This window comes from Posidoniimonas corsicana (assembly GCF_007859765.1).
Lineage (GTDB): Bacteria > Planctomycetota > Planctomycetia > Pirellulales > Lacipirellulaceae > Posidoniimonas > Posidoniimonas corsicana.
This window is the reverse complement of the sequence record NZ_SIHJ01000001.1, coordinates 878,361-993,239: the sequence shown is the minus strand read 5'-3', so window position 1 is coordinate 993,239 and position 114,879 is coordinate 878,361. Positions and strand designations below refer to the sequence as shown.

At 67.6% G+C, this 114,879-nt stretch carries 96 protein-coding genes, 2 tRNA genes and 1 pseudogene (2 of these 99 running past the window's edge); 28 read left to right on the top strand and 71 right to left on the bottom strand.

The features are described from left to right. The 4 genes from KOR34_RS03725 to KOR34_RS03710 all read right to left on the bottom strand — a co-directional run. Positions 1–1,213, bottom strand: partial view of an arylsulfatase gene (locus tag KOR34_RS03725; protein ID WP_146562322.1) — the 5' portion only. The gene continues 326 nt to the left of window position 1, outside the view; the window shows 1,213 of its 1,539 coding nt (coding positions 1–1,213); it begins with the start codon at positions 1,211–1,213; its stop codon lies beyond the left edge, outside the window. 108 nt (positions 1,214–1,321) lie between these two features. Continuing rightward, on the bottom strand, positions 1,322–2,878 hold the full coding sequence (locus KOR34_RS03720) for an arylsulfatase (protein ID WP_146562320.1): 1,557 nt from the start codon (positions 2,876–2,878) through the stop codon (positions 1,322–1,324). A 489-nt stretch (positions 2,879–3,367) separates the two neighbouring features. Next, positions 3,368–3,441, bottom strand: a tRNA-Arg gene (locus tag KOR34_RS03715). Positions 3,442–3,596: 155 nt separating this feature from the next. Next, on the bottom strand, positions 3,597–3,893 hold the full coding sequence (locus KOR34_RS03710) for a membrane or secreted protein (RefSeq protein ID WP_146562318.1): 297 nt from the start codon (positions 3,891–3,893) through the stop codon (positions 3,597–3,599). A 344-nt stretch (positions 3,894–4,237) separates the two neighbouring features. Here KOR34_RS03710 and gcvPB point away from each other — a divergent pair, with 344 nt between their 5' ends. The 4 genes from gcvPB (at position 4,238) to KOR34_RS03690 (ending at position 7,869) form a co-directional block, all read left to right on the top strand. Continuing rightward, complete coding sequence (gene gcvPB, locus KOR34_RS03705; RefSeq protein WP_146562317.1) at positions 4,238–5,689, top strand: aminomethyl-transferring glycine dehydrogenase subunit GcvPB; 1,452 nt, start codon at positions 4,238–4,240, stop codon at positions 5,687–5,689. After that, the gene (locus KOR34_RS03700; protein WP_146562315.1) at positions 5,682–6,503 is read left to right on the top strand and encodes a lipoate--protein ligase family protein; all 822 of its coding nucleotides are present in this window, start codon (positions 5,682–5,684) and stop codon (positions 6,501–6,503) included. The genes gcvPB and KOR34_RS03700 overlap by 8 nt, the downstream gene beginning before the upstream one ends. A gap of 367 nt (positions 6,504–6,870) precedes the next feature. Further along, positions 6,871–7,569 carry an FHA domain-containing protein gene (locus tag KOR34_RS03695; protein WP_146562313.1) on the top strand — a complete coding sequence of 233 codons (699 nt, stop codon included), beginning with the start codon at positions 6,871–6,873 and terminating at the stop codon, positions 7,567–7,569. Between the two features lie 51 nt (positions 7,570–7,620). Beyond that, positions 7,621–7,869 (top strand): hypothetical protein, encoded by a 249-nt coding sequence (locus KOR34_RS03690; RefSeq protein ID WP_146562311.1) that lies wholly within the window; start codon positions 7,621–7,623, stop codon positions 7,867–7,869. 168 nt (positions 7,870–8,037) lie between these two features. Here KOR34_RS03690 and KOR34_RS03685 read toward each other — a convergent pair whose 3' ends face one another. After that, positions 8,038–8,535, bottom strand: a complete 498-nt coding sequence (locus KOR34_RS03685; RefSeq protein WP_146562309.1) for a hypothetical protein — start codon at positions 8,533–8,535, stop codon at positions 8,038–8,040. A 337-nt stretch (positions 8,536–8,872) separates the two neighbouring features. On the opposite strand from KOR34_RS03685, the gene KOR34_RS03680 reads away from it, so the two are divergent. After that, positions 8,873–9,613 carry a tetratricopeptide repeat protein gene (locus KOR34_RS03680; RefSeq protein ID WP_197531113.1) on the top strand — a complete coding sequence of 247 codons (741 nt, stop codon included), beginning with the start codon at positions 8,873–8,875 and terminating at the stop codon, positions 9,611–9,613. Here the strand turns inward: KOR34_RS03680 and KOR34_RS03675 are convergent. Continuing rightward, entirely contained in the window at positions 9,600–10,871 is a 1,272-nt protein-coding gene (locus tag KOR34_RS03675; protein WP_197531112.1) for a glycosyltransferase, read from the bottom strand. The genes KOR34_RS03680 and KOR34_RS03675 overlap by 14 nt on opposite strands. Before the next feature lie 163 nt (positions 10,872–11,034). Here KOR34_RS03675 and KOR34_RS03670 point away from each other — a divergent pair, with 163 nt between their 5' ends. Continuing rightward, positions 11,035–11,796, top strand: a complete 762-nt coding sequence (locus KOR34_RS03670; protein ID WP_146562303.1) for a hypothetical protein — start codon at positions 11,035–11,037, stop codon at positions 11,794–11,796. A 551-nt stretch (positions 11,797–12,347) separates the two neighbouring features. Here KOR34_RS03670 and KOR34_RS03665 read toward each other — a convergent pair. The 4 genes from KOR34_RS03665 to KOR34_RS03650 form a co-directional block, all read right to left on the bottom strand. Next, the gene (locus tag KOR34_RS03665; RefSeq protein ID WP_146562301.1) at positions 12,348–12,857 is read right to left on the bottom strand and encodes a hypothetical protein; all 510 of its coding nucleotides are present in this window, start codon (positions 12,855–12,857) and stop codon (positions 12,348–12,350) included. Positions 12,858–13,072: 215 nt separating this feature from the next. Further along, positions 13,073–14,503 (bottom strand): cardiolipin synthase, encoded by a 1,431-nt coding sequence (gene cls / locus KOR34_RS03660; protein ID WP_146562299.1) that lies wholly within the window; start codon positions 14,501–14,503, stop codon positions 13,073–13,075. Between the two features lie 54 nt (positions 14,504–14,557). Beyond that, positions 14,558–15,133 (bottom strand): NADPH-dependent FMN reductase, encoded by a 576-nt coding sequence (locus KOR34_RS03655; RefSeq protein ID WP_146562297.1) that lies wholly within the window; start codon positions 15,131–15,133, stop codon positions 14,558–14,560. Positions 15,134–15,166: 33 nt separating this feature from the next. Further along, on the bottom strand, positions 15,167–15,478 hold the full coding sequence (locus KOR34_RS03650; protein WP_228714493.1) for a winged helix-turn-helix transcriptional regulator: 312 nt from the start codon (positions 15,476–15,478) through the stop codon (positions 15,167–15,169). Positions 15,479–15,684: 206 nt separating this feature from the next. Here KOR34_RS03650 and KOR34_RS03645 point away from each other — a divergent pair, with 206 nt between their 5' ends. Together KOR34_RS03645 and KOR34_RS03640 are read left to right on the top strand one after the other, a co-directional pair. Next, positions 15,685–16,353, top strand: coding sequence for an isochorismatase family protein (locus tag KOR34_RS03645; RefSeq protein ID WP_146562293.1), 669 nt, complete (start codon positions 15,685–15,687; stop codon positions 16,351–16,353). A gap of 33 nt (positions 16,354–16,386) precedes the next feature. Beyond that, complete coding sequence (locus tag KOR34_RS03640; protein WP_146562291.1) at positions 16,387–16,692, top strand: hypothetical protein; 306 nt, start codon at positions 16,387–16,389, stop codon at positions 16,690–16,692. On the opposite strand, the gene KOR34_RS03635 is transcribed toward KOR34_RS03640, so the two are convergent. Continuing rightward, positions 16,656–18,125 carry a Gfo/Idh/MocA family protein gene (locus KOR34_RS03635; protein WP_146562289.1) on the bottom strand — a complete coding sequence of 490 codons (1,470 nt, stop codon included), beginning with the start codon at positions 18,123–18,125 and terminating at the stop codon, positions 16,656–16,658. The two genes, KOR34_RS03640 and KOR34_RS03635, sit on opposite strands and share 37 nt — an antisense overlap. A 489-nt stretch (positions 18,126–18,614) precedes the next feature. Between KOR34_RS03635 and katG the strand changes: the two genes are divergently transcribed. Beyond that, positions 18,615–21,017, top strand: a complete 2,403-nt coding sequence (katG, locus tag KOR34_RS03630) for a catalase/peroxidase HPI (RefSeq protein ID WP_146562287.1) — start codon at positions 18,615–18,617, stop codon at positions 21,015–21,017. Between the two features lie 71 nt (positions 21,018–21,088). On the opposite strand, the gene KOR34_RS03625 is transcribed toward katG, so the two are convergent. Then, entirely contained in the window at positions 21,089–22,465 is a 1,377-nt protein-coding gene (locus KOR34_RS03625) for a DUF6055 domain-containing protein (RefSeq protein WP_146562285.1), read from the bottom strand. Between the two features lie 185 nt (positions 22,466–22,650). On the opposite strand from KOR34_RS03625, the gene KOR34_RS03620 reads away from it, so the two are divergent. Then, positions 22,651–23,385 carry a peptidoglycan recognition protein family protein gene (locus tag KOR34_RS03620; protein ID WP_146562283.1) on the top strand — a complete coding sequence of 245 codons (735 nt, stop codon included), beginning with the start codon at positions 22,651–22,653 and terminating at the stop codon, positions 23,383–23,385. Here KOR34_RS03620 and KOR34_RS03615 read toward each other — a convergent pair. Beyond that, entirely contained in the window at positions 23,351–24,736 is a 1,386-nt protein-coding gene (locus KOR34_RS03615; RefSeq protein WP_146562281.1) for an SGNH/GDSL hydrolase family protein, read from the bottom strand. The two genes, KOR34_RS03620 and KOR34_RS03615, sit on opposite strands and share 35 nt — an antisense overlap. A gap of 162 nt (positions 24,737–24,898) precedes the next feature. Here KOR34_RS03615 and KOR34_RS03610 point away from each other — a divergent pair, with 162 nt between their 5' ends. Together KOR34_RS03610 and KOR34_RS03605 are read left to right on the top strand one after the other, a co-directional pair. Then, positions 24,899–25,897 carry a pseudouridine synthase gene (locus KOR34_RS03610; RefSeq protein ID WP_146562279.1) on the top strand — a complete coding sequence of 333 codons (999 nt, stop codon included), beginning with the start codon at positions 24,899–24,901 and terminating at the stop codon, positions 25,895–25,897. Next, positions 25,894–26,805 carry a dihydroorotate dehydrogenase electron transfer subunit gene (locus KOR34_RS03605; RefSeq protein WP_146562277.1) on the top strand — a complete coding sequence of 304 codons (912 nt, stop codon included), beginning with the start codon at positions 25,894–25,896 and terminating at the stop codon, positions 26,803–26,805. The genes KOR34_RS03610 and KOR34_RS03605 overlap by 4 nt, the downstream gene beginning before the upstream one ends. Before the next feature lie 191 nt (positions 26,806–26,996). Here KOR34_RS03605 and rpsT read toward each other — a convergent pair whose 3' ends face one another. Together rpsT and KOR34_RS03595 are read right to left on the bottom strand one after the other, a co-directional pair. Then, the gene (gene rpsT, locus KOR34_RS03600; RefSeq protein ID WP_146562275.1) at positions 26,997–27,269 is read right to left on the bottom strand and encodes a 30S ribosomal protein S20; all 273 of its coding nucleotides are present in this window, start codon (positions 27,267–27,269) and stop codon (positions 26,997–26,999) included. 58 nt (positions 27,270–27,327) lie between these two features. Next, the gene (locus tag KOR34_RS03595) at positions 27,328–28,878 is read right to left on the bottom strand and encodes a tetratricopeptide repeat protein (RefSeq protein ID WP_146562272.1); all 1,551 of its coding nucleotides are present in this window, start codon (positions 28,876–28,878) and stop codon (positions 27,328–27,330) included. Positions 28,879–29,028: 150 nt separating this feature from the next. Here KOR34_RS03595 and cobA point away from each other — a divergent pair, with 150 nt between their 5' ends. After that, the gene (gene cobA / locus KOR34_RS03590) at positions 29,029–30,540 is read left to right on the top strand and encodes a uroporphyrinogen-III C-methyltransferase (RefSeq protein ID WP_146562270.1); all 1,512 of its coding nucleotides are present in this window, start codon (positions 29,029–29,031) and stop codon (positions 30,538–30,540) included. 59 nt (positions 30,541–30,599) lie between these two features. Here cobA and KOR34_RS03585 read toward each other — a convergent pair whose 3' ends face one another. After that, positions 30,600–30,944 (bottom strand): hypothetical protein, encoded by a 345-nt coding sequence (locus tag KOR34_RS03585; RefSeq protein WP_146562268.1) that lies wholly within the window; start codon positions 30,942–30,944, stop codon positions 30,600–30,602. A gap of 382 nt (positions 30,945–31,326) precedes the next feature. On the opposite strand from KOR34_RS03585, the gene KOR34_RS03580 reads away from it, so the two are divergent. Then, positions 31,327–31,842, top strand: a complete 516-nt coding sequence (locus KOR34_RS03580; RefSeq protein WP_197531111.1) for a hypothetical protein — start codon at positions 31,327–31,329, stop codon at positions 31,840–31,842. A gap of 30 nt (positions 31,843–31,872) precedes the next feature. Here the strand turns inward: KOR34_RS03580 and KOR34_RS03575 are convergent, their stop codons facing one another. Next, on the bottom strand, positions 31,873–34,647 hold the full coding sequence (locus KOR34_RS03575) for a cytochrome P460 family protein (RefSeq protein ID WP_146562265.1): 2,775 nt from the start codon (positions 34,645–34,647) through the stop codon (positions 31,873–31,875). 404 nt (positions 34,648–35,051) lie between these two features. On the opposite strand from KOR34_RS03575, the gene KOR34_RS03570 reads away from it, so the two are divergent. Beyond that, positions 35,052–35,124: transfer RNA gene (locus tag KOR34_RS03570), tRNA-Glu, on the top strand. 57 nt (positions 35,125–35,181) lie between these two features. Here the strand turns inward: KOR34_RS03570 and KOR34_RS03565 are convergent. From KOR34_RS03565 to KOR34_RS03510, 12 genes and pseudogenes are all read right to left on the bottom strand, one after another. Continuing rightward, positions 35,182–35,802: a tyrosine-type recombinase/integrase gene (locus tag KOR34_RS03565; protein WP_228714643.1), complete on the bottom strand. Its 621-nt coding sequence runs from the start codon at positions 35,800–35,802 to the stop codon at positions 35,182–35,184. 310 nt (positions 35,803–36,112) lie between these two features. Next, positions 36,113–36,523, bottom strand: a pseudogene (locus tag KOR34_RS03560) (transposase); the annotation flags it as partial. 20 nt (positions 36,524–36,543) lie between these two features. Beyond that, complete coding sequence (locus KOR34_RS03555) at positions 36,544–36,942, bottom strand: transposase (RefSeq protein WP_146562260.1); 399 nt, start codon at positions 36,940–36,942, stop codon at positions 36,544–36,546. 463 nt (positions 36,943–37,405) lie between these two features. Further along, complete coding sequence (locus tag KOR34_RS03550) at positions 37,406–37,900, bottom strand: hypothetical protein (protein ID WP_146562258.1); 495 nt, start codon at positions 37,898–37,900, stop codon at positions 37,406–37,408. Positions 37,901–37,910: 10 nt separating this feature from the next. Beyond that, on the bottom strand, positions 37,911–38,930 hold the full coding sequence (locus KOR34_RS03545; RefSeq protein WP_197531108.1) for a DUF1559 family PulG-like putative transporter: 1,020 nt from the start codon (positions 38,928–38,930) through the stop codon (positions 37,911–37,913). Between the two features lie 46 nt (positions 38,931–38,976). Further along, on the bottom strand, positions 38,977–40,146 hold the full coding sequence (locus tag KOR34_RS03540) for a permease (protein WP_146562254.1): 1,170 nt from the start codon (positions 40,144–40,146) through the stop codon (positions 38,977–38,979). A 634-nt stretch (positions 40,147–40,780) separates the two neighbouring features. After that, a complete protein-coding gene (locus tag KOR34_RS27425; protein WP_449301097.1) occupies positions 40,781–41,227 on the bottom strand; it encodes a MerC domain-containing protein in 447 nt (148 codons plus the stop codon). Between the two features lie 220 nt (positions 41,228–41,447). Further along, positions 41,448–42,275 carry an all3515 family Zur-repressed PEP-CTERM protein gene (locus KOR34_RS03530; RefSeq protein WP_197531107.1) on the bottom strand — a complete coding sequence of 276 codons (828 nt, stop codon included), beginning with the start codon at positions 42,273–42,275 and terminating at the stop codon, positions 41,448–41,450. A 261-nt stretch (positions 42,276–42,536) separates the two neighbouring features. Beyond that, a complete protein-coding gene (locus KOR34_RS03525; protein ID WP_146562248.1) occupies positions 42,537–43,229 on the bottom strand; it encodes a PEP-CTERM sorting domain-containing protein in 693 nt (230 codons plus the stop codon). Positions 43,230–43,261: 32 nt separating this feature from the next. After that, on the bottom strand, positions 43,262–44,185 hold the full coding sequence (locus KOR34_RS03520; protein WP_146562246.1) for a hypothetical protein: 924 nt from the start codon (positions 44,183–44,185) through the stop codon (positions 43,262–43,264). 20 nt (positions 44,186–44,205) lie between these two features. Then, entirely contained in the window at positions 44,206–45,279 is a 1,074-nt protein-coding gene (locus KOR34_RS03515) for a DUF1559 family PulG-like putative transporter (RefSeq protein WP_197531106.1), read from the bottom strand. Positions 45,280–45,915: 636 nt separating this feature from the next. Next, positions 45,916–46,377, bottom strand: a complete 462-nt coding sequence (locus tag KOR34_RS03510) for a Fur family transcriptional regulator (protein WP_146562242.1) — start codon at positions 46,375–46,377, stop codon at positions 45,916–45,918. A gap of 679 nt (positions 46,378–47,056) precedes the next feature. Here KOR34_RS03510 and KOR34_RS03505 point away from each other — a divergent pair. Beyond that, positions 47,057–47,458, top strand: coding sequence for a hypothetical protein (locus KOR34_RS03505; protein ID WP_146562240.1), 402 nt, complete (start codon positions 47,057–47,059; stop codon positions 47,456–47,458). A gap of 70 nt (positions 47,459–47,528) precedes the next feature. Here the strand turns inward: KOR34_RS03505 and KOR34_RS03500 are convergent, their stop codons facing one another. The 4 genes from KOR34_RS03500 to KOR34_RS03485 form a co-directional block, all read right to left on the bottom strand. Beyond that, the gene (locus KOR34_RS03500) at positions 47,529–47,753 is read right to left on the bottom strand and encodes a hypothetical protein (RefSeq protein ID WP_146562238.1); all 225 of its coding nucleotides are present in this window, start codon (positions 47,751–47,753) and stop codon (positions 47,529–47,531) included. Positions 47,754–49,394: 1,641 nt separating this feature from the next. Next, entirely contained in the window at positions 49,395–49,598 is a 204-nt protein-coding gene (locus KOR34_RS03495) for a hypothetical protein (RefSeq protein ID WP_146562235.1), read from the bottom strand. 552 nt (positions 49,599–50,150) lie between these two features. Next, positions 50,151–51,632 (bottom strand): sulfatase, encoded by a 1,482-nt coding sequence (locus KOR34_RS03490; RefSeq protein ID WP_146562234.1) that lies wholly within the window; start codon positions 51,630–51,632, stop codon positions 50,151–50,153. Between the two features lie 99 nt (positions 51,633–51,731). Next, positions 51,732–52,091, bottom strand: a complete 360-nt coding sequence (locus KOR34_RS03485) for a winged helix-turn-helix transcriptional regulator (protein WP_146562232.1) — start codon at positions 52,089–52,091, stop codon at positions 51,732–51,734. Between the two features lie 87 nt (positions 52,092–52,178). On the opposite strand from KOR34_RS03485, the gene KOR34_RS03480 reads away from it, so the two are divergent. After that, positions 52,179–52,625 carry a cupin domain-containing protein gene (locus tag KOR34_RS03480; protein ID WP_146562229.1) on the top strand — a complete coding sequence of 149 codons (447 nt, stop codon included), beginning with the start codon at positions 52,179–52,181 and terminating at the stop codon, positions 52,623–52,625. On the opposite strand, the gene KOR34_RS03475 is transcribed toward KOR34_RS03480, so the two are convergent. The 4 genes from KOR34_RS03475 to KOR34_RS03460 form a co-directional block, all read right to left on the bottom strand. Then, positions 52,615–53,541 (bottom strand): ABC transporter ATP-binding protein, encoded by a 927-nt coding sequence (locus tag KOR34_RS03475; RefSeq protein ID WP_146565799.1) that lies wholly within the window; start codon positions 53,539–53,541, stop codon positions 52,615–52,617. The two genes, KOR34_RS03480 and KOR34_RS03475, sit on opposite strands and share 11 nt — an antisense overlap. A 47-nt stretch (positions 53,542–53,588) precedes the next feature. Continuing rightward, positions 53,589–55,664, bottom strand: coding sequence for a hypothetical protein (locus tag KOR34_RS03470; RefSeq protein WP_146562227.1), 2,076 nt, complete (start codon positions 55,662–55,664; stop codon positions 53,589–53,591). 70 nt (positions 55,665–55,734) lie between these two features. Next, positions 55,735–56,043 carry a MazG nucleotide pyrophosphohydrolase domain-containing protein gene (locus KOR34_RS03465; RefSeq protein ID WP_146562226.1) on the bottom strand — a complete coding sequence of 103 codons (309 nt, stop codon included), beginning with the start codon at positions 56,041–56,043 and terminating at the stop codon, positions 55,735–55,737. 25 nt (positions 56,044–56,068) lie between these two features. After that, positions 56,069–56,878 (bottom strand): SDR family NAD(P)-dependent oxidoreductase, encoded by an 810-nt coding sequence (locus KOR34_RS03460; protein WP_197531105.1) that lies wholly within the window; start codon positions 56,876–56,878, stop codon positions 56,069–56,071. A 236-nt stretch (positions 56,879–57,114) separates the two neighbouring features. On the opposite strand from KOR34_RS03460, the gene pyk reads away from it, so the two are divergent. Continuing rightward, positions 57,115–58,587: a pyruvate kinase gene (gene pyk, locus KOR34_RS03455; protein WP_197531104.1), complete on the top strand. Its 1,473-nt coding sequence runs from the start codon at positions 57,115–57,117 to the stop codon at positions 58,585–58,587. Between the two features lie 31 nt (positions 58,588–58,618). Here pyk and KOR34_RS03450 read toward each other — a convergent pair whose 3' ends face one another. After that, positions 58,619–58,819 carry a hypothetical protein gene (locus tag KOR34_RS03450; RefSeq protein ID WP_146562220.1) on the bottom strand — a complete coding sequence of 67 codons (201 nt, stop codon included), beginning with the start codon at positions 58,817–58,819 and terminating at the stop codon, positions 58,619–58,621. Positions 58,820–59,283: 464 nt separating this feature from the next. On the opposite strand from KOR34_RS03450, the gene KOR34_RS03445 reads away from it, so the two are divergent. Beyond that, positions 59,284–60,303 carry a hypothetical protein gene (locus KOR34_RS03445; RefSeq protein WP_146562218.1) on the top strand — a complete coding sequence of 340 codons (1,020 nt, stop codon included), beginning with the start codon at positions 59,284–59,286 and terminating at the stop codon, positions 60,301–60,303. Here KOR34_RS03445 and KOR34_RS03440 read toward each other — a convergent pair. Next, complete coding sequence (locus KOR34_RS03440) at positions 60,300–61,991, bottom strand: sulfite reductase subunit alpha (RefSeq protein ID WP_146562216.1); 1,692 nt, start codon at positions 61,989–61,991, stop codon at positions 60,300–60,302. The genes KOR34_RS03445 and KOR34_RS03440 overlap by 4 nt on opposite strands. Positions 61,992–62,367: 376 nt before the next feature. Here KOR34_RS03440 and KOR34_RS03435 point away from each other — a divergent pair, with 376 nt between their 5' ends. Further along, the gene (locus tag KOR34_RS03435) at positions 62,368–62,730 is read left to right on the top strand and encodes an STAS domain-containing protein (RefSeq protein ID WP_146562214.1); all 363 of its coding nucleotides are present in this window, start codon (positions 62,368–62,370) and stop codon (positions 62,728–62,730) included. Here KOR34_RS03435 and KOR34_RS03430 read toward each other — a convergent pair. The 11 genes from KOR34_RS03430 to hisN form a co-directional block, all read right to left on the bottom strand. Further along, complete coding sequence (locus KOR34_RS03430) at positions 62,727–63,836, bottom strand: EAL domain-containing protein (RefSeq protein ID WP_146562212.1); 1,110 nt, start codon at positions 63,834–63,836, stop codon at positions 62,727–62,729. The two genes, KOR34_RS03435 and KOR34_RS03430, sit on opposite strands and share 4 nt — an antisense overlap. Continuing rightward, entirely contained in the window at positions 63,833–67,192 is a 3,360-nt protein-coding gene (locus KOR34_RS03425; RefSeq protein WP_146562210.1) for a protein kinase domain-containing protein, read from the bottom strand. The genes KOR34_RS03430 and KOR34_RS03425 overlap by 4 nt, the downstream gene beginning before the upstream one ends. Then, positions 67,189–68,553: an AAA family ATPase gene (locus KOR34_RS03420; protein ID WP_146562208.1), complete on the bottom strand. Its 1,365-nt coding sequence runs from the start codon at positions 68,551–68,553 to the stop codon at positions 67,189–67,191. The genes KOR34_RS03425 and KOR34_RS03420 overlap by 4 nt, the downstream gene beginning before the upstream one ends. 181 nt (positions 68,554–68,734) lie before the next feature. After that, complete coding sequence (locus KOR34_RS03415) at positions 68,735–70,354, bottom strand: DASS family sodium-coupled anion symporter (RefSeq protein WP_146562206.1); 1,620 nt, start codon at positions 70,352–70,354, stop codon at positions 68,735–68,737. 109 nt (positions 70,355–70,463) lie between these two features. Then, on the bottom strand, positions 70,464–71,723 hold the full coding sequence (locus KOR34_RS03410; protein ID WP_146562204.1) for a lactate racemase domain-containing protein: 1,260 nt from the start codon (positions 71,721–71,723) through the stop codon (positions 70,464–70,466). Beyond that, a complete protein-coding gene (locus KOR34_RS03405; protein ID WP_146562202.1) occupies positions 71,720–72,838 on the bottom strand; it encodes an NAD(P)/FAD-dependent oxidoreductase in 1,119 nt (372 codons plus the stop codon). Before KOR34_RS03405 ends, KOR34_RS03410 begins: the two co-directional genes overlap by 4 nt. Positions 72,839–72,844: 6 nt before the next feature. Then, complete coding sequence (gene gatB / locus KOR34_RS03400; RefSeq protein WP_146562200.1) at positions 72,845–74,320, bottom strand: Asp-tRNA(Asn)/Glu-tRNA(Gln) amidotransferase subunit GatB; 1,476 nt, start codon at positions 74,318–74,320, stop codon at positions 72,845–72,847. Between the two features lie 98 nt (positions 74,321–74,418). Continuing rightward, positions 74,419–75,957: an Asp-tRNA(Asn)/Glu-tRNA(Gln) amidotransferase subunit GatA gene (gene gatA / locus KOR34_RS03395; RefSeq protein WP_146562198.1), complete on the bottom strand. Its 1,539-nt coding sequence runs from the start codon at positions 75,955–75,957 to the stop codon at positions 74,419–74,421. Between the two features lie 96 nt (positions 75,958–76,053). After that, positions 76,054–76,344, bottom strand: coding sequence for an Asp-tRNA(Asn)/Glu-tRNA(Gln) amidotransferase subunit GatC (gene gatC / locus KOR34_RS03390; protein WP_146562196.1), 291 nt, complete (start codon positions 76,342–76,344; stop codon positions 76,054–76,056). Positions 76,345–76,379: 35 nt separating this feature from the next. After that, the gene (gene rpmB / locus KOR34_RS03385; protein WP_146562194.1) at positions 76,380–76,643 is read right to left on the bottom strand and encodes a 50S ribosomal protein L28; all 264 of its coding nucleotides are present in this window, start codon (positions 76,641–76,643) and stop codon (positions 76,380–76,382) included. A gap of 586 nt (positions 76,644–77,229) precedes the next feature. Further along, a complete protein-coding gene (hisN, locus tag KOR34_RS03380) occupies positions 77,230–78,075 on the bottom strand; it encodes a histidinol-phosphatase (protein ID WP_146562192.1) in 846 nt (281 codons plus the stop codon). 266 nt (positions 78,076–78,341) lie between these two features. Here hisN and KOR34_RS03375 point away from each other — a divergent pair, with 266 nt between their 5' ends. The 4 genes from KOR34_RS03375 (at position 78,342) to ccsA (ending at position 85,453) form a co-directional block, all read left to right on the top strand. Further along, positions 78,342–78,731 (top strand): hypothetical protein, encoded by a 390-nt coding sequence (locus KOR34_RS03375; RefSeq protein WP_146562190.1) that lies wholly within the window; start codon positions 78,342–78,344, stop codon positions 78,729–78,731. A 73-nt stretch (positions 78,732–78,804) separates the two neighbouring features. Further along, a complete protein-coding gene (locus KOR34_RS03370) occupies positions 78,805–80,322 on the top strand; it encodes a helix-turn-helix domain-containing protein (protein WP_146562188.1) in 1,518 nt (505 codons plus the stop codon). 184 nt (positions 80,323–80,506) lie between these two features. Continuing rightward, complete coding sequence (locus tag KOR34_RS03365) at positions 80,507–81,619, top strand: hypothetical protein (protein WP_146562186.1); 1,113 nt, start codon at positions 80,507–80,509, stop codon at positions 81,617–81,619. Between the two features lie 9 nt (positions 81,620–81,628). After that, positions 81,629–85,453, top strand: a complete 3,825-nt coding sequence (gene ccsA, locus KOR34_RS03360; protein ID WP_146562184.1) for a cytochrome c biogenesis protein — start codon at positions 81,629–81,631, stop codon at positions 85,451–85,453. Positions 85,454–85,474: 21 nt separating this feature from the next. Here the strand turns inward: ccsA and KOR34_RS03355 are convergent, their stop codons facing one another. From KOR34_RS03355 to polA, 13 genes are all read right to left on the bottom strand, one after another. After that, a complete protein-coding gene (locus KOR34_RS03355; protein WP_197531103.1) occupies positions 85,475–86,434 on the bottom strand; it encodes a carbohydrate kinase family protein in 960 nt (319 codons plus the stop codon). A gap of 41 nt (positions 86,435–86,475) precedes the next feature. Next, positions 86,476–86,823, bottom strand: a complete 348-nt coding sequence (locus KOR34_RS03350) for a P-II family nitrogen regulator (protein WP_146562179.1) — start codon at positions 86,821–86,823, stop codon at positions 86,476–86,478. A gap of 1,868 nt (positions 86,824–88,691) precedes the next feature. After that, positions 88,692–90,119, bottom strand: coding sequence for an ammonium transporter (locus KOR34_RS03345; RefSeq protein WP_146562178.1), 1,428 nt, complete (start codon positions 90,117–90,119; stop codon positions 88,692–88,694). A 1,042-nt stretch (positions 90,120–91,161) separates the two neighbouring features. After that, positions 91,162–92,535: an outer membrane beta-barrel protein gene (locus tag KOR34_RS03340; protein WP_228714489.1), complete on the bottom strand. Its 1,374-nt coding sequence runs from the start codon at positions 92,533–92,535 to the stop codon at positions 91,162–91,164. Positions 92,536–92,774: 239 nt separating this feature from the next. Continuing rightward, positions 92,775–93,707, bottom strand: a complete 933-nt coding sequence (ftsY, locus tag KOR34_RS03335; protein ID WP_146562176.1) for a signal recognition particle-docking protein FtsY — start codon at positions 93,705–93,707, stop codon at positions 92,775–92,777. 61 nt (positions 93,708–93,768) lie between these two features. Next, positions 93,769–94,161 carry a transcription antitermination factor NusB gene (gene nusB, locus KOR34_RS03330; RefSeq protein WP_146562174.1) on the bottom strand — a complete coding sequence of 131 codons (393 nt, stop codon included), beginning with the start codon at positions 94,159–94,161 and terminating at the stop codon, positions 93,769–93,771. Between the two features lie 60 nt (positions 94,162–94,221). Then, complete coding sequence (gene ribH / locus KOR34_RS03325) at positions 94,222–94,695, bottom strand: 6,7-dimethyl-8-ribityllumazine synthase (protein WP_146562172.1); 474 nt, start codon at positions 94,693–94,695, stop codon at positions 94,222–94,224. Positions 94,696–94,791: 96 nt separating this feature from the next. Then, positions 94,792–96,285: a transcription termination factor Rho gene (rho, locus tag KOR34_RS03320; protein ID WP_146562171.1), complete on the bottom strand. Its 1,494-nt coding sequence runs from the start codon at positions 96,283–96,285 to the stop codon at positions 94,792–94,794. Between the two features lie 258 nt (positions 96,286–96,543). Next, positions 96,544–97,158 (bottom strand): dephospho-CoA kinase, encoded by a 615-nt coding sequence (gene coaE, locus KOR34_RS03315; RefSeq protein ID WP_197531102.1) that lies wholly within the window; start codon positions 97,156–97,158, stop codon positions 96,544–96,546. A 393-nt stretch (positions 97,159–97,551) separates the two neighbouring features. Continuing rightward, entirely contained in the window at positions 97,552–98,649 is a 1,098-nt protein-coding gene (locus tag KOR34_RS03310) for a type III polyketide synthase (RefSeq protein ID WP_146562168.1), read from the bottom strand. Next, entirely contained in the window at positions 98,634–99,839 is a 1,206-nt protein-coding gene (locus KOR34_RS03305) for an NAD(P)/FAD-dependent oxidoreductase (protein WP_197531101.1), read from the bottom strand. Before KOR34_RS03305 ends, KOR34_RS03310 begins: the two co-directional genes overlap by 16 nt. Then, positions 99,836–100,531, bottom strand: a complete 696-nt coding sequence (locus tag KOR34_RS03300) for a methyltransferase domain-containing protein (RefSeq protein ID WP_146562166.1) — start codon at positions 100,529–100,531, stop codon at positions 99,836–99,838. Before KOR34_RS03300 ends, KOR34_RS03305 begins: the two co-directional genes overlap by 4 nt. Positions 100,532–100,618: 87 nt before the next feature. Further along, positions 100,619–103,423, bottom strand: a complete 2,805-nt coding sequence (gene polA, locus KOR34_RS03295) for a DNA polymerase I (protein WP_146562164.1) — start codon at positions 103,421–103,423, stop codon at positions 100,619–100,621. Between the two features lie 381 nt (positions 103,424–103,804). Between polA and KOR34_RS03290 the strand changes: the two genes are divergently transcribed. After that, positions 103,805–105,169, top strand: coding sequence for a hypothetical protein (locus KOR34_RS03290; RefSeq protein ID WP_146562163.1), 1,365 nt, complete (start codon positions 103,805–103,807; stop codon positions 105,167–105,169). Positions 105,170–105,194: 25 nt separating this feature from the next. On the opposite strand, the gene KOR34_RS03285 is transcribed toward KOR34_RS03290, so the two are convergent. Together KOR34_RS03285 and KOR34_RS03280 are read right to left on the bottom strand one after the other, a co-directional pair. Continuing rightward, entirely contained in the window at positions 105,195–105,611 is a 417-nt protein-coding gene (locus KOR34_RS03285) for a hypothetical protein (protein WP_146562162.1), read from the bottom strand. Beyond that, positions 105,608–107,248 (bottom strand): HEAT repeat domain-containing protein, encoded by a 1,641-nt coding sequence (locus KOR34_RS03280; RefSeq protein WP_146562161.1) that lies wholly within the window; start codon positions 107,246–107,248, stop codon positions 105,608–105,610. The genes KOR34_RS03285 and KOR34_RS03280 overlap by 4 nt, the downstream gene beginning before the upstream one ends. A 205-nt stretch (positions 107,249–107,453) precedes the next feature. Here KOR34_RS03280 and KOR34_RS03275 point away from each other — a divergent pair, with 205 nt between their 5' ends. Together KOR34_RS03275 and KOR34_RS03270 are read left to right on the top strand one after the other, a co-directional pair. After that, entirely contained in the window at positions 107,454–107,726 is a 273-nt protein-coding gene (locus tag KOR34_RS03275; RefSeq protein ID WP_146562159.1) for a hypothetical protein, read from the top strand. A gap of 5 nt (positions 107,727–107,731) precedes the next feature. Then, complete coding sequence (locus KOR34_RS03270; protein ID WP_146562158.1) at positions 107,732–108,541, top strand: TatD family hydrolase; 810 nt, start codon at positions 107,732–107,734, stop codon at positions 108,539–108,541. A 14-nt stretch (positions 108,542–108,555) separates the two neighbouring features. On the opposite strand, the gene KOR34_RS03265 is transcribed toward KOR34_RS03270, so the two are convergent. The 6 genes from KOR34_RS03265 to KOR34_RS03240 form a co-directional block, all read right to left on the bottom strand. Next, the gene (locus KOR34_RS03265; RefSeq protein WP_146562157.1) at positions 108,556–109,248 is read right to left on the bottom strand and encodes an AIM24 family protein; all 693 of its coding nucleotides are present in this window, start codon (positions 109,246–109,248) and stop codon (positions 108,556–108,558) included. Positions 109,249–109,277: 29 nt separating this feature from the next. After that, positions 109,278–110,618, bottom strand: a complete 1,341-nt coding sequence (locus KOR34_RS03260) for an alkaline phosphatase family protein (RefSeq protein ID WP_146562155.1) — start codon at positions 110,616–110,618, stop codon at positions 109,278–109,280. A 65-nt stretch (positions 110,619–110,683) separates the two neighbouring features. Beyond that, a complete protein-coding gene (locus tag KOR34_RS03255; RefSeq protein WP_146562154.1) occupies positions 110,684–111,517 on the bottom strand; it encodes a sugar phosphate isomerase/epimerase family protein in 834 nt (277 codons plus the stop codon). Beyond that, positions 111,514–112,422 (bottom strand): UbiA family prenyltransferase, encoded by a 909-nt coding sequence (locus KOR34_RS03250; RefSeq protein ID WP_197531100.1) that lies wholly within the window; start codon positions 112,420–112,422, stop codon positions 111,514–111,516. Before KOR34_RS03250 ends, KOR34_RS03255 begins: the two co-directional genes overlap by 4 nt. 43 nt (positions 112,423–112,465) lie before the next feature. Continuing rightward, positions 112,466–113,311 carry a sugar phosphate isomerase/epimerase family protein gene (locus KOR34_RS03245; protein ID WP_146562151.1) on the bottom strand — a complete coding sequence of 282 codons (846 nt, stop codon included), beginning with the start codon at positions 113,309–113,311 and terminating at the stop codon, positions 112,466–112,468. A gap of 55 nt (positions 113,312–113,366) precedes the next feature. After that, positions 113,367–114,551 (bottom strand): THUMP-like domain-containing protein, encoded by a 1,185-nt coding sequence (locus KOR34_RS03240; RefSeq protein WP_146562150.1) that lies wholly within the window; start codon positions 114,549–114,551, stop codon positions 113,367–113,369. Positions 114,552–114,698: 147 nt separating this feature from the next. Here KOR34_RS03240 and KOR34_RS03235 point away from each other — a divergent pair, with 147 nt between their 5' ends. Next, on the top strand, positions 114,699–114,879 hold the 5' end (the start) of the coding sequence (locus KOR34_RS03235; RefSeq protein ID WP_146562148.1) for a DUF6690 family protein. 647 nt of this gene lie beyond the right edge of the window; the window shows 181 of its 828 coding nt (coding positions 1–181); its start codon is at positions 114,699–114,701; the stop codon falls past the right edge of the window.

Here is a 114,879-nt window from a genome sequence, read left to right as displayed (position 1 = left end):
GGCCGTCGTCGTTGAAGTAGAAGAACGACTCGCGGGCCGACTTGTCGGCCTCGCCGGTCAGGTAGGGCAGCTGGTTGAAGCCGTCCAGGTGGACCTTGTAGGTCTTGCCGCCGGCCTCGTGGCCCGTGAGCAGCTTCTCCTTGATGTCGTCCTCGCCGGCGGCCGCCAGGAAGGTCGGAAGCCAGTCCAGGCCGCTGACGATGCCGTTGCCGATGCTGCCCGGCTTGATCTTGCCCGGCCAGCGGATCACGCAGGGCACGCGGAACGCGCCCTCCCAGTTGGAGTTCTTCTCGTTCCGGAACGGGCTGAGGCCGGCGTCGGGCCAGGTGTTCTTGTGGGGGCCGTTGTCGGTCGTGTAGAGGACGATCGTGTTGTCGTCCACGCCGAGCTCCTCCAGCTTGTCCAGCAGCAAGCCGACGTGCTTGTCATGCTCGATCATGCCGTCGGCGTACTCGGTGCGCGAGGTCAGGCCCGGCTCGTCGCGGTTCTCTTCCTTCACATGGGTGCGGAAGTGCATGCGGGTCGAGTTGAACCAGCAGAAGAACGGCTTGTCGGCCTTGACCTGGCGCTCGATGAAGTCAGCCGCGGCCGCGGAGGTTTCGTCGTCGATGGTCTCCATCCGCTTCTTGGTGAGCGGGCCGGTGTCCTGGATCTTGCCGTCGGAGAAGCTGTGGATCACGCCCCGCGGGCCGAACTTCTTGCGGAACTCGGGGTCGCGTGGGTAGTTGCGGGTCTCGGGCTCTTCCTCGGCGTTGAGGTGGTAGAGGTTCCCCAGGAACTCGTCGAAGCCGTGGGCCGACGGCAGGAACTCGTCGCGGTCGCCCAGGTGGTTCTTGCCAAACTGGCCGGTCGCGTAGCCGTGCGGCTTGAGCAGCTCGGCGATGGTTGGGTCTTCCGCCTGCAGCCCCACCTTGGCGCCGGGCAGGCCAACCTTGGCCAGGCCGGTGCGGTAGGTGCACTGCCCGGTGATAAACGTCGACCGCCCCGCCGTGCAGCTCTGCTCGGCGTAGTAGTCGGTGAAGATCATCCCCTCGTTGGCGATGCGGTCGATGTTCGGCGTGCGGTAGCCGACCAGGCCCATCGTGTAGGCCGAGACGTTCGTCTGGCCGATGTCGTCACCGAAGATGACGAGGATGTTGGGCTTGTCCTGCGCCTGCAGGCCGGACACGCCGGCCAGCAATGCGGCAAGCGTTAGCAATACAGTTCTCTTCATGTTGGCCTCCACCTGTTGCGTGGTAAACGAAAACAAGCCGTCGCCGCTTCCGGGAGCCGGACGCGGCGACGGGCCTGAGAGTACTCTCCGACGGCAGTCCGGCCGCCGCTACCTGGGTTTGATCGACTCAAGCTGCTTGAGCCGCTTGAGCGCGTCCTGCTTCTGCAGCAGCCCGTAGTTAATGCCCGCTGCGTTAAGCGATGAGCCAGTCTGGTAGGGGTAGTCGCCAAAGTCGGCGAAGAAGTTCTTGATCTGCTGCTGGATCGGCACAAGCAGCCAGATCTGGCGGGCGTACCAGTCCATGTAGTTGCCGCCCTCCTCCATGCCCCGCTCGTAGGGATCCATCCGCAGGTTCGTGATCATCGCCCAGGCGGTCACCTTGCGGGTGCCCTCGGCGATATTGCCCTCGTTGATGGCAAAGTTGACTTTCCAGTCGTTCCAGCGGATCGCGTTTAGGTTGCCGCCTTGGTCGAAGTAGAAGATCTGCTCACGGGGTCCCTTCTCCTCTTCTCCCTTGAGGTGCGGCAAGAAGTTGAATCCGTCCAGGTGAACCTTGAAGTCCTTGGAGTTGTAATTGGCGCCCTTAGCGAGCTTCTCCTTAACGTCAGGCTCGCCGGCTGCGGCGCAGAGGGTGGGGAACCAGTCAATGTTCGAGATGATCTCGTTGGAGACCGACCCCGGCTCGATGACTCCCGGCCAGCGGACCATCATCGGCACGCGGAAGCCGCCCTCCCAGGTGGTGCCCTTCTCGCTGCGGAACTGCGTCATCGCGCCGTCCGGCCAGAGGGCGATTTCGGCGCCGTTGTCGGTGCTGTAGATAACGATCGTGTTGTCGGCGATCTTCAGCTCGTCCAGCAGGTCCAGCAGCTGGCCGACGTGGCCGTCGTGCTCAACCATGCCGTCGGCGTGGATGCCCTTGCCGGTCTTGCCCAGCGACTCCTTCTTGAGGTGCGTAAACACGTGCATCCGCGTGGAGTTGAACCAGCAGAAGAACGGCTTGTCCGCCTTGTTCTGCCGCTGGATGAAGTCCTTGGCGGCGGCCAGGAATTCCTCGTCGATGGTCTCCATACGCTTGGTGTTGAGCGGGCCGGTGTCCTCAATCTTGCCGTCAGCGGTCGACTTGATCACGCCGCGGGGGCCGTACTTCTTCAGGAACTCCGGGTCCTTCGGGTAGAAGTAGCCCTCGGGCTCTTCCTCGGCGTTCAGGTGGTAGAGGTTGCCGAAGAACTCGTCGAAACCGTGGTTGGTCGGCAGGTGTTGGTCCTGGTCGCCCAGGTGGTTCTTGCCAAACTGGCCGGTCGCGTAGCCTTTGGTTTTCATCACGTCGGCGATGGTGGGCATCCACCCGGTGATGCCGTGCGGGTCGCCCGGCATGCCGATGGTCAGCAGGCCGGTGCGGAATGGCTCCTGCCCCAGGATGAAGCTCGCCCTCCCCGCGGTGCAACTCTGCTGGCCGTACGAGTCGGTGAACAGCATGCCCTCGTTGGCGATGCGATCGATGTTGGGCGTCTTGTAGCCCATCAAGCCGCGCGTGTAGGCGCTGATTTGGGGGATACCAATGTCATCACCCCAGATGACCAGGATGTTCGGCTTGTCCTGCGCGATGGCCGGGACGGCGGCGGCCAGGATAGCGACCACGGCAAGCAGCTGACGGAGCTTACGCATAGGGACCTCTTCTTCTGAGCAGTTGTTCCGGCGCCGCAGAACCTGTGGCGAGCGATGAGCATGGCGCCAACGTTGAAATCGATACAGGCTGCGCGGACTACTCAAAGTGTAGGGCATATGCCACCAACCGCAATCATTTGCCGGCGGCTTTGTGGCAAAACACAGAACGCCTATGCGGGATAATTGCTGCCCGAGGAGCGGCCCGCTTCCGGCACCCGCAGAGTCCGGGGACGCGAGCCGGAATCCCCATCCATGCAAGATTGCAATCGTGGCGGATAGACCGCTTGGGGCGGTCGTCGGATGCCCTGCGGTGGGCCCCGAGCGATCAGCTGGATGGCCGTCCCGTGAACGGTGGTGGGCGACGAAACTCGATTCGCCCAAGCTTAGATTCCGCGGACGGATGCCGCAGCCGCGCGGGTCAAGAACGTCAAAGGCCGCCCTCGCTCTCAAAAGCGCGGGCGGCCTATGCGAATACTCTTGGGTGAGTGATATCCCCGACAGGATTCGAACCTGTAACCTTCGGCTTCGGAGGCCGACACTCTATCCAGTTGAGCTACGGGGACGAGCGGCGAGGCGGGCGTCGCAACCAGCAGAGCGGACGGTTGGTCCGACACTCGGGTTCGCGATTGGCGTCGCGATGCGACGCGGGCTGCCTCAGCGGCGAACGCGTATTGTCGCGCCGCCCGGCTGGGATGGCAAGCCCCGCATCGGAGGGCGGCTAGTAGGCCACGCCTGCCGACGCCTGCGGCGGACGGAACAGTCGGCCGCGTGTCACCTCGGGCACCGGTTGCTGGTACACGCGGGGCCGCCCGCCAACGACCTCGGGGCCCAGGTCGGGCAGCGGGTAGGGGTCGTGGTAGATGGCGTCGTACCGCTGTGGTCCGGTTGGTCCCGGATGGAAGAGGTTGGGCATGCGGAAATTGCTGCCGCAGCCGCTGCAGCATCCCAGCAGCAGGGCGAGCGGGCCCACCAACGCCAGCGCGGGGCGGAAGCCAGTGTTCTTGGCGGGTCGCACGGGGAACTCCTTCTCCAGGGCGATCGTGGGGTGGCGGCGGGGCTCCCAGCAGCTCGGAACCGTACCAGGATTGGCGAGGGCCACCAAGGCTGCTTGGCGGCGCTACCCGCAGCGGTCGCCCAGCCGGCGCCGCCACAGCACACAGATCGGCCGGTCCGGTCATCCTCTGGAACCGATCCAGCCGGCGCCGCCGGTCGGCCGCCGTCTCTCAGCGGGTCACTCCGGTCGGGCAAACTCTCGGGCCTGGGGCCGCTGTCGACGCGCCGTCGGCGCCGCTATAATCCAGTGCTATCACCCCGCCCCCGGCGACGCCGCCCTCCCCGCCCTGGCATGAAGCCAAAGCCATGAAGAACACCCGCGACACCCAGCTGTTGTTTGAGCTCTCCAAGCCAGGGCGGCGCGCCACCCTGCTGCCCGCTTGCGACGTCCCCCAGAGCGAGGTGGCGGACCTGCTGCCCGCCTCGGCGCTGGCCGACCAGCCGCCGGCGCTGCCGGAGCTGTCCGAGCCGGCGGTGGTGCGCCACTTCGTGAACCTCTCGACGCAGAACATGAGCGTCGACACCCACTTCTACCCGCTCGGCTCGTGCACGATGAAGCACAACCCGAAGCGGAACGAGCGGGCCGCCGCCCTGCCCGGCATGGCGGACGTGCACCCGTACCAGCCCGAGGAGTCGCTGCAGGGGATGCTGCAGCTGCTCTACGAGGTGCAGCAGTACCTGTGCGAGATCTCCGGCCTGCCCGCGTGCAGCCTGCAGCCGGCGGCGGGCGCGCACGGCGAGCTGGCCGCCCTGTGGGTCGCGGCGGCGTACTTCCGGGACCATGGGATGCAACGCACGAAGGTGCTCGTCCCCGACAGCGCGCACGGCACCAACCCGGCCAGCGCCGTGATGGCGGGCTTCCAGACCGTCACGGTCAAGACGCTGCCGACCGGCGCCGTCGACATGGACGACTTCCACGCCAAGCTCGACGACCAGATCGCGGTGTTCATGATCACCAACCCCAATACGGTTGGTGTATTCGAGCCCTCGATGAAGGCGATCGCCGACGCCGTGCACGGCAGGGGCGGGCTGATCTACCTGGACGGCGCCAACATGAACGCGGTGCTCGGCGTCACCCGCCCGGGCGACTTCGGCGCCGACATGCAGCACTACAACCCCCACAAGACGTTCAGCGGCCCCCACGGCGGCGGCGGGCCGGGCGCCGGCCCGATCTGCGTGACCGACGCGCTCGCCCCGTACCTGCCAACGCCGGTCGTCGAGAAGCGGGGCGACGCCTTCGCCCTAAACTTCGACGTGCCGAAGTCGATCGGCCGTGTGAGGTCGTTCTTCGGCAACACCGGCGTGCTGGTCCGCGCCTACTGCTACATCCGCGCCCACGGCCCCGACGGCCTGCGGCGGGTGAGCGACATGGCCGTGCTCAACGCCAACTACCTGCTGAGCAAGGTGAAGCACTTCCTGCCCGTCCCGCAGGGCGACCGTTGCATGCACGAGTTTGTCGCCACCGGCGCCAAGCTCAAGGCGGACAAGGGCGTCAGTTCGATGGACGTGGCCAAGCGGCTGCTGGACTACGGCTACCACGCGCCGACCGTTTACTTCCCGCTGACGGTGAAGGAAGCGATCATGGTCGAACCGACCGAGACCGAGAGCAAAGAGACGCTCGACCACTTCGCCGAGACGCTGTTCCGGATCACCGAAGAGGCCCCCGACCTGCTGCACGAGGCGCCCCACACCACCGCGATCAGCCGGCCCGACGAGGTGCAGGCCGCTCGCCAACCGGTGATGTGCTACTGTGGCTAGCGACCGCTCCGCGTCCCCCCTCGCCTGTCAGCTGCGGCACGACCCGCCGGCCGAGGGCGGGTGGAACATGGCCGTGGACGAGGCCCTGCTCAATCGGGCCGCCGACCACGGGGACGCGACCCTGCGGTTCTATCAGTGGCGGCCGGCGACGCTGTCGCTTGGTTACTTTCAACCGCACGCCGACCGTGAACTCCACCCGGAGAGCCGTGGCAGCGCCCTGGTGCGGCGTCACAGCGGCGGCGGCGCGATTCTGCATGACCGCGAGCTGACCTACAGCCTGGCCGTGCCCCCAGGCGCCGGCTACGACCGCGACCCCTACGCGCTCTACTTTGCGGCCCACGAGACGCTGCGGGACACGCTGCGGTTGGATATCGGTTTACCGCGAGGCTGCGACGTCCAACTCTGCCGTCCCGCAGGCGACCCTCGTCCCGCCGACGAGCCGTTCTTGTGCTTCCAGCGGCGGTCTCTTGGCGATCTGCTGGTGCGGTCGGCGGCCAGCGGGTTACCGTCGACGGTCGATGGCTGGCACAAGATCGCTGGCAGCAGCCAACGGAAACGCCGCGGAGCTGTGCTGCAGCACGGCAGCGTGCTGCTGGAGGCTTCGCCAGAAGCCCCGCAGCTGCCAGGACTTAGGGATCTCTTGGGGGAGGATGTCGACGCCCGCCGGTTGGCCGCCGCGTGGCTGCCGCGGCTGGCCGACCGACTATCGCTGGAAATAGTGCCCCCGCAATCGCCCGAGACTATGCTTGAGAGAGAGGCCCAGGCGATCTTTTCAGACAAGTTCGGGCAGGACGCCTGGACCCTCCGACGTTAAGCGCACCCGCCCCGCGGGTCGATCAGATGGCTAGCGGGGCTCTGACGCCGGCAGCGGTCTGCCTACATCCGCAGGGCGTATTCGACGTAAAAGGGTGATGAGATTCCGCAATTTGTGATCGCTTCGGTCTGGATTGCGTATACAATTTGCAGTCTAAAGGGGTCGATACGGCCCGTTTTGAGACGCGAGGTACAAGACGTGCGTACTGACTAGAGACACCGTCAGCTGCGTCGGCCCGGGGATCCTATTCCATTTAATCCTTCCCCGCTGTGTGGCAGTTTGCGGCTGATTCAAACGAGTATTCTTCCGCACCCCTATCGCTATTTTCTGTCTGTTAACTCCTCGTGCGGAGGAATGGGGGCTCAACATGAAGTTGAAAGTCTTGGCGGGCGCTAAGGAGGGAACCGAGATCCCACTCAAGAGATCGAAGTTCCTAATCGGGCGCTCAAGCGAATGCACCCTGCGCGCTGGTAGTGACGCTATCAGCCGCCGCCACTGTGTCGTGCTGACGCGCGACTCCGGGGTGAGTGTGCGCGACCTGGGCAGCCGCAACGGCACCCTGGTCAATGGCGAGAAGATCGACGGCGAGACGCCGCTCAAGGTTGGCGATCTGCTCAAGGTGGGCCCTCTCGAGTTCGAGATGATCGCCTCCGGCGCGGACATCAAGTCCGAGAAGAAGCCGCCGGTCAAGAGCGTCGCCGAAGCGGTCGACCGCGCGGCCAGCCAGAGCAGCGTGGACGTCGGCGACGACGACATCAGCAACTGGCTCCTTGGCGGTGACCCGACCTCTTCGGTTTCGATGCGCGAGACGATGAGTTTCCGCGTCGACGAAACCAGGTCTTCGAAGATTCCCGCGCCGGCGGAAGATGAGGTTCAGCAGGAGCCTGCGTCCGAAGGCGAAGCCGACGCCGAGGCGCCTTCGGAGGAGGTTGCCGAGGACGACGCCAAGAAGAAAGACAAGAAGAAGCGGTTCGGCAAGCTGCCCAGCATCCCGAAGAAGCCGGGCGCCAAAGACAGCCGCGAAGCGGCGGCGGACATCCTCCGCGAGATGGCGCGGCGTCGCTGATCGCCCAGCCCACCGGACCCAGGCGTAGATACTCAGCAAGAGGCGAAAAGCTTGAAAGCAAACCAACCCGAGAAAAAGTCGGCCGTGCTCGGACTCGCGTTCGACGCCGAGGACGGCCACAAGCGGCTCACCCGTGGCAAGGACTTCATGCTGGCGGGCGGCTCGGAAGAGACGCACGGCCGCATGCAGGAGACCGTCATCAAGGTTGGCGAGCGGCTTGAGCAGCGCGGCAAGCGGATCGCCGACGCGACGGTCAGCGAGTTGCGCGACGTCTTCCACGACGTCCAGGCGACTAGCTGAAGCCCGACCAAAGTCTCAGCAACATAAAAGCGGCGGGGCCGCCTCCAAGGAGGACGCCCCGCCGCTTTGGTTTTCACTCGCCTGGTCGCCGGTGGGGTGGTGACCGCCCCCGGTCATTACGGGTCCACCGGGCACCCAGGTCCGCGAATCGGCTTCTGTGATGGATCGCTACTCGGCGGTCGCCAGCTCTTCCGACTCGGCCATCGCCTCAAGGGCTTCGGCCTCGGCCTGCGACTCCAGGTCGGCTCCGCCGCCGCCCTGCCGCGCGGCAAGCTCGGCCGCGTCGAGCTGCACGTAGCCCAGCCCGCGGATCACCTCCAGCACCTCGCTGCAGGTGGGGAACATGCGGCCGCTCTTCCGCTTGTAGTCGTCAAGGGCGTTCATGAACTGCACCTCGGCGTCGGAGTAGTCGCGCTCGCAGGTGGTGGGGTCGATCTGGCGGCGGCGGTTGACCTTCTCGCGGCGTTCCAGCTTCGGCGCCTCGGCGGGCTTCTCGGCGGTCTCGGCCTCTTTGCGGCGGGTGGCCCGCCGGCGGTCGACGCTGACGGTCTTCTCGCCGGCCTTGCTGCTGGCGGTCTTACGCTTGGGGGCCGCCTTCTTAGCGGTGGTCTTCTTGGGAGCGGCCTTCTTGCTGGCAGTCTTGGTTGCGGTCTTGGTCTTCGCCACCGGGTCTCTCCTTGTCGGCTGGTGCTGACTGCCCTGGGCGGGGGAGGCCGTGGGGTGAGGCAGTCAGCGTGGAATGGGGGGTCGCTAGGGGTCCAATCGGGAGCCATGCCCTGACGTTTACAGAGCCCTGGAAAAATAGGCGGATCGGGTGGATTTGCAGGTTTGGCTGATCGTTGCGTGTGAGTCAAACATGCCCGACAGGGCGAGCGCCGCCGCCCGGCTGAGGCGGAAACGCAGGCGAAATCACTCGCCTTGCGTGGGTTTGGGACGGTTGGTAGGGTCCGCGGGTCCAGGGCGGCCCCCGCCCCCCGATCCGGCTGACGCGGAGAAACCGAACGTGCTCTCAAACCGCCAGAACCGACGCCGCTGGGCGGCCCTCGCCCTGCTGCCGACCCTCGCCTGCCTGAGCGGCTGCAACACCGTGAACAGCCAGGCCAACAACGCCGAGGGCGTGCGGCTGTACACCCAGGGCGCCTACGACCAGGCGGCGGTCAAGTTCCAGGAGGCGATCGCGTCCAACCCCGACTCGGCCGACGGCTACTACAACCTGGCCGCGTCGCTCCACAAGGCGGGCGCCATGTACAACCGGCCGGAGGACATCAAGCAGGCCGAGGTGCTCTACAACCAGTGCCTGGAGCGAAACCCGAATCACGTCGAGTGCTACCGCGGCCTGGCCGTTCTCCTCACTGAGACCAACCGCCGCGACGCCGCCTTCCGACTGCTGAACAACTGGAACGCCGCCAGCCCGCAGAACCCCAACCCGAAGATCGAGCTCGCCCGGCTCCTCGAAGAGACCGGCCAGTTCGACGAGGCCAAGGCGCAGCTCATCGCGGCGCTCGAGGTCGCACCCGCCGACGCCCGGGCGTTCACGGCGCTGGGGCGGCTGCGTGACCAGGCCGGCGAGTACCAGCAGGCGCTCGCCAACTACCAGCGTTCGCTCGCCATCAACGGCGCGCAGCCGCAGGTCGCGGCCCGGGTCGCCACGCTGCAGGCCGCCGCCGCGGGCGCTGGCCCCGCCGCCGCGGCCGGGGCTCCGTCGCACGTGGCGAACCAGTGGCAGTCGTCTACGACGTACTAGCGCCGGCCGGAGCGGCCAGCAGGCCCTCCAGCACGCCGCACGCGCGATTGCGGGCGGCCTGCCCGTCGCAACGCCGCGCCTGCCGCCGGCAGCTCTCACGCACCTCGTCGGAGCCGAGCAGCCGCTCCAGCGCCGCCGCCGCGGTCCGCTCGTTGAACCGGCGTGGCGAGAGCTCACCCGCGACGCCGAGCGCCCTCAGCCGGGCCGCGTTGTCCTGCTGATCGAACGCCTGCGGCCGGATGAGCTGCGGTGTGCCCGCGGCCAGGCCCTGGCTCGAGCTGCCGATGCCGCCGTGGTGCACGAACGCCGCGCACTTCGGCAGGAGTTGACTGAGCGGCTCAAACTCAAACCTCCGCACGCCCTGCGGCAGGTCGGCCGGCAGTTGCTCGGCGAACTTGGTCAGCAGCACGCCCCGCCGCCCCAGCAGGCGGCAGGCCTCGGCCGCCTGAGCCATCAGCTCGGCGCTCTGCCGGTTGGCCGATCCCGGGGTGAACACAATTGGTGGCTCGCCCTCGTCGAGGAACGCCTGGCACGCGTCGCTCAGCGGGCGGTGGCAGCCGCCGTCCCACAGCGGGAATCCCACGCACTCGGTACCCGCCGGCCAGTCCGGCTGCGGCGGCGCAAACCAGTCGGGGAACAAGCACAGGTTGCACGCGTCGGCGTACCACCAGTCCGGCATCAGGCGGCCGACCGGCGGCAGGCCCAGCTCCGCCCGCAGCGCGTTGAGCTCCGGCGCGATCAGCGGCCGCAGCACGGCCCGCTCGCCGAGCAGGAACTGCGCCTGGTTGACCCAGCCCGGCAGCCACGGCCGCGTGAACGCGATCGGCAGCTTGGGCGGCGTGCGCCGGCTCCACATCGACAGCGGCGCGAACGTGACCGACGCGACCGGCGCCAGCCCCTGGTCCCGCACCACGCGGCTCGCCAGGTCCAGCCCGTGCGCGGCGATCACCGTCTCGCCCGGCCGGCAGCGGGCGGTAAGCTCGCGGTGCATCTCGCGGAGGAAGGCCAGGCTCGCCTCGCGGACGATCATCGGCAGGCTCTGCCGCGGCCGCCACAGGTCTGGGTGCCGGGTCATGTCGTGGTACTGCTGCTGCGTGCCCATCGGCACGAAGCCCAGCGACGCGGTGCGGATCTCCTGCTCGAAGTAGGGGTTGGCCACCACCTCAACCTCGTGCCCCCGTGCTACGAGCGCGGCGCCGAGCCCGATCATCGGGTGCACGTCGCCGTAGCTGCCGAGGGCGGTAAGCAGGAAGTGCATAACGTTAGCTTGGGACAGACTCGGGCAGGAATGCGGAATCCGAATGTAGGGCCTGACCGGCCCCGCGGCCAGCGTGCGGCCACGCGTCGTGCGGTTGCCGTGGACGGGCCCGGGTGGGAAAATGGCGGGGTCCGCCCGTTCCCCCTCCCCGACGCCCGCGTTCATGTCGATTTACGACTCCCCCCCCTCCGACGCCCCTGACGACGACGAGTACGAGCTCGAGGCGCCCGACGAGTCCGTCGAGCAGCTCGCCCGCCAGCGGGCCGCCGAGGACCTCCGCGCCGCCGGCGAGTCGCTCGAGATCGACAACGCCCAGCGGGCCATGGAGGAGCGGCACATGCTGGACCCCGACGAGGGGTTCAACTTTCAGTTCCAGGTGAAGCACCTGCTGGTCGCCACCGCCGTGCTGGCGATCGGCATGACGCTCGCCAAGCTGATGCACGGCTTCGCGGTGCTGATGATCTTCATCACCGCGGGCCTGTTCGCCGCCCACTGGTACCTCTCGTGGGCCGAACGCAAACGGATTGAGGAGGCCTCCGCCCGCCGGAACGAAGCGGTCCGCCGGGTCCGCGAGCGGCAGGCCGCGCAGGCCGCCGGCGACGCGACCATGTACGACGAGGAACTGGAGGAGGCCGACGCCGAATTCGAGGAAGCGGTCGAGCAGACCCGCTTCCGCATCAACTTCTCGTTCCAGGACCTGATGATCGCGGTCACCGTGGCCGCGGTGGTGATGGGCATCGGCGCCGCGACGTCGTTCCAGGTGCTGGCGGTGATCCTCGGGCTGGTGGCGGTCTCGGGCCTGCTGGCGTACGGGCTCGGCGTGCAGCCGCCCAGCAAGGTGGTGCTCGTGTGGTGGATGACCCTCGCGCTGTACGTGGTGATCTGCCTGCTGCAGGCGGTTGGCGTGCTTGGCAGCGACGCGTAGCCGCCCCGCTACCCGCGCGGTGGGGCCGACTTTTGTCCCTTGTGGCGCTTTCGATTTTTAGGGACTAAAGTCGCGGAGTTTTGTCCCCGTCAAAGGTCGTCTGGGCCTTGTATAGCAGTGTCTGGCGTGTGTCAGTGGGGACAAAAGTCGGCGACTTTTGTCCCCCTTTGGTTCGCATAGGGACAAAAGTAAGCCCCCCGAGTTTCCCTTGGCAAGATCCCTGCGGCGCAACCCCCAATCGCGCCGCCCGGCAACAACGCCGCGCAGCAACCCCTCAATTGGACCGCGCACGGTGGCCGTTTTCTACTCAGAAGTTGGGCGAATCTGCGCCCCTGCCAGGCGGTGTCGAGGGCTCATCGGCTGTCATAGTCGTTTTGCAGATCAGAAGCTGCCAACGCCTAGCCGGGGCCCTGCTTTCGAGAGGTCAAACGCCACTCAGGATTTAGCTAGGTGCGGGCTTTGCAGGTGCTCCAACACGGACTCGCGCCAATCAACTGGCGTCGTGCTTCTCCAGTCTCGCAAGTCTCCTGCGTGCGACCGACGCCCTGTACTCAAGACTTTCTCGTCGCCGAGCCGTACCAACCTATGGCCGCGCTCGCCGGCGCGACGCAGACGAACCACAGCAGCCCTGCCCTGGCTGCCTGCGGAGCTTCAAGATCCTTCAGGTGGGTGTCGTCGAGAGCAGCGGAATCCATCCCGATCGCCGCAACCAGCGCGGGGATAGCTAGGCAAGTGAGCACGGCGACCACGCGGAAGCCGCGAGGTTCATTGAGGAGGCTGACGAGGCACGCTAGCGTGCAGCCCACCAGAAGGCCGCTCACGCACGCGGCGAGCAGCAACACGTCGGCGGCCGGCTCGGTCGACATGCTGGTCAGCATCTGCTTCCAGCGGAACGCCGCCCGGGCAGCGATGACGTCCCCCCACTGACCCGCCAAAGCCGAGCACAACGCCGCCACGGTTAGCAGCCAGACCAGCGACCGCAGCCGGAACTGCCTGAACTTCCTCAGCCGCGCGCGGCGGCGGCGGTCGGCGGCGTCGAAGATGCGAGTGGACTGCCACATCGCCGTGCCCTATTGCATGGATCGTTCCGCTTGAGGACTCACGCACTGCCCAGCCGCACCAATCCTTGACTCCTATGTCAGGCAAGCTGCAGCCTCGGCGTGGACTCCAGCATTAGAGCCCGCCCGTTGGACGCTTTCAACGCGAAAGGAGTCACCTCAAGCAATCTGCAGCGAGACACTGTGGTTAAGACCCACTGCGGATCTGCCCCGGGCGATCACAAAATAGGGGCGACCATTGCCAGCGCGTTGTTCGCCAGCCGGCGGGGCATCGACCAGCCCTCCACCTCGCTCAAGGTCACCTGACGCGAGTTGGCGCGGTATTGCTCCTGCCGCTCGATGAGCTGCCCGGTGAGCTGCGGGTCGTAGAACAGGATGTTGTTCTCGTAGTTCAGCTCGAAGCTGCGGCGGTCCATGTTCGCCGATCCGATCAGCGTGACCTCACCGTCCACGGTCAGCGTCTTGGCGTGGAGCAGGCCGCCGTTGAACTCAAAGAGCTTCACGCCCGCCGACAGCAGCTCCTCGTAATAGCTGCGGCTCGCGCACGCCACGATCCACGAGTCGTTGCGGGCCGGCACGATCAGCGTGGTGTCGACGCCGCGGTAGGCGGCTGAGCACAGGGCGCGTTCGAGCGACTCGTCCGGAACGTAGTACGGCGTGGTCACGATCAGCCGCTCGCGGGCCGCATAGAACATCGACTCAAAGGTCTCGGGCATTGCTGAGTAGCGGACCGTCGGACCGGTGCCCACCGCCTGGGCGTAGAACCCGCCGGGCGAGGGCTCGGGCGCGTGGGCGAGGAGAGCGTCGATGTTCTCGCCCGTGGCGGCGGCCCAGTCCGCGGCGAACAGCCGCTGGTTCTGCAGCGCGATCGGCCCTTCGAACCGCATAACGCAGTCGACCCACGGCGCGTACTTGGCCTTCACGCGGAACTCGGGGTCGGCGCAGTTCTGGCTGCCGCAGTAGGTGACGCGGCCGTCGATGACTGCGATCTTGCGGTGGTTGCGCAGGTCGATGCGGCCGATGAGCGGGCGGATCAGTGGGTTGCCAATCTTGAGCGCTACGCCTGTTTTCACGCCGGCCTGCTGCATGCCGGTCCAGTCGGGCGACGAGATCATCGCGCGGGAGCCCAGGTTGTCGGCCATCACGCGGCAGGTCACGCCACGCTGAGCGGCCCGCTTGACCGCGTCGACCACCTTGAGGCCGTTGTTGTCGGCGAGCCAGATGTAGAACAGCAGGTGGACGTGCTGGTCGGCGTTGTCGATATCGGCGACCATCTGCTCGATCGTGGCGTTGGAGTCTTCCATCAGCCGGGCCGTGTTGCCGCCCACCGGCTCGAAGCCACTGATGGAGGTCGCCACGCGGAACAGCGACTGGCGCCGTGCGGGCACCGCGTTCTTGAATTCCTCCAACCGCGACGCGTCGTACGGCAGCATTCCGCGGAGGATGCGGCGGAGCTCGTCGATCCTGCGCCTGCCGATGCTGGTCTCGCCGAACAGCAGGTAGGCGATCATGCCGGCGACCGGGACCGACGCGATCACGGCGATCCAGGCCACCCGTGACGCCGGTTCGCGGTGCGGCCGCAGCAGCACGCGGACAATCAGCACCAACACGATGGCGCCGTGCACCAAAACCCCAATTGTGAAATGCATCCGGCAACTCCTTGAGTCGTGTCGGCCCGAATGGCCCTGTGGTAGGCGCCCGCGTTAGGACGCTGACAGCCTGCTGGCCGTTTCGGCCAGCTGCTTCACGACCCGCTCGACCCGCCCCGCGACCCCGCTGTCGCGGAGCGCGCCGGACTCGTCGAACGCCTCGTGGGCGCGGGGGACCGACGCCTGCTCCGGAACGACGTGCAAGCCGATGCTGCCAAGGATCGACCGCACGTGGACCAGTCCCCGCATGCCGCCCAGCTGCCCGGGAGAGGCGCTCAGCAAACCGGCCGTCTTGCCGGTGAAGGCCGCCAGCGGCGGATCGCCCTCCCTTGGCCGGGAGACCCAATCGATCGTGTTCTTCAGCAGCGGCGTGATCGAGCTGTTGTATTCCGGGCAGGCGAGCAGCAGGCCGTCTTGCCCCTTCATGAGGTCGTAGAGCCGCGCGGCGCTGTCCGGCGCTCCGTCCGACTCCTCGATGTCGCCGTTGTAGAGGGGCATCGGGAAGTCGCGCAGCTCGATCAGCGTCACCGTGGCGCCGTGGGCGGTCGCCATAGCGGCCGCCGCGTGGACGAGCCGGCGGTTGAGCGACTCCCGCCGGGCGCTCCCGGCGAATGCGATTAGTTTGGCCACTGCTGACTCCTGGTAAGGGGTGGCGCGTAGGGGTCAGCCCCTACGCCGCCGGTTCTCGCTCTTCTTCTCGACCGATGCGCCCCACGCTTCCATCGCTTGGAGCACCGGTTTGAGGGACTCGCCCAGAGGGGTAAGCGAGTACTCTACACGCGGTAGGATTTCTTGGTAGTCCTTCCGGCTTACGACTTCATCGGCTTCCAGCTCACGCAGCTGTTTCGAAAGCGTCCTGGCGGAGATGCTACCCAGGAGGCGTGAGAGTTCGCCGAAGCGTCGGGGCCCATCGAGGAGGAAGTGGATGACCAGCACCTTCCACTGGCCGCCGATGACGCCGAGAGTAGTTTCCACCGGGCAGGAGGCCCTCCGCCCTGTTTGCTTCTTTGCCATGCCCGGTGCGGTATCCGTGGGGTTACTGGTATCTCCGCGGCCCTTGGTTGCGAGGCCCAATGGGTACGGATATAGATGCAGTCACAGCCTGACTGGTCTGTCGCCGCGGTCGACGCCGCGAGGATAGCACAAGTCTCATCGGCACACCTAACCATGGAGAGCGATTAATGGCGGCCACCAACGGAATGCTTGACCCGGACGACACAGTGATGCTGCTGATCGACCATCAGAGCGGGCTGTTCAACACGGTGCGGGACCTGCCGGTCCCCGACCTGCGCAACTACGTGATCGCGCTGGCCAAGACCGCGACCCTGCTCGACATCCCCGTGATCACCACCGCGTCGGTCCCGGACGGGCCCAATGGCCCGCTGATCCCGGAGGTGCACGAGCACGCGCCGCACGCGCAGTACGTGCCGCGCACGGGGCAGATCAACGCCTGGGACAACCCGCCGTTTGTCGAAGCCATCGAGAAGACGGGACGCAAGACGCTGGTCATCGCTGGGACGCTGACCAGTGTCTGCATGGCGTTCCCGGCCGTCAGCGCCGTGCAGGCCGGCTACAAGGCCTACTGCGTCGTGGACGCCTCGGGCAACTGGAGCAAGATGGCGACCGACACCACCATCGCCCGCGTCGCGCAGGCCGGAGCGATTCCGACCGACACCTTCGCGATGGTGGCCGAGCTGATGCGCTCCTGGAACCGGCCGGAAGGGTCGCGGTTCGCCGAGATCATCGCCGAGCACATCTGCCCGGAGTACAAGTGCCTGATCGAGAGCTTCGGCAAGGCCCAGGCGGTTGTGAAGGACGGGCCCGAGACGAAGATGGACAAGTTCCAGTAGGGTGTGGTCCGTATAGACGAAGACACAACCGGTTTGGTCACCGTGCCCGCGGTGGTGATGGGCATCGGCGCCGTCGCGGTGCACGTGGAGCCGGGCAGCGATCCGCGATTCGATACCGGGACACTAGCGTTGTCGGGCGCTATCCGCTCGTTTCGCATGGTGGGTGGCAACGAGTTCGCCGTCGACTGGATCTCGACTGCCGTCCCTGAACCGGCGTGTGCGGTGCTGGCCGTCGTTGCTGCGGCTGGCGCAGCAATCAGCGGCGCACGCCGGCATCGACACGCATCTTCGGGACGAAGTGACTACACCTGCTCGGGCACAACGAACGGCTCGCGGTAGCCAGGCTTGACCAGCGCGTTGGCGATGGCGTTGCTGGTGGCGTCGGCGCCCGAGAGCTGCATCGCCTGCGGGTCGTACTCCATCCACTCGCTGCAGGTGAGCCGGTTGCGGTCCAGGTCGACGTTGTTCGCCTTGAGGTGCGCGGCGATCGCGTCGATGGTCTCCAGCGCGTCGCCGCGCTGACCGACACGGCTCTTGACCTCCTCAACGGAGGCCGGCTGGCCGCTGCGGAACGCCAGGTTCGCCAGGTGGCAGAGGTTGGCCGAGCGGACGCCGACGGCGAGTTCCGCCCGCAGGCCCTCATTGTTGCGCGACCGGACCGCTTCGACCCAATTGGCGTAGTGCCCCGCGCCGCCGTCGCCCGGGAACCTCTTGAGCAGCTTGCCGCTGTTGTCGTACACAGCGCCGCCGCCCCGCCCGCCGGCGAAGTAGCCGTTCTCGCACTGGATGACATTCCCAGCGGTGACGCCGCGAACGTTGGGTAGCTTCCTGCTGCCGGCGCTCTCGGTCAGGCCGCGGACCTCGACGAGAAACGGCGGCGCGTCGTCGAATTCAAAGCAGACGGCCTGCATGTTCGGCGTCTGGCCGTCGTCCTCGCGTGCAAACCGGCCCCCCAGGCAGAGGAACCGCTTGGGCGAGGACGCGATATCCAACGCGTGCGCGCAGTCGTCGAGCTGGTGCGCGCCCAGGTTGCCCATGTCGGCGTTGCCGGTGTCCCAGTCCCAGTGCCAGTCGTAGTGGAGGTTCTGCCGCATCAGCGGCTCCAGCGGCGCCGGACCGGTCCACAGGTTGTAGTCCAGGCCCGCGGGGATTGGCTGGGGCCCGGTGACGTGGCCGATCGAGCCGCGGTCCTTGAACCACAGGCCGTGCATCCACTGGATCTCGCCGAGGGCGCCCTCGCGGATGTAGTCGATCGCGGCGCGGAACCCGGTGTCCGACCGGTTCTGGGTGCCCACCTGCACCACCCGGTTGTGCTTGCGGGCGGCGTCGATGATCTGCTTGCCCTCCCACAGGTTGTGGGTGACCGGCTTCTCGACGTACACGTCCTTGCCCCGCTGGCAGGCCCAGATGGTCGCCAACGCGTGCCAGTGGTTGGGCGTGGCGATCGAGACCGCGTCGATCTCGGGGTCGTCCAGCAGCTCGCGCATGTCCTGGTAGTGCTTCGCCTTCACGCCGGCGTCGTCCAGCATCGACTGGCCGTTGGCGATGCGGGCCGGGTCGACATCGCACAGCGCGGCCACGCGCACGCCCGGAAGCTGCGACAGTTGCTTAACGTGGTCGCGACCCTTGCCGCCAACGCCGATCACGCCGACCTGCAGCGTGTCGTTCGGGCCGGCGGCGCCAGCGACGCGCGGCATTATCGACGCCGCGGACGCCACTGCGGCGGTGGTGACAGTCTTCGAGAGGAACGAGCGACGCGAAAGCGGATCCATGAGTGGTCAATCCTCAAGCATTGAAGAGAGCGGAGTGGCGGCGGTGAAAAGAGGCTGCCGCTTCCCGTAATGATACCAGGATGCGGCGCCGAATCCGCAGCCAAGTACCGCACTCCCAGGGCGGACTATTGAACTCGGGCAATTCCCGCCAACGCCGCCGAAATCCCGAACCGCTGACGCGGATCGACCGGGTGTGAGTCAGAATCCGGCCCTCCACGGCCATCGGGGTGCTACGCTTCAGAAAGGCGGCCTCGTCTCTTGGGAATCCAATTCTGCCGGCCTGGTCGAGGGCTCCTGCGGCCACTTCTGGGGGCCTTTTCCAGTACAGGAACGACCTACGCACGCGGGGCGGTTCCTAGCATGCGCCAGACGCATTGCAGCTATAAACCCCGTGCATTTGTGTTCTTATGCGCCACCCCTATATTTGAAAAGTGCGGCGGACGCCGCCGACGCGAACCTTGTACCCGATCTGTTTGAAGGAGGCGCCAGATGTTGTTCCGATCACTGCTGCTCACGGCGGCGTTCACGACCCAGGCGGCCGTCGCAACGCCGCCCGCTGGGCACGCCGCCGAGGGCGCCGCGGGCGCCAGCAAGTGCCCGGTGACGGGCGCCATGCAATACTTCACCGCGCTGAAGAACGCGGCCGAGGGCGTCGAAGCCGACGGCCCCGAGTCGGCGCCGCCCGAGGAGTACCAGGACGCCCGACAGGCGCCCAAGACGCTTGACGAGTGGTGGCCCAACCGCCTGGACCTGCGGATGCTGCACCAGAACGCCCCGAGCAGCAACCCGTTGGGCGCCGACTTCAACTACGCCGAAGAGTTCGCCAAGCTCGACCTCAACGAGCTCAAGGCGGACATCGAGAAGTGCATGACCACCTCGCAGGACTGGTGGCCGGCCGACTACGGCCACTACGGCCCGTTCTTCATCCGCATGGCCTGGCACAGCGCCGGCACCTACCGCATGGCCGACGGCCGCGGCGGCGCCTCGGACGGCACGCAGCGGTTCGCGCCGCTCAACAGCTGGCCCGACAACGGCAACCTCGACAAGGCGCGGCGGCTGCTCTGGCCTGTGAAGCAGAAGTACGGCCAGAAGATCTCTTGGGCCGACCTGATGGTGTTCGCGGGCAACTGCGCGCTGGAGTCCGCCGGGTTTGAGACCTTCGGCTTCGCCGGCGGCCGCGAGGACGTCTGGGAACCCCAGCAGGACGTCTACTGGGGCCCCGAGAAGAAGTGGATGAGCGACGACCGCTACACCGTCGGCGAGCCGCTGCAGAAGCCTCTCGGCGCCACCACGATGGGCCTGATCTACGTCAACCCAGAAGGCCCCAAGGGCAACCCCGACCCGCTGGCCGCCGCCCACGCCATCCGCCAGACGTTTGGCAACATGGGCATGAACGACGAGGAGACGGTCGCGCTGATCGCCGGCGGCCACACGCTCGGCAAGACCCACGGCGCCGCGAGCCCCAAGGAGTACGTAGGTCCCGAGCCAGAAGGCGCCGGCATCGAGGAGCAGGGTTTCGGCTGGAGGAACAAGTTCGGTACCGGCAACGCCGGCGACACGATCACCAGCGGTCTGGAGGGCGCGTGGACGTCCACGCCGGCCGAGTGGTCGCAGGGCTACTGGGAGAACCTGTTTGAGTACGAGTGGGAGCTGACCAAGAGCCCGGCCGGCGCCCACCAATGGACCCCCAAGAACGGCGGCGGCGCCGGCACCGTGCCCGACGCGCACGACCCAGAGAAGTCGCACGCGCCGATGATGCTCACCACCGACCTGTCGCTGAAGCGTGACCCCGGGTTCCGCAAGATCTCCGAGCGGTTCTACAAGAACCCCGAGGAGTTTAACAAGGCGTTCGCCAAGGCGTGGTACAAGCTGATCCACCGCGACATGGGCCCGCACTCGCGGTGCCTGGGCCCGTGGGTCCCCGAGCCGCAGATCTGGCAGGACCCGATCCCCGAGGTCGACTACAAGCAGGTGACCGACGCCGACGTCCAGAGCCTCAAGGGCAAGATCCTGGCGTCCGGCTTGACGGTCCCCGAACTGGTCCAGACCGCCTGGGCGTCGGCCTCAACGTTCCGCGGGTCGGACATGCGGGGCGGCGCCAACGGCGCCCGCATCCGCCTCGCGCCGCAGAAGGACTGGGAGGTCAACCAGCCGGAGCAGCTGGCCCGCGTGCTCGCGAAGCTCGAGAAGATCCAGCAGGACTTTAACGGCGCGCAGTCCGGCGGCAAGCAGGTCTCGCTGGCGGACGTGATCGTGCTGGCCGGGTGCGCGGCGGTTGAGAAGGCCGCCGAGGACGCCGGTCACGACGTCACGGTCCCGTTCACCCCGGGCCGCGCCGACACCACACAGGAGCTGACCGACGTGGAGGGCATGGCGGTGCTCGAGCCGGCGTCCGACGGCTTCCGGAACTACACCAGCGGCGGCGACCGCCGCTCGCTGGAGGAGCAGCTGGTCGACCGCGCGCAGCTGCTGACGCTTTCCGCGCCGGAGCTGACCGTGCTGGTTGGCGGCATGCGGGCGCTGGACGCCAACTACGAGGGCGCCCAGCACGGTGTGTTCACCGACGAGCCGGGCAAGCTGACCAACGAATTCTTCGTCAACCTGCTCGACATGGGCGTGGTCTGGAGCGAGTCCGACGATGAGCCCGGCGTTTACGAGGGCCGCGACCGCGAGTCGGGCGAGCTGAAGTGGACCGGCACCCGGGTCGACCTGGTGTTCGGATCGAACTCGCAGCTGCGGGCCCTGGCCGAGGCCTACGCGTCGGAGGACGCCGGCGAGAAGTTCGTTAACGACTTTGTCGCCGCCTGGGCGAAGGTGATGAACCTCGACCGGTTCGACCTCGACCGCTCGGACCGCACCGGTTCGGCGCCGGTCGCGGTGAACCAGCGGTAACGGTTCGTAGTGGCGCTACTTCCACGCCCCCCGGCTCGCAGAGCCGGGGGGCGTTTTTTTGTGCGCCGAGGCTACTCGATGAAGTCTGCGGAGATCGTTGTCCCGGCGAGCTTCACGCGGTAGGGCCACTGCTCTTCACCGGACGGCTCGTCCCCCCTGCCCCGCCCCCGGCGGCCGCGGCCCCCGCTGACCGGCCAGTGCTCGGTCGGCGCGCCCATCACGACCAGCCACAGGTGCTCGGTCCCCTCGGGCGTTTCGAACGCAAGGCGGCCGTCGGCGTCGCGGCCGACCTCGCTGTAGACGCGGCGGTCGTCATTCAGGTGGGCCACAAAGCCGTAACGCCAGCCAGCCTTGTCGGTCTTCACCTGGCTGAAGCCCTCGGCGCCGGCCAGCCCCTGGAATTGCAGCTCCACCTCACCGAATTTCTCGGGGACTTCCAGGCGGATGCCGTTGTACCCGTAGTTCTGTGGGCAGAGCTGGGGCGTGATCCGGTACCACCCGTCGCCCGCTTCGTTCAGCGTGCAGCGGTGCTGGTTGGCGTAGCGGCCGGCGACCTCTTCGACCCGGTCGAGGTCCCAGGTGATGAACCGCCGGCAGGCGTCGAACATCTCGTCGTTGAAGGCGGGCTGCTCAACGGCGTTCATCCGCTTGTACGTGGCGACCACGTCCTCGCCGCGTTTAGTCGAGCGGCACAGCTCGCCCCAGAACTCCTTGCCGTGCTTGTTGGACCAGTACTCCAGCACGTAGGGCGAGTGGTACATGTTGGTCGGGTGAAGGAACGCGTAGTGCGTCTTCTTCATGAAGTCGACCAGGTGATAGTTCTCGAACGTCATCCACTCTGGGTAGACCTGCCACAGCATGTACTGCGCGGACATCTCGTTGACCGCGCCCCCGGGGCGGGCGCCGCTATCGACCGACGACAGGAACTGGAAGCTGTGGCCCAGCTCGTGGGCCAGCACGCCGTAGGGCTCGCGGTTGACACGCACCGCGGGGGTCCACAGCGCGCCGATCTTGTCCTCCATGCCGCCGCCGAACGCGGTGCCGCCCTCGCCGCCGTACACGTAGGTGACCAGCTTGTAGCGGTCGCTGACCGACTCACCCTTCTTGACGAGCTTCAGCTCGTTGACGTAGTAGTCGTAGAACCGCTCGCACTCGCTCAGCATCTTCTTGACGTCAAACCGCTTGCCGCTGTCGGGGTTCTCGAGCGGGTCGGCGCCGTACTCCTTGTGCCAGAAGATCACGACGTTGTCGCCCTCGATCATGCGGCTGTAGCTGTAGTCGCTGTCGTCATTGTCGTAGTCGTTGCCGTCGGGGACCTTCATCACCCCCTCGGAGGGGATCAGGAGTTCTTTGCCCGCGTCCGCGGCCGCCGCAGTGACGGCGATAATCGACAGCGTGGCGGCCACAGCGGCGTTCGCCAGCAGCTTGGGGGATCGGAGTCTCTGCATTGCCCATTGTCCGTTCGAGTTCGGTACGCCTGGGCGGATCGTAACAGACCGCCGAGGCGGGCGCCAACAAACTCCGGGCTTCGGGCGCCCGTGCGATTGGCGCTCGCTCGGCCGGCCGGCTATGGTGGAATCCCCCGGGCGGAGGCCCGGTCACCCTGAGCCCGCCCCTTGATACGGTGAGATTGATGAAGACCGCCCGCTCGACGCTGGTTACCGTGATGCTGATCAGCGCGGGGACGGCGTCCGCCGACCCCGAACAGCGGGCCGACGTTCCCCGGCCCGCTAAGTTCGTAACGGCAGCTGATTGGGGCTCTCGACCCGACTCCATCCCCGACGAACGCCGGCACACGCCCAAGCACGTCACGCTGCACCACGCCGGAGTGCTGTGGACCGCCGACCGCGACCCGGTCCAGTTCATCCGCAACATGCAGTCGTGGGGCAAGAAGCGCCCCGAGCTGGAAGAGCCGCCCCGCAACACCTACTGGCCCGACCTGCCGTACCATTTCCTCATCGCGCCCGACGGACGGATCTTTGAGGGGCGGCCGCTGGAGTACGAGCCGGAGTCGAACACCAAGTACGAGCTGGCCGGTCACCTCGGCGTCGAGCTGATGGGTAACTTCGAACAGCAGCGCCCCAGCCCCGCTCAGGTCGAGTCGGCCGTGCGGCTGGTTGCCTGGCTGCTTGCCAAGCACGATCTGCCGCTCGATGCGATCACCACCCACGCCCGGGTCGCCAAGGGACAGACCAGCTGCCCAGGACGGGACTTCGCGAGGTACTTCGACGCGGAGAAGCCCCAGTTCGCGGAGTGGGTGGGCGCCGTGCTGAAGGGGAAACCACCCGCCATCGAGCTCGGCCCACCGCTCGACGGCGGCCCCACCCAGCTCATCACCGAGACGCGGAAACCGGACGCAGTTCGATAGTGTGCGTCACCGGCGGCAGCGGACGCTGGACCGCGGCGGCCAGGGGCGCGCGTTCCGCCTCGGTATCGCGGACGGCCTGATCAAAGTCGTCCCTGCCCGAGCGGCCGTGAAATACCTTCTTAACCTGGTGGGTCTCGAAAGCCTGCTTCTTCTCTACCGCGTTGTCGACCTCTTGGAACGCTGCGCAGAACGGGTTCTCGACGAACTCCGCGGCCAGGTTCACACCCCGTTCGAGCTCGGCGGCGGTGAATTCCCGGGAGGCGCCTCCCCAGGTGACCTGGTAGCGATCGGCCGAGCCGCCGGACGCAACCAGCGTCAAGCGGTTGAGCTCCGCGTCGAACGGCACGAGCGTCATTCCCGAGCGGACCGAATTGTCGTCGTGCAGGTCGCCCGTGGCGCAGAACGGGTACCGAGAGCTGGTGACCCGCAGCACGCCCGGCCCGGTGGTCTCGACCTCGTGGCCTTCCGAGCCGGTGGCCGACCCGCCCGCCAGGTCGACGTTGATCTCGCCGATCTGCCCGTCCAGCCCCATCGCCTTGAGGAACGCGTAGGCCATCACGACGTGCCCCGCCCAGCCGGGGTGGATGCCGTCGGCGCCGGCGACCTCGTACGGGTTGTCGGCGGTGGCGCCGTGCTGGTCCGGCGCAAACACCTGCGCCTGCAGCATCGGCCAGAACACGTCGGCCAGCCGGCAGTCCTCCGACTCGGCCACGCCGATCGCGATGTCGCGCAGCGCGCACAATGCGATGTTCTGCTGGTCCAGCGTGCCGGAGCGGCTCTCGACCCACGAGGCGGTCTTCCCGGCGCAGCCCGGCGTGCCGACCACCACCCGCACGCCGTGGACCTTGAATTGGCGGACAATCGCGCGGTAGTGGTCCTCGTACCAGCGGCCGTTGGTGACGTCGAACGGGCGGTACCGCGCGTCGTTCATCCCGTAGCACAGGGTGGCCACGGTCGGCTCGAAGGTCAGGCAGTCCTTGTCCATCCGCCGCAGGAACCCGTCGGTCTTCTCACCGCTCCAGCCGTACTGACGCACCGTCACGCCAAGCTGCGGTGTGCAGGCGGTGAGGTAGGTCTCGATGATGCGGGAGTACTTGCGCTGCTCGGTGATCGAGTCGCCGCAGATCGCTAGCCGGTCGCCCTTTTGCAGCAGCAGCGGCCCAGCCGGCGGCGCCTTGCGGGGGTGGTACATGCGGAACGCGGGGTCGTCGGGCTTGGTCTCGTACTCGTAGGGCCCAAGCTGCACGCCCTCGACGACCGGCGGCTGGGCGCCCACTTGGCTTGGCCAAACCAGCGGCAACGCGGCAAACAAGAGTATCAAAGCGGTGGGGCGTGCGGCGGCGCCTGGCATAGCGGGACCCTGAATGGTTCAGATGAGCGGACGTTGTCGCCCGGGCGGAGCCGCGGGCGTCTGCAGGAGTATAACCAGCGGACCGGCCCGCGTGGCGGCGTCCCTGTCGATGCGCGTCACGGCGGAGTAGAATGGAGGGCCCTCCCGACGCACTGAGAACCCATGCCTAAACGCGCCTCCAAACCCCGCAAGAAGTCGCCGATCGGCGGCAAAGGCCCGAAGGCCGGCGGAAAAGCCAAGCGGCCCTCCCCCGGCGGCAAAAAGAAGACCGCCCGACGGCCCGCCGGCGCGAAGCGGGGCCCCACGCCCCAGCGGCAGCACCCGGATGATGGCAAGGACCGCCTGCAGAAGGTGCTGGCCGCGGCTGGGCTGGCGAGCCGGCGCGAGTGCGAACAGCTGATCCTGGAGGGCCGCGTCGAGGTCGACGGCCAGCCCGTCACGGAGCTTGGCGTGCGGGTCGACGCGTCGCGACAGGACATCTGGGTGGACGGGGAGCCGCTGCCAAAGACCAAGAAGGTCTACTTCGCGGTCAACAAGCCAGAGGGCTACGTCTGCACGGCCCGTGACCCGTCCGGTCGGCCTCGCGTGACCGAGCTGCTGCCCCCGACCGCCGGCCGGGTGTTCAACGTCGGCCGGCTCGACATGGCGAGCGACGGCCTGATTCTGCTGACCAACGACGGCGAACTGGCGAACCAACTCGCCCACCCCCGCCACGGGGTCCGCAAGACCTACATCGTGCAGGTGGCCGGCCATATCACCGGTGAAGAGCTCAAGCAGGCCCGCGAAGGCATCTACATTGCCGAGGGCAAGGTTCATTTCGTGGGCGCGAAAATCAAGTCGCGGCACAAGAAGTCGACCCTGCTCGAGGTAGTGCTCGACGAGGGCCGCAACCGCGAGATCCGCCGCGTTCTCGCCGCCATGGGGCACAAGGTGCAGAAGCTGACCCGAGTGGCGCACGGCCCAGTCAAGCTGGGTGAGATGCCCGCCGGCGCCTACCGCCCGCTCACCCGCGACGAGGTCAAGGCGCTGCGGCAGTGCGTCGAAGACGCGGGGGCCGCCCAGGAGGGCCGACCCGTCAAGAAAAAGAAGCGCAAGCCGGCCAAGCCCAAGAACTCCAAGCCGGCCGCTACCAACAAGCCCCAGCGGAGAGTGATCAAGTGAGCGGCACGACGGAGCCGAGCGGTTGTGACGGAGGACACGCGACGCTGCACGCCGCCTACTACGCGGATCAGGCCTGCTTTGCGCCGGCGACCGTGCTGGAGAACGAGCAGCTCGCCCGCGGCACGTACCGCATGCGGGTCAACGCGGCCGCGATCGCCGAGCGGATCGTGCCGGGCCAGTTCGTCATGGTCCGCGTGGCCGGCCAGGCGGACCCGATGCTTGGCCGGGCGTTCGCCCTGTACGACGTCGTCCGCGATGATGCGGGCCAGGCCGTTGCACTCGACTTTGTGTACGTCGTGCACGGCAAGCTGACCACTGCGCTGGCCGCCTGTGCAGCGGGACGGACGGTCGAGCTGTGGGGCCCGCTCGGCAACGGGTTCGACCCGATCCAGTGCGACCGCCGCATCCTGGTGGCCGGCGGCATCGGCTACACGCCGTTCCTGGCCGCCGGCAAGGAGTCGCTCGGCGCCGCCCGCTACGGTGCGCCGTTGCGGGATGGCGGCCAGGCGGCAGAGGTGGTCATGTGCTACGGCGTCCGGACCGCCGACCTGCTGGCCGGCGAGCCGGCCTTTCGCGGCGCTGGGTTCGACCTGCGGGTCGCCAGCGACGACGGGTCGGTCGGCCACCACGGCCTAGTGACCGATCTCCTAGAGGCGGCCCTCGACGAGTCCGCCGACCGCCGCGTGCAGGTGGACTGCTGCGGCCCCGAGCCGATGATGGAGGCGGTCGCCAAGCTCTGCCTGCAGCGGGGCACGCCCTGCCGAGTGTCGCTCGAGACGCCCATGGCCTGCGGTATCGGCATCTGCTTCAGCTGCGTGGCCAAGGTCCGCCAGCCCGAGGGGGACTGGGACTACAAACGCACCTGCGTCGAGGGCCCCGTGTTCGACGCCGCGAAGATCGAGTGGTAGCAGGTTGTAGCGCCGGCAGCTACAAGAAAAAGCAGCCTGGCTACAGCCACAAAAAAAAAAAAGAGCCGCGCCCGTCAGGAAGCGATCGACCCCAGCGGGATCGCTTCAAGACGGGCGCGGCTCTGAGTGGATACGTTCTGAGTCGCGTGCTCGACGCCAGACCGCAGCTCCGCCGCGGTCGTCCACCGGCTCTAGCCGGCGTTCTTCAGGTCCTTGATCGCTTTGGACAAGCGGCTCTTGGTGCGGGCCGCGGCATTGGCGTGGATCAGGTTCTTAGCGGCGGCCTGGTCCAGCTTCTTGGCGGCTACCTGGAACTCCTTCTCGCTGTTCTCGACCTCGCCGGCGTCGATCGCCTTGCGGACCTTCTTCAGCTGCGTGCGAACCGACGCCTTGGCCGAACGGTTGTGGAGACGACGGGCTTGGTCCTGGCGGAGACGCTTACGGGCACTGGCGGAATTTGGCATGGCCGACGGAAAACTCGGGGGTGAATGGCGTTACGCGATCACAGCCTCCAGCTGCGAGTCACGCATTTTTACGCAATTCGGTGATCTTGTCTAGGCGGTCGCCGACGTCCCGGTAGCCAAAATCCAGCCCCGCGAGCTCCGTGAGGCGATTCTCGGCCCGGTCCAGGTCCCCCAGCCCCAGGGCCAGCACCCCCGCCCGGTAGAGAGCCAGCTTGTGGGTTTCCTCCGAGGCGTGCTGCTGGTCGGGCCGGGAAGCCTTGACCGCGGCTTCGTAGCTGCTGGCGGCCAGCTTGAACTGCTCGATGAACTGGAAGCACTCGCCCAGCTGCAGCTGCACGTCCGCGTCGCGGCGGGCGTCGCCCCGGGCGGCCTGGAATGCCTTGATCGCCTCGCGGTGATCGCCGGATCGCTTCAGCCGCAGCCCCAGCTCGTACTGGGCCCGCGTGTTGGCGGGGTTCCGCTTCGCCCGGGCGGAGTATACCTCCAGCTCGGCAAGGTTGCTCTCCGCCACGACCTGGCGGGCCGCCTTGATGAGCTCTGGGGTGCGTTTCGCCTTGGCCGCCTCCTGGGCCTGCTTAGTCTGCTCGCGGGCGACCCGGAGCTGGAGGTCTTCCAGCCGGCTGTGCTCGGGCGCCTCGGCGTCCGGCGAGTGCTTTGCAGCCCGCCGCAGAACGCTGAGCGCTTGCCGGCTTTCCCCCGCCACGTGCAGGATCTGGGCGAGATCGAACGCGGCCACGATGTTGTCCGGTTCCTCCTCCACCAGTTCGAGCAGCTCCTCCTTCGACTGTGGAACCGCCGCGGGGGAGGCTTTGTCAGGGTCCGCTGCAGCATCGGCGGGCTGGCGGTCCTTGGCGGCGAGGTCCGATACCCGCACGGCCGGCAGGTCCGGCGCGGCGCCCTCGCCCTTAAGCATCTCGTGGTTGTAGCCCCCTTCGTGCAGGGTCTGCTCGACGCTGAGTCGCGAGATTGCGCGGCGGGCCTCTTCGTCCTCGGGCTTCTGCTTCAGCACCCGTTGCCAGCAGGCGATGGCCTGATCGAACTGGCGGGTCCCGGCCAGGGCGGCGCCCGCCAGGCGGTTGGTCTCGTCGTCGTGCAGGTCGAGGTCCAGCGCCCAGCGGAGGTAGAACAGTTGGGTCTCAACGTGGCCCAGCTCGCCGCACCCGCGGGCCAGCTCGCGGAGCACCGGCAGGTCGACCGGGTTCTTCTTCAGGGCCTGGCAGCCGGCCGTGAAGGCCTCGGTCCACGCGCCCTTGCCGGCCGCCTTGGCGACCGCCGCCTTGCCGGAGCTGCCGCCCATGAGGGCCGAAAATCGTGAGCTTTTCTTCGTGCTGCCCGCGTACTTCTTGGTGATGTTGGCCCGGAAGGTCTGCGCGTAGATCAGCGAGCCGGGGTCCTCGGCGATGCACTGAGTGAGCAGGTCGTGGGCGTAGTCGTGGTCGCCGCGCTCCAGGCACGCCTTGGCGCGGGTGTGCACCGCCTCGAGCCGCTGCCGGGTGGCGGGCGAAATGCCACGGCCAGCGCGGGGGGCGAAGTCGCTGCTGGCTTCGGACGGGTCGGGCATGGGCCAATCGGGCGCCGGGCGGAGGGACAAGGGGACCGTACTCTTCATCGTATCACCGCGGGTTCGGTGGGGCAGCGCCTGGGCGCCTCGTTCGGCGCCGGGCGAAGGGGCATAATGGCGGTAACGATGCTCGTATCGAATAACGCGGCCGCAGGCCCGTTTTCCACACCCCGCCCACTGTGAGTCCACCGCCGCCGCATGAATCCGCAACCGGGCAAGGTTTATCTGATTGGGGCCGGGCCGGGCGATCCGGACCTGCTGACCGTCCGCGGACGCGACCGGCTAGCCCGGGCGGACGTGGTGCTGTACGACTACCTGGCTGGGCCGCGGGTCCTGGAGTGGACTCGCCCGGGGGCCGAACTTTATTGCCTGGGCCGCCACGGGCAGGGGAAGCTGTGGAAGCAGCCGGATATCAACGCCAAGATGGTTGAAGCGGCGCTGGCGGGCAGAACCGTGGCCCGCCTCAAGGGGGGCGACCCCAGCGTGTTTGGGCGGATGGCCGAGGAACTGGACGCGCTGACCGCCGCCGGCCTGGAGTTCGAGATCGTGCCGGGCATCACCGCGGCGGCCGCTAGCGGCGCCTACGCCGGCGTGACCATCACCGACCGCGACCAGGCGAGCTGCGTCACCTTTATGACCGGGCACGAACAGCCCGAGAAGCAGGAGGAGACGCTCGATTACGCCGCACTCGCCAGGCTGCCGGGGACGCTAGTGGTCTACATGGGGGTCACCACCGCCCAGCAGTGGAGCAGCCGCCTGCTGGAGCACGGCAAGCCCGCCGACACGCCGGTGCTGCTGGTGCGGCGGTGCTCGCTGCCGGATCAGCAGGCATTCGAGTGCCGGCTGGACGAGGTCGCGACCGTCCTGGCGCCCGGCAAGGTCCGCCCGCCCGTGGTGGCGATCGTCGGCCCGGTCGCCCGCCGGGGCGAGGCGATGGAGTGGTTCAGCGGCCGGCCGCTGTTCGGCCAGACAGTGCTGGTGACCCGCCCCCGCCACCAGGCGGGCGAGATGGTCGACCGCCTGCGCGAGCTGGGCGCCGAGGTGCTGCAGCAGCCAGCGATCAAGATCGGGCCGGCGCCGGACCCGGCGGCGCTCGAGGACGCGGCGGCGCGGTGCGGCGAGTTCGACTGGATCGCGTTCTCCAGCAGCAACGGCGTGAACAACTTCCTCGAAGCGGTCTACGCCACCGGCGCCGACGCACGCCGACTGGGCGGCGTGCGGCTGGCGGCCATCGGCCCCGCCACGGCCATGGCGTTGGCCGACCACCGCCTGCGGGCCGACCTCTGCCCCGAAGAGTACCGCGCCGAGGCGCTCGCCGACGCCATGGCGCCGCAATGCCAGGGCAAGCGGGTGCTGCTGGTGCGGGCGAGTCGCGGGCGTGAAGTCCTGGCGGAACAACTCAGCGCGGCCGGCGCCGAGGTGCAGCAGGTGGTGGCGTACGAGAGCTCCGACGTCACCACGCCTGACGCCGACATCGCCGAGGCCCTGGCGGCAGGACGCGTGCAGTGGACCACGGTGACCAGTTCGGCCATCGCCCGTTCGCTGGTGGGTCTCTACGGCGATCAGCTTAGCGGCACGAGCCTGGTCGCCATCAGCCCGCTAACCGCTGGCGTGCTGGAGGAACTCGGCCGTCCCGCCGACGTGGTCGCCAGAGAGTACACGGCCGAAGGCGTGATTGCCGCTATCCTGCAAGCGGCGGGCGGCGCATGAAAAAGCCGCCCCGCAGCAGCGCTGCGGGGCGGCGATCGCGTCAGATTGGGGCACCCAGATTATTCTTCGTCGGCATCGGGACCGGCGTCGACTTCGACGTTCTTATCGCCGGTCACGGGGTCCTCGCCGACCTTGACGTCACCGAGCGGGCTTTCAACGTCGACAATCGGTTCGTCAGGAACGACCGCGTCGACGGCGTCGCGGGCACCCTCCTTGGTGTCTTCCCAGGCCTCCTTGGCCGAGGCTTCAATTTCGTCGCCGGTCCTCTCAAGGTCGTTGTCTTCCGCCTCGATAACCGGCTTGTTGGTCTCGTAGCGGTCGGTTTCGGCGCAACCTGTAGCCAAGGTAAGGCCGCCGCCGACGAGGGTCGCGAGAGTAAGAGTTAATAGGTTAGTACTACGCATGGTTTCCGTCCTTTCAGGGGTGGGATTCGCTTTGGAGCCCGGCGTCGGCAGACGCCGGCGGTCTCGGCTCCAAGCGATGGTTACCGATCGCTCGATTACTTCTGAGCGAAGGGAAGCAACCGCCGTGCCAACGCCAATCCGGCCGTTTCTTCGCAGCCGGGTGGTCTTTGCGACGCCACCCTGGTTTGCGATAGCGCACCGGGCGCCCTCTGGGTGACACCCGGCACCAGGCGATGATCCCGTGCGACCCACCCTGCCGATTGGGGGGATCCGGGGGAATAGCTGATTTGGGCTTGCCGGGGCATAATGCCGGACCCAAATTGGTGCAGAACCTGCATCGCCCTCTGCCCGTCGACCCGCTTCCCCCGCCGGAGCTCCCCCCGTGTTTCTAGACGAGTGGTGTATCCACGTAGCCAACCTGTTCTACCTGGCGTCGTTCCTGGGCAGGGACATGCTCTGGCTCCGCGTGCTGACCTGCTTCGGGCTGGCGTTCGGGGTGATCTTCTTCACCACCTGCACGCCGACTCCGCTGTACGGACCCACGTTTTGGCACGTGACCTTCCTGGTCATCAACATCGTGCAGATCCACCTGCTGCTGGTTGAACGCCGGCGGCTCCGCCTGTCCCGCGAGCAGGAAGTCGTCCGCCGGGCGATGCTCGAGGGCCTAACCGATCAGGAACTGGTCGACACGCTGGCCCACGCGGTGATGACCGACAACCCTGACTTCCCGATACTGACCGCCACCAGCAGCCAGGAGCTAACGGCCGATGAACTGGCGATCCGCGACATCGCCTTCAGCCGTCTCAGCCGCGCCGAGATCATCAATCTGTTGTCACGCCGCGTGTGGAACTCACTCGAAGGCCTGCGTGGCCGGCATGGCGTGGGTTCGGTCTGCTAGGGGTTCGGTCTGCTAGGGGGACGGCGTCCGCTACTCCTCTGGTTGATCGGGCGCGCTGGTCGCGCTCGCGATCGGAAGTTTCCAGTCTTCGATCGGCGTTCCGCTGAAGTCGGCGTGGCTCAGCAGGAAGTACAGCCGCTGGGTTGCGGGGCCATCTGGCGCGCGGTCGAACAGGTTCTTCAGGAAGTAGGGCGGCAACGCCTGGTAGTGCAGCGTTGCCCGCACCTCGAGCCGCGTCCGGTCGACTCCCGCCGGCAGCGCGACCCGGTAAGCGACCTCGTCCGTTCCGCTGCCGTCTTGGTAGCGCGGGTCGTCAGCCGCGCCGCCGGTGGGGTGCGTGGCCTGCAGGTACCGGCCCGTCAACGCGGACGAGGGGCCCATCGGCGTCCACCCACGTGGCAGCAGCCGGTTGTCCTTGATCGTGTTGCAGCCCCGCAAGAAACTAGTGGTGAACCGGCCCTCGGCGTTGTGAAGCAGAGACTCGTACACCTGCACATGATCCTCGCGGGTGATCTCCTCGTGGTGGGGCTGGCTGAGCTGACCGCCGGCGGCGTGGTCGTCAAAGAACTCGGTCTCAAGCGGCTCGCCCGCCGCGTCGACGATCACGCCGACCGAATTGGTCCGGCCCGAACCCCATACCACCCGCTCCTCCCCACCCTGCTCCGCAGGCCGCTCGATCACCAGCAACTCCAGGAACGCACGGCGGAACCCAACCCCGGTCGGGAATCGGTGCCCGGCCTTGTTCCGGACCGTGACGTTGGCCAGCAGGTCCTCGTCATCCAGCCGGCTGCTGAGCGAGAGTTCGGCCGTCTCGTTGCGGGCGGTGTTGAGGAAGTTGCGGCGGGCGTTGTCGATCTCCAGCTTTGAACCGGTCATGTAGTCCTGCGTCCGCACGCCCAGCACGTCGTCGAACTGCTCGAACAGCTCGATTAGGAACAGGTTGAGCCCCGAGAAGTTGTGCCGCGCGTAGCCCTCCTCACGGACCTTGACCTCAATGTCCTTGTGCGCGGCCAGGTTCTCGGCGTCCGGGTAGGTGGTGTCCTGGATCACGGCCATGCGGGTTGGCAGGCCGTCGAGCGCCAGATTCCGCTCGTCGTCCCGTAGCCCGCGAGACATGTGGCAGTCCTGACACGACTTGGCGTTCGGGTTGTCGACCGCAAACTCGTTCTCGAACGAGCTGTTAAGCCACTCGAGGTAGGTCGCCTGCTCGACGTGGTGGTGGAACGCCTCGAACTCGCGCACCACCTGGCTGTCGTTCAGCTCGTCGGACTCGTGCTCCGCGATCGGCTTGTCGACCGCCGGCAGAGTGACCGTGTGGCACACGCCGCACATCTGCGAGCTCTGCAAGAACTCGCTGTGCTTGGGCGTGATGCCCAACGCGTGCTGCATCGGGTAGGCAGCGATCTCCTCGTCCTTGAACGGGCCGTACAGCTCGTTCGGCGGGCCGAGGTACAGGTTGCCGGTGACGGAGGTCTCGAGGAAGAACTGCAGGTAGGGGCGGTCGTCGCCCTCCGGCTGGGGCCTCCGCTGCATGCGGTGGCAGACCATGCAACTGATGCCATCCCGCGCGAGGGCGCCAAAGCGGGCGTCGCCCTCGCCGATCGCCTCGTCTTGGCTTGCCGTTGCTTCACACAGGTCGAGCCCGAACGTGTCGCGGTCGCCGGCGCTGCCCGCGGCGTGAAACTCGTGCCGCCCCATCGCGCCGTGGCATTTCAGGCAGGTGTCTTCCAGCACGGCTGAGAGCCGCGTCGCCTGCTCGGGGTGCTCGTCGAACTCGGCGGCGAGCATCTGCTGCTCGCTCTCCAGCTGCGCTAGGAAGACCGGGTCGCGTCCTGCTAGTCCCATGGGCGTCCACTGCCACTCGCCGTGCGGCGAGATGTTCCGCCCCTCGGCGCCGTAGGCAGCGCTGTCGCCGGTGGGCAGGAACATGGTGGGTCCAAACGGCTCCATCAGCCCGGCATGGCAGCTCATGCACTGCTTCGCGGTAACGAACTGTTGTGGGTTTTCCGCGCACTCCTTAGCGACCCAGTCGTGAGTGATTGGCGGCAGGTCCTGAACCGCGCCGCGGCTGACGGGGGCCATCGACGTGAAGAACGCGACAAAGTCTGGGTTAGCGGTCGCCTGGCAGGGCGACATCCCGCCCGACTGCGTGCAGCTAGGGTGCCCGCCGGAGGAGGCGGCGGCTGCCGTTAGGCCTGCGGATTCGCCCTCCCCTTCCTCGGGCTTGGAGGGCTTGCGCCACGAGTCGTCCACGCGGAACACGATCGGCTCGCCCGGGTAGCCTTCAATGTTGCGCAGCGAAGCGAACGTGAACTCGTTCTCCGGGCTGGACGGGTCGACGCCGGGCGAGCGGGTCGACGCGTGGCACCGCAGGCAGTACAAGCCGAACCCAGAGATCGGGTGCGAGAAGTCCGCGTGGTTGTCGACCACCTCCTGCTCGGCGCCCGGGTTGCTCCAGAACCACCCGTCGTGCGAGCCGCGAGAGTCCTTCACCATAATGGTCCACGATTCGAGCGAGTCGCGGAGCTGTTCCTCGGTCTTACCCGCGTGCCGGGCTGCCGGCGGCGGGTACTGCTCCTTCACGATCACCGCCCCGTCGGGGATCGCCCCCTGACGGCCCCCTTCTAGCCATGCGACCACCTCCGGCGAGTAGAACACCCGCACCGCGGGGTGCGTGCCGTAGTAGAGCCCGTTGATGTAGGGGCCGGTGTCCCGCAACGCCTTGTCACGCTTCCAGCCCAGTTCGACGTACCGGCGGTCCTTGGCGAACGCGAACAGTTCCTCCTCGAAAGCTGCGACCGACATCTCGCTCGGCTGGGGTAGCTCGGCCGGCGATCCTGCTTCGAAAGTTGCAACCGCAGGGCTCGCCGCGCCATTCTCGGTCGCCGGCGACCGGTCCACGCAGCCCGCCGCTGGCGGCAGCAGGCAAAGGGCCAACCAGATACAACTGTGGCGAGATTCTGGGCGTTTCACTGCGGGCGCGAACTCGGGGATGACAAACTGCACAAACGACCTATTGTAGCCGCGTCCCGCAGAGGGAAAGGGCGCCGATTGACTGCCCCGGTGTGTCCGCTCCGCCCGGGGCCTGGTTGGGGCTTGTGCGGTCGCGAAACGATCGGCATACTGGTGAATTCTTGGAGTGAGCGGGCCCGCCCATAGCGGCCCCCTCACGAGCCGGATCACTAGCCCGGCGTTCTCGAGATTCAGCTGCCCCGTTCGTCTAGTGGCCCAGGACACCGCCCTCTCACGGCGGAGACAGGGGTTCGACTCCCCTACGGGGTACTCTCTGCGCCTGCACACTCTCGCAGGCAGCGGCACAGCCCAGTAAATCCCCGAGAATTACGGCGGCGGGCTTTTCGCTTGCGACTCGGTGCGGCTGCTTGCGTGCGCCTGCTGCGCTGCATTTTGCGCTGCTTCGCTGCCCTTGGACTGATCGTCGCCGAGCCCTGCGCCACGCAAGTAGTCGTTCTCCGTCACCGATAGGTAGTGCTTGTTCACGATCTCCGTCGAGTTGCCGATCGAACGGCAGACGACGTGGAGGGGAAAGTCTGCCGCCAGCTCGGTCTGTCGCGTTGCCCGTAAGTTGTGAAACAGCTTGGGCCACGCGGGGATTCCCGCCTTCTCAAGGATGCGTTGGAACTGCGTTCGGAGGTTGGCATTCCCCGTGCGGTGGTGAGAGATAACGTGCTCCGAGCCGGGCTCTGCTTCATTGAAGGCCGCCTCGAGATGTGGCCGCAGCTCGGGGAATAGCGGTATTAGCCGCGACTCCCCGCCCGCGTGGTGGGCAGTCTTGGGGCTGGGCACGGTGATCCTGTGATGCTCCCAGTCGATGTGACCCCACTTCAGTGCCAGGTGCTCCGAGGGGCAACGCAGCCCGCCGAACCTTGAGAGCGCGAAGATGAGCTTCCACTCGACGTCGGGGCATGCCTTAAGCACCTCGCTGGCGGTATCGCGGGTGATGAAGTGCCCCCGGCTCGTATTGACCTGCTGTGGGGTAGGAAGATCAGCGAATGGGTTCTCAGGAATCAGGCGACTCTTACCGCGGTCTCGAAGAACTGCCTGGCTCGTCGCACCTCGCGACTGACGGTCGCCGCGGAGTACGTGGCCAGCAATTGCCGCCGCCAGCGGTCGGCATCCGCAGACGTTACCGATGCAACTAGCTTGTTGGGGCCGAAGTAGTCCACCAGTCGCTTGCGGGTCGTTCGGTAGTTCCTGAGCGTGTTGGGTTTCAGAGAGCCACGATCAGTCTCTAATTCTTCTAGAGCCAGTTTCAGAACCTCCTGATGGCGATCACTAAGCAGGCGAGCTTGAGGAAGCCGTGGAAGAGATGAGCGTGTCGCTCGTGGCGAACGACGAGCCTCCGGAAGGCATGCAGCCAGCTGATGGTGCGCTCGATGATCCAGCGTCGCTTGTAGCGTCGGAGCTTCCGCTTGTCCTGCGTGTCGGGGCGGACGCGTCCCCGGCGGTGGGGGCAGATCAGGTCGATGCCGAGCGTCGACAGGCGACCGCGGAGCGGGTCGCTGTCGGCGGCCCGGTCGTAGACCAGCTTGTCGGGCACGTGCGAGGTGATCGCCGAGAAGAGCAGCGGCTCGATGAGCTGCACCTCGGCACGATTGGCCGACTCGATATCGATGGCCAGGGGGAGGCCCTGACCATCGGCCAGAATCATCACCTTGGTCCCCTTGCCGCGGCGGGTCTTGCCTAAGGACTTACCCCTTTTTTAGCCGAGGCGAACGTGCCGTCGGCGAAACCCGCTCTCCAGTCGACCTGGCCCGCGCGGTCGAGTTTGCCAATCAGCCGGCGCCAGGCCTTCTCCAGCACGCCCGACTCGGTCCACTCGACAAACCGCCGCCAGCAGGTCGGGTACGACGGGAACCTGTCCGGCAGGTCCTTCCAACGGGCGCCGGTGCGGCGCACCCACAGCACGCCCTCGAAGCAGGCCCGCGGGTCACGCCGCGGCGGGCCGCCTTTCGCGTTCGGCTTAGCGTTGGCAAACAGATCAGCAATCAGCCGCCAGTGCTCGTCGCTGAGCTCTGGCCGCAACTCGTTCGTATCGGGCTCCGTCCTGGACCCCGCGCTCACGCAGGATCGATCCGTCATCAGAGGTCTCCTTTCGAAACCTCCTACGGAACAACCGAACCCCCGGTCTAGCTAGCAAGTGAGGCTTTTGAAACTGGCTCTAGTAATTCGGGGACTCACCGGTGGCCACGAGCTTTGCGCCGGCGTAGTCGCAGCGCTGAACAGTCGCCCTCTGAGAACATCCAGCTTGCCGGATCCGTGGTTCGGCAAATCGGGCGTAGACACATTGATCGAACAATCAGCCGCGTGAGTTCGCAAGGACAGTAATCCAGTGAAGGCAATTCAATCCTAGTAGTGGCGAACTACGCGACACGTACAGCGGTTGGCTCAGTTTCAGTGTTCTGGGTGTGCCACGTTAGCTATGTCTGTTTCAGCTGCGAAACGACTTAGGCGTCGATCGCCACCGAGAACGATTCGCGAGTCGAGTGATGTTCGCATTTGGTGCCTCTACCGGGACCGCCACAATTACGCGTGCGAGCCGTTGTCACATGGAATCGGGCGCACGTTTAACGGGGGCGGCCTCGTGAGCGTCTACCGTCAGAGACAGCTCGTTGTCAGACTCCTTCACGGTGCAGCGAAGGTCGGTCGAGGTGCGGCTTGCGTACCGCAGCGAGACCCTGTGGGGGGCGCCCGCGTGCTCGGCGTGTTCGGGGCCCAGGGCGCGGGCCCGTTCCGGGCTCAGCGGCTGGACGTGCTGGGTGACCAGGACCGAGTACTCGCCGGCCGCGGCGCCGTCCTGCGCTGCGTAGGTGCCCACAACAAACCGCCCTTGGCTGTCGATCCTGCCGCGCGCCGACGGCCCGCCGGCGTCGGGTATCAGCTCCACATAGCCCGACCGCACCGGGCCGCCGTCGGAGAACCGGGCGACTCCGCTGACAGGGTAGGTCCGCGGATGATCGGTCCCGCAGCCGGCTACGCCGCCCAGGGCAAGAATGAGTATAGCGCCCAGGCGGGCGGTGGCCGCTGTTCGTCCAGCCATTCGCGCCACGCTAACGGACATCGCCACCCTGGTAGTAAACCGGTTCCAATTCAGCTTCGTCGTTCCGCCGGCAGAGGGACTGCAGGACGTCGACTTCCACGAAGTTGTTCACCAGCCTCACCGAGCCGTCGGCCAGCACAAACGGGCATACCCCCGGGTGCCAGCTGCCGAACCCGATCACCGGCACCGACCGGTCCTCCGGCCCGCGGGCGAGCGGGATGCCTTCGCCGCCGATGCGTGCGAAGGCCGGCAGGTCCTTGCCGTTGTACATCGGGCCGTTCTCCGGGACCTGGGCGAGGCGGTCCGCCGGGATGTGCATCTCGCCTGCGAGGGCCGTCTTGCTGGCGCCGTCGACCAGGTCCTTCATCCGGATCCTGTCGGTCCAGTCGATCGGGCCATCGGCGCCGCACTTCGGCCGGCTGGAGATGATGACTCCCCCGCCGTTGCCCCCACGCCAGTAAGAGAAGACGTCGCCGTACGAGCCGCCGGTGAAGTCGCCGTGGTTGGCGCCGTAGTCGCCGATAGCGCCGCTGATGAGCGTCACCATCTCGGTCGTGCTGCAGCCGCATGGGAAGGTCACCTCGGCCTCGACAACGCTAGACGGGAGCACCGCTTCGGCCAGGCTCCTTCGCGTGGGGCAGATGTAGCTCTCGGGGGTGTGCTCGCGGACTGCTGGGTCGTGGTCCTCAAAGGGTCGGTACAAGTCCCACTTGGAGTAGGCGTTGGCCTCTTCTATGTACGGAAGGATCCTTGCCAGCCACGAAGCCTGGGTGCTCTCGCAGGCCGCGTCGCCCCAGTCGTTACGGGCGCGGAGCCGGGCGGGCGGGAACGCCTGCACCGCGTCGAGGTGGTGAAGCGTCGCCAGCCCGATCGACCGGAGGTGGTTCTTGCAGCTAACCAGCCGCGCCGATTCCCGCGCGGACTGAACAGCGGGGAGTAGCAAGCCGATGAGCACGCCGATGATTGCGATCACGACCAGCAGCTCAACGAGCGTGAATCCGCCGCCGCGACGAATGGGGCTTCTGGGCATCTGTCGTTTCGTGTCCGGGAGCGTGGGCGCCTGCTTGGTGACCATTCTAGTTGGCGTCTTGGAATCGCGTCAGCATCGACTCGCGCTGATCCAACAAGTTCGCGACAGGTTTCGCCGATCTACGGAAGACCGAACTGGGGCCGAAGCCTGCTCTCCACGCAGACATCGATCTCAGCGCGAGCCCCACGACAACCATAGTCGGAATCCACCGCCACAAGGGCGCCCCGCTGTGCGTCGCGTCGGCTGTCTCTCCCAGAACCGCGGCATCCAGGGCATGGACGTGCCCGTGAGCAGGTGCCGCCGTTAGCTCGGCCGACGGCGACGCCGTCACCAACGAGGTCGCCGCGCCCGCGGCCAGGGCGATCGCCACGAGCATCCCGGCGTAGAACAGCGCCGTTCGGGCGCCCATCGCGGTGCGGATGGCGTTCAACTCGCCCAGGTTCGTGGCCGGGCCGGCGACCAGAAACGCCACCGCGACTCCAGGGTCAACGCCCTTGGCGATCAGCCCGGCCGCAATCGCCATCGCCGGCACGGAGCATGTGTACGCCGGCAGAGACACGGCTATCGCCGCCAGGAGAGCGAGAAGGCTCGGGTGCCCCAGCCATCCCTCAACCCATCCTCCGGGGAGGAGCGCCATGACCACCGCGGCTACCGCCAGGCCCACCAGCAGTGAGCTGCTTACCTCCGTCCCCAGTTCACCAAAGGACCACCGCAGCGCGCGCCGCAGCCGACCGGCGCCAGAGGGGGTCGACGCGCCGCAACCACAACCGCAGGGCTTGTAGGCGGCGCCGGATTCGGCGGGCGAGCACAGCCACAGGTTCCCAACCACGCCGATCGCGATTGCGCCCGTGATGGCGACCGTGCAGTACCAGCCCAGCAGCACCGGTCCGAGCAGCCCCCAGCCAAGCAGCACCGTCACCGGCGAGATGGCTGGAGAACTGGTCATGAACGCCAGCGCTGCCCCGGTCGAAGCCCCGCTACGCCGGAGGCCGATCCCCAACGGGATGGTGCTGCAGGAGCACACCGGCAGTAGCGACCCGACCCCAACCGCCCAGAGGATCGGACGCAGTCCGCCGCCGCCGACGCGCCGCCGTAGCACGCGCTCTGGCACAAACTCGTGGAGCAAGCCAGCGGCGACAAACCCCAGCACCACCAGCGGCGCCGACTCTACGAGGGCGGCCGTAAAGGCGACCCAGAAATCATCTAGCAGCGTCATGATACGTAAGCCCCAAGCGGAGTCGCAGTTCCCCCCGCACTTGTGTTCTGAGATCGCGCGTGTGACGTCGCGCGCAAGTGCGGAACGATGGCAGTCCGGCCGCGCGCCGAAGTGGGCACGCGACTAGGCGGTTGGGGGGCCCCGAGATAGAGGCAGACGCGACGTGCTGGCGGCGTGCACTTGCGCAGCCCAGCCGATCTCCGCTAGCGGATCTGGGCAGGCGTCAGGCTGCGAAGCCGCAGCGGGGACCGCAGAGTGGAAGTGGTCGAGCAGATCGCAAACCACGCACGCGTCGCAACTGCCACTACCGCTTCTTGGTTCGAACGTGGGGCTGTCGTGCTGCTCCGTTGCGGGAACGGCCCCCAACGTCCGGTGCACGCAGCAGTGGCAACCGTCGCAAGCAGGAGCGGATGACGCGCTCCGGTCCCTCGGCCGCTCGTGCTCGCAGCCAAGCAGCGTGTGCAGACCCGTCCCCAGGGCGCCGACAACCAGCACCTGGGCGAGGGTGATCCAAACCGTTGTCTGAAAGAGTTTGCGGTACATACTTGCGATGGCGATCTGATACTGCAATTGTCTTGCAACATCGCAGCCAAAGCAAGCATTTAAGGGCGAGCCGGTCGAGAATCAATCACATCTAGCCTGCCGCGCCCCCGCGGCAAGCGCCATGCTCGCAGCAGCACGATTTCCGATGATTAATCAGGTGAGCAGACACCAGCAGCAGCCCGCCCAGAGGAGTCATTAGAGGGCCGGCTGGGGCCTGCTTCGTGGGAGGCGAATCCAAAATGCTGCACGTGTCCGCAGTGCAGTACGACTCGCAGCCGCTCTCCGCGAGGGCGGAACCTGTGGAAGGTGTGTCTCGCCGAGGACAGCACCCGTCATCCAATGCAAATGAAGCGACGAGCAGCGATGCGACTCCTAGTCCGCCTAGCACGGCGGGCAAGAGAGACCGGTGTCGCCGCCAGCCGGGAACGAATGCGCCGAGCGCGAGCACAAGGCAGACAACCGCCATGCAGCGGTGAAAACTATCGTCCGCCAACCAAGCGAGTCCGAGGCTCGGCAGCGAGGCGACTACCAGAGGCATTGCAGCACAGTGGATGGCGCAGCCAATCGAAGCCGCCATCCCAGTCCAGTCCGCCCAGAAATTGGGCCTGTAAACCTGAGTGTGGGAATTAAAGTCCATTCCGTGACTCCGGTAGTCGCGTGTGGTAAACAGCTTGGTTGCAGCGTCTGAGATCAGTCAGTGTCGGGGTCGACCTGCTCCACGCGGCGTTGGCCACGTGGAGCAAGCCGGCAAACCCCGACTACCTGCTACGCCGGGTTAGAGTCGCGGCCCCTAAAAGGCCAAGACCGGTCAACAGCGCCGTGGTTGGTTCGGGAACCTGTCGCACGTCGATGAAGAAGCTGCCCGAGTCGCCGAAAGCCCCGGACGGGTCCGTGAGCCGGAACTCGGCCCAGTAGTCGCCCGCCGGCGCGCTCTCGTCGACCCACAGGACCGGCGTGAAGCTGAACATCTCGTCCCCCTCTCCAAGATGGATGTCCCCCCCCACGGGTAAGGCGCTGGGGTCTGTGGGAGACCCGACGTTGAGCCACGGCGAGCTGGTTCCAACCAGTTCCAGGTGAATGTCGGCGGCGTCGAAGGGGCCGTCCCACCGGTTGCTGCTGCTGTGGTAGAGCGCGTCCACCTCCGCGATGCCCGTGTTGGCTAAGACGTGCACGTTCTGGATCTCGAGGTCCGAGTACTCAACACCGGGATCGCTAGCCAGGACGTTGCGGCCGGCATAGACGCCGGCTCCCGGAGTCAGCGCGAGCGGCGCCTGCAGCGTGTAGCCCTCCGGCAGTCGGTTGTTGGCGTTCGTCGAATTGAGCGTGGGCGTCGCCGACGGGCCCGAGTAGCTGTACGAGCCGATGCCGTGGTAGTGGTTCCCATGACTGAGCAGCAGCGTCAGCCGCCCGTTGTTGGGGTTGTCGGGGTACGCGCCGCCTCCGTCGGAGTCGGGCGCCGTGTACGGATCCGTGCGGCCGTCGATTCCGACGTAGTACTTGCCATCGTACTGAGCGAGGGCCATCTCACAGGCAAGCACGGCTGCAACAGTTGCGGCGACCGCACGAAACCCAAAGTGCATCTTCATCAGCGTTCTCCAGAAACAAAGCAGACAGTAGGAAAGTGTCGCGACCGCGCCGCAACCCATCCGGCCGGCAACGCCGACCGACATGCACATGCTACTGTCTTGCAATGATTTTGCAAATGCGCCCACTGTGTTTTATCGCGAATTGGGGCCCGCCAGTCACATCGACGCTGGCTCCAGTACAGCGCATAGAAGACGCCGCCGCGGCTTGATAGCCGCGGCGGCGTTACCGATTGGATTGCACGCAGGAACGCAGCGTAGCGGTCAGCGTCGACGGCGACCGCAGACAACCGCGGCGCCGATGCTGGCCAGCATCAGAGAGGCCGGCTCAGGGATGATTGCCGTAAAGGCGCCTACCGCCTCCTCAAACACCACCTCATCGAGACCACGGTTGAAGACAATGTAGAACGGTTCGGAGTCGGCGATGCCCGGCTTCGGCTGCATGCTGCTGTCGAAAGCGGTAAGGGAGAGCAGCAAGCCGTACGCGCCGGTCGGCGCGGTCGAATTGATGGCGAAGTCGATATGGGTGTGGACATCGCCTGCGGAGTCGGCCTGCCCGATAAGCCCGCCGGCCGCCAGCGTGCCCGCGTCAACCGTTATGTCGATCCCGCCCGCGTTGCCGAGCGCCATGCTAGCGGAAGTCGCAGCAAACGCCGAGCCGTCGTGGTAGTTCAAGGGACCGAGCACCTTGTAGCCGATGATGTCGCCCGGGTCGACGCCCAGGCCCTCGTCTACTTCCGATCCGAAGCCAGGGTCGTCGGTTTCGTCCGGGCCGCCAGCGAAATCGCCGAAGTCGCCCTCGAAGACACGCCCTTCGTCACCGAACTCGATGGCGATCCTTCCCGACTCGTAGGTGAACTCGATATCACCATGATCGTGTTGTGCGAATGCGAGATCGCTGGCTAGTGCGATTGACAGAGCAACGGCCAGCAGCCGTAGGGTGTGAAGGCGTAACATTAGTCATACTCCAAAGGTGAGAAACGAAAGAACTAGTTGCCGATTGGTCTCCGGCAGGTCGACACCCACACTGCACAGCAGGCAACCAACGCCAGCACCGTCGTTTCCGGTTCTGGCGCGGCCGTAGGTGTGAGCGAAGCTGAGCTACTCGACGAAACGCCGTAGTTATCGCGCCAAAGTTGATAGTCAGTGGCGTCGACGGTCCCGCCGTTGCCATTGCCGCTGAGGACCGAGGGGTCTTCGGGCTGTCCCAGGTTGTCCCTCCACACGGTGTAGTCGGCGGCGTCCACAGCGCCGTCGCCGTTGAAGTCGCCGGGCAGCAGGGGGGAGCTCAGCAGCGCGACGAACGCATCGATCGCCTGTCCGAACTCGCCGGCGCCGAGCCCGAAGTTGAACACCACGAAGAACGGCTCTGAGTCGGCAACGCCAATGGCGTCAGTCGAGAGGTTCAGCTTAAGACCATACGCCCCAAAGGGCGGCGTTGGCGGCGCCGCCTCAGGGAGCGGCTCCAGGTAGAAGTCGACGTGCGAGTGGAAGTCGCCCCCGCCGCCGGCCTGATCGATCACGTTGGCAAGTGGCGCGACGCTGCTGCCGAACTGCTCGCCGGTGGAGTTATCGACAACGGTGTCGGGGCCGGCGTTGTTATCGACACGGATCCGCACCCAATCAGGCGGGCCGGCGAACGACGCCCCGTCCCAGAATCTGAGGTCGTCTAGCACGTTGTAGGTGATCAGGTCGCCGGAGTTGACCCCCAGGCCGATGTCGGTCTCCGAGGCAAATCCGGGGTTGGCGTCAAATTGCTGGAAGAACCCCGAGGTGGCGAACTCGCCCGTGGCGACGCCCTCGTGCTCGGTGTTGACCTCAATTCTTCCCTCGTCGTACCAGAACTGGATATCGGAATGGCCGCCCTGCCCGCTGGCGTCTTGGCGCGCGCCGGCCATCATCAGCAGTGCCATGGCTAGGTAGAAAGTCCTCATCATTCCTCGCTCTCTCCCCCGTCGCGACTGCCCAGGGCCCACCAGGCCCGCGGCGACACATCGTCGTTGATGAACTCGACGTGCCCGTCCGCCATCACAACGTTCACGCCGCCCGGGTGGTGGCTAGTCGGTGTGACAGCGAAGTCGCCGTTCGGGTCAAGGTTTTGGAAGTGGCAGTGGTGGGTGTTCGGCGGGTTCAGGTGCATGTAGGTGGGACCGGTCGGCGCCCACCCCGAAATCCACGCCCGCCCAAGGTAGGCTGACGCTACCGGGTCGGAGTGGGTGGACCCGGCCCCACAACGGTCTTGCAGCATCGAGAGCGTGCGGGCGGAGGCCGTCACGTGATACGACTTGAGCTGCTCTGGCGCGTTTCGCACCGCCTCGAGCGTCGCCCCTGTTTGGATCAGCCGCTCGGCGATAGCCGCGGTATTCGACGCGCCATCGGTCACCCGACGCAGACTCACGCGTCCCTTCGGGTGCCAACTCGCTGGGCTGCCTGGGTTCACCAGCCCTATCAGCCCGTTGTACGCCCCCGGAGAGGGTCTCTCGCCGTCGTAACCGGTCGCGGGGCTGGGCCAGCCCGCGTTCGCTGCGTAGCTGTCCGAGGCCGGGTTGGACGAGCCCATGATCGTGGCGTTGTCGTGGGTAACCGCGTCCGACGGGCACAGAAAGCCTTCGATCACCGTAGCGGCCGCCGCCGCGTTAGGGTGGGACGCGTCGATCGGCGCGCCGCTCGAACAGTTGCCCGACATGTTAGCGTCGAAGTCAATCGAATCGTATAGGGTCCCCTCTTCGATGAAGGGGAGGATCCGCGTCTGCCAGCTGTAGTAGCCGGCCCCGCAGTCGCCGCCCTCCTGCCGACCACTGCTGGTCTGGTTGACGGGGAAGCCTCGGTGGGTGTCGTGATGGTTCAGCAGCGCAAGCCCCAGTTGCTTCAAGTTGTTCTTGCAGCTTGTGCGCCGCGCCGCTTCACGGGCGGACTGGACGGCGGGCAGGAGCATGGCGATAAGGGCGCCAATGATGGCGATCACCACCAACAACTCCACGAGCGTAAAGGCGCGTGTGGGACGCATGAGAATCTCCGACGCGTGCGCGTTGATTCGACGCGTACTAAGCGACTCGGGGAGGGCAACCGATACGACGGACGCGCGAGCCAAATCGCGCAGACGCATACAGTGAGAACGCCAGCTAGGAAGAAACCTGCTGGGGCGGCCCGCGTGGGCTCCATGCCTCATGCGCGGCAATCGCGGATGGCGCATCGTAGGCGGGTGAGAAGTCCTCGGCGAGCCTGCGATCGAGCGTCGCCGCCAACGGCGGCGCGTACCCCATGCTCAGCTGACGAAGGACATTGCACGCAGCGCACTCGTGCCCGTCGGCGCCGGATCCGCCGGATCGCCACTGCCGGCGTCCATCCGAGTCGGTGCCGGCAAGCGCGGAGCCGACCGTGTGGTCATGTCCACAAACGCATGTTGAGCGGGTCTCGACGCCGAAGGCCGGGGACGTCCGAGGCGCGCAGCAGTCGTGATGCGTGTGGAGGGAATGCCCACACGCGGCTAGCAACGCGTACAGCGCAGCTAGCCCCAAGGCGGTCGGCTTGGCAAGGCGGGCGTTCACGGAAACGACTTCTGCAGGTCAGAACCGCGGCGCCGGCTTGGCGCCACGAGACCGGATTATTGCCCAGATGCAATCAAATTGCAAGACCTTTGTCCTCAGCCAACGCCCAGGCACGCGCCACAGTGGCCCTTCAGGAGCACCTCGGTGATCTCGCCCAGCTTGCTGCGTCGCGGACCACGACTTGGCGAGAGGCTGAACGTAAAGTCTTCCAGGCACGAGACTTTCCCGCAGTCAACGCACATGAAGTGCGGGTGCTCCATTTCGCTCTCGCCGTGACCGGATCTCAACTCGAACCGACGCACCTGGTCGCCCAGATCGAGCCGGCTAACCAACCCCGCGTCGGCAAGCTCTCCGAGACAGCGAAAAACGGTCGACTGGTCGAACCCAAAGTCGCGAAGCTGCTCAACAACCTCCGCGTGGCTTACAGGCTGGCCGGCGAGCGCGAGCCGCTGCATGACGGCGACACGGGCAGCCGTGCTGCGGAGGCCCACGCTCTTCAGCAGTCCTTTGGCCCAACCAACGGAGTACTCGGAGTCTTGCGGGGATGGCTTCTTCATCGATCCGGGCTGCGCGAATTGGAGAGGTACTGCTCGCGTACCAGCATAGGAAATGTGCAAGTGCATTGCAAGTAAGCACGCCCCCTGGGGCTGGCGGCTAGACTTCATAGCGCCGAGCCACCGATAAACCAGTCAGACCGTCGGCGCTTCCCATTGTCTGGCTCCCTTCGATTCCGCCTCCACCGCAATCTGGTTGCGCTCGCTCGCGTGCAGGCGCGGGTTCGGTTCTCGGTTCTGAGGACGCCGCCGCGACTTCCAATGGACCAGCCGCCCCGGTGTTACGCGTGCTTGACGGCGACAGGCGCTGATCTCCCACGTGCCGCCCGGGGGTTTGACCGAGGGGTTTTGTCCAAAAACACGCGCGGAGGGGACAAAACTCGGGGCGTATTTCTCCCCAATTGTTGACTTAAGTCGTTCTTAGGAAGGGGCTTAGGGGGGATCCTCGGGGTTGGGGGGAGGAGGGTTTTGTCCGATTTTCGTCGGCCGCGGGGGACTCAATTCCGCTGCGGTTTGACGGCCGAGCACGGGGTGCAGAACTGGCCCTTCTTGCCAGTAGATCGCGCTGGGTGGCCGGTTTCTACTGAAAGATTCCGAGAACAGGACCGGCTGTGTAACGAATTTGACCTGGCCAAGGAAGCCAAAGCCCCACTCTGCCGCCGCACTGCCAGCAAGCTGGACAGTGGCACCAAATAGCAGTGCCACCAGCCGTGCAACCCGTGACGCCGAGCACGAACTGCGGCGGACCAGCATCGGCTTGCGGCTGAGGGAAGCCAAGCTGCAGTGGCACGGGGTCCGACTACGGCAGCCCGATTGGGGCGACTCGTCCCGGAGCATCGCGCTCGGCGGCGAACTAGCCCGCGAGCGGCTCGCCTTCCACTTCATCCTCAACGCCTACTGGGAACCGCTGGCGTTCGACCTGCCCACGCCGGGCGCCAGTCGCTGGCGGCGCTGGATCGACACGGCCCGCGAGTCGCCAGACGATATCGTGCCGTGGGACGAGGCGCCGGAGGTTCTTGGAGACTCGTACCACGCGTCGGACCACTCGGTTGTCGTCCTGTTCGCCTCGAGCGATCCGAGCTAGGCGCGATTCCAACCGGCCACGCCCTGCCGCCACCCGCGGGGGCTGTCGTGCGCGGCCTCGACAAGGTCGCCTACCGGTTCCAGCCGCCGTACCAGTGGTTCTGGTACGCGCCGGGAGTGCTCACCGACGGCTGCACCGGCTTCTGAATCCCCATGCCCGGCATGGCGCCGATGTAACCGCCGCCCGGATTGGCCGTGTACCCCACATTGCCCTGAACCTTCCGTTGCTGCACGTAGCGAGACTGACCCGTCAGTACCGCGTCCGGCTGGCTCGCCGCGACGGTCCTGAGCAGCACTGCTACCACTGCAGTTGTTCAAAAATGAGCCACCCGGTTGGCTAAGGCTGGGCGGCGGTGGCCGCCGATACCCATGTAAAGCGATTGCAGAGGGGGTCGCGGTCTCAACCTGCCCGGCGAGACCGGACCCCCTCTCTTTTCTTGCTGTGCCCGCTTCTCTTGGCGCCCGGCGGCGATCTCTGCCCGGGCGTTGCTTGCTCCTCCGCGTTGGCTCAACTGCTTGGCGGTGCGCGCTGGCTCGCGATCTCGGAATCACGCGGAGCGATTGGCCTCAGGCTGTTAATGCATGCTTGCAGAATGGGCTTTTCCCGTGCCCGCAAAGCGTGATTCCCGCTAAGGTCACGCTGGGAGTTATTACGATAATCATTAGCGCACAAACGATAGTTTCTGGTGGGGACCGGACGCCGTAAGGCAGCAATGCCGCCCGGGCAGGGCGGCGTCCTTTCCACCGCCCAGCGAATCGCCCGCGTCGCCGGCCATGGTCCTTCGGCCGTCGGCGCGGGCGGCTCTGGTTTCTAGGTGAGACCGCGCGACTCTTCATCGCTCTTAGCGGTCGCGATCCAGCAGCAAGGCTTTGGCTGGCCGCCGCCCTGACTGCTTTACGTGCGGGCGCTGCGCCCGGGGTTTTGTCCGAAACGTTTTGTCCAAAAACACACGCGGAGCGGACAAAACTCGGGGCACAGCTCCGCCTTTATCTATTGCTTAAGCCGCTCTTGAGAAACGACTTGCGGCGATTCCTGCGGGCTGGGCCGGCGGGGGTTTTGTCCGTTTTTGGCCGACGCGGCGGACACAACCCGGACCGCCGTCAGACGTTCCTCGAGCCGACACCGCGTTCCGGAAAGGTCGACACGGTGCCCCCGGCAACCGTTCATTGGACCGCGCTGGGTGGCCGGTTTCTACTGAGAACCGCTGCGTAATTCGCGGCGTGTGCGGGACGAATCGCAGCGGCCTCTGCGGGGCGCCTGCGGAAGGGCCACGAAGCGAATCCTCTCAGAAAGTCCCGCTACGCGCCTCAGATTTCACGCTCATGCAACCGGATTTGAATCCAGTTGCGCGTGGCAGCCGCGGGCGGCGCCGGGATTCACTTCGCACTAACAGCAAGCCGGGATTGGCTCCTGTCTGATGCCCGCGGAGTGCTGCCGCTGCCCGCAAGGCTGCGAGCTTCAGGTGGGCGCGGCACGCGCTTCGCACTCCTGCGTAGCCAGTTGTCCTGCTCGTCTAACCCCTCCAAGAGTTCCCCCCATGGATGCACCGTCAACTGTCCTTGCGCGCGTCAGGCGCCTGCGGGGCCGCCTGGCGACCACCGCGGCCCAACTTGAGTCAGGCCCCTCGGAGAAGCTTGATGCCCTGGCGAGCATTGAAGCACGGCTCGACCGGGTCGTGGCAGACGTCGCGCTGATTAACCGCTGCGGTCGTCGGAATCGGCAACGAGGTCAGACCGCTTGAGCAGATCGCGGTGACGCCGCCGTGGCGTCGAGGCAGCGCCCACTGTCATGTCGTCAGGAAAGAGACTAATGGGTGCCCACTCGAGCGCGTGGAGAGTGACGCTTAGCCACGGGAGGCTACAAGCAAGAGAGTGCAGAGGGAGCAGCAGTGGCCAACTGATCTTCTACGCGGAGTGCGTTGTCCCCTCCACTGGCTTTATCCATCGCCAATTCCATTCAGCTTCTCGTACTCATCTTCTAGCAGCCATTGTTTAGCAGATTCGTAGTCTTCGGCATGGAAGACGATGTTTCCTCCCTCCTGTGGATCGACGACGTCGTAGGTGTTTCCAATCTTCTGTAAGAGTAGCAAGTAGGGAGGGTACAGTCCGCCATCGGCCCAAACTTCATACCAGTCGTTCATGATGTGGAACTCGTTCGTGCGGACCTTCGGGCGCCACTGGCTACGCGCAGTGTGAGCGAAGACGGCGTTTGCTCCTGGCTCAGTACTGGAAAATCGCCACGGCCGAGGTTGGTCACCCAACGTTCTCCGCCCACGTATCAGCGGCTTTGTCGATATCGCCTATACGCTCTGTTTTTTCGTCACTCGGCGGAACAGGTTCTCGATAATCCACATCGGCGAGAGTTCCATTGCAAGAACGTCGAGAGTGTTTCGATGCTGTAGTTGCAATCCATGCCAGCATGGTTGGCATGAGCATACACGACGTCGATGTTCGCTTTGCCGTCTTGAAGGAACGCAGCCAGTAGTTGCTGAGTCGCCTAATAGGTCATGCTTCGAAAGAGCTCAGCACTCATCAATACACCGGGAAAAAACCACACGGAAACGGAATAGGCGTATGGATCCAAACGAACGCCGACGCCTGACGCTGTCGGTTTTGTCCGCCCACCCCGTTGCCGCCCGCTTCGTCGATTTGGGCACCGCAACGGTCGCCCGACCTCCTAGCGTCGCCCTGCCCTACCGCGCCGGTTTGGCTTCCGGGTGCGAGTACAGGATCTCCAGCAGCTCTTTGACCACCTCGGGGCGGTGGGTAGCCAGGTTCTCGGTCTCAAGGGGGTCCTGCTGGTAGTCGTACAGCTCCAGCTCGGCCGTGTCGGGGTCGGCGCCGGGGCGTTTCCACTCGACCAGGCGGTAGCGGTCGGTGCGGATGTTCCGCCCCACGCGGTTGCGGCCCCGTTCGTACACCGCGTACGCGTGGTCGCGGACGCGGGCGGTTGGGTCGCGCAGCACGGGCGTCAGGTCGGCGCCATCGATCGGCTGTGGTCCGGTCGGGGTGGGCAGGCCGGCCAGCGCGGCGAGCGTCGGGTAGAGGTCGACCGTTTCGGCGAGCTGGTCGGTGGCGGTCGCCGGCTGCGTGACGCCGGGCGCGACGAACAGCAGCGGGATCCGGTTGGCCTGCTCGTAATTGGTGTGCTTGGTCCAGTAGCCGTGGTCGCCCAGGTGCCAGCCGTGGTCGCCCCACAGGACGATGAGCGTGTCGTCCCTCAAGCCGAGCGCTTCGAGCTCGTCGAGCACCTTGCCGATCTGGGCGTCGATGTAGCTGACCGACGCGTAGTAGCCGTGCATCATCTGGCGGGTGAGGTCGTCGTTCAGGCGGCCGTTGGCCGGCAGCGGCGCGTAGTTGGCGACCTCAATTCCGCCCTTGCCCGCAAAGCGGGGCGCACCGGCCGGGTCGGCGCGGAACACGGGCATGGCGAACTGCGCCGGGTCGTACAGGTCCCAGTACTTCTTGGGCGGCGTGAACGGCAGGTGGGGCTTCACGAAGCCGAGCGCCAGGAAGAAGGGCTGCTGGCGGTCCTTGGCGGCGCGCAGCCGCTCGACGCCTGCCTGGGCGATCCGGCCGTCGGCGTAGGCGTCGTCGGCGGCGTCGACAATCTCCCAGGCGGCGCCGCGGGGCAGCTTGCCGATGCTGCCCAGCCGCTTGTTCTCGAAGAAGGCCTCCTCGCGGGTCAGCTCGCCGCCGGTGCTGTCGGGGTCGAGGTACTCCACCACCGGCTCGATCTGCGTGGGCACGCTCCAGGACGCCTGGTCGTCGTGGTTGCCGTGGCCGGTGTGCAGGATCTTGCCGACCGCCTCGGCGCGGTAGCCGTGCTGCTTGAAGAACTGCGGCAGCGTAACGGCATTGGGGACCGCCGCGCGGAAGTTGACGCTTAGGTTGTAGATGCCCAGCGACGTGCACCGCGATCCGGTCATCAGCGCGTTGCGCGACGGCGCGCACACCGCCTGGTTCGTGTACGCCTTGTCGAACCGCAGGCCGCGGTCGGCCAGCCGGTCGATGTTGGGCGACTTGGCGAGCGTGTCGCCGTAGCAGCCGAGCGTCGGCTTGAGGTCGTCGACGCAGATCAGCAGCACGTTGGGCGCCGCGGCGGCGGGGGCCGCTACGACCGTCAGCAGCAGGACGAGCGGGATCAGGGCGGGAGTGAATCGGAGGGCAGGCATTGATCGAAAAGCGGTGGGGCTCATGGCGGCTCGCGGGAGGAGGGTCGGCGTAAGCCTGCAGGATAACCCAAACGGGCGGCCGAGTCGCCCGGCGGCGGGTCAGCCCTTCTTCCCGCGGCCCTGCGGCGCCCGCATGGTGCCGGGGAAGTGCGCCTCGCCCCAGCGGGCGACGCTGAGCACCAGCTTGCGGAGGTCCTCGCCCTGGGCGGTCAGGGAGTAGAGCGACCGCCGGCCGTCGGCCCGGTCGGGCTCGCGCCGCAGGTAGCCGGCCTCGGTGAGCATCTTCAGGCGGTCGGAGAGGATGTTCGACGCGATCCCCTCGGGCGAGCCGAGGAACTCGTCGAACCGCTGCTTGCCGAGCACCAGGTCCCGCACGACCAGCAGCGTCCATTTGTCTCCCAGCAGGTCGAGCACGCAGGAGATGGGGCAGTCGGAACGGCGGGGCGGGAGCGGCGGCATAATATCACTTGCGTTTCGCAAGTAAGATGGCTAGGTTGTGGTTACTTGTGGTTTGCAAGTTAATTCTAACCCACGGGAGCGTTGCAGATGAGTCAATCTTACACGCAGGCGGACGCCGGGCCGATGAGCGGGTGGAGCGGGTTCCGGTTCCAGTTCGGCGACAACCCGCCGGCGCCCAAGCGGTTCTTGAAGGGTGAGCTCGGACTGACCGGCATGGAGGTGTCGCTCAACTGCATGCCGGTCGGCGCCGGCATGCCCTTCCTGCACACGCACCAGAAGAACGAGGAGGTCTACCTGTTCCTGACCGGCGAGGGCGAGTTCCAGGCCGGCGACCAGGTGCTGCCGATCACGCCGGGCGCCTGCTTCCGCTGCTCGCCGGAGCTGCCGCGGGCGTGGCGGAACACGGGCCCGACGCCGATGGAGTTTGTGGTGATCCAGGCCGAGGCGGGCGGGTACTCCGGCCAGGGCCAGATCGCCGACGGCGAGGTGGTCGCCGAGCCGCCCGCCTGGAAGCGGGCCGCCGCTACGCCGTGATGCCCTTGGTGAGCGTCATGAACGCGGTTTCCAGGTCGATCTCCTTCTCCGCGAGGAGCTGCACGCGGTAGCCTTCGGCGACCAGCTTGGCCGACAGCTCGGCCGGGTCGCGGGCGCCCTCCTGCAGCGTGGCGTGCAGTTCCTCGCCGATCGGCTCGACCGACTCGACGATCGGCAGCGAGCGGAGCGACTCGGCCGCCTGGTCCTGGTTGTCGGCCACGCGGACGCGGATCACCAGCTGCTTGCGGAGCAGGCTGAGCAGGTTGTCGACGGTGTCGTTGTAGACCAGCTCGCCCCGCTCGATGATGCCGACCTTGTTGCAGATGTCGGCCAGCTCAGGCAGGATGTGGCTGCTGACCATGATCGTCTTGCCGAGGCCGCGGAGCCGCTTGAGCAGGTTGCGCATCTCGATGCGGGCGCGGGGGTCCAGGCCGCTGGCGGGCTCGTCCAGCAGCAGCACCTCCGGGTCGTGCAGCAGCACGCGCGCCAGGCCCAGCCGCTGGGTCATGCCACGCGAGAGGCTGGTGGCGAGCGCCTCGCGTTTGAACTCCAGGTCGACCAGGCCGAGCACCTCATCGCACTTCTTGCGGCGCTCCTCGCCGTTGATGCGGTACGCGGCGGCGAAGAACTCGAGGTACTCGATGACCTTCATGTCGTCGTACACGCCGAAGAAGTCGGGCATGTAGCCGATGGTGCGGCGGATCTCCTTCGGCTTGGTGTAGATGGAGTGCCCGGCGACGTACGCCTCGCCCCAGGTGGGGGTGAGCAGCGTCGCCAGGATCCGCATGGTGGTGGTCTTGCCGGCGCCGTTGGGGCCGATGAAGCCGAACACGTCGCCGCGGCAGAGGTTGATGTTGATCTCGCGGATCGCGAACAGCTCACCGTACTTCTTGGTGAGGCCGCGGGTCTCGATCATGGTCTGGCCGGCGTCGCGGTCGGGCTGGTCGTGGTCGCTCATGGCAGTCACTGCGGTGGCTCGGTGAGGGGCGGGCCGAGGAAGCGGTAGAACGCTCCCTGGCGCTCGCTGGGTGTTTCGAGTGGTTCGCCGTCCCGCTGGATCTGACACTGCGGGCCGGCGGCCCGCGCGACGACGATCGGCCTGCCGGCGGCCAGCGCATGGCTGAGGTCGGCGCCCGGCTGGGTGGGCGCGGGCAGCGGCGAGAATTCCTCGCCGCCGAGCGCCTCGTAGAACATGAGCAGGTACGCGATGGCCGGCAGGCTGAGCTGGTCGGAGCTGAGCCGCCGCTCGCCCTGCTGGTCGCCGCCGAAGTCCTTGAGCACCAGCGTGCGGAGCCGCGCGTGCGACAGGCCGGCGTCCACCGCGGCGACCTCGCCCGGCGCGAGGTCGGGCAGCCGCCAGGCCCAGTTGCTGGCGATGAGCTTGACGTCGGTCAGCGTGAGGTCGGTGTTGTTGGTCAGCATCCCCTCGACCAGCCCGGTGCCGGTGGGCGAGAGGTCGAACGCGACGGCGGGTTGCTCTTCTACGAGCCAGCGGGCGGCGAGCGGCTTGCTGGCGCGGCGGTTGATCGGCACGCCGCTCAGGCCGGCCAGCGTGGGCTGGGTCTCGTAGCGGGTGTCGCCGGCCAGCAGCGAATCGGCCGAGGTCTGCATGCCGCCCAGGCCACGGCCGGGCAGGCCAAACCAGCTGAGGTAGCCGCGGCCGCCCTGCCCCGCCCCGGGCGTGACGCAGGCCAGGTCGTACAGCCGCGCGTCGGGGCTGAACAGCTGGGCCCAGCAGGCGCCGCGCTGCAGGCCGGTCTGGCTGTCGACGTCGACCAGCTCGAGCTGGTTGATGCGGACCTCCTCGCCGGTGGAGGCTTCGCCCCACCAGGCCGCGCCGCCGGCGACGCCCACCGCCACCAGCGGGAACACGATCCACGCGGTGGTCATCCGCCCGGTGACGTTCTTGCCCAGGTAGTACGCGCCCGGACCTAAGAGCAGCAGGTACGCGCCGACCGCTGCCACGAGCATTAAAATCGAGACCGTCTGCACCCCAGCGAAACTAGCGCCGAGGCCCACGTGCACCGCGCCGATCAGGTCTGCGTAAGCGGTGGCAACCAGCTGGCCGCCGCCTGCAGCGCCTTCTTCCGCTGGGTCGTCGGTCTGCAGCAGCAGCGTGCGGAGCCGCCCGGCGTCCTTCCACTCGGCCAGCGGCTTGGCGTTCAGGTCAAAGGCCGTGTAGGTCACCGACCCGAACCCGTGCAGGCTGCGGACCACCAGCGGCATCTCGCTGGCGCGGCCGCCGGCGTACAGCTCGACCACGCCCGACACCCCACCCAGCCGCCCGACCGCGAGGCCGCCGAATGGCGCATCGATCGCTTCGTCCGAGCCGACGTAGTCCTCGATCACGCCCGTATTGGCGAGCGCGACCGTCTCGACGAACTCGCCCGGGGAGAGCATCCGCAGCGGGCCGGCGGGACCGACGAGCGCCTCGGCGTGCTGCCCGCCGCCGATCAGCACCCGACCGCCGGAGCGGACCCAGGTCTGGATGGCGGCGGAACGTACGGGGGTGAGTTCGGAGAGTTGTTCGGCGGTGAGCCCAGAGAACACCAGCACGTCGACGCCCTCGTACGCGAGCCAGTCGGTCGGCAGGTCGGCCAGCGGGACCTGCCGGCCGGCTTCGATGATCAGCGGCGTGGAGGCATCCAGGCCGCGGACGGGAGAGCGGAGGTCCTGGCCGCTCCGCCAGTGGTCGACAACCTGGTCGCCATCGAGCAGCCGCACACGGAGGGTCGCGTCGCGGCGGCCGACCCGCGTGAGCGTGTGGGTCCGACCGGAGGCGTCGGGCGCCGGTTCGCTGGCGACTACCGCCGGCGCGCCCTGCCCGTCGGGGGCGACGACTTCCAGCCTGGGCTTGGCGAGCGCCTCGAGCCCTTCAATCTCAACCGACACCGGCGCCCAGGTCCCCAGCTTGTACTGGCCGGCGAAGCCGATCGACACGCTGGCGATCTTGGCCGGCTCGGCCGCACCTGCCGGCAGCGCGCACGCCGCGGCGAGCAGCAGCGGCAGCGCGGTGAATTGGAAGAGCCGGGGCGGCATAGGCGTCAGCGTGGTGCGGGGAATCACTTATTGTGTACTACGCACCGGGGGGCGCCAAGTTCCAGCGGCGTCAGGGTTTCTCGCCCTCGCAGCAACAGACCAACGCCCCGCAGCCGGGGCAGCCCTCGCCGTACTTCTCGCGGACCGCCTGCGTGAGGTCGACGTCCACCACGTTCGCGATCGTGGTGAGCCAGGCGAGCACGTCGGCGAACTCGCCCCGCTGCTCCTCCGGCGTGCCCTCGCGGAGCGCGGCGGCCAGCTCGCCCACCTCCTCCATCAGCCACATGAAGGTGGCGTCTACGCCCCGTTCGCGGTCCTTCTCGAGGTACATGTCGCGGATCAGCTGCTGAAAGTCGGAGATCGGGAGCGGGTTCGCCATGGTAGGGTGCTGTCAGAGTTGGGGGTTAGCCGCCGGTTTGCTTGCGGAGGATCTTGTCGCCCCACTTCGGGCTGAGCTGCGTGAGCGCCGCGAGGATCCGCGCCTTGCCGGGGATCACGAGCTCCGGCATGCGGCCCTCGCAGGCGGAGAGGATCTTCCGCGAGAGCGCGTCGGGCGCGATGGCGCGGACGTTGGCGCCGCCGCCCGGGCGGTTGGCTTCTTCGGGCAGGCCCTCGGTCTGTTGCTGGTAGCGTTGGCCGCCGTCGGTGCGGGCGATGGGGCCGGGGCAGACCAGCAGCACGTGCAGGCCCTCGGGGCCGCGCTCGAGCCGCACCTGCTGCGCCAACGCGGCGACCGCGTGCTTGCTGGCGGGGTACGCGCCGAGGTACCGCGGCGCAAACTTGCTGGCGAGCGACCCGATCAAGACCAGGTGGCCCTCGGCCGCCTCCAGCAGCGGCCCGGCCGCGTGCGTCATGTCGACGGCGGCCAGGAAGTTGACGGCCATTAACTCCTCAAACCGGGCCCGCGGCGTGGTGACGACGTCGCCCCGCATCGACTCGCCAGCGCAGCAGCACGCGATGTCGAGCCCGCCGAAGTGTTCGGCCGCCGCGTCGACCGCGCGGCGGGTTTCCCCCGGTTGGGCCACGTCGGCGGCGATGGTGAGCACTTCGCCGCCGAGGCCGCGCAGCCCGTCGGCCGCTTTCTCCAGCCGGTCGAGTCCGCGGCCGCAGATGGCCACCCGCGCGCCCTCGCTGACCAGCGTACGGGCCAGCGCGAGGCCGAGGCCGGCTGACCCACCTGTCACGAGGGCCGTCTTGTCTGTCCAGTAGCTCACCAGGGGCGCATCCTGCCGCAGGGGGGAATCCGCCGCCCATCTTAACCGGTCGGGCACGGGGTGAGCTACGGTTGAGAGTCCCCGGCCGCAGGGAAAATGCGCGCCGATCCCGAAACAACCGCGCCCTCATGACTCCACCATTCCCAGACGCCTGCTCCTGGCCCACAATGGGGCTTCACACCCCGCCGCCCGCGTCCGGCGCGCCAGGCACGAAGCCTTACCCTACTAACACCGCCATGCCGCTCACCGAAGACCTCCGCCACCTCGCCCGCACCAAGATCGTCGCGACGGTCGGCCCCAGCTCGCAGGACCACGAGACGCTGTCCTCGATGGTCCAGGCGGGCGCCGACGTGTTCCGGCTGAACATGGCGCACGGCGGGCCGGACGTTCAGCAGCAGAACGTGGACACGATCCGCCGGGTGAGCGAGGAGCTCGACACGCCGATCGGCATCCTGGTCGACCTGGCGGGGCCCAAGTTCCGGCTGGGCGAGATTGACAACGACCGCATCTTCTGCGAGACCGACGCCGAGTTCTGGTTTGTCGAGGGCTCGTCCGGGGCTCCCAATGAGTTCACCTGCTCGTACGCGCCGCTGGTGCGTGAGCTCTCGGTTGGCGACCAGGTGATGCTGGCCGACGGCACCGTCAGCATGGTGGTGATCGGCAAGGAGAAGGGGCGGGCCCAGATGCGGGTCGTGCAGCGGGGCGTGATCCGCAGCCGGCAGGGCATCAACCTGCCCGGCGTCAAGCTTAGCGCCCCGGCCATCAGCGTGGTGGACCACCAGCACGCCATCTGGGCCGCCGAGGCGGGCGTCGACTTCGTCAGCCTCAGCTTCGTGAGGGCGCCGGACGAGGTCCGCGCGCTCCGCGACATCCTCCGCTCGAACAACTCCGAGGCCTACGTCATCTCGAAGATCGAGAAACGCGAGGCGATCGACCGCATCGAGGAGGTCGTGGCCGCCAGCGACGCGGTGATGGTGGCCCGCGGCGACCTGGGCGTCGAGATCGACGTCGCGGAGATGCCGGTCCAGCAGAAGCGGATCATCAACACGTGCCACCGCTACCAGAAGCCGGTGATCATCGCCACGCAGATGCTCGACAGCATGCACGAGTCGCTCCGCCCCAAGCGGGCCGAGGTGACCGACGTCGCGAACGCGGTGCTGGACGGCGCCGACGCCTGCATGCTATCCGGCGAGACCGCCATCGGGCAGTACCCGGTGGAAACGGTCGCCATGATGAACCGCATCTGCCTGGCCACCGAGGCGAGCATCGCCGACCAGCCCCCGCGGCAGAACGACGGATCGGTTTCGCCCGTGCTCCACGACATCACCCGCGCGGTGGTGCGGGGGGCGGGCGCGATGGCCCACTCGCTGCGGGCCAAGCTGGTGGTCGTGGCGAGCTACTCGGGCAAGACGGCGCTGGCGTTGTCGCAGCAGCGGCACTCCACGCCGACCATCGGCGTGAGCCAGAACGAAACCACCCTGCGGCGGATGTGCCTGTACTGGGGGGTGACGCCGCTCCGCGAGGCGCCGGCGGAGGATATGCAGGAACTGATCCGGCACGCGGACACCTGGGCCTGCCGGGTGGGCTTTGCCGCTAAGGGGGACCGCATCGTGATCCTGGGCGGCAGCCACCTCGCGGCCGGGCCCGGCGGCAACCCTAAGGGCGTGCACGACGTGGTCGTGGTGCACGAGGTGGAGGGCGGCAGCTAACGCTCCGCCCCCGTGCCCGGTAGGCGGCCCGTTAGCCGGGCGCGAGGCCGCGGCCCAACGCCTGCAGCAGGCGGCGCTGCATCAGCTCCGCCATCTCGCGGCGGCGCAGTTTCTCCTGCGTGCTCCAGTGACGGCGGATCGCCCGCCGCGTAACCTGCAGGCCGGCGCCCGCGTTTCGCAGGGGCCCGGCCTTGCTGGGGCCCGATTGGATCTTCTTGGATACACTCGGCATGTCGGCTCCTCCTGGTCCGTGGGCGCCGTTGGGGTAGTCCCAACCGCCGCCGCTGCCTGCCCCGTTGGTAAACCTTCTCTGCTGCACACGGTGCGACCGCTTTGCGTCTGCACCCATCCGCAGCCCCGCGCCGGCGTCACCCCTCAGGGGGGCCGGCAACCGAGAACCAACGCTCAACTCCTTTTTCAGGTTGGGAGCCAGCGGCTCCCGCTTCGCTAGTGCACTTCTGTTACGCCGCCCGGTCGGTTTCGGTTCGGGCGGGCTGCGTGATCTGACCCCAGGAGCGACTAGCTAGGTATCCAGTGCCAGTGTAATCCGGCGGCGCCGCGGGTGCGTGGTCCGCCGCGGATTTGTCGAAATACCTTGGGCGATGTCGTCCCGCCGGTCGCTGTGTGCGTGACCCCGCGACAAGTGCTACCATGGGTTCGCGGGGAGAGCGCCAAATCATTGCAGGGAATCTCGTTTTGCCGATCAATTGTTCGCCGCTTCGGCGTTGTGTAGGACTGCTCGCCTGGTTTGTCCTCGGGTTAGTCGTTGCTCACCCAGCCGCCGCCGCTGACTCCGACTGGGCGCCGCGCCCGGTCGACCGCGCCGGGCTGCCGAACGCCTACTGGATAACCGACAAGGTAATCTCGGGCGCGTCGCCGCTTGGCGATGAGGGCTTCGAGTCGTTGGAGCGGCTGGGCGTGAAGACGGTGATCAGCGTCGACGGCGCCAAGCCGGATCTTGCGACTGCCCGGGCCCACGGACTGCGCTACGTCCACCTCCCGCACGGCTACGATGGGGTTCCCGCGGTGCGGTCCAAGGAGCTCGCCAAGGCGGTGCGGGACCTGCCCGGGCCGATCTACATCCACTGCCACCACGGCAAGCACCGCAGCCCGGCGGCGGCGACCGTGGCCTGCGTCGGCGCCGGGACCCTGCCGGCCGAGCACGCGTTGGTCGTCCTCAAGACGGCCGGCACCAGCGCCTCGTACCGCGGTCTGTACGCGTCGGCCGAACGAGCCGAGACCCTCACCAACGCGGTGCTGGACGCGGTGGCCGCGAAGTTCCCGGAGACCGTTGAGCCGCCCAAGATGGTCAAGGCGATGACCGACCTGGAGCACTCGCTCGAACACCTCAGGGCGATCGAGCAGGCCGGTTGGGCCACCCCCGCCAACCACCCGGACCTGGCGCCCGACCACGAGGCGTTGCTGCTGCGGGAGCACTACACCGAGATGAAGCGGCTGGAAGAAACCCGGCGGCAGCCCGCCGGTTTCCAGCAGCTGCTGCAGCAGGGCGAGGACGCCGCGATGCAGCTCGAGCGGGCCTTGTTCGACGCCCGCACGGCCGAGCGACGCGAGGCGGCGGCCCGGGCGTTTGCGGCGGTGCAGAAGAACTGCAAGCAGTGCCACACCGAGCACCGCGACCGGCCAATGGAGCAATCAGCCGGGACGTTGGAGCCAGTAGCCCCCGGGACCTTAGACCCGGCGGCCGCGGGCCACTAGTACACGTCGCGGACGTAGCGGTGCGTCTTGCGGAGGTTCGTGACGTACTTCTTGGCGTCCTCGGGGCTCATGCCGCCGTGCTCGGCGACAATCTCGTGCAGCGCCCGGTCAACGTCGCCGGCCATGCGCTTGGCGTCGCCGCAGACGAAGAACCAGGCGCCTTCTTCGAGCCAGTTGTAGAGCTCGGCGCCCTCTTCCTTCATCCGGTTCTGGACGTAGATCTTCTCTTCCTGGTCGCGGCTGAAGGCGGTGCTGAGCTTGGTCAGCAGGCCCTGCTCCTGCATCTCGGTCAGCTCTTCGCGGTACAGGAAGTCGGTCGCCTCGTGCTGGTCGCCGAAGAACAGCCAGTTCTTGCCGCGGGCCTTCAGCGCCTTGCGTTCCTGCAGGAACGCCCGGAACGGCGCGATGCCGGTGCCGGGCCCGACCATGATCATCGGGGCGTTGGAGTTGCTGGGCAGCGTGAAGTCGGCCGACGGCTGCACGAACACGCGGACGGTGTCGCCCACGTCGATGCGGTCGGTGAACATGGTGGAGGCCACGCCCTTCCGCTCGCGGCCGGCCAGCATCGTGGTGACCTTCGCGATCGTCAGGTGGACGCTGTCCGGGTGGGCCCGCAGCGAGCTGGCGATCGAGTAGAGCCGCGGCGCCAGCGAGCCGAGCGTGAGGGAGAACGCGCCCTTGGAGATCCGCGCCGAGGGGGCCAGGCGGAGCACGTCGAGCACGTCCATGTCGTCGAGCTCGTCGCCGTCGCCGTCGACCAGGTCCCGCAGCCGCTGCTTCTCGTCGAAGTCGGAGGTGCTGGCCGCGATCAACCGGACCAGGTCCTCGCCGACGTGCTTCAGGTTGCTCTTGACGGTGAGCGCCTCGCGGAGCGGCGCCTCGACGCCGTCGCACGCGGTTACGTGCTCGGTGCCGTGGGCCTTGAGGGCGAACAGGATCTCGTCCACGAGGTCGGGGCAGTTGGTCGGGAACACTCCGAGCGAGTCGCCCACGCGGAACGAGATGTCGCTGCCGGCCAGGTCGAGCTCGACGTGGCAGGTGTGCTTGGCCGAGCCCTCACCGTTGAGATTGTACAGGGTGTTGACGCGGGCGCGGTACGGCTTGGCCCGGCTGTAGGGGATCGGCCCGTCGGCGACCTGCACCTGCTGCGGCTTGTTGTCGGCGGGGGCGGCCGCGGCGGGCTTGATGCCGCCGGAGTCCTTGATCACCTTCTTGAGCATCTTGGCGGTTTCTTTGCCGCCGGGCGTGCAGAGCGCGGTGCTCTTCTCCTGGCCGCTAGCGATCGCCATCGCGTAGGTGTCGCACATGTAGCCGCAGGCGCCGCAATCGAGCTGCGCCATGGCGGCCATCAGGTTCTTGGTCACGCCCTGCCCTTCGGCCAGCTTCATCCGCTCCTCGATGTCGAGGTTCGGGTCGTGCCAGGCGTAGTCGCCGTCGTCCAGGGTCTCGACGGCGGCGGGCGCCGGCTCGGCCGGGGCGGGCGCCGGCTTGGCGGCCGACTTCTTCGGCGGCGCGCCGTTGGACGCGCTGGCGCCGTTGGCGGGGGCCTCCTTGAGGCCCGAGAGGTCCGACGGCAGGCGGCCGCCCGATTGCTCGGCGACGCCGGCCCAGGCGGCCAGGAAGCCGTTCAGCCAGGCCCGCTGCTCGGGGCTAAAGGGGGCGGATTCGGGGATCGAGGGGATCGGCATGGGTGCGGCGGGGCCGGTGGCGGCGCCCGGTAGTTCGTCTTCAACGCCCAGCATGGTCGGCACTTTTCAGTCGGCGGTCAAGCGACGTGCAATTAACGGTGAAACATAGCACGCCAGACCGCTTTCTGCAGCCGCAAAGCGCACGGCCGAGGGCTTTCTGCGCTATTTGACGCCGGCAATTCGTGGGCGGCGGCACGCGGTTGGTACCAGCTATGTTAGGCGTTTTCCGGAGAGCCGGCTATCGCCCTCCCAACCGGCGCAACCGGACCCGCTCGCGGTTTGCTTGCGGATCATCGGGTGGGCTATACTCACCGCCGGCGCCGCGGACCCAATTGCGGCCGCCCTCGCCTTCCCCCGCCCCCCAAGACCCACCGCTATGGCAATCGCTTCCCAGACCCGCGACGGCATCCTGATCATCCAGGTCAAAGACCCGCGGCTCGTCGACGAGGTGGTGCTCGAGCAGTTGGAGAAGGACGTCCTGGGGCTGATCGATCAGTCCGAGGAGGAGCGGGTGATCATCGACTTCCAGCCCGTGCAGTTCATGTCGTCGTCGATGCTCGGCAAGCTGGTCAAGATCCATAAGAAGTGTAAGGAATACAAGACCAAGCTGAAGCTGAGCTCGATGTCCCCGGAGATCCGCGAGGTCTTCAAGATCACGAAGCTCGACAAGCTGTTCGACTTCGAGAAGGACATGGAGTCCGCCCGCAAGGCGTTCCTCAAGCGGGGGCTGTTCGGCTAGTCGACCGCCGCGGGGCGGGCGATCTTGTGGACGGGGGCCGGCCGGCCGTACAGGAAGCCCTGCGCGCACGCGAAGCCCAGCTGGGCGCAGGCGTCGTGGTCGGCCTGGGTCTCCACGCCCTCGGCCAAGGGGATCACCCCCAGCTCGAGCGTCATCTGGACCAGCCGCGCGACCATGTTCTGCCTCTCCGGGGGCGCGTCTCCGATGCCGCGGACGAGCGAGATGTCGAACTTCAGGTAGTCGGGCGGGACGTCCGCCATCTCGACCAGCCGCGCCTGCCCGGCGCCGAAGTCGTCGTAGGCCAGGCCGATGCAGAGCTCGCCCAGCACGTCGCGCACCTGGCGCATGACCTCGGCGTTGGTGGCGGTCGCCTCGTGGATCTCGAGGACCATCGGCCGGTGCGGGGCGATCTCCCGCGCCTCGCGGAGCGACAGCTCCAGCACCCCGACGTCTTCCAGTTCGCTTGGATGGGTGTTGACAAACAGCAGGTGCGCGCCCGGCAGGGGGAGCCCGCCGCTGACGCCCTCGTCTCGCAGGATGCGGCTCAGCTCGGCCTCGAGGTTGAGCACCGCCGCGGCCGAGAACATGGTCTTGGGGTCCGACAGGCCAAACAGCTGGCTGCGGGCCAGCACCTCGTACGCAAACACTTCGCCCTGCATCGTGACGATCGGCTGGTAGTGCGGCGTCACGGCCCGCTCCGCCATCAGCTTGTCGAACTGGATCAGCGCGAGCGCGCAGTCCGACGAGTCGTTGTGCAGCGTCTGGCACTGGGTGGCCGGCCGGTCGACCCCCACCCGCAGCACCACCTGCGCGAACTGCACCAGGTCGCCGGGGTTGAGCTGAGTGGAGTCGTGGACTCGGACGCCGTTGACGAAGGTGCCGTTGGTGCTCCCCAGGTCGTGCACGAAGAGGTTGTCGTCGCGGACGATCAGCTCGGCGTGGCAGCCGGAGACCGACGAGTCGGTCACGGTCATGGCCACGTCGTGCCGCCGCCCGACGACGAACGGCGAGCGGTCAACGAGGACGTGCCGCACCGGGCCGTCGTTCTCGAACTGGCCGCTCAGCTTCCAGCTGGGGCACTCGGTTTGTTGCGGGGTTTCTGTCACGGGGTGGCTGCGGGGACAAAGGGGTTAGACGCTGAGACTTCGGTGGCCGTGTCGCACGCCACCTCAACGGGCACCGTGTGCATGTCGTGCTCGGCAGCGGTGGTCGGGAACTCGGGGGCCGGTTCGGGCGGGCCCGGCGGGGCTAGCAGGTCGGCCCACGCGATGTCGCGGCGGGTGTTCACGCGGGCGGCGTACTCGGCGTAGTCGCGCCGGCCCGCTACGAGCGAAACCGCGGTGTGGGCGGCGGACAGGCCGACGCACTCGCAGACGGTGTACGCGTCGGCTCCGGGGGAGTCGATGCGGACGACTTCGGACGCTTCATCGTGGGCCGCTTCGGCGCCCTGCGGGGCCAGCAGCAGTTGGAGTCGGCCGCTGGCGAATTCCGCGAGCAACGGCGTCTCGGCCGTCGCGTTGACATCCACGGGGCCCCCGGAGGAACGGGTCAGCAGCGCCTCGCGCACGCACTGGTGCGCCAGCCGGCGGATTGCGGACGCGATCTCACGCCGCCCGTCCTCGGTGAGCGAGAGCTGTCCAAAGCGTTGGTCGGCGGCCGACCACTCTTCCTGCAGTCGCCCGTCCAGGGCCGTTGTCAGTCGAACCGGCGAGACCCCGGCGGCGTCCAGCGCGGCGTACGCCGCCGGCGTGTCCGAGGAAGCATTGTCGGCCATCGACTTGGCGATGCTGCCCGTGGCGGCCCGCACCTCGTTGAGTCGCTCGAGCACCTCCCGCAGTTCGGTCTTCAGTCCTGCCGAGACGAGGGCCGCCGCCTCGAGCGCGGCCAGGTCCGCCTTGAGGTGCGCGAAGCGGGTCTCTATGGCCGGGCCATCGGCGTCTTTCGACGCGGCCTGTTGGGCGACGCTGACGATCTTCTGCTGGGTCGCGGCCGCGAACCGTTCAAAGCTGCCGGTCAGCGACTCGCAATGGGAGTGGAGCCAGTCGGCCGCCTGCCGCGCGCCGCTGAGCCGATCGCCGGGGGTTTCCAGCCGCTCGTAGACCCAGCTCGAGATCTCCGACTGCAGACCCGACGAGAGTTCGCGCACCAGGTCGACCACCGGGGTATCTCCGATGCGGTTGGGCGCCGTCGGGCCCAGCAGCGGGCGATTGAGGTCGGGAGAGGGGGCGAAGTGGTCGTTGATTTGTTCGAGCCGGGCCAGCAGGTCGGTCTCGGTCGGCGCGGGGAGAGCCGCCGAGCTAACGTGCTGCTCGACCAACGCTCGGCAGCTTGTGGCGAGCTGCGCCGCGTCGAGTTTGAGGCGACCCACCAACTCGCCGGCGCCCATGACCACCCGGTTGGTGCTGGTCGCGTCCTGATCAGATTCTGCGGGCCGGCTTTCCCCAATCCAGTTGGAGAACAGCAGGCTGGTGAGCAGCTGCTCGGCGTCGCGGCGGGTGTCGGCGGGCGAGGCTTCGTGCCGCTGGGCGGAGAAAGTCCGCAATTGCCGCCGTCGGCTGTCCTGACCTCCATCCCCGCGGACAGCGTCCAGGCAGTGCTGCGCGGCCGACCCCGAATCGACCGCCAGGTAGTCGGCAACCCGTTTGCAGCCGGCGGCGAAACCGGACTCGTCGAGCCGGTCGCCCAGGTGAACAAGGTACGAGTGGTCGAACGGCGCCACGCCCACGTTGTGCGCGGGCAGCCCGGCGCCGTCGTCGCCCGGGTAGGCGTGCGCGCCGCTGCTGAAGTGCTCGTGCTCGGTGAGCCAAGAAAACGCGTTGACCCGCGCCAGCCCGGCCCGCTCGCCGTCCCGTCCGGTAGAGAACGTCGTGACGCCGATCACTTGCGCGTCGGCAAGCTCCATACGGTCGAGCAACGCCCGCACCGCGTAGGCGACGTCAATCGCCATGCCGCCGCCCGATCCGCCGCACGCAGAAGCCACCACATACACCCGCACCGCGTCGCGGCGGAAGGGCGTGCCGGTGGCCTGCTCGGACGAGTCGATGCTCTCGGCTGACAGGCAGTCAGACAGCGCACCGCGGATCCGCTGCAGCGTGCGACGCGCGTTGTCGACCAACGCCAGCCGGCCCAGTGGGCGGATGCCCTCCGTCTGCAGCGACTTGGGGATGTTGTACAGCCAACGCCTGCCGAGCCAACCCAGGATCTTGTCCGACTTCTCCCGGTACTCTTGCGGGCGTCGGAGCGACAGGCAGAGGGTCTCATCGCGTTGCAGCCCGGCGCCGCCATCTGCGTTGCGTGCCGCCGACGACAGCGTGCGGGGGTCGGTGTCCAACAGCAGCATCGGCATGGCGGGGATAGGCCCGGTTAGCTCATGCTGCTCGCTGTGCTGCTGCCTCAGCTCGCGGAGCACGCCCGCCGCCGTCCCTCCGATTCCCAAGAAGAGAGTTGGTGTGGCGGCAAAGCCGCTCCGTTCGAACTCGGGGGCCGGGATGGGGTGTGGGCCGTCGCCGCTCAGGCTCGGCAGGCTCAGGCTTAGGTCGGAGGAGTGGCGGACGGGGTCTTCTTGCCCGCAGACCTCCGTGGCGTGTGACGGCGCCGCCGCGGTTGGCTCCACCGCACCGGGCGCCCGACGCGGTTCAACGCTGGTCGTCCCAAACGAGCCCGCGCCGGCCAATGCCTGGACGAACTCGACGCACGACTCGAAGCGGTGGTCGGGCGTCTTGGCGAGGGCGCGCGACACGGCGAACCGGTCGTCTGCCGGCAGCGACGCGAGGTTGGGCTCGTCGTGCAGGTGCTGCAGTGTGAGCTCGGCGGCGTTCACGCCGTCAAACGGCGCGACGCCGGTCAGCATCTGCTGGTACACCACCGCCAGGCTGTACTGGTCGCTCGAGCGGCACGGCGCGCCCTTGAACACCTCTGGCGGCGCGTACGCCGGCGTCATGCCACCTACCACCGACTGCGTTTGATCGTTGATCGACTTGACCAGCCCGAAGTCGGCCACCTTGGCGTGCCCGGCCAGCAGCAGGAGGTTCTCCGGCTTGACGTCCAGGTGCTGCAGTCCGTGCTTGATCGTCAGGTAGTCGAGCGCGTCCGCCGCGTCGCGTAGGTAGCCGAGCAGCTCGTCGCGGGGGATGCCGGGCAGACCCTGCTGGACGCACTCGCGGAACCGGTCCCGCAGGCTCCCCTCGGCCAGCTCGCTGATCACCACCAGCCGGTTGTCGATGAACTCGACCCGCTCGAGCGACAGCACGAACGGGTGCCGCACCTCGCGGGTCCGCTCGAGCGCCTTGAGCTCGTGAGCGGCGCGCGACTCGTCGTGCCGCCCGTGGATCAGCTTCACCGCCTTGGTTAGGCCGCCCGGCGCGCGGGCGCTCCAGACCTGGCCGTAGCCGCCGCTGCCGAGGTGCTCGAGCAGCTCGTAGCCGGGCAGCCGGGGGGCGTCGGGGTGTGCGTCGGTGCTCACAGCGTCGGCTCCTCGGCTGGGGCCCGTGAGGCGTTGTCGCCGCAGGTGGCGAAGTAGCCGTTCACGGCGCGGTCCAGGTAGTCGGGGCGCAGCTCCATCGGCAGGCCGCGGTACACGCAGTAGTTCTTCACCTGGGTCAGCAGGTCACGCGCCTGGCAGCGGCGGAGCGGCCGGCCGAAGGGCCGGTAGTGCTTCTGCACCAGGTAGTCGACCGCCTCGGGGCGGTACTGGCAGCCGAGCGATTGGCAGGAGTGCTCGAACAGCTTGCGGAACTCTTCGAGGCTGGGGTCGCCGACCTCCACCTTGTACGGGATGCGGCGGAGGAACGCCTCGTCGGCCAGGTCCATCGGCTCGAGGTTGGTCGAGAAGATGATCAGCTGGTCGAACGGCACCTGGATCTTCTTGCCGCTGGCCAGGGTGAGGAAGTCGTGCCGGTTCTCCAGCGGCACGATCCAGCGGTTGAGCAGCTCGGTGGGCTCGCACCGCTGGCGGCCGAAGTCGTCGATCAGCAGGCAGCCGCAGTTGCTCTTGAGCTGAAGCGAGGCCTCGCTGATATTGCTGACCGGGTCGTGGCGGATCTCCAACGCGTCGAGCTTCAGCTCGCCGCCCACCACCACGGTCGGCCGCTTAATCTTGATCCACCGCTGGTCCGAGGCGCCGCTCTTCAGCAACGAGGCGTGGCTCTCGCCTACCGGCTCGTGGAACGCGGCGTCGTAGAACTTGACGATCTGGCCGTCTTCGATGATCGCGTGCGGCACCCACACGTGGCTACCGAAGCAACGGGTGATCCGCTTGGCGATGGTGGTCTTGCCGTTGCCCGGGGTGCCGTACAGGAACAGGCCGGCGCCGGAGTTCACGGCCGGGCCGAGCACCTCCAGCATCTGCGGCTCGACGCTGATGTCGCTGAACGCGTTGGCCAGCGAGTCCTCGCGGGCCGCTTCGGCGCGGATGGACTGCGCCTCGACAGACAGGATGTAGTCGTCGAGCGGCACCGGCGCGGGGCCGACGTACGAGTTGGACGCCATGGCCGCCTGCGCCCGGGCCACGCCCTGCTCGGTCAACGCGTACTGGTAGTCGCCCAGCTGGGCCTGCCCTTGGTGGAACAGCAGCTGGCGGCCCCGCAGGTCGGCGAACATCGGCTCGACCAACGCGAACGGCAGCGCAATGCTCTCGGCGATCTGCCGCCCAGCGGCCGAACCGACCTGCAGCAGATACTTGCAGAGCAGCGACTCGATGAGCACGGGGCTCAGCCCCAGCTCGCCGATCGCCTGCGGCTCGGCCGGCAGGAACGTGTCGTCGCTGTTGAACAGGGTGTCCAGCAGGCCGCCGCCGATGACCTCTTCTGATTCGACTGTCGACATGAACGGTGGTTGGGGTTCGGTGGGCGCCGACGGCGCAGTACTCCACCGAACTCTAGGTCCCACACCGGCTGGCGCCGGGCGTCCGCGGAGCGCGGCGCGCCGCGCTCTACGCTGCTGACCGACCCAACCAGCGCCGCCGCGCGTCGTGGCCCCGGACAACCGGCGCCGCCGGCGCAACCGGTCACCACCAGCCCAGCAGCTTCCAGTACGGCAGCCCGACCCCCAGCCAGACGGCCAGGTGCATCGCCCCCACCAAGAAGCCGACCCAGAACCACTTGGGGGCCGACACGTACCCCAGCCCGAAGTAGATCACCACCGGGCCCGTGGAGTAGTTGGTGGTGCAGCCGCACAGGTTGGAGAAGTAGGCGATCAGCGCCACCATCAACAGCGGCGGCGCGCCCGCGGCCAGCGCGGTGGCGAAGAACACCCCAGCGAACGCCATAATGTGGCCCGTCAGCATGCTGAACGCGTACATCGACAGGAAGTAGACCACCGCCAGGGCTACCGCCAACGCCAGCGGCGGCATGCCGCTGACGTGCGCGCCGACCGACTCGGCAAACCAGGCGGTGAAACCGGTCTCGCGGAGCGCGTTGGCCATGCTGATCAGCCCGCCGAGCCAGATCAACGCGTCCCACGCGCCCGGGTTAGAGGTCACTTCCCGCCACGAGTCGACGCCCAGCACCACGATGGCGGCCACGCCCAAGAGCGCCACCAGCGTGGTGTGCAACGAGAACCCGAAGGCCTTGCTCTGCAGCGGCGCCGTCATCCAGAGCGTCAGCATCGAGAGCAGGATCACCCCCATCACAATCTGCCGCGACGTCCAGGGGCCCATCTCAACCAGGTCCGCTCGGGCCTTCTGCCGGGCCGCGGCCGACGATCCCACCTCCGGCTTCGCAAGCACGTACAGCAGCGGCGGCAGCAGCGCGAGGCTGATCAGACCGGGTACGGCCGCCCCCAGCAGCCACTGCGGCCACGAGAGCCCGACGCCCTCGCCAAACACGTCGGCGGCCGCCTTGTTGACCAGCGGGTTGGCCGCCATGCCGGTGAGGAACATGGCCGCCGTGACTAGGTTGGCGTGAGCGCCGCACAGTACCAGATATTCTCCGGCCCGTTTGGGCCCCTCGTCCGGCGAGTCCGGGTCGGGCCGTGAGCCGAGCACGTGCGAAAGCGAGTTCACGATCGGCGCCATCACCCCGCCGCCGCGGGCCGTGTTGGACGGGACAAACGGGGCGAGGACCAGCTCTGCCGCGCCCAGCGCGTACCCCAGCCCCAGCGTGGTGCGGCCGAACCGGTCGACCATCGACAACGCCACCCGCCGGCCCAGCCCCGAGCGGATCATCGCCCCGGAGATCATAAACGCCGCGACGACCAGCCAAGTTGTGGTGTCGGCAAAACCTGAGAGGGCCTGCGCTAACGAGAGCTTGATATCGGCGTGAAGGTCACGCGCGGCTGGGGATGCGGCGGTGGCTTGGGCATCGCTCTCGCCAAGCTGTGGGACATACCGGTCCATTAACGATTCGAGGTCTACGGGCTCAAAGTACGATAGGTCCGCAGGCCGATCGGGTGATGCCCACATTAGGTCCCGCGTGGCCGATAGTACGAGCAGCCCAATCAGCACGCAGGGCCCCATCGGCAGCGGCCGCAGTAGGAAGCTGACGATGGTCGCCGTAAAAACGGCGAAGATGTGCCAGGCCGGCGGCGTGAGTCCGTTCGGGACCGGGGAGAAGTAGATCGCTACCCCAACAGCAATACAGATCCACAGCCTGAACAGGTTGCGCGGTTCGGGTTGAGGAGAGGCCATAAGCGAGAATTCGCCGAAGGCGTTGAATGTCCCAGGTCCAGGGGGCGGCGGCGCCGCGCGCCCTGGGTGACGGCCCACGAGTATACCCGGTTACGCCGTCGGCGTTTCGTCAGTCCGGCAAGCGGGACTTGTGGGCCCACAGGCCGAGCGCCGGGTTCGGGATGTAGAACAGGCGTTCGCCGTTCACCTCGTTCCAGCCGAGCTTCAGGTTTTCGGGCGCGTAGCGCTCGGTCATCTCGGCGAGGTCGCCGTACTGGTAGCCGACGCCCTCGATCTCCTCCCGGCTGAGGTGACCGGGGCAGTAGGTGACCGTGAAGCGGTTCTCGGGCGAGCCGTGGATCAGGTGCGCGGCGGCGGACAGGTTGCCCCGCAGGTCGTCGTTGTCGGCGACCAGCTGCTGGATCTCGGCCGACGGGCGGTAGCCGTACTTGCGGATCAGGCGGTCGATCTCCGGGTCCTCGCCGAACATCCGCACGCCGGGCGCCAGCACGATCAGCTCCCCCTCGTCGGCGATCGCCATGCGGGTGCGGTAGATCGATTTGTTGCCGAGCCAGGTGCTGTGAAACTCGTGCGGGTCGAGCGACACCACCACCTTCTTGGGCGCCTGGTCGAGGATGTCGAAGTTCACCTGCAGCGACAGCTCGGCCGCCTGCTCGAAGCAGTCGTGGTGGTCGCCGATGAACAAGCCGCGGATCTTGCCGTCGCCGACGACGGTCATTACGTAGACGATCGGCAGGTCGCCGCAGAACAGGTCCTGGGCGTGGTTCATGATCCGCCGCAGCGGGTTGTCCGCGCGGCCCATGATCCGCTCCATGCCGTAGGCGGCGCTGAGGTAGTGGCTCTCGTTGATCCCCCGCACGCCGCCGGCGCCGACAAAGATGTTCTTGTTGTAGTTGGCCATGCCGATCACCTCGTGCGGCACCACCTGGCCGATCGAGAGGATCAGGTCGTGCCCGCCGTTGGCGATCAGCTTGTTGGTCTGGGCGGGCCAGGCCTCGGTCCAGGCGCCCTCGGTCTGCTCCGCGACGTAGTCGGCCGGCACCTCGCCCAGGGTGACGATGTCGTCCCGCCAGCGGTGCACCCGGATCAATTCCTTGGGCACCGTGGGGTACATTTCGGCCAGCTCGGCGTCGGTCATTGCCTTGTGCGTGCCGAGCGCCGGCATGACGTCGGTCAGCCGGTCGCCGAGCAGCTCGTGCAGCAGGCAGGTGATCGGCCCGGCCTGGCTGTGCGCGCGGGACAGGTCGGGCGGCACGGCCATCACGCGGCGGCGGTCGCCGAGCTGGTCGAGCGCCGACGCGAGCGCCCCGCGCAGGTCTTCGGTCTGGAGGTCGGCGTCCGGCGCGCCGGCGGCGTAGAAGAGCGTCATCGATCGATCCGAAAAGGCGTAGCGTCCATGGACGGCGGTTGGCCGAGCATCATCTCTCGGATCAGCATCGCAGTCGCGCAGGCGAATTGCAAACCCGCCCGGTAGTGCCCCGCCGCAATGTACACGCGATCCGACGCAGGACCGATCAGCGGCAGCTCGTCGGGGGTCGCGGGACGCAGACCGGCCCAGCATCGCACCAGCCGCAGCCCGCCCAGGCCGCTGCCCCGCACGAAGTCCAGCAGCGTCGCGCACCCCTCGGCGGTGTTCGACTTGTCGAACGCGGCCTCCTCGACGGTCGCGCCGGCCAGCACCCGGCCGTCCCGCCGGGGCGCGAGGTAAAGTGAGTCGACGTGCAGGTTGTTGGCGAGGGCGTGGTCGCCTTCCAGCAGCAGCATCTGACCACGCACGGGCCGCACGTGCGCGGCCGACCCCGCCGCCGGCAGGAACCGCGACGCCCACGCGCCGCTGGCGATGACCGCCCGGCCCGCGTTGATCACCGCGCCCGACGCCAGGCGGAGGGTCACCTGCTGGGGCGCCTCGTCGACCGAAGTCACCTCGTCGTGCTCGATGAGCCGCCCGCCCCACGACTCGCACAGCGCGACAATCGCCCGCAGCCGCCGCGGGTTGCGGGCCTGGGCCTCGGCGGGCACGTGGAACGCCTGCCCGGCGGCGGCCAGTTGCTTCAGCCTGTCCGACGCGTACGGCGCGAGTTCGGCGAGGTCGGCCTCGCCCACCGCGTCGACGCGGATGTCGCGGGACCGCCAGCGGGCGAACAGGTCGCCGAACTTGCGCTGCTGCTCGGGCGTGCTGGCGAAGTAGACCGCGCCGCACCGCCAGAAGCCGTCGTCCAGGCTGGTGAGTTCGCGCAGCCGCTGCGACAGCTCGGCGTTAAGTCGGAACGAGTGCGCGGCCAGCTCCTCCAGCGCCGGGTGATCGGAGTAACGCGACCCCGGCGGCAGGATGCCGGCCCCTGCCCACGACGCCTCGCGGCCGGCGGACTGGCGGTCGACGACCGTGACACTGAGCCCGCGTGAGAGCAGCTCCTCGGCGATCGTCAGCCCAATAATGCCGGCGCCAACAACAGCGACATCGCAGCTCTGGGGGCGCGCGGGCACTTGGGGTCAGCCTTTGGCGATCAGCTCCAGGCAGGTCTGGCGGAACTTGCCGGGGTCGATGTTGGGGTTCTTCTTCTTCGCCTGGCCGATCAGGGCGCCGATCGCCTGCTGCTTGCCGCCCTGCACGTCGGCCACCACCTTCGGGTTGGCGGCGAGCAGCTCCTGGCAGAGCGCGTCGATCTCCGAGTCGTCGACCTGGGTGATGCCGAGCGACTCCATCGCGGCGTCGGCGTCGGCGCCGGAGTCGAGCATCGCGTCGAACACCTCCCGCGCGCGGGAACTCGGCAGGTCGCCCGCAGAGACCTTCTTCACGAAGCCGGCCAGGCGGTCGGCCGGGATCGCGAACTGCTCGATGCCGATCTCTTGGCTCTTGAGCGTGCGGAGCACGTCCTGCGTGAGCCAGTTGGCCGCCAGCTTGTTGTCGCCGGACTGGTCCGCCACGGTCAGGTAGTAGTCGACCGTGGGCCGGCCCTGGTTGACGATAACGTCGGCGTCGTACAGCGACAGGCCGTAGTCCGCGACCAGCCGCTGGCGGATCGCGGCGGGCAGCTCGATCAGCCGCTCGCGGACCTTGTCGACCTCGGCCGCGGTGATCGCCACCGGCGCCAGGTCGGGGTCGGGGAAGTAGCGGTAGTCGCTCGACTCTTCTTTGCTCCGCTGGGCGCGGGTCACGCCGGCGGCGTCGTCCCAGCCGCGGGTCTGCTTGGGCGATTGGCCGAGCCGCCGGCCGGTTTCCTTCCACTCGCGGTGCTGGCGCTCGGCCTCGTACTCGATGGCCCGCTCCACCGCGCGGAAGCTGTTCATGTTCTTGATCTCGACGATCGGCGTGGCGATCTTGCCGTCCTTGGCGTCGGGGTCGTCGGATGGGATGTGCAGGTTGACGTTGGCGTCCACCCGCAGGCTGCCCTCCTGCATGTTGCAGTCCGACACGCCCAGGTAGGTGAGCAGCAGCCGCAGTTCGGTCAGGTAGGCCTTGGCCTCGGCGGCGCTGCGGAGGTCGGGCTCGCTGACAATCTCCAAGAGTGGCGTGCCGGTGCGGTTGAGGTCGATGAGCGTGTCGCCCTTGCCGGCCGCCTCGTCGTGCAGGCTCTTGCCCGCGTCCTCTTCCAGGTGGGCGCGGAGGATGCGGACCTTTTTCGGCTCGAAGGCGCCCTTGGGGTCCTCGATCTCCAGCCAGCCGTCGTGCGTGATCGGCAGGTCGTACTGGCTGATCTGGTAGCCCTTGGGCAGGTCGGGGTAGAAGTACTGCTTGCGGTCCCACTTGGTGAAGCCGGCGATCTGCAGGTTGAGCGCCAGGCCGGTCTCGATGGCGAGGGCGACCGCCTCTTCGTTCATCACCGGCAGCGAGCCCGGCATGCCGATGCAGACCGGGCAGGTCTGCGTGTTGGGCTCGGCGCCGTAGGCCGTGCTGCAGCCGCAGAACAGCTTGCTCTTGGTAGCGAGCTGCACGTGGACTTCCAGGCCGATGACGGTGGTGTACATGGGGAAGCGGTTGGAGATTGGCGGTTGGAAATTGGCGGTGTCGCTCTGTATTCCTGGCTGCTAGCCCTGCTAGCCCACCCCGCCTGGGGTGGGTCAACTCACAGTTCGCATCGCTTGGTTTCCCAGGCGCCGCTCTGCTCGAACATCCGCGCGGCGCGCAGCAGGCGGGCCTCTTCCAGCGGTGGGGCGTGCAGCTGCAGGCCGATCGGCAGGCCGGACTTGCTCTGGCCGCACGGCAGGCTCATCGCCGGCAGGCCCGCCAGGTTGGCGCTGACGGTGTACAGGTCCAGCAGGTACATGCCGAGCGGGTCGTTGTCGAATTGGCCAAGCTCGGGCGCGGGGGCGGCGGTGGTGGGGCCGATGATCAGGTCGACCTTCTCGAACGCCTGGTCGAAGTCCTGGCGGATTAGCCGCCGCACCTTGAGCGCCTTGAGGTAGTACGCGTCGTAGTAGCCGGCGCTGAGGGCGTACGCGCCGAGCATTATGCGGCGTTTGACCTCCGGGCCGATCGCCTCCGAGCGGCTCTGGCGGTACATCCGCACCAGCGCGGTGTCGATGTCGTCCAGGGCCTGTTCGTCGCCGGCCTCCTGGGCCGCTTTGCGATCGGCCTGCAGCTGGGCGAGCATCGCCCGTTCTTCGGTGCGGTAGCCGTAGTGGGCGCCGTCGTAGCGGGCCAGGTTGCTGGACGCCTCGCACGGGGCGATGACGTAGTAGGTCGCCACGGCGTGCTTGCTGTGCGGCAGCGACAGCTCGACAATCTCGGCGCCCTGCCCTTCGTACGCGGCGATGGCGGCGCGGACGGCGCTCTCGACCTCGGGGTCGAGCCCCTTGCCGAAGTGCTCGGTCACCACGCCCAGGCGGAGCCCGTCGAGCGGCTTGTCGATGTCTTGAAGGTAGTTCGGCTTGGCGACGTCCAGCGAGGTGGAGTCCCGCTCGCAGTGCCCCGCGATCGCGTCCAGCAGCAAAGCGGTGTCGGTCACGCTGCCGGCGATCGGGCCGACCTGGTCGAGGCTGCTGGCGAACGCCACAAGCCCGAACCGGCTGACCCGGCCGTAGGTCGGCTTCATGCCCACCACGCCGCAGAACGCCGACGGCTGCCGGATGGAGCCGCCGGTGTCGGTGCCGATCGACAGCGGCGCCATGCCGGCGGCCACGCACGCCGCGGCGCCGCCGCTCGAACCGCCGGGCGAACGCTTCAGGTCCCACGGGTTGCGGGTCGGCTGGAACGCCGAGTTCTCGGTCGAGCCGCCCATGGCGAACTCGTCCATGTTGGTGCGGCCCAGCAGCACCGCGTCGGCCTCACGCAGCTTGGCGACCACGGTGGAGTCGTACGGCGGGCGGAAGTTCTCCAGCATCCGCGACGCGCAGGTGGTCGGCTCGCCCTGCTGGCACAGCAGGTCCTTCACGGCGACCGGCAGTCCGGCCAGCGGGCCGAGCGTCTCGCCGGCGGCGCGGCGTTTGTCGATCGCGTCCGCCTGCGCCAGTGCGGCGTCGGCGTCGACCCGCAGGAACGCGCCGACCTGGGCGTCGTGGGACTCGGTGCGGTCCAGGCAGGCCTGGGTGATCTCGCGGGAGGAGGTCTCGCCCGCGCCTAGCTGCCCGAGCAATTCGGCGGCGGATGATTCAACGAGGGTCATGCCCGGCGGAGGGTTGGTGTCTGAAAGAGGCCTGGGGGGCGGCGGCGGGCCCGGCGGTGCGGCTGAACTGTTGCGTGGGGAGGACCAATCCGCGGGTCAGTCGCCCAGGACTGCCGGAACCAGGTACCCGACGCCCGAGTGCTTGGGGGCGTTGGCCAGCGCCTGGTCGCGGGGCAGGCTGTCGCGCACCACATCGGGGCGGAGCACGTTGTGCACCTCCACGGCGTGCGCCATCGGCTCGACGCCCTCGGTGTCCACCTCCGAGAGGTGGTCAACGTAGGTGACGATGTCGTTTAGCTGGCGCGTCATCTGCTGCGCCTCGTCCTCGGTCAGGGTCAACCGGGCGAGCAGCGCAACCTTTTCAACGTCGGCGCGTGATATCGACATCCGCGGTCTCAGCTATTGGGTGGCCGGACGCGAAGCTACTTGCTCGGCACCACAAACGGCGCCTGGCGGACGACCTTCTTGACCGCGCCGTTGCGGATGCACTGCACGCACACCAGCGCGTGGCGGTTCTGGCCGTCCGCGCCGGTCACCTTGACCCGCTGCAGGTTGGGCTTGAACTTGCGGCGGGTGATGCCGGTGATCTTGGTGCCGACGCCGCCCAGGTACTTCTTCTTACCGCGGGTCGTGACCTGGTTGCCCATCTGGGCCTGCTTCTCACAGATTTCGCACTGGCGAGCCATCTGCTCCGCTCCTCTGATTTATCGCGTCTGAGAACGAACCTTCATCCGGCGCCTGCACCAGCAAAACGGAGCACGAAGGCAAGTCAGATCTTAGCCGACTCGGGTCTAACTCGTGTGTGTCGCTTTGCTTCGGGCGATCCGAAGTCCGCCAATATAGCCAATTCTGCGGAAGCCACAATGGCGAGCCGGCTTACGGCGATCGGCCGCGACGGCCCGGTCCAGCGACCGCTCGGCAGCTCGCTACTTTTGTCCGCTCCTGCGCAATCGATCCTTAGGGACAAAAGTCGGGCCCCACGGGAGGCCCCCCGGATGGTTTCACGCTTGTATAGCAGCGTTTGGCGGTTGGCTCGGCGGTTTTGCTCGCCGACTTTTGTCCGCTCTAACACGCCATTAGGGACCAAAGGGGACAGAACTCCGGGCCTCCAGGTGGACCCAGACGGTATCGGTTCTAGACCAGTGCACCCCGTATTAGACCGCGCTGAGTAGCCGGTTTCAGCAACAAAGCCGGCCTCGCCGCCCGATTCTGCGGGCCAAGACTTCCTCAGCGAAGCCTGCCCTCAACTCTCACCGTGGCGGAACGGCGGGCCTACTTGCCCCGTGTGTAGCGTAGTACCTGCTCAGTGATCTGGCCGTTCGTGGCGACGCCATCGCCCGTGTGTACGGTCGGAACCCCCTGCCAGTCGCAGAACACGCCGCCGGCCTCTTCGATGACCGGTTTGAGGGCGGCCGCGTCCCACAGGCTGAGCTTGGGGTCGATCATCACCTCGGCCCGGCCGGTGGCCACCATCAGGTAGCCGTAGGCGTCGCCCCAGGTGCGGTTCAGCCGGCAGGCGTGCATCAGGTCGAGGTAGGCGTCGAGCGCCTCGGGCGTGCGTTCCCTGGCGATGGCCGCCACGTCGGTGGTCAGCAGGAGCGACTCGCTGAGTGACTTGGTCGACGAAACCTGGGTGCGGACCGGCTCTTCGTCGCCGCTGCGGTACCAGCAGCCGCCGCCGGTGGCGGCGTAGGCGGTCTCGTCGGTCGCGGGCGAGTGGATGACGCCGATCAGGGGCTCTTCGGCGGTCTCCCGCGGCTGGCCCGGCGGGGTGTAGGTCACCGCGACCAGGGTGGTGTAGAGCGGCGACCCGTGGATAAACGACTTGGTGCCGTCGATCGGGTCGAGGATCCAGCGGTACGGGGAGTCGCCGGGCGTCTCGCCGAACTCCTCCCCGAGGATGCCGTCGTCGGGGTAGGCGTCGGCGATCCGCTCGCGGAGCAGCGTCTCGGACGCGCGGTCGGCCGCCGTGACGGGCGAGCTGTCGTCCTTGCGGTCGACTTGTAAGTCTTTTTTACGAAATAGTTTAAGCGTTTCGGCGCCCGCTTCCAGGGCGATGGCGACCGCGGTCGCGAGGCGGCGGGCGGTTTCGGGCGAATCGGCGGTCGGGCTGCTCATGCCGCCCAGCCTAGCGGGCGGCGACCACACCGCAAGCGGGCGGTCTGGCTGCCGAGCGGGGTAGCGGCTAGATTCCGGGCCTCCGCTGGGCCGGGATGCGCGCGTGGCGCGGTTTGCACGGTTCGCCTCAACTGCCTGGCGGTAGAGGATTTAGCTTGAATCGGTTGGGCGCCCTTTTAGAATGAGGTTACGCCTGTCGGTTCTTACTGGACTCGTTCTACGGCCCCCCAGCGGGTGGGTCGTGGCCAACCCGAGGAGCCGACAAGATGACCGGAACAGTCCGTGTGCTGCTGATCGCCATCCCCTGCCTGCTTGCAGTCGCGTGGGGCAGCGAATGGCTGAGCGCCCAATCTCCCGCCGCCGGGCAGCCAATCGCTGCTGGCCAGGGAGCCGCTGGGCAGTTCGGCGCGGCGCCGGCGCCGGCGCCCGGCTTGGTCACGCACGTGATCCAGCAGGAGGGCCGGCCGCACACGGTTGTCGTGGCGGACACCAAGCGTGCGGTGTTGGCTGTTTATCACATCGACCCGCACAGTGGTAAGCTGGCCCTGAAGAGCGTGAGGAACGTGACTTGGGACCTGCAGATGCCGCAGTACGACACTGAGCTGCCGCTGCCTGAGGAAGTGCGTAGTGGGCTTAAGAGTTTAGGAACTCAATGAGAACCGACGCCGACGCGGAGGAGCCGCGGTGGCGTCTGGAGCCTCGCCCTAGGGTGGGGGACGACACAACGCCATGGCCAACAAGTTCATCGGACTCGACGACGCCGCGACGCAGCTCGGGATCAGCAAGGACAAGCTCAACGAGATCCGCGAGTCGGGCGCTGTCCGCGCCTACCGCGACGGCGTGAGCTGGAAGTTCCGCACCGAAGAGATCGACTCGCTCGGCGAGGACATCAAGAGCGGCAACCTCCCGTCGGGCATCGACCTTGGCGAATCGATCTCGCTGGAGAGCGACGAGAGCACCGGCCTCAGCTCGCTGAGCCTGGCGCCGGCCAGCGACCTGGACGTCGAGGTCACCGAAGAGCCGGCCAAGAAGGAGGAGCCCTCGGCCGGGGCCTCCGACCTGGACCTGGAGATGCTCGACGAGCCGACCGTGGCCGCCGAAGCGGACGACGACAACGAATCCATCCTGCTGAGCGAAGACGAGCTGGGCGACTCGCCCGACCGCCCGCCCAGCACCATCATCGGCCGCTCGCAGCTCCGCGACGAGCCTTCCGACGACGACCTGCTGCTGGCCAGCCCCGACAACGCCGCCGGCATGAGCGACGTCCGCCTGGCCGATGACGAGGACGTCGACGACCTGCTGGGCGCCGCCAAGTCGGCCGCCGCCAGCAAGTTTGAGGACCTGGAGGAGCTGGAGTTCGACCTCGAGGCCGAGTCGAGCCGCATCCTCGAGGCGCAGGACGTCGCGGCCGCGCAGGCCGCCGCCAGCAAAGCCAAGCAAGAGAAAGAGGCCGCCGCCGACCCGTCCGGGCTCGGCAGCTCGCTGGAGCTGGCCTCCGACGACGCCGGCTCCAAAGCCGGCGACACCGGCGTGCACGAGGCCAAGTCGGGCCAGTCGAGCGCGTTCTCGCTGGCTTCCGACGAGGACGACGAGCTCGAGCTCGACCTCGCCGCGTCCGACGCCGGCCTGCAGCCCGACGGGTCCGACGACCTGGTGCTCGATTCCTCGGACGACGACATCTCGCTCTCCGGCGGCGACAGCGGCATCAACCTCAAGCCGTCCGACAGCGGACTGGCCCTGGACGACGAGTCCTTCGCGCTGGGCGGTTCGGCGATCGGCTCCTCGCTCGACCTGGGCGACTCGCTGGCCAGCAGCGGCGACTCGCTCGCCATCGGCAGCAGCGCGTCGGAGGTCTCGCTGGAGGGCTCGACCGCGTTCGCCTCGAGCCCCGACTTCAACCTCCAGCCCTCGGACGACGGCGACGACGAGGACGAGGACGACAGCTCGCAGATCATCGCGCTGGACGCGGTGGAAGAGCCCGGCGACGAGGACGACGAGGTCGCCCTGACCGACGCCTCGGCCGTCGTGGTGGGGGTGCCCGGCGCCCAGGCCTCGCCGGTCATCGCCCAGGAGGCGGTCTTCCCGATGTGGATTGTCGCGTTCCTCGGGCTCAGCGCCATGCTGATGGCGGTATCGGCCATCATGGCGGCCGACCTGCTCCGCAGCATGTGGGCGGCGGAGGAGTCGCTGACGCTGCAGAGCCCGCTGATCCAGGGCTTCCTCGGGCTGATCGGCCTGAACAACTAGCGGCCGCGGCGACACGCCGGGCCGCCGCAGCCCCTCTCTGTGGGGGCGGTGCGACAATAGGACGCGGCCGGATGCGCCTAGCAGCCGCTGGCGGCAAGCTCGTATAATTGCCGATCTAGCACCCGTGGCGCTGCCTCCCAAAGGGCGCCCGCCGCTGTTCACGCCCTCCGATTCCGGGAGATCGATGATCCGTCCCGCCCTGCCCTCGCCCGTGGCGTTGCTGCCGCTGGCGCTGCTCGTTGTTGCTATCGGCTGCCGGCCGGCGGACGAGATCCGCACCTACACGGTCCCCAAAGACCTGTCGGCCGCCGCTCCGCCCGCCGCGGCCCAACCGCAGTCGGCCCAGCCCGCCGTGCCCAGCCGGATGATCGCTGCGATGGTTGCCGGCGATCAGCGGGCCTGGTTCTTCAAGGCGATGGGCCCCAGCGAGCAGGTCGACGCCGTGGCGGACGACTTGCACGCGTTCCTCAAGACAATCCGTTACGAGGACGGCCGCCCGACCTGGGAGACCCCCGACAGCTGGACCGAGCAGCCCAGCTCCGGCATGCGGCTGTCGACGCTGCTGATCCCTGCCGGCGAGCAGCCCCTGGAGCTGTCGGTCATCGGCCTCGCGCTGCCCGACGACTGGGACGCCGGCGTGCTGGACAACGTGAACCGCTGGCGCGGCCAGCTGAGCCTCGACCCGCTGGCGGCCGACAGCCGCGACGGGATCGAGCCGCTCGAGTCAGCGGGCCGCGAGGCCGTGGTCGTTGACCTGGTAGGCGAAGCGAACGCCGCCGCGATGATGCCCCCGATGGCCGGCGGGATGATGTCGCCGCCGCCCCGGGCCTCGGCGACGCCGCCGGCGACCGATCCCCACCCGCCGCAGCCGCGGCCGCTGACGTACAAGCTGCCCAACGGCTGGCGCGAGCTGCCGCCCACAAGCATGCGGGTGGTGAACGTCCGCGTGGGTGACGGGGACGCCGAGGCGGTCGTGACCGGCATGCCGTTCCCATCGTCGGCGCCGGAGATCGCCGACCCGCTGGCCAACGCCAACCGCTGGCTGGGCGAGAACGGCATGCCGCCGGTCGACCCGGACGCGCTGGGGGAGGTGACCGAGGAAATGAAGATCGCCGGCGCCGACGGCGTCTACTTTGAGATGCTCTCCGACGATCACGAGGACAACACGCTGGCCGCGATGGTCGAGCGGGGCCCGATGGTCTGGTTCTTCAAGCTCCGCGGCCCCGCCGCCACCGTCGGCGCCAACCGCGACGCGTTCCGCGCTTGGGTCGACAGCCTGCGATTCAACGTTCCTTAAGGAGGCCCTATGGCCACTGGCGAGATTGTCCGCGATGAGCCCGCCACGCAGGACCCCGCGCCCGCTCGGCCCCGCCCCGCCGCCCCGGCGAAGTCGTTCTGGATGACGCTGCTGGAGGGGCTGGCCTCGCTGCGGCTGACGGTCACGCTGTTCGCGATGCTGATCTTTCTGATCTTCATGGGCACGCTCGCCCAGAAGGACCAGGGCGTGTGGCAGGTGGTGGAGCAGACCTACTTCCGCGTGTGGTTCGCCCGGATCGACTTCCAGGCGTTCGCGCGGCTGATCGAGCTGTGGACCAAGACCCCCATCAACAACGTGCCGGGCGGGTTCTGGTTCCCGGGCGGCACGCTGCTCGGCATCCTGCTGGGGGTCAACCTGCTGGCCGCGCACTCGCTCCGGTTCCGCGTGGTCGCCCACGGCCCGCGGCTGCTGGCTGGCGTGGTGGTGACCGCCATCGGCGTCGGCCTGGGCGCGGCGTTGGTGCTGGCCGATCAGCGCGGCGCAGTGGAGGGCGTGTTCACCACCGGCGTGCAGAGCCTGCTGTGGCACGCGCTGCGTGCGTCGGTCGCGGGCGTGGCGCTGTTGTGCGGCTACCTGTTCGCGGTGAGCAAGAAGCCGGCCCTCGCGCCCGAGCGGGTGCTGGCCGCCGCGGTGGCGGTGGTCACCGGCGTCACGGCGGTCTGGCTCTACGCCAACCCGGCCGTGCAGCTCAACCCGTCCGGCCTGCGGATCCTGTGGCTCTTGGCGCTCTGCATGGCCGTGTCGCTGGTCTGCAACGCCGGCTGCCTGCTGCTGTTCAAGAAGCGGAGCGGCATCGTGCTGCTGCACGCGGGCGTGCTGCTGTTGATGGTCGGCGAGCTGATTGTCGGCCTGGCCGCCGACGAGGGGCAGATGACCATCACCGAGGGCGCCTCTTCCAATTACGCGGTCGACATCCGCACCTCCGAGCTGGCCGTGGTCGACTCGTCCAACCCGGCCGAGGACGTGGTGACCGTTGTGCCGCAGCGGTACCTGGCCGGCGACGAGGTGATCGCGGCCGAGGGGCTGCCCTTCAAGGTCAAACCGCTGGAGTTCCTGCCGAACTCGTTCCTGGTTCCCCCCAACGCCGGCACGGCGAACCCCTCGACCGAGGGCGCGGGCCTGTCGATCAGCGCGGCCCAGACCAAGCAGGTTGCCGGCGTAGACACCAAGCAGGGGATCGACATGCCGTCGGTCTACGCGGAGCTGCTCGACCCCGAAACGGACGAGTCGCTCGGCGTGTACCTGTTCTCGGCCTCGGTCGATCGCGACCAACGCGCGCTAAACCCGCAGCCGGTCGAGGTCGACGGCAAGACCTACAACGTCGCGCTCCGCTTCAAGCGGCAGTACAAGCCGTACAGCGTGGAGCTGGTCGACTTCCGGTTCGACAGGTTCATCGGCACCAGCACCGCCAAGAACTACTCGGCGGACGTGATCATCCACGACGCCGCGCGGAGCGTTGACCGCGAGGCGCACATCTCGATGAACAACCCGACCCGCCACGCGGGCGACACCCTCTACCAGTCGAGCTTCGACCCCGAGACCGAACAGACCACCGTCCTGCAGGTGGTGACCAACACCGGCCGGCTGATCCCGTACCTGTCGTGCGTGATGGTCGGGCTGGGGCTGTTCACCCACTTCGGGCAGACGCTGCTGCGGTTCTTCGACCGCCGCGAGCGCGAAGTCGCGAAGACCGACGCCGACACACCGGCGCCGCTTCGCGCAGGGGACGCGTGGACGTCGCCGCAGGTGGTCGTGCCGGTCGCCGCCGCGGTGCTCCTGGCCGGCTACGTGCTCAGCAAGGCCCGCACCGACGAGGCCGCGGTCGACGAGATGCCGGTCGGCCGGTTCGGCGCGCTGGCCATGGTCGACGGCGGCCGCGTCAAGCCCTACGACACCTACGCCCGCACGGTGCTGCAGCGGATCTCCAACCGCCAAGAGATCAACCTCAAGCCGCTCGACGAGGAGGACCGCCCCGCCTGCGCCGACGGACTGGACAAGGTCCCCGCGGAGAAGTGGATGCTGGACGTGATCTCCGGCCGCGAGGGCGCGGGCGACTACCGCGTGTTCCGCATCGACAACCTGGACCTCTTAGCCGCGCTCGGCCTGGAGCCCCGCACCGGCTCGTTCCGGTACAGCCTCAACGAAGTCCTCGAGCGCAAGGCGAAGTCCGCGGAGGGCGAAAGCGATGCGATCCAGACTCCCGAATTCAACCGGCAGGTCGACCTCGCCGCGGCCGTGCCGACGGAGGAGCGGAGCCTGTTCCAGTCCCGTGTGATCGCCCTGGCCGAGAACATCAGCCGATACCGCGTGATGGACGGCGCGTTCCGGTCGTTCGGGATCCTGGGCGTGGAGAGCTTCCCGGAGGGCTTCGCGCAGCAGGTCGCCGAGGCGGCGATGAGCCTCCGCCGCGCCGAGGCGCCGCTGCCGGTCCCGCCGCAGCGGGTCGAGGACACGTGGAAGACCGTCATCGACGCCGAGATCGAGTCGTTCCTCAGACAGCGGGAGGGCGCCAAGCCCAACCCGGCGGTGGTCGCGCTGCTCGGGGCGATCGACGCCTACCGCACGCAGGACCTGCGCGGCTTCTCGGAGAGCCTCGATACGCTCGAGACCCAGTACGCCAAGTACCAGAAGCAGCTTAACTCGCCCCTCAACGCCGAAGCGGTCGCGCAGCTCAAGCCGGCCGAGCGGCTCGACCTGGAGAAGGCCGGTTTCGAGCAATGGTTCAACCAGTTCAGCCCGTTCACGCTGGCGGCCGTGCTGTACGTGGTCGCGTTCTTGTGCGCCGTGTTCTCTTGGGTGGCCGCTCCGCGGGTGCTGGGCCGCACGGCGATGGCGATCGTCGCCGTGACGCTGGTGCTGCACACGTTCGCCATCGTCGGCCGGCTGTACATCTCCGGCCGGCCGCCGGTGACCAACCTCTACTCCTCGGCGGTGTTCATCGGCTGGGCGATGGTCGTGTTCGGCCTGATCATCGACGGCGTGTACCGCGTGGGCGTCGGCACGGCGCTCGGCGCCGCGGCCGGCTTCCTCACGATGCTGATCGCGTACTTCCTCGGCCAGGACGGCGACACCTTCACCGTCATGCAGGCGGTGCTCGACACGCAGTTCTGGCTCGCCACCCACGTGGTGTGCATCACGCTGGGTTACGGGGCGACCTTCATGGCCGGCGCGGTCGCGTTGGCGTACCTGGCCTACCGCAACCCGACGCTGTTCTGCGGCGTGCTGGCGGCGGCGGTGTTGGTGCTGATGCCGATCCTCGGCGTCGGCCTCGCCAACGGCAAGGGCGTCGCGATGCTCGCCACGGCGGCGGGGCTGGTCGTGTTCGCGGTGCTGTTCGCGGCCCGACCCCGCGACGCGGTCGACGGCACGGTCGAGCGGCTCCTGACCCGCATCACCTACGGCGTGCTCTGCTTCGCGTTGTTCTTCAGCTTCATCGGCACCGTGCTGGGCGGCCTGTGGGCCGACGACTCGTGGGGCCGCTTCTGGGGCTGGGACCCGAAGGAGAACGGCGCGATGATCATCGTGCTGTGGAACGCCCTGATCCTGCACGCCCGTTGGGGCGCGATGATCACGCCCCGCGGATTCGCCGCGCTGGCCGTGCTGGGCAACATCGTCACGACCTGGAGCTGGTTCGGCACCAACGAGCTGGGCGTCGGCCTGCACGCTTACGGCGGCGTAAGTGACGAGATGTCCCTCGGGCTGGGCATTATGACCACCGCGATCATCACACAGATCCCGCTGCTGCCGCTGGCGAGCCTGCCGCGGGACGCATGGCGGGTATGGGCGGGCGGCGGACGGCCCGCCTCGGCGTAGATTGGCGGGCGTCGCGGCGGGCTAACCGTCGGCGAGCCCGGCCAGCGCCGCGGTCGAGGCGTAGTCGCCCAGCGCGGTTGTGGCGCCGAGCCCCGTGACGCACCTGGCGCCGCACGCCGCGGCCAGCCGACCGGCTTCGTCTACCGGCATCCCCTTCAGCAGCCCGCACAGCAGGCCGCCCAGAAAGCTGTCGCCCGCGCCGGTGGTGTCGATCACTGCGCCGGGCGGGGGGACCGGGGGGACCTCGATCAGCTCGCCGCTCCGCGGGCTCAGCACCGCGCCCTCGGCGCCGAGCTTCACGCCGATCAGTCCTCTGGCGCCGGCGTCACGCAGCGCCGCCAGGATCCGCGCCGGGTCGTCCTCGCCGGTCTGGTGGCTCGCCTCGCTGAGGCTGGGCACGTACACGTCGAGCGACCGCAGCGTCGGCGCGAGCTCCGCGAGCGTGCCGCCGTCGCCGGCGGCGTCCAGCGCGGTCAGGCAGCCCAGGCGCTGCAGCCACGCCATCAACTCCGGCAGGTCGGCCAGCAGCCGCGGCAGCAGCGGGAAGTAGCCCAGCAGCACCGCCCGGCTGCTGGCGAACAGGTCTTGGTTGGCGGTAAACGCGGCGCGGTCCAGCCGCTTCGGGGCGCCGACCGCGTGGAGGAAGCTCCGCTCGCCGGCCGGGTCGATCAGCGCGACCGTGGTGCTGGTCGGCGCGTCGGGGTGGGTCATCAGGCGGCCGGGGTCCAGGCCCTCCGCCGCGTAGCGGGACCGCACCAGTCGGCCCCACTCGTCGTCGCCGACGTAGGTGAACGCCGCGGCCCGCATGCCGAGCCTGGCGAGCGTGACCCCCGCGTTCGAGACGATTCCGCCGGTCGCCAGCACGGGCGGCTCGGTCCGCACCAGCTGCCCCGCGCCGATCGGCCGGTCCAGCTCAACGGGGCGGACCAGCACGTCCAGCACGCAGGAGCCGCAAACGACGACATCGAGGGTCTTTTCCACCGCCCGCCTCCCGCCAGAGGTCCGAGGCCCGCCGCCGCCGACTAGATCGCCTCGGGGCCCCGCTCGCCGGTGCGGATGCGGACGCAGTCGTCCATCGGCAGCACAAAGATCTTCCCGTCGCCGATCTCGCCGTGCTCGCCGGTGCGGCCCCCCTTGAGGATCGCGCTGACGGTCGGCTCGACAAAGTCGTCGTTCACGGCGATCTGCAGCTGCACCTTGCGGAGCAGGTTCATCGAGACCTCCTTGCCGCGGTACAGCTCGGTCTGGCCCTTCTGCCGCCCAAAGCCCTGCACGTCCATGATGGTCAGCCGCACGACCTCCACCTCGGACAACGCCGCCTTAACGTCCTCCAATTTGGTGGGCTGGATGATCGCGATGATGAGTTTCATGTGCCGCAGGTGGAAGTCAGAAGGAAAGGAGCAGCGTCCGGGAAACCACGCAAACCCCCATCATAGTCCGACACCCCCCGGATGCGACAGGCCGGGCGCCGCCCCCGCGAACCAGCTCGCAGAGCCCTCTAACCAGCGCCCGTTAAGGACACCCCGGCTTGGGCAGGTTAGGCGGAAAACCCACCCAAGCCACTCGGGGCATCCTTCTGGATTGGTCTCGGCGGACGGCCGCCGGTGGGGCGCGGCGTCGGGACGCGGACGGGGATCGGCAGCGCTTCCGGCGCCGGCAGGAGGAGCCGCGCCGTTAGTCGGCGGATCCGCAGCAGGCCGTTCCGGAGGGCCCGCCGCGCGGAGGCGTGTAGAGATGGCATAGCCAGTCCGCCGCGGGGCTACCCGCGGCCAAAAAAATAGTCCCACCAACTCGGGCGAGCCAGGCGGACAACCCGCCCGAGTTGGTAGGGACACTCGGTTGGACTCTTGAATGTTTCAAGCACAAGGTTCCCAACCCGGGTGGGCCAGGCGGTAAACCCACCCGGGTTGGAAGTGAACCTCGTTCGGTTGCGCCGGCGTCCGGCCGGCCGCGTTGTCTGGTTGAGAGCCTCCAGCCCGGGCGAGCCAGGCGGACAACCCGCCCGAGCTGGAGGGACACTCGGTTGGTCTAGTCGAAAGGTTCCCGGCCCGGGTGAGCCAGGCGGATAACCCACCCGGGCCGGAAGTGAACCTTTACTGGCGGCGCCGACGCTGGGTCGGCTGCTCTGATCGGGGATTTGAGAGCCCTCAACTCGGACGGGCCAGGCGGATAACCCGCCCGAGTTGAAGGGACACTCGGTTGGTCGCGGTTGTGTTCTCGAAGCTCAAGGACCCCCTGCCCGGGCGAGCCAGGCGGAAAACCCGCCCGGGCTGGGGGTGAACCTTGTCTCGTGTGGCGGCTGTGTTGCTGTGCTCGCCGGTTGTGTTGCTAAAAGGTTCCCAACCCGGGCGGGCCAGGCGGTAAACCCGCCCGGGTTGGTGGTGAACCTTGTCTTATGTGGCGGCCGTGTTGCGGCGCTCCCCGGTTGTGTTGTTAAAAGGTTCCCAACCCGGGTGAGCCAGGCGGATAACCCACCCGGGTTGGTAATGAACCTTGTCTCGTGTGGCGGCTGCCGATGCGTGGCGCTCGCCGGTTGTGTTGTTAAAAGGTTCCCAACCCGGGTGAGCCAGGCGGATAACCCACCCGGGCTGGTAATGAACCTTGTTTCGTGTGGCGGCCGCCGAAGTGTGGCGTTCGCCAGGTGTGTTGTTAAAAGGTTCCCAACCCGGGTGAGCCAGGCGGATAACCCACCCGGGTTGGTAATGAACCTTGTCTCGTGTGGCGGCTGCCGATGCGTGGCGCTCGCCGGTTGTGTTGTTAAAAGGTTCCCAACCCGGGTGAGCCAGGCGGATAACCCACCCGGGCTGGTAATGAACCTTGTTTCGTGTGGCGGCCGCCGAAGTGTGGCGTTCGCCAGGTGTGTTGTTAAAAGGTTCCCAACCCGGGTGAGCCAGGCGGATAACCCACCCGGGTTGGTAATGAACCTTGTCTCGTGTGGCGGCTGCCGATGCGTGGCGCTCGCCGGTTGTGTTGTTAAAAGGTTCCCAACCCGGGTGAGCCAGGCGGATAACCCACCCGGGCTGGTAATGAACCTTGTCTCGTGTGGCGGCTGCCGATGCGTGGCGCTCGCCGGTTGTGTTGTTAAAAGGTTCCCAACCCGGGTGAGCCAGGCGGATAACCCACCCGGGTTGGTAGTGAACCTTGTCTCGTTGCCTGATCGGGTCAGGCGGGTATCAAATCGACTTGTCGATTCCGCTGGGTGTTGATGGTTTCAAGCAAACGTTTGGTCCGACTCGCCCTAGTGGGTCGAGTAGGCCTGCATGCCGTGCTCGCTGATGTCCAGACCCTTCTGCTCGTCCTCGGCGGACACTCGCAGCAGGCCAGCGGCCTTGAGGGCGACAAACAGGGCCAGCATCGTCACGAACGACCAGCCGCAGATGGCCAGCGTGCCGATCAGCTGCGTGGCGAAGCTCGTGGTGCCGTCCTCCAGGTAGCCGTTCGGCAGGATGCCGATAGCCATGCAGCCCCAGATGCCGCACAGGCCGTGCACCGGCCAGGCGCCAACCGGGTCGTCGATCTTAAGCTTGTCGAGCAGCATCACACCGGCGATCACCAGCACACCGGCCACCACGCCGACGATGATCGACTGCCAGTCGCTCATGCAGTCGCAGCAGGCGGTGATGCCGACCAGGCCGCCGAGGATGCCGTTGAGGCCCATCGACAGGTCGGGCTTGCCGAACATGATCCAGCTGATCAGCGTGGCGGTGATGCCGCCGGCGCCGGCCGCCAGGGTGGTGGTCAGGGCACAGTGCAGCATGCCGTCCATGTCGCCGGTTCCCTGGAACGCGAGCATCGAGCCCGGGTTAAAGCCGTACCAGCCGAACCACAGGATGAACACGCCCAGGCCGGCCAGCGTGATGTTGTGGCCGGGGATAGGGACCGACTTGCCGTCGACGTAGCGGCCGATCCGCGGGCCGAGGATCATGGCGCCAGCCAGGCCGGCGAAGCCGCCCACGCCGTGCACCACCGCCGAACCGGCGAAGTCCTGGAAGCCACGCTCGGCGAGCCAGCCGCCGCCCCACTTCCACATGCCGCTGATCGGGTAGATCAGGCCGGTGAGGATAGCGCTGTAGATCAGGTAGCCGCTCACCTTCATGCGGCCGGCCACGGCGCCAGACACGATCGTCGCGGCGGTGGCGGCGAACACGGCCTGGAACAGCCAGTCAACCTCCGGGCTGAACGTGCGGTCGGAGGCCGAATCGTAGCCTTCCAGACCGAACCCGCCGAAGGCGAAGAACTTGCTCTCGAAACCCTCAACACCGTAGGCGCCGGGGTACATGATCCCGAACCCGATGATGAAGAACAGCAGCACGCCGACGCAGATGTCCATCGAGTTCTTGAACAGGATGTTCACCGCGTTCTTAGAGCTGTTGAAGCCCGCCTCGACCATCGCGAAGCCGGCCTGCATCAGGAACACCAGCACGGCGCAGATGAACAGCACCGCGTTGTCGAGGGCGTATCCGACGCCCAGGTCGGCTTCCTCTGCCTCTTCCTCAGCCGCTTCCGCAGTTTCTTCGGCCTCGTCGGCGGTCACCTCAGCTTCTTCAGCGGCCACTTCGGCCTCGCCCTCTTCCTGCGCGAACGCGGCAGGCGTGGCGGTCAGCGTGACGGCGAAGCCCAGCAGCAACAGCGCTGCGAGACTACGCCAAGAAAAGTCGGTAGTCATGAATCAGATGTCCTCGAATTGAAATGAGCGGTCAGAAGGATTTTTCGATACGGGCCAGGGCCGCAACTCGGTTTTCCACCTACGTCCCTGACCCGCCTGGCCCACTAGGGCACAAAGCGGATAGCTAGCTATGTCGCGTCAGCTCAGCAACGAGTGTGCCAGTAGCGCCGATTTCTTGACCGCCATTGCCGTAAGTGGCTTGCGGTAGGTGATTTAATAAAATTGAGATCCCTCCTGCCGGGGGGCTGGATCCGCCATGACCTCCTGGGCCCGCCGACTTTGCGCGCAGGCCGAGCATGGTTGTTAAGCACTGGTAAGCCGACGCTTTGGGTCGATGGTCGGCCCCGACCCGCGCAGCGTGCTGAGCCCGTCTGCCGCTGGGTGTTTGGCCACGGTTCCGCTTGCTTCCGCTCGCACCACGGTTGGCGTTGATGAGGTGGCCGGTGGGAGGTGGCACGGAAGAGGCGGCTCTGGCGCTTACGCCCGGCTAGGAGCCAATCGGCCAAGAGCTTCGCAGATGATGCAGACGGCCGCTGCCAGGCGACAGCCTTTCTGTCGGCGTCGCCGGTTTGTGGATGAAACCGGCCACCCCGCGCGGTCCAATGAAGGGTTGCCAGATTGGCCATCCATCCAGCGGGCGCCCGATCACTGCGTGGTGCGTTCAGCCCGTCGCGGTGGTGTGGCGACGGCGACGCCGCCGACGTGTCCGATCCGCACGGACAGAATCGGACAAAACCCCTGCCGCCCTGTTCCCTGGAGGATGTCGCAATGGCTTAGTTCAAAACCACTTACGAGGGAACTGGGCAGAAGTATGCCCCGAGTTTTGTCCCCTCCGCGCGTGTTCTTGGACAAAACGTTTCGGACAAAACCCTGCCGGGAGCCGCGACGTCGCCAGCCGGCGGCGTGACCTGCCGGATCGATGAGCAGTGGGCGCCGCCTACGATTGGACATCGGCGACAAAAAAGACCCCCGGGCGGCGTACGCCCGGGGGTCGTGAGGGGTCAGGATGTCGGGGGTGTCGGTCTGGGTTGGTCGGTCGCAATCAGTACGTCAGGATGCAGTCGACCCCGAAGGTCGTTTGATGGTCCGACCCGTCGGCGTAGCCGCCGTCGGTTGGGGTCCAGTCGTAGCGTATCTCGGGCCGGACAATCAGGTTCGAGGTCGGTCGGTAGTTCAGTCCGTAGGTCGTCTCGTAGTAGGAAACTCCGTCGCTCTTCCACCATTCCAGGCGGGTCCCCAGCGCCAGGCAGTCGTTCACGTTGTAAAACAGGTACTGGTTGAGGCCCACCTGATCGTCGTTCGTGCCGCCGCCACTCTGGTCGACATAGTCGACGTAGTCGCTCTGCAGCACGTAATTCAGGCTGTCGGTCAGGGTGAAGTCGAAAACCACGCTGTGCGAGTAGCCGCTGCCGCCGGACGAGCGGGCGCCGAAGTTGCCGATCGTCGAGATGTAGGTCACCGTGACCCCGTCGACGATGTCGCCGCTGAAGCCGCCCAGGTAGTTGCTGCCGCCGTCGGTCTGGTCGAAGCCGGTGTCCCAGCCCGCGGTCCAGCCGCCGTACAGCGTCACGCCGTCCAGCCCGCTGTACGTGGCGAGCACGCCGGTGTGGGTGAACGGCTCGCTGTTGAACATCGTGAGGGCGTGGCTGTAGAAGAAGTTGTCCGGGGCGGTCACGACCTCGTAGCCAACCAGCGTGAAGAAGTGGCCAGCGATAAGGGACCAGTCGCCGAAGGCGACCTCGCCGTACAGCTGCGGCATCGCCCAGCCGTAGTCGCCGTGATCGAGCGACGCGTCCCAGCTGCCGAAGTAGCGGGTCCCGGCCCCCGGGTTGCCGAACGCCTGGGTCTTCTGCGCGTCGGTGCCGTACATGACATCGAAGCGGAAGCCGAAGTCCAGCCCGCACGAGCCGTCGGCCACCCGCTCGAAGTAGAGCCACTGCTGCTGCAGGTTCAGCCGGTGCGGCACATCGTTGAACGAGAGCAGCTGGTTGCCCGCCCCAGGCCGCGAGAGCGGCGTGAAGTCGCTGTGGTAGCCGAGCTGGGTCCATCCGCCGACCTCCATCCAGGGGTCGCAGCCGCACAGCGTCTGGCTGAGCGACCACGGCTCGTCGGAGCAGCCGTGGCGGCTGTGCGGGCAGCAGGCGGCGTAGTCGTCGCACAGCGGGGCGAACGACGGGGCCGGCTCGGCCACGGGTGTCAGCGGCGCCGCAGGGGCCGCCGGGGCGGTTGGGGGCGCTGGGGTCGGGGTGGGGAGTGCGTCGCTCGGCGACGACTCGTCCGAGTAGTAGTGCTCGTAGTGGAACGACGACGGCCGCACGGACCGCGGCTGCGCGATCTCGTTGGCTACCGCCCCGGCGCCCGACAGGGCGATCAGGCCGGTTGTCACCACGGCGCGCGGCGATGGGAGGGAGGGCATGGCAGGCGGACTCGGAAGGGAGGAAACGGGGGGCGGCCAGCGGCCCCGGCCCGGCGGGACGCTAGCTGGGGGAGAGTATCGGAAGAGCGGACGCGGCCCATCGCCCCCGGTCCGAGAAGAATGGCCAGATTGGGCCGCCGCGCGTCCGCTAGCGACGCGCAGCGAAGCCGTTCGGGCGGGAAAGACAGCGGCGGTCGCGCCCGTGCGGCCGGTTGGCGCGGTCGTGAGGCGGGCTGGCGCTACGCGCCTGCGCTCATCACGTCGGCGAACAGGGCCTCGACGAACTCGTCCGGAACGAACGGCGCCAGGTCCTCGTGCTTCTCGCCAACGCCGATGTACTTCACCGGCAGCCCGAGCTGCTGGCGGATCGCGACGACCACGCCCCCCTTGGCGGTGCCGTCGAGTTTGGCGAGCACCAGGCCGGTGCAGCCGGCGGCCTCGGCGAAGCTGTTGGCCTGGCTGATGCCGTTCTGGCCGGTGGTGGCGTCGAGCACGAGGAGCGTTTCGTGCGGCGCGCCGGGGACCGGCTTGCCGATCGACTGGCGGATCTTGGTGAGCTCGTCCATCAGGTTGCGCTGCGTCTGCAGGCGGCCGGCCGTGTCGACGATGCAGACGTCGATGCCCTCCTTGGCGGCCTGCTCCGCGGCGCGGTACGCCACGCTCGCCGGGTGGCTCTGGGGCTCGCCGGTGACGATCTGGGCGCCGAGCCGGTCGGCCCAGATGGTGAGCTGTTCGACGGCGGCCGCGCGGAACGTGTCGCCGGCGCCGAGGATCACGCTCTTGCCCTGGCTCTTGAACAGGTGCGTCAGCTTGGCGATGGAGGTGGTCTTGCCGGCGCCGTTCACGCCGCACACCATCACCACGGTCGGGCCGCTGTCGGCGAAGTCGATGGGCGACTCGGGCTGCGCCATCAGCTCCTTCAGCTTGACCTTGAGCGCCGCCACCAGGTCCTCGCGGTGCACCACGCGGGCGCGGAACTGCTTGGCGATCTCGTCGACCAGGGCCTCGACGGAGTCGTAGCCCATGTCGGTCTTGAACAGTATGGCGCGGATCTCTTCGAGGAAGTCGTCGTCGACCAGCCGGCCCTCGCTCTTGAAGAGGTCCCGGATGTCGGTCTTCAGGAGGTCGCCGGTCTTCTTGAGTCCCTTCTTGAAGCGGTCGAATAGAGCCATGAGGAGCGTAGTTTGGTGCGTGGGGTTGGGGTGGGTGGCTGGTCGGCGCCGCGTCTTGCGGCTACTTCTTCAGCTTGTCGAGGATGCCGTTGACGAACTGGGCCGAGTTCTCGCTGCCGAACCGCTTTGCCAGCTCCACCGACTCGTTGATCGCGACCTTGAAGGGGGTGTCGCCGTAGAGGATCTCGAACGCGCCCAGCCGCAGCACGTTGCGATCGGTGGCGGCCATCCGGCCGATCGACCAGTTCTGGGCGATCCGCTCGATCTCCTGGTCGATCTCGCCCAGGTTGCGGCGGACGCCCAGGATCAGCGTCCGGGCGAACTCCTCCGCCTCGGGGTTGTTGAGCCGGCCGTGGATGAATTCGGTCAGCTCAGCGACCGACGCGCGCGAGTTGTGCTCGTCCTCGAACAGGATCTGGAGAGCGACCTCGCGGCTGCGGCTGCGGACGGACATAGGGGCGGGCGTGGGGACGGGGGGCTGAGGCGGCGCGCCGGTGGGGCGGGCAATCCCCTATTATCGCGTCGGGAGGGCCGCCAGCAAGCCGGCCATGTGGAGGGCCGCCTCGGCGCACTCCGCCCCCTTGTTCCCTACGTTCCCGCCGGCTCGCTGGATCGCCTGCTCGAGCGTCTCGCAGGTCAGCACGCCGAACAGCACCGGCAGGCTGTGCTCGATGCCGATCCGCATCAGCCCGTCGGTCACGCCGGCGTTGATCCAGTGGTCGTGGACGGTGTCGCCCTTGATGACGGCGCCCAGCGTGAGGATGCCCGCGTAGCGGCAGGTGTCGGCCAGCCGCTGGGTGACCACCGGGATCTCCCAGGCGCCGGGCACCCACGCCACGTCGACGGCGTCGTCGGCCACGCCCCGCTCGGCGAAGGTCGCCAGGGCACCGTCCAGCAGCTTCTGGGTGATCGACTTGTTCCACTCCGCCACGATGATGGCGAAGCGGGCGTTCTCGGGGGCGTCCGCTGGGGAAATAACGTTAGGCATCGTGCAAGTGGGGAAAGTGGAAAGGCGAAAGGCGGCGTCGGACCGGAGGCCGCCGCTAAGGGCTTCCCCTTTCCGCTTCCGCCTTCCCCATTCTGGCTAGGCTTCCTTCATGCTCATCAGGAACTCGGCGTTGCTGCCGGTCTTGAGGAGCCGCTTGGTGAGCATGTCCATCGCGTCGGCGGGCGCCAGCTCGTTGAGGACCCGACGCAGCAGGCAGACGCGGCGGTACTCTTCGGGGTCCATCAGCATCTCCTCGCGGCGGGTGCCGGAGCGGTTGATGTCGATGGCGGGCCAGATCCGCTTGTCGACCAGCGCGCGGTCGAGCATGATCTCCTGGTTGCCCGTGCCCTTGAACTCCTCGAAGATCACCTCGTCCATGCGGCTGCCGGTGTCGACCAGCGCGGTGGCCACGATCGTCAGCGAGCCCCCCTCCTCCACCTTGCGGGCGGAGCCGAAGAACCGCTTGGGGCGTTGCATGGCGTTGGCGTCGATGCCGCCTGAGAGGACCTTGCCGCTGGACGGGCACTCGGAGTTCCACGCCCGGGCCAGGCGGGTGATGCTGTCCAGGAAAATCACGACGTCCTTGCCGTATTCGACCATCCGCTTGGCCTTCTCGATGACCATCTCGCTCACCTGCACGTGGCGGGCGGCTGGTTCGTCGAAGGTGCTGCTGATGACCTCGCAGTTAGCGCCCTTCACCTCCCGCTCCATGTCCGTGACCTCCTCGGGCCGCTCGTCGATGAGCAGCATGATCACGTAGGCGTCGGGGTAGTTGGTGAGGACGGCGCGGGCCATCTTCTGCATCAGGATCGTCTTGCCGGCGCGGGGCGGGCTGACGATCAGGCCACGCTGGCCGAAGCCGATCGGCACGATCATGTCGACCACCCGCATGTCCACCTCCTCGGGGGTGGTCTCCATGCGGATCCGCTCGTCCGGGTGGCACGCGGTGAGGTCGTCGAACGAGACCTTCCGCGACAGCAGGTTGGGGTCCTGGTCGTTGATGGTCTCGACCCGCAGCAGCGCGAAGTAACGCTCGTTCTCTTTCGGCGGGCGGATGGCGCCGGCCACCGTGTTGCCGTTGCGGAGGTTGAAGCGGCGGATCTGGCTCGGCGACACGTAGATGTCGTCCGGGCAGGAGAGGTAGTGGTAGTCGGGGCTGCGGAGGAAGCCGAACCCGTCCGGCAGGATCTCCAGGGTGCCCTCGCCGAACATCAGGCCGTTCAGCCGCACGCGCGACTTGAGGATCTTGAAGATCAGCTCCTGCTTCTTCAGGCCCGCGCAGTCCTCGATGCCCTCGGCCTTGGCCACCTCGAGGAGGGCCGGCATGGTCTGCTTCTGCAGCTCGGCCACGTGGATGTTGCTGTCGAGCTCCTTGGCCTTGCCCAGGGCCGGGCCGGCGCGGCGGACCCGCTCGGCGGCCTTGTCGAGCTCTTCGGCCAGGGAGAGGGGCTCTTCGCGGTCGAGGCGGCGGAGCAGTTCCTGGTCGATGTAACGGCTGTTGTCGCTGCCTCCGCTGGTGGTGCGGTGGGGGCGGCGGTGGTGGGGCGGGCGCACGCCGTTACGCGGCCCGCGATTGCTGGCGTCAGCCATGATCGAGTTTTTCACTCCTGAATAGGAAGAGTGGAGGGGGCCGGCGTGTGAGACCGCCGGCCGGTAGGTGGGGGGAGGGTCAGGGGAGTCTGAGCTGCTTGTCGCCCGCCGCCAGGCCAGAATAGGCCCGTCCGATCAGTTCGCTCAGGTCGCCACTGATAGGCCTAGTATGACAAAAATGGTCGCGTTGGGGATGTTAATTTTGGGGATTGTCCCAAAGGAAGTGTGTATCCGAGCTGCGGATTAGCGAAGGCGCCGCTAGCCGCTGACGCGCGGGGCGACCTCATTGCACCAGAAGGCCTCTACGCTGCGGCGGAGGGACTCTAGGTCCCCGTCGTTGTCGATGACGTGGTCAGCGCGCAGCCGCTTCTCTGCTATCGGCAGCTGCGCCGCTTCCCGTTGAGCCAACTCGCCGGAGCCCCATCCCCGCTGGGCCGCCCGGGCCCGCCGCTGGTCGGGGTCGGAATCGACAAACAGGACCAGGTCGCAGTCGGCGGCCCAACCGGCCTCGATCAGCAGCGGGATGTCGAGCACCGCCACGGACCCGCCGGACGCGGCGTGGTCTGCAATCGCCTGCTTCAGCTTTGCACGGACGCGGGGGTGCACGAGTTGTTCCAGGAACCGGCGTTCGTCGGCCGCGTCGGGCGAGTCGCCGAACACCCGCTTGGCTACCTGCCGGCGGTCGAGAGCCCCGTCCGCGTCGAGGATTCCAGGCCCCCAGCGCTCGGACAGCTGGGCGAGCACGCCCGGCTCGGCGAGCGCCTGGTGAGCGAACCGGTCGGCGTCCAGCACCACTGCGCCCTCCTCCGCCAGCAACTGGGCGACGGTCGATTTGCCGCTGGCGATGCCGCCGATGAGGCCAATAGTGAGCAAGGCAGTCTTCTGGGGTCTACAGGCGACCAATAAACGCAGAGCCAACGAGGCAGGCGATCCCTGCGCCGGCGATGAAGCCCGTCAAGGCTGCCGCCCGATCGCTAGGCGGCAGCTTACTCCATCGGGTCAGGGCAATGAAGCTTGCCACCGCGCCGACCACTGCAAAGCAGACGACGGCAACTCCGAGCGACTCTCCGGCTCCATCCCTTTGAGGAGGTCCGGCAATTAACAGGCACAGGATCAGAATACTGGCGGTCGACGCAACCCCACCCAGCCAGGCCAACGCACGCACGCTGGGTGAGACCGCCGTCGCGACCCCTTCAGGGGGTTCTGACTGAGGCGATCGGTAGGGGTTCTCATCGGCAGGCATCGTTCTTACCCGCGGAGGCGCCGCTATCCCACCAGCGCGCTCTCGATGGCAAGCCCGGGCCCGAAGCCCAGCATCACGGTGGGGCCGGCACCGTGGCTCTGCAGCAGCTCCTTGAGCACGAACAGCACCGTCGGCGACGACATGTTGCCGTATTTGCTGAGCGTCGCCCGCGACGCTGAGAGCGCGCTCGGCGGGAGCTTGAGGGCCGACTCGCAGGCCTCGAGGATCTTGGGCCCCCCCGGGTGGACCGCCCAGTTTTGCACGTCGGCGACCGTCAGGTCGTGGCGGGCGAGCCACTCGTCCATGCGGGGCGGAAGCGTCTGGTCGATCAGGCCGGGGACCTCCGGCGAGAGGGTCATTTCAAAGCCGTGGTCGCCGATGTTCCAGGTCATCGCGTCGGCGGAGTTGTCCGCGACGTGCGACCAGTTGTCCCGGATCGGGAGCCCGCCGCCGGAAGCGGCATCGGCGCCGCGGACCACCAGAGCGGCCGCACCGTCGGCGAACAGCGAATTCGACACAATCCGCTGCGGCGTCCAGTCGTACTGGTAGTGCAGGCTGCAGAGCTCCACCGCCACCAGCAGCACGGTGGCGGACGGGTCGGCTTCCGCCAGCGAACGCGCCACGCGGAGGCCGTTGAGCGCCCCGTGGCAGCCCATGAATCCAACGTGCGTCCGCCCCACCCCCGCGGCCAGCGGCAGGCCTTGGATGAGCGAGATGTCGAAGCCCGGCGCGTAGAAGCCGCTGCACGAGACCGTGACGAGCTGGGTGACCTGTTCGGCGGCAACGCCGGCGTCGGCCAGGGCGTCGGCGGCGGCCCGATGGGCTAGCACGCTGGCGTTCGCGCGGTAGGACTCCATCCGGTCGGCAGTCGACGGGCCGTTGGGGTTCTGTTCGCTGGCGGGGTCGTAATATGACTGTCGCACCGGCTCGCCAACCTCGGACGAGGCCTCTAGCAGGACGCTGTGGCGGGACATGATGCCGGCGTTCTGGTAGACGCGCTCGGCAAAGTTCCGCTGGCCATTGGTGGCACGCGAGGTGGCGAGCGCGTGCTGTGTGGCGTCCGCTTGCGTGACCCAGTGTTCGGGCAGGGCCAGCCCGATCCCGTCTATCGATGCGCCCATCCGGCGATCTCCTTGTGGCGCTCCGCTGGGGAGCTGATTCGTTGCGCTGCGCGAACGCCGAGAGAAGGCCAACGCTCTACCAGACGCATGGCCAGACGGGTGAGTCGAGGTCGTCTAAGCAGCCAGGCTAGGCGTGAGCAGGCCCGCTGACGCGACCGCACGGCCCTAGTGTAGGTCGATTGCCACTGCGAGGCTATCCTCGGAGACCACTGGTCGATGGCCTGGTCGGCAATCCGGCCTGCCAGCAGGCTCCCCTCCAGGGCGGCGGCCATGCCCTCCCCGGTGAAGGGCTCGACGTAGCCGGCGGCGTCGCCCACCAGCAGCAGCCGGTGGGACGCCACCCTGCCGCATCGCTGGGAAAGCGGCCGGGTGCCTCGCCAGGACGCTTGATCGAGGGCCTCTTCGGGGGCGACCCCAGCCTGTTTGAGGATGCCGGCGATGACCTTGGCCGGTTTCGCGCCATCGGTGAGCGCTCGGCGATCAATCGCCGCGGCCACGCTAATGCGCCCTTCTTCGCAGAGGGAAAAGCCGACGTAGCCGTCACGTCCTACCACCATCTGCAACGCATCGGCGGGGCGCAGTTTACGCAGTGCTGAAGCGGGCAGCACGGCGCCCAGGCCGATCCGCGAGTTGTTGGACACCTGCGGCTGCATCTCCCGCAGGTCGGTCAGCGACGGGCGGCCGAGGCCATCGCATGCCAGCACGACACGGGCGTGGACGGTCGTGGCGTTAGGGTCGTGCGGGGATCCCAGCCGCACGGTGCGACTGTCACTGTTGCTTGCCGGATGAACCTGAGCCGGCGTGCCGTCCACAAACCGGACCCCCGCGCCCACAGCCGCGTCGACCAACAACTGGTCGATAGTCTGGCGTGTGACGGCCAGGCCTTGGGGGACCGGCATCACGAGGCTGCGGCCGCCGGCGTGCAGCTGCATCCGCTCGTAAGAAGCGGCGCCCGCTTTCTCGAGCAGGCGGCCGAGCCCGAGTTGCTGAAACACGTCAATTGCCCGCGCGTTCAGGCACCCGCCGCAGACCTTGCCACGTGGGAACGGCTTGGCTTCGACCAGCAGCACGCGGCGCCCCCGCTGGGCGAGCTGGTAGCTAGCCGCCGCTCCGGCAAGGCCCGCGCCGATGACGACCGCGTCCCAGACGCCTTGAAGGTCACGATCGGCAAGCGGGGGGCGGGTGGTCACGTGGGTCGCCAAGTCATTAGGTAACGTTGGGGCCAGTGTCGCTGGTAGGCCGCACCGTCGAGCCCGGCCTGCGCGGCCAGGCCGAGCGCCTCGTCGGGGCGGAAGGCGCCCTCGACCGACACCGGCCCGTCGTTGTGAACCACCGGGCAACGCGAAAGCAGCCGGCAGCCGGTCCAGGCCAGCCAGTAGCCGGCTCGCGAGCGGACCAGGTCGTCTACCATGACGGCGGAAGTGCACGCCGCCGCCATGCGGCGGAGCAGCGTGACCGCTTCGCTGTCGGTGAGGTGGTGCAGGAAGAGCGTGCAGAGCACGACGTCGTAGCTCTTGGGGAAAGCGGCGCCGATGGCGTCGTGCTGGTAGAAGGTCGCGGGACTGTCGATCCGCTCGGCGAAGTCGCGTGCTTGGCTGATCGCCTGCGGGCTGATGTCACACCCTTCCACCGTCAGCCGAACGCCGCCGCGTAGCGGACGCGCTGCCAGCGTGCGGGCCAGATCGCCACTGCCGCAGGCCACGTCCAACACGCTGAGGCTGCTCACGCCGCGGTGGTTGGCTACCCGGGCCAACGCCCGCCTCAGGAAACGAGATGTCTGGCTCCAGGCGTTGATGCGCCGCAGCCCCGCGTGCGCCGCGGTGTGAAGGTCTTCGTCGATCGACGGGTCATCAAGCCACTCGGGCGAAAGCACTCGCTGCATGTTGGGGTCTTGGCGCCTTGCTGTGGTTCACGGTGCGAACCTCCACTGTCAGCGACCGGCGTGGAGGAGTCAAGCTGATGGCGGCGGTCAGCACTCGGCCCAGTTGTCGCCGGTTGCAAGGTCGACCCGCAGCGGCACACGCAGGCTCATCACCCCCTCCATCTCCTCGCGGACGAGGGCCGAAAGCCGGTCGAGCTCGGTTTCGGGGGCGTCGAACACCAGTTCGTCGTGGATCTGGAGGATCAGTTTGGATTTTAGGTTCTCGGACTTCATCCGCCGGTAGACCGCCAGCATGGCCAGCTTGATCAGGTCGGCCGCGGTGCCCTGAATCACTGTATTCACGGCGGTCCGTTCGGGCAGGTTGAGCTGCAGCGGCGCGGGGCGGTCGTCGAACAGCTGGCCCTTGGGCGGTTCGAACTTACGCACGCCGGAGATCGCCCGGCGGCGTCCGAGCAGCGTTTCGACGTGGCCCTGCTCGCGGCAGGCGTCGAGCGTCTGGTGCATGAACTCGCCCACGCCCGGGTACCGGGCGAAGTACTCGTTGATGAAGCGGGCGGCCTCGTCTTTGGGTATGCCGAGCGACTTGGCGAGCCCGAAAGCGCTCTGCCCGTAGATGATGCCGAAGTTGACCGCCTTGGCGCCGCGGCGCATCTCACTGGTGACGTCATCTAGGTCAACGCCATTCACCTGGCTGGCGACCAGGGTGTGGATGTCCTGGTCCTCGCGGAACGCGCGGCAGAGGGTCTCGTCCTCGGTGAAGTGGGCCAGCACCCGCAACTCGATCTGCGAGTAGTCCGCGGTGAGCAGCTTCCAGCCGGGCTCGCCGGCGGTAAACGCTGAACGGATCTCCCGGCCCTCGGCCGTGCGGATCGGGATGTTCTGCAGGTTGGGGTCGGAGCAGCTCAGGCGACCCGTCGCCGCCACGACCTGATTGAATGAGCAGTGAACGCGGCCCGTTTCGGGGTGGATCAGCTCCGGCAGCGCGTCGACGTACGTGCCCTTGAGCTTGGCGTACTGGCGGTGCTCGACGATTAGCCTTGGCAGCGGGTGCTGCTCGGCCAGCTGCTCCAGCACGCTGGCGTCGGTGCTGGGGCCGGTCTTGGTTTTCTTGATCACCGGCAGACGCTGCTCCTGGAACAGCACCTCCGCCAGTTGTTTTGGCGACGCGATGTTGAACGGGTGGCCGGCGATCTCCTCGATCTCCTCGGCCAGCTCCTGCAGCCGCTCGGCAAACCGCTCGCTCAGCTCGCCCAGGCGGTCGCGGTCGACGCGGACGCCGTTCCACTCCATTTCGGCCAACACCTCAATCAGCGGCGCTTCGACATCGTCATTGAGCGTGGTGAGCTCCGCGTGGTCGAGTCGGTCCTCGAGGATCGGCTGCAGCCGCAGGGGGACGTCGGCGTCCTCGGCGGCGTAGTAACCGACCTTCGCGACCGGCGCCTCGTCCATCCGCTTCTGATTCTTGCCCTTGCCGATCAGCTCGTCGATCTTGACCGTGGTGTGGTTCAGGTACCGTTTGGCGAGGTAGTCCAGGTTGTGGGTCCGCTCGCCGGCGTCGAGCAGGTAGCTGGCGACCATCGTGTCGAAGCGGATGCCGGCCAGGTTGACGCCTGCTCCCCGCAGCACCACGGCGTCGTACTTCAGATTCTGGCCTACCTTTGCCACATCTGGGTTTTCTATCACCGGGCGCAGCAGGTCGAGGGCGGCTTGCTCGTCGAGCACGGTGTCGCCTGCGGGCCCACGGACGGGCACGTACCAGGCCCGGCCGGGCTTGGTGGCGAGGCTCACGCCAACCAGCTGGGCCTGACGCGGGTTGATGGCGGTGGTCTCGGTGTCGATCGACAGCCACTCCGCCTGGCTTAGCTCCGGCACGATGGCCTGCAGCTCTTCCAGCGAGGCGATTGTCTGGTAGTCGCCCTCCCAATCGGATTGAGGCGGCTCATCGCCGCCGTCGAGCTCGGCGATCCGCTCCGCGAGGCTCCGGAAGCCAAAGTCTGCGAAAAGCTCGGCCAGCTTTTCCTGGTTGCGGCCGCCCACCTGGGTCGACGGCCAGTCCACCTCGATCGGAACATTGCTGTCCAGCCTGACCAGGTCTCGCGAGAGCAATGCCTGATCGCGGAAGTTGCGGAGGTTCTCCTGGGTCTTCTTGCCGCGGGCCTGCTCGGGCTTGTTGAGGATGTCCTCCAGCGAGCCGAGATCGGTTAGCAGCGTGCTGGCAGTCTTGGGACCAATCAGCGGGACTCCGGGCACATTGTCGACCTTGTCCCCCACCAACGCTTGGAAGTCGACCACCTGCTCCGGCGTGATGGCCCAGTCGCCAAACAAAGCGGTGGCGTCGTACACCTGGTCCTTGCGGATGTTGTAGACCGACACGTGCTTGGTAATCAGCTGCCGGCAGTCCTTGTCGCCGGTCACCAGGTAGCAGCGGGTCTGCTGCTGGTCGCACTGCCTGGCGAGGGTAGCGAGGATGTCGTCCGCCTCGTAGTTGGGGACGCTCATCACGGGGATCCCGAGCGCCGTGACGATCTCCTGGATCTTGGGGAGCTGCGCGCGCAGCTCGTCGGGCATGGCGCCCCGATCCGCCTTGTAGCCCTCGTATAGGCTGTGGCGGAAGGTGTCGCCTGGGGCGTCGAACGCGCAGATCAGCGAGGTGGGCCGCTTTTCCTGCAACAAAAAGAGCAGGTCCCGCGTAAAACCATAGACGGCGTTGACCGGTTCACCCCGTGGGCTGGTCATCTCCGGGATGGCGTGGAACACCTGGAAGATCAGCGAGTGCGCGTCGACGACGTAGACCGTCCAGTCGGGGCCGGGGAGCGTCGTGGTGGTCCCGTCGGCAGTTGGTTCCGCCGTTGCGGGCGCGTCGGAAGCGGGAAGAATCTCGTCGTTCGCCATCGAAGAGCTTAATCGAGTCGCGGTGGCGGGGCGGTCACGGGTCTGTGGTGTCAGCGGGGCGAATGGCTGCATCGCAGCCGGTCGAGTCGCGGCCCACCGCAGTCGTGTGTCGCAGTCGCGCGGGAAGTAGCGGTGGGCCACGGGCCCCAGATCCGGCTGTGCCGGTTATATCCCGTTCGTTGACAGGCGCTAAGCCTCTAATTATTTTGCACTTATGCCAAATCGGGCAGGTTGTTCCGTGGGCGGGCCCCGAGTGGTTCCCGGCCGCCAAGGCTCGGCCTGTTCACCTACGCACCGGAACAAACTCCGCAGACGACCCGTCTTCTCACTGCGGGCAGCAAGACCCGTTGCCCGCCGAAACGCGTCCTAAGAGGTAGATGCATGGCTGCTCGCCAAGATCAAACACTGCAGATTATCACCATCATCTTGGCCGGTGTGGCCGTGATCTTCTTCGCGCTGACGGTGTGGATGTGGTCGAAGCTCGACACCTACGCGCAGGAGACCGAAGCCGCCACCACCAAAGAACGCGAGACGCGCAACGCGCTGACGACCAAGCAGAACGAGGTCGACGCCTACAAGGAGATGATGGGGTACAAGCAGGCCGACACGCTGCAGGATATCCAGGCTCAGTTCGAGAAGGACATGGCCAGCTTTGGCGCCACGTTCGCTGAGACCGACCAGAAGTACCGGGTGATCCTCGAACGCCTCGATGCGGAAATCGACAACAGCGCCGAGCAGGAGAGTCAGGCGAAGCGTCGGCTGGAAGAAGCCGAGCGGGAGTACGCGGCCTCGCTGTCGCAGAAGGACCAGCAGATCGCCGAGTACAAGAAGAGCGTCGACGCGGAAGCCGCCGAGACCGCCAAGCTGCGGCAGGAGGCTCAGGCCGCCCGCGCCGAGTTCAAGAAGACCGTCGACGAGCTGGAGCAGACGCTGGCCAACAGCCGCGCGGCGTACACCAAGCAGCTCGATGAGACCAAGAACCAGCTGGCCTCCACGCAGGAGACGCTACAGAACAAAGACAACAGCCTTCAGAAGCTGATGAAGGAGCGGACCCAAGAAGACCCCAGCTTCGAGGTGGCGGACGGCCGCGTCACGTGGGTCAACCAGCGCAATCGCACGGTCTGGATCAACCTGGGCGAGGCCGATTCGCTCCGCCCGCAGGTGACCTTCAGCGTCTACGAGCAGGACCTGGCCGACGCCGGCCGCAGCGAGAAGAAGGGCAGCATCGAGGTGGTCCGCCTGCTGGACGACCACCTAGCCGAGGCCCGCATCACCGGGGACAACATCCGCCAGCCGATTATGCCCGGCGACCACATCTACAGCCCGGTGTGGCACCAGGGCAAGGCCATCCACTACGCCCTGACCGGCGACATCGACCTGGACGGCGACGGCCGCAACGACGTCGAAACCGCCAAGGACCTGATCGGCATGAACGGCGGCGTGGTCGACGCGGTGCTAGAGGCTGACGGCACGAAGGCCGGCGAGATGTCGGTCGAGACCCGCTACCTGGTCCTCGGGGACTACCCCAAGAGCGGCGCCGCCAACGCCGCGGAGAAGCGGAAGGGCTTCAGCGACATGGAGGAGGAAGCCGCCACCTACGGGGTCGAGACCATCACCCTGCAGGAGTTCCTCAACCAGATGGGCTACAAGCCACTGGACCGCACCACCGACCTGCGTGGCGGGGGGACAGACAGCTCGAAGGGCAAGTTCCGCGCTCGTTCGCCGTATGTCCCAATCGGGATTTAGCAGCCGCCTCTTGGGGCGCCGCCGTCTACACGCGGCCGACCTCGGGGAACAACTTCTTGTAGAGCTGCTTAAGCGCTATCGGCTTTTTGGCCGCCTCCGGCGGGAGCGGGTTCAGGCGGAACGCGTCGGGGCGGAGAAACACCTCGGCCGGCTGGCGGACGCCAAGCGACTCGCCCATTTCCCTTAGCGCGCGTCGCTCCCAGCGCGTCAGCCGGTGGGCGCGGCTGAGGTCGTTAAACAGCCGCCGCGGGTTCGGCTGACGCGACCTACCCTCCTGCCAGCGGGCGGCCGCGCGTAGCAGCCAGATCAGCGCGCCGGCGGCCAGCGCCGCCACCAGCAGCACCAGCAGTTCCTGCAGGTCGAATTCGGCGGCCTCGCCGCTGAATCGGTCGCCGAGTCGCTCCCACTTATCGCGCTGCGCCAGCAGGGCCAGTTGGCTCATAGGGGGAACTCCTGCTGCAGGTGCTGCACCAACCCAGCAGCGAGGTCGATTGGCGCGAGCGGGGCGAGTGACTTCGCGGCGGCCTCGCGGACGGTGCTGTTGGCGTCTTCTAGGGCGGACTGGAGAGCTTCCCGAGCAGCGGGCTCGCTGGCGCCTGCGAGCGCGCGGGCGGCCGCGGCCCGCACCGCCGCGTCCGGGTCGGCGAGCTGGTCGGTGAGCACGTCCGCCAGGCGGTCGGCGATGCCCAGCGTCGCCGCGATCTCGAGCGTACGCAGCCGCTGCGTCGGCGACGCGGCCAGGAGGTCGCTCTTGACCGCCGCCGCGCAGTTAGGGTCCGCCTTGCCGACCAACCGGCCGTGCGTCCGCCGTGCCGGCTCCTCGAGGTGGTCGTACACGGCCCGGAACGATTCGTAGTTGACGTCGGTCAGGCAGCCCTGAGCCGCCTGCTGGACTTCCTCGTGGTCGTGGTCGAGGAGTGCGATCAGCTTCTCGCGCGAGCCCTCGATGCCTCGGTTGCGGAGCTGAGTGGTGGCCGCCGCCACCACGCCCGGGTCGGTGTCTCGCAGCGCGCTGGCGATCAGCGTCGACGCGACCCGTGAGTTGACCTTGCCGATCACCTGGCAGGCGGCGATGCGGCCACCAGTCTGACCGGACTCGATCATCAGCTCGCACAGCGTCGTGAGCCGCCGCTTGCTCATGGAGGTCGCCGCGGCCAGCTTGAGGGCGTTGGCCTGCAGCGGGCCGGGCAAAGCTAATAGCAGGCCTTCGTGCGGCTCCTCCGCCCAAGCGAACCCGGCGAGACCGCGGGCCGATTCCAGGGCGCGCAACGGCGGCCGGTCGCCCATCTCGCCGAGCAGGTGCTCGACAAACGGCCGGTCGGTGCGAGAGGTGAGTAGACCTACGAGCGGCGCGGCGGGGTGGTCCTGCAGCAGCGTCCGCGACACGATCTGCATCGCGCCTGGTGCCGTGCTGCTGGCCAATGCGTCGAGCAGCGGCTGGTGAGCGGCGTGGGTCGCGTCCGTCAACACGCGACGGAGCACCAAGTCGTCGGGCACAGCGAGCAGGGCGAAGGCTTCGACAAGCTCCACGTGCCGGTGGTTTGAAAAGCTGTCGACCGCGCGCACCAACGCGTTGAGCGCGGCGCGGCGGGCGAACGCCGGGTCCTCGGCCGGGGGATCCGCGTCGTCGGTTGGGGGATGGATCTGCTCCGACAGGTTCTTCGCTAGCTGCAGAGCCGTTGTGGCGAGGCCCAGACCGTACGGGTGATCGGCCTGACTGGCTTGCTCGGCTAGGACCGGCAGGACGTGCGGGTCGCACGTGTCCTGCGCATAGCGGCAGGCCCGCTTGCACAGCAGCACGTCGTCCCCCTTCAGCGCGGCGATGACCCCAGGGCGGAGCCGGCGGGCCGCTGGCCTGGTCGCAACGGCCTGCTGCACATCGGCGGGGGTCTCGGGAAGCGCAAGCAGGAGGGCGCGGGCGGCGGCCGGGCCCCGCCGCCGGCTTAGCGCGCGGGCCGCCGACCCGCGCACGACGGGCTCGTCCGACCGCAGCCCCGCGTCCAGCACCTCGATGGCGGACGGGTTGGGGGTCTTGGTGAGCAGAAGGAGCGTTCGTTCTAGGCCTCGGTTTGCGGCCATGCGTATCCGGGGTGGGCTTGCGGGCGCTAGCGGGCGCGCAGCGGCGCCCGCCAGTAGGATCGGCCGGCGGCGGCGGCGGTTGCGACACAAACAGCGGTTGGTGGGGTTATGACGGTCGAGTTGCGTCGCCGGCCCGATCGGGCGAAGATGCAGCTGCCCGCCGTGTTTTCAGGCCGCCGCCCGCTGATTCAACCGAGATAGTGCCATGGCCACCGCCCGCTCCGCTGAGCAGATCCTGGACGAGGAGTTCTTGACCGTCCGCGCGAAGCTGCTCGAGGTGGCGGCGGCCTTCGACCGGTTCGACCGCGGATCGGGCGACGTCAAGGCAGACCCCCGCCACGCGACGCTTGTCGAGGCGGCCGGACTGTTGATGACTCGTGGGCCAGACCGCGCCGAGCGGCTGCAGCTGCTGTTCAGCCGTGAGTACGAGCCAGGGTGGCGCAGCGAGATGGGCGTCCGTGCGGGAGATCAGGGATAGCGGAAATGGACTACATCGACCCCCACATCCACATGGTCAGCCGCACGACGGACGACTACCGCACGCTCGCCCAGATGGGCTGCGTTGCGGTGAGCGAGCCCGCGTTCTGGGCCGGGTACGACCGCGGCGGCGTGGAGGGCTTTCGTGACTACTTTGAGCAGCTGACCGCGTTCGAGCCGAAGCGGGCTGGCTGGTACGGGCTGCAGCACTACACCTGGCTGTGCATCAACGCCAAAGAGGCCGAGGATGTGCAGCTGTCGCGCGAAGTAATCGCGATGATCCCCGAGTTCCTCGAACGGCCCGGCGTGCTGGGGATCGGTGAGATCGGGCTCAACAAGAACACCAAGAACGAGGCCACCGTGTTCCTGGAGCACGTCGACCTCGCGATGCGGACGGGCGAGCTGATCCTGATCCATACGCCCCACCTGGAGGACAAGCACCAAGGCACGCGGATGATCCTCGACATGCTGACCGGCGACAGCCGCATCCAGCGGGAGCGGGTGCTGGTGGATCACGTCGAGGAGCACACCATCCGCGCCGTCCGCGAGGCGGGCTTCTGGGCCGGCATGACGCTGTACCCCACCTCGAAATGCACTCCTGAGCGGGCGTGCGATATGGTTGAGGTCTACGGCCCCGACCGGCTGATGGTCAATTCGGCCGGAGACTGGGGCCCGTCGAAACCGACCGCCGTGCCGGATTTCATCCTCGAGATGCGCCGCCGCGGCCACGCGGAGTCGCTGATCCGCCGGGTCGTGTACGAGAACCCGTTGGAGTTCTTCGCGCAGTGCGGGCGGTTTGAGTTTACGCCGCGTTAGGGGCAGGCGGTCGGCTACGCGCCGTGCTGCAGGGGCGCCTCTTCGTAAGGCTGGACCACGACAAAGCCGTCGCCCTCGAACTTCATCTGGAACGACTCGCCGCTGCCGCGGCCCAGAAACGTCTTGAACGAGACGTCCGTCTTCAGGTCCGGCTGCAGATTGCCCGACCACGCCACCGTGGCGTTGGGGTCGGTGTAGACCGGCCGGCCCGGCTCGACCCGCAGGGTGAGCGGGTCGTAGTGAGAGGTGATGGCCAGCATGCCCGACCCTTCGAGCCGCACGTTGAACAGGCCGCCGGCCAGCACGCCGGTCAGGCGTTTCATCATGTGGATCTTGTTGGAGAGCGACGGCTCGAAGGCGAGCACGTCGTTGCCGTTGACGTAGATCGCCTCATCCTGGAGCGAGAGCACCGTGACCTTCTTGGCGCTGTCGGCCAGGTACACCTTGCCGACGCCCTCGGCCTTGGTAAGGCGGCAGCCCTCGCCGCTGATCGACTTCTTGAACAGGTTGCCGAGCCCCTGATCGAGGATCCCCTCGCGGGTGAAGGTCACCTGGCCAATGTAGCTGACCATCGCGCCCATCTTGATCCACACCTGGCCGTGCAGGTTGACCTCGAGCATCCGCTCGGTCTCGAACTCGAAGAGGCCCTGGCCGCGGTCGGCCTCGCGGGTCTGGCTGAGGAACTCGGCGAGGGTGTAGCGGCTCATGCTTCTTCCAGAAATACGAAGGGTGAGGGTCAGACGCCAAACTGCCGCAGCACCAGATCCGCCACGTCGGTGTCGGCCATGGCGCGTTCGACGAACACGCCCCGCTGCGACGACAGGATGACGCCCCGCTGGGCGTCGGTCACGGTCGGCGCGCCGTGCGACCCCTTCACCAGCGTCGCGTCGAGCGGCGTGGGGCCGAGGCCCGCCTGCATCGCGGCGGGGTCGAGGTACATCTCGACCGGGTCGTAACCCGGCTTACGGTGGATGTCGACCGTGCGGGCGAAGGCCGGCGCGAGGGCGTCGTCTTGCCAATAGTAGTACGCGAACCACGCATCAGGGTCGGCTACCAGCACGATGTCGCCGCTGCGCTCGTGGATCAGGTCGTACTTGCCGCGTTGGTCGCCAATGAGCGTCTCCGCGATGCCGGGCGTATCGCGCAGCGCGGCGGCGGCCTGCGCGATTGTGTCGGCATTGCGGTCTTTGATGAACACGTGAGCTATTTGGTGGTCCACGAGCGCCCAGGTAGGCGTCCCGGCGAAGTCGATGAGCTCCCGCCCGTCGGAGTCGTTGGCGACGTCCAGCAGGCCCGCTTCGCGGAGCAGGCGGTTGGGGTACACGACCCGCTCGACCGGGGTGATCACATACTCGCTAGCGACCAGCCACAGCGGATCAGCCTGGTAGGCCGCGTTGAAGCCGGCGACCAGCCGCGCGATCTGAGCGTCGAGTTCGGTGCAGGCTGCTATAGCTTCTGGCGAGTCGGGGCCGTGCTTCTGCGCGGCGTAATCCAGGTGTGGAAGGTAGAGGTAAAAGAAGTTCGGCTGATGGTTCGCCGCGGTCCAGACGGCCGAGTCGACGATCCAACGGGACGACGCGACGCTGGCCAGCGGGCCCCAGAAGTTCTGCAGCGGGAAGTGCCCGTGCGCGTCGCGGAGGTCGCCGTACAGCATCTGGGGCTTGGTGTAGCACCACAGTGACTCGCTGCCGTCGGGGTTGTGGATGGGCGCCGGCAGGCAGACATAATCCGCGCCGCAGCCCTTGGCGAACATCGGGAACCAGACCGCGGAAGTGATCGCCGGGTCGTGCTGGTGCAGCAGATCCCACAACTGGGGACGCTGGATCTTGTCGTTCCAGGCGGTCCACATCTCGACCTCGGACGAGTCACGCCAGAAGTAGCCGTTCGCGACGACGCCGTGTTCGCTTGGCGGCAGGCCGGTGGTCATGTTGGCCTGCACGGGCAGCGTCACGGCAGGGAAGCTGCCGGCCAACGCCGCGCGGTCGCCCCCGTCGGTCAGCTTCCGCAGCGACGGCATGTGCTGGAGGTCTTGGCCGCGGAGGCCGGGGATGGAGAGCAGGACGACGTTGTCGGGCATCGAGTCTTGAGGTGGGGGGCGTTGGAGGGCTGTAGGCTGGGGCGGGGGTGTCGACGGTGAACGCTCTACTCGAGCAGCGGAGCGAGGAACTCGATCGACCGCCGGGCCGCCTCGGGCGCCATGTGGCTGTGGCGGCTCAGCTCGACGCACAGCGGCCCTTCGTAACCGCTCTCCTGCAGCGCGGCGATGACCGGCGGGAAGTCGATTTCGCCATCGCCGAACAGCAGGTGTTCGTGCGCGCCGGCCCGCATATCCTCGATATGCACGTTGACGATCTGGTCGGCGGACGAACGGATTACGTCGGCGATCGGCAGCTCGCCGTTGCAGTGCAGGTGGCCGATGTCGAGCGTCAGCCGCAGCTCCCCCGGCGCGTCGAGGCTGCCGACGAGCCGGCGGTACGAGTCGACGGTGTCGATCAGCATGCCCGGCTCGGGCTCCATCGCCACCGTCACGCCCCGCTCCGCGGCGTGGCTCAGCACATCCCGCAGGCCGGCGGAGAGCCGTTGGGTCGCCACTTGCTCGGGCGCGTCGTCTCGGACCACACCCGACCAGAGCGATACGCAGGCGGCGTCGAGCCGCTCGGCGACATCGATCGCGTACCGGTAGAATGCGACCCGCTCGTTGCGAGCCCGTTCGTCAGGCGAAACGAGCGTCGGTTCGTGCTTGTTCAGTGGGTCCAGCAGGTAGCGGCAGCCGGTCTCGACCACGCACCGAAGGTTGCACCGCTGCAGCAGCTCGGCCGTCCGGTCCAACTGCTGAAGGTTGTGTGCGTCTAGCGGGCTGAGCACGTCGTGGTCGATGGTGATGGCGACCGCCCGGAAACCGAGCGAGGCGAGCACCTCGATCGACTGCCGTAGGGAGTGGTGGGCGAACCCGTTGGTGTTGTAGCCGAGGATCATGTCTGTAGGACACGTCTTGAGAGGAGCATGGTGGGGGGCAGCAACGCCAGGATGGCCAGCCCCCACAACTGACCAGCGTACCCCCACGCCAGCGCCGCGTCGATGACGATCACGCCCTGGATGGCGTTGCCGACCGCCGACTGGACCGTGCGAGGGCCCGGCTGGAGCACCGCCGCGACGAACCGCCTCGCGATAAGCAGGGCCGTTACTATCCACAGCAGTCCCCAGGCGAGCGTCGTCACGCGGAGCTGGGGCAGGTCTCCGGAGCCGGGCAGCCAAGGCGTGGTCGCCAGAGCCACGACGCCGGCCAGCGCCACGCCGGCGCCCTTGGTCAGCGCCGCTCGACTGCTGCGCTGGGCCTCGGATCGGGCAAACAGCGTCACGCCAACGATGTAGATCAGCAAGCCAAGCGGAATCGCCCCAAGCCGCAGGTGAGAGAACTCCGGTGCTCCAGAGGCAAGCTTGCCCAGCGCTACCGACATCCCGAGCAGCACGTTCAGGGCTCGGCACGCGCCCATCAACATCGGCTTGAGCGGGCTCGCCTTGGGCCAGGCGTCGTACGCGTAGACGGTGATCGCCAGCGCGCCGGCGATGGTGATCGGCGCCGGTCCACCGCTGATCGCCGATGCGGCCGCCGCGGACGCCAAACCCAGCCCCATTAACCCGTAGCCGAAGGTGGCGGCCTCACGGCGACTGATCCGCCCCGACGGGATCGGGCGGGTCGAGCGGAGCCGCGCGTCCTCATCCGCGTCGAGCACGTCGTTCAGCACCATGCCGCTTAAATAGAGCCCGACCGACGCAAGGGTCAGGCACGCGGTCAGGGCAGGCGCGGGCAGTCCGCCAAGCGTCACCGCCATGCCCATCCACACGTCGGCCACCGCGGTCAGCACATTGGAGAACCGCATCAATTCCAGGAAGGCCGCCGCTCTTCCCCTTAGCCCGCTCGCCTCACGCATGGTCGACCAGGGGCAGGAGGTAGTCGCGCGCTCGGCGGGCGGCCGAGTCGGGGTCGTCGCCGTAAGGGTAGAGTTCGACGGTCAGCCAGCCGTCGTAACCGGTGGCGCGGATGGCGTTGATCGTTGCAGCGAAGTCGATGGCGCCGTCGCCCGGGATCAGGTGCTGGTGGACCCTGGTCGACGCGATATCTTCGAGATGATAGTGCACCGTGTGCGACTGCATGCGCTCAACCCAATCCTGCGGGTCTTCTCCGACGCAATACGCGTGGCCGATGTCGAAGTTGAGCCCCACGCACGAAGCGTCGATTCGTTCGACGAACTCTAGATACTGGTCGAACTTCTCGATCAGCAACTCCGGCTCCGGTTCGATCAGCAAGCCAACGCCCAGATCCGCCGCCAGCTCGACGCACGGCATCAGCTCCTCGTAGAAGACCTCGGCCGCAGCGGCGCGTGGCTGCCCGTCGAACTCCGGGCCTCCTGGCTCGGTGGTGATGTGCGGAGCGCCGAGGTCCTTGGCCAAACGCAGCGAACGCAGCGTGTGCTCGCGGCGGATTGCGCGGTAGTGCGGATCGGGGTCGGTCCAGCTCGGGTGCCAGTACGGCTGACGCTGGTCCGCCACCGCGTTCATCATGAACGCATTGATGTTGGAGATCGTTAGCCCGTGCCGCGATAGCGCGTCGCGGATGGCCTGCTTCTGGCAGTCCAGCAGCCCCGCCGGCCAGGCGTGGGGCACGTCGGCCAGGATCTCGATCCCCTGGTAGCCGGCCGCGGCGATGCGGCGGCAGGTCTCGTCGAACGGGTACGACAGGTAGGCATTGGAGCTGAAGGCGAGTTTCATCCCGACATCGTAATCCGATCGGGCCAACGCGTCAGGGGACGCCCGCGGAGGGCCGTCACAGGCGGGTGGCGACCGCCGCCACGTTCCGTCCGGCGTGCGGAAAGGCGATCAGGGTCGCCTCCGCAGTTCCGCTCAGTTTGAGCTGCTTGCGAAGCCGGTCGGGTTCGAGCGGCACGCCGCGGTGCTTGATCTCTAGTCGCCCTACGCCGCGTTCTCGCAGGTACCCGGCGATGGTCTTTGGTTTCAGCGGCAGCGTGTCATCAATGCGGAACCCTGAAACGAGCGGATGCTCGACCGGCTCTTCGCCAGCAAGGTAGCCGACGCCGCGGGAGACCCGGAGCAGACCAAGTGTGTCAGCCAAATCGTCGGTAAGCTTGGCGGCCAGCACCGACGGGTTGGGTTCGTAGAGGAAGCCGCCCAGCGATTGCGCTACGCGCTCGGGCGCGCCGACCCGGCCGATAAAGTCCCCGCAGATCTGGCCGTCGTCGCCGAGCCTTGTCGCGCGGCGCAGTCCGGGCGACTGCGATAAGGCGCCGAACCAAACGCAGAGCTGGCGGCACTCACCGCGGCGGCTGAGCCACTGCTGCTCGCAAGACTCGGCCCATGCGTCTGGCGCCTCTGCGGCCGGCGCAAGCTTTACTGCCGCGTTTGGCTGCGCATGAAGCATGGCGTCGAGGGTAGCGGCGTCTGGAGAGTGAAACGCCAGCTGGGTCGTCCGCCATCCGGCCGCACGGCGGTCGGGATCGGCGTGCCAGGCGTCAAGCTCACGGACGCTCGCCGCGCTTGCCGATTCGGTCCTAATGCAGTCGCCGGCGCCCTCATACGCCCGGAGGTTTGCCGCTGCCAACACCGAGACGATCGGGCAACTGTCGATGCCGGTCGCATTGCTGACCGCGGACAACGCGACGAGGTCGCCGCCAACCCCGCAGCAGACATCCGCGACCGCTGGGAGTCCGGCGAACCGTGACGCCTTGTAGCCCGCGACCCACTCGTCGGTCGCCTGCTGCAACCCGACGCGGGTGAAGTACATCCGCTCGGCCCGGCTGAATTTCGCTGTGCCGCGCTCGCGCAGTTCGAGCTGCTCGAGCAGCAGCCCGGTTCGCTCGGCGGAATGCGTCCTGCGTAGCTGAGCGGCGACTGTGTGCAGCGGCGCCGGGCTGGCGGCAAGGTCGGCCAGCACCGCCGCGGCCTCGTCGCCAACAAGCCAGCGGATGTCGGTGAGATCAGGGGTCGTCGTCATCGTAGCGGTTGGGGGAGGCTTTCCGCTTGTTCGCAGGAGACGCCCGCCGCGTGACGGACCGGCGCGACCTGCGGCTAAGGTCGATACAGATTATAGGCGGCGTCGCGCCGCCCCGTTTTCCTGGCCACCGATAGAAAGGAGCGTGCTGTGCTCGCCCGACCCGTCGCCATGACCGGCATGCTCGGCGCAGCGGTTGGCGTGCCGTACGCCATTCACAACCCACCGCAGGACTGGCCGGACTGGTCCTCCCCCCCTGCCGCGTCAGCGCCGGCCGACCCCGCGGCTGCGCCGGCGCCGGTAGCCACTGCGCCGCCTGAGGTTCCCGGGC

Excerpts from the sequence above, each read along its gene's own strand:
- KOR34_RS03450 (WP_146562220.1), bottom strand. The coding sequence starts at position 58,819 with ATGCCGAGTGTATCCAAGAAGATCCAATCGGGCCCCAGCAAGGCCGGG.
- KOR34_RS03525 (WP_146562248.1), bottom strand. The coding sequence starts at position 43,229 with ATGTTACGCCTTCACACCCTACGGCTGCTGGCCGTTGCTCTGTCAATC.
- KOR34_RS03645 (WP_146562293.1), top strand. The coding sequence starts at position 15,685 with ATGGCGGCCACCAACGGAATGCTTGACCCGGACGACACAGTGATGCTG.
- KOR34_RS03575 (WP_146562265.1), bottom strand. The coding sequence starts at position 34,647 with ATGTCGGTCGCAGCTTTCGAGGAGGAACTGTTCGCGTTCGCCAAGGAC.
- KOR34_RS03260 (WP_146562155.1), bottom strand. The coding sequence starts at position 110,618 with ATGCCCGACAACGTCGTCCTGCTCTCCATCCCCGGCCTCCGCGGCCAA.
- KOR34_RS03440 (WP_146562216.1), bottom strand. The coding sequence starts at position 61,991 with ATGCCGATCCCCTCGATCCCCGAATCCGCCCCCTTTAGCCCCGAGCAG.
- ribH (WP_146562172.1), bottom strand. The coding sequence starts at position 94,695 with ATGCCTAACGTTATTTCCCCAGCGGACGCCCCCGAGAACGCCCGCTTC.
- ccsA (WP_146562184.1), top strand. The coding sequence starts at position 81,629 with ATGGCCACTGGCGAGATTGTCCGCGATGAGCCCGCCACGCAGGACCCC.
- KOR34_RS03545 (WP_197531108.1), bottom strand. The coding sequence starts at position 38,930 with ATGCCCAGAAGCCCCATTCGTCGCGGCGGCGGATTCACGCTCGTTGAG.
- KOR34_RS03675 (WP_197531112.1), bottom strand. The coding sequence starts at position 10,871 with ATGCACTTCCTGCTTACCGCCCTCGGCAGCTACGGCGACGTGCACCCG.
- hisN (WP_146562192.1), bottom strand. The coding sequence starts at position 78,075 with ATGAGCAGCCCGACCGCCGATTCGCCCGAAACCGCCCGCCGCCTCGCG.
- KOR34_RS03595 (WP_146562272.1), bottom strand. The coding sequence starts at position 28,878 with ATGAAGAGTACGGTCCCCTTGTCCCTCCGCCCGGCGCCCGATTGGCCC.
- nusB (WP_146562174.1), bottom strand. The coding sequence starts at position 94,161 with ATGTCCGTCCGCAGCCGCAGCCGCGAGGTCGCTCTCCAGATCCTGTTC.
- KOR34_RS03280 (WP_146562161.1), bottom strand. The coding sequence starts at position 107,248 with ATGGCCGCAAACCGAGGCCTAGAACGAACGCTCCTTCTGCTCACCAAG.
- KOR34_RS03635 (WP_146562289.1), bottom strand. The coding sequence starts at position 18,125 with ATGGATCCGCTTTCGCGTCGCTCGTTCCTCTCGAAGACTGTCACCACC.
- KOR34_RS03540 (WP_146562254.1), bottom strand. The coding sequence starts at position 40,146 with ATGACGCTGCTAGATGATTTCTGGGTCGCCTTTACGGCCGCCCTCGTA.
- KOR34_RS03510 (WP_146562242.1), bottom strand. The coding sequence starts at position 46,377 with ATGAAGAAGCCATCCCCGCAAGACTCCGAGTACTCCGTTGGTTGGGCC.
- KOR34_RS03695 (WP_146562313.1), top strand. The coding sequence starts at position 6,871 with ATGAAGTTGAAAGTCTTGGCGGGCGCTAAGGAGGGAACCGAGATCCCA.
- rho (WP_146562171.1), bottom strand. The coding sequence starts at position 96,285 with ATGGCTGACGCCAGCAATCGCGGGCCGCGTAACGGCGTGCGCCCGCCC.
- KOR34_RS03620 (WP_146562283.1), top strand. The coding sequence starts at position 22,651 with ATGAAGACCGCCCGCTCGACGCTGGTTACCGTGATGCTGATCAGCGCG.
- KOR34_RS03470 (WP_146562227.1), bottom strand. The coding sequence starts at position 55,664 with ATGCCGCCCCGGCTCTTCCAATTCACCGCGCTGCCGCTGCTGCTCGCC.
- KOR34_RS03245 (WP_146562151.1), bottom strand. The coding sequence starts at position 113,311 with ATGAAACTCGCCTTCAGCTCCAATGCCTACCTGTCGTACCCGTTCGAC.
- KOR34_RS03255 (WP_146562154.1), bottom strand. The coding sequence starts at position 111,517 with ATGATCCTCGGCTACAACACCAACGGGTTCGCCCACCACTCCCTACGG.
- gcvPB (WP_146562317.1), top strand. The coding sequence starts at position 4,238 with ATGAAGAACACCCGCGACACCCAGCTGTTGTTTGAGCTCTCCAAGCCA.
- ftsY (WP_146562176.1), bottom strand. The coding sequence starts at position 93,707 with ATGGCTCTATTCGACCGCTTCAAGAAGGGACTCAAGAAGACCGGCGAC.
- KOR34_RS03275 (WP_146562159.1), top strand. The coding sequence starts at position 107,454 with ATGGCCACCGCCCGCTCCGCTGAGCAGATCCTGGACGAGGAGTTCTTG.
- KOR34_RS03365 (WP_146562186.1), top strand. The coding sequence starts at position 80,507 with ATGATCCGTCCCGCCCTGCCCTCGCCCGTGGCGTTGCTGCCGCTGGCG.
- KOR34_RS03585 (WP_146562268.1), bottom strand. The coding sequence starts at position 30,944 with ATGCGTAGTACTAACCTATTAACTCTTACTCTCGCGACCCTCGTCGGC.
- katG (WP_146562287.1), top strand. The coding sequence starts at position 18,615 with ATGTTGTTCCGATCACTGCTGCTCACGGCGGCGTTCACGACCCAGGCG.
- KOR34_RS03350 (WP_146562179.1), bottom strand. The coding sequence starts at position 86,823 with ATGAAACTCATCATCGCGATCATCCAGCCCACCAAATTGGAGGACGTT.
- KOR34_RS03625 (WP_146562285.1), bottom strand. The coding sequence starts at position 22,465 with ATGCAGAGACTCCGATCCCCCAAGCTGCTGGCGAACGCCGCTGTGGCC.
- pyk (WP_197531104.1), top strand. The coding sequence starts at position 57,115 with ATGCCGCTCACCGAAGACCTCCGCCACCTCGCCCGCACCAAGATCGTC.
- KOR34_RS03310 (WP_146562168.1), bottom strand. The coding sequence starts at position 98,649 with ATGGGCGCATCGATAGACGGGATCGGGCTGGCCCTGCCCGAACACTGG.
- KOR34_RS03555 (WP_146562260.1), bottom strand. The coding sequence starts at position 36,942 with ATGACGGATCGATCCTGCGTGAGCGCGGGGTCCAGGACGGAGCCCGAT.
- KOR34_RS03340 (WP_228714489.1), bottom strand. The coding sequence starts at position 92,535 with ATGCCCTCCCTCCCATCGCCGCGCGCCGTGGTGACAACCGGCCTGATC.
- gatC (WP_146562196.1), bottom strand. The coding sequence starts at position 76,344 with ATGTCGATATCACGCGCCGACGTTGAAAAGGTTGCGCTGCTCGCCCGG.
- KOR34_RS03490 (WP_146562234.1), bottom strand. The coding sequence starts at position 51,632 with ATGCCTGCCCTCCGATTCACTCCCGCCCTGATCCCGCTCGTCCTGCTG.
- KOR34_RS03415 (WP_146562206.1), bottom strand. The coding sequence starts at position 70,354 with ATGGCCTCTCCTCAACCCGAACCGCGCAACCTGTTCAGGCTGTGGATC.
- KOR34_RS03515 (WP_197531106.1), bottom strand. The coding sequence starts at position 45,279 with ATGCGTCCCACACGCGCCTTTACGCTCGTGGAGTTGTTGGTGGTGATC.
- KOR34_RS03370 (WP_146562188.1), top strand. The coding sequence starts at position 78,805 with ATGGCCAACAAGTTCATCGGACTCGACGACGCCGCGACGCAGCTCGGG.
- KOR34_RS03435 (WP_146562214.1), top strand. The coding sequence starts at position 62,368 with ATGGCAATCGCTTCCCAGACCCGCGACGGCATCCTGATCATCCAGGTC.
- rpmB (WP_146562194.1), bottom strand. The coding sequence starts at position 76,643 with ATGGCTCGCCAGTGCGAAATCTGTGAGAAGCAGGCCCAGATGGGCAAC.
- KOR34_RS03480 (WP_146562229.1), top strand. The coding sequence starts at position 52,179 with ATGAGTCAATCTTACACGCAGGCGGACGCCGGGCCGATGAGCGGGTGG.
- KOR34_RS03665 (WP_146562301.1), bottom strand. The coding sequence starts at position 12,857 with ATGTGGCAGTCCACTCGCATCTTCGACGCCGCCGACCGCCGCCGCCGC.
- KOR34_RS03410 (WP_146562204.1), bottom strand. The coding sequence starts at position 71,723 with ATGACGCTCTTCTACGCCGCCGGCGCGCCGGACGCCGACCTCCAGACC.
- rpsT (WP_146562275.1), bottom strand. The coding sequence starts at position 27,269 with ATGCCAAATTCCGCCAGTGCCCGTAAGCGTCTCCGCCAGGACCAAGCC.
- KOR34_RS03720 (WP_146562320.1), bottom strand. The coding sequence starts at position 2,878 with ATGCGTAAGCTCCGTCAGCTGCTTGCCGTGGTCGCTATCCTGGCCGCC.
- gatB (WP_146562200.1), bottom strand. The coding sequence starts at position 74,320 with ATGTACACCACCGTCATCGGCCTGGAAGTCCACGTGCAGCTCGCTACC.
- KOR34_RS27425 (WP_449301097.1), bottom strand. The coding sequence starts at position 41,227 with ATGCCTCTGGTAGTCGCCTCGCTGCCGAGCCTCGGACTCGCTTGGTTG.
- KOR34_RS03240 (WP_146562150.1), bottom strand. The coding sequence starts at position 114,551 with ATGACGACGACCCCTGATCTCACCGACATCCGCTGGCTTGTTGGCGAC.
- KOR34_RS03265 (WP_146562157.1), bottom strand. The coding sequence starts at position 109,248 with ATGAGCCGCTACACCCTCGCCGAGTTCCTCAGCCAGACCCGCGAGGCC.
- polA (WP_146562164.1), bottom strand. The coding sequence starts at position 103,423 with ATGGCGAACGACGAGATTCTTCCCGCTTCCGACGCGCCCGCAACGGCG.
- KOR34_RS03615 (WP_146562281.1), bottom strand. The coding sequence starts at position 24,736 with ATGCCAGGCGCCGCCGCACGCCCCACCGCTTTGATACTCTTGTTTGCC.
- KOR34_RS03250 (WP_197531100.1), bottom strand. The coding sequence starts at position 112,422 with ATGCGGTTCTCCAATGTGCTGACCGCGGTGGCCGACGTGTGGATGGGC.
- KOR34_RS03495 (WP_146562235.1), bottom strand. The coding sequence starts at position 49,598 with ATGAACGACTGGTATGAAGTTTGGGCCGATGGCGGACTGTACCCTCCC.
- KOR34_RS03520 (WP_146562246.1), bottom strand. The coding sequence starts at position 44,185 with ATGGCACTGCTGATGATGGCCGGCGCGCGCCAAGACGCCAGCGGGCAG.
- KOR34_RS03610 (WP_146562279.1), top strand. The coding sequence starts at position 24,899 with ATGCCTAAACGCGCCTCCAAACCCCGCAAGAAGTCGCCGATCGGCGGC.
- cls (WP_146562299.1), bottom strand. The coding sequence starts at position 14,503 with ATGCATTTCACAATTGGGGTTTTGGTGCACGGCGCCATCGTGTTGGTG.
- KOR34_RS03285 (WP_146562162.1), bottom strand. The coding sequence starts at position 105,611 with ATGAGCCAACTGGCCCTGCTGGCGCAGCGCGATAAGTGGGAGCGACTC.
- KOR34_RS03270 (WP_146562158.1), top strand. The coding sequence starts at position 107,732 with ATGGACTACATCGACCCCCACATCCACATGGTCAGCCGCACGACGGAC.
- KOR34_RS03465 (WP_146562226.1), bottom strand. The coding sequence starts at position 56,043 with ATGGCGAACCCGCTCCCGATCTCCGACTTTCAGCAGCTGATCCGCGAC.
- cobA (WP_146562270.1), top strand. The coding sequence starts at position 29,029 with ATGAATCCGCAACCGGGCAAGGTTTATCTGATTGGGGCCGGGCCGGGC.
- KOR34_RS03300 (WP_146562166.1), bottom strand. The coding sequence starts at position 100,531 with ATGCAGCGAGTGCTTTCGCCCGAGTGGCTTGATGACCCGTCGATCGAC.
- KOR34_RS03475 (WP_146565799.1), bottom strand. The coding sequence starts at position 53,541 with ATGATCGAGACCCGCGGCCTCACCAAGAAGTACGGTGAGCTGTTCGCG.
- KOR34_RS03485 (WP_146562232.1), bottom strand. The coding sequence starts at position 52,091 with ATGCCGCCGCTCCCGCCCCGCCGTTCCGACTGCCCCATCTCCTGCGTG.
- KOR34_RS03345 (WP_146562178.1), bottom strand. The coding sequence starts at position 90,119 with ATGACTACCGACTTTTCTTGGCGTAGTCTCGCAGCGCTGTTGCTGCTG.
- KOR34_RS03375 (WP_146562190.1), top strand. The coding sequence starts at position 78,342 with ATGACCGGAACAGTCCGTGTGCTGCTGATCGCCATCCCCTGCCTGCTT.
- KOR34_RS03420 (WP_146562208.1), bottom strand. The coding sequence starts at position 68,553 with ATGTCGACAGTCGAATCAGAAGAGGTCATCGGCGGCGGCCTGCTGGAC.
- KOR34_RS03670 (WP_146562303.1), top strand. The coding sequence starts at position 11,035 with ATGTCGATTTACGACTCCCCCCCCTCCGACGCCCCTGACGACGACGAG.
- gatA (WP_146562198.1), bottom strand. The coding sequence starts at position 75,957 with ATGACCCTCGTTGAATCATCCGCCGCCGAATTGCTCGGGCAGCTAGGC.
- KOR34_RS03530 (WP_197531107.1), bottom strand. The coding sequence starts at position 42,275 with ATGAAGATGCACTTTGGGTTTCGTGCGGTCGCCGCAACTGTTGCAGCC.
- KOR34_RS03550 (WP_146562258.1), bottom strand. The coding sequence starts at position 37,900 with ATGGCTGGACGAACAGCGGCCACCGCCCGCCTGGGCGCTATACTCATT.
- KOR34_RS03290 (WP_146562163.1), top strand. The coding sequence starts at position 103,805 with ATGGCTGCTCGCCAAGATCAAACACTGCAGATTATCACCATCATCTTG.